A 113,923-nucleotide genomic window follows, 5' to 3' on the forward strand; every position below is an offset into this window, starting at 1 on the left:
GGGTTGTGGTGGTCCGGATGGGTTCAGGTCTGGTCAGCGAGTGGCTGTTGTTCGTCCGGCCGGTCGGGGTGCTGGCGGGGCTGGGCTGCGGTGCGGGCCAGGGTGATGGCCTCGGTGAGGCGGTTGGTTCCGGCGCCCAGTTCGGCTTCGATCACGGCTGCGCGGGCGCTGTCGCGTGTGATCGAGTCGGGGTCCGGGTGGGCGGCTGCGATCACCTCGGCCAGTTGCTCCAGCGTCGCCATCGGGGGCCGCCCGCCCTGCCGCTGGGGGCGCGGTACGGAATCCCCGTCCCGGTCCCCATCTGTGTCTTCGGGCTCGTCCTGCGGTGTTCCGGCCGGTGCTGTGCTTCCCGCGGCGCTGTCCTGATCGACGTCTCCGGTATTCCGGCTGGCCGCCGTATCCACGTCGGCGGTCTGCGCGGGCGGGGCCTGCCGGGGCTCCGGCGGGTCGTACGGCTCGAGGTGCTTCGGTACCTGGTGAGCGGGCGGAGGGGGCGTTGCGTCGGCCTGGTGGCGCTGGTACGGAACCGGTGGGGTGGTTCCGTACGCCGGGGTGTGGGCGGGGGCGGTGCCGCCGCCGTAGCGGGTGATCAGGATGTGGAGGTGGGTGGCACCGGCCAGGGCGAGGGGTGCGATGGCGGACAGGATGGTGACGGTGGTGTCGCCGAGGTGGAGGGCGACGGTGCCGGGCTGGTTGAGGTCGAGGGCGTGCAGGCCGTTGGCCCAGATGCTGGCGGCGGTGGCGGTGATGAAAAGGGACCAGGCGTACAGGCGGGCGGGCAGCGGGGCTGCGCGCAGGACGAGCAGTGCGCGTACGCCGTAGGCGATGAAGCCGTCGATCACGATGGGGAAGAGGTAGGTCAGTTGGGGGCGGACGTGGACGGCGGTGGCCATCTGCCGCAGCGCGTCGAAGGACAGGGCGCAACCGGCGAAGCCGAGCAGGATGATCGCGAGCCGGTCCCACCAGGTGGCTCGGTGGGGGCCGGCCTGCCCTGTCGGATCGGCGGTGGGTATGGCGGTGTCGGGCATGGTGAAGGTGTCCTTGCGGGGGAGGTGTGTGGGGTGGGTGCGGTGTGCCGTCTTTGCCGTCTTGCCGTTGCAACCGCAGGTCAGGGGCGGTACGGCAAGCGGCGCGGCTGCCGTCCGGGACGGCACGCGGACGCGACCGGAGGAGCCGGTGGCTCGGTGCGTGCGGGTGTCTGCCGGGGCGCTGGGACGGATCGTCATCCGTCTTGGGACGGATAGCCGTCCCGCCTTCGGGGCCTGTGAGCTGCGGTTTTGCGGCTGGGACGGCTGGGACGGCAGAAGACGGGTGTGCGGCTCGGGCCGGTCCCTGCCGCTCGCGCGGTGGTCGCGCGGGTGGCAGGGACCGGTGGCCGGTCAGCCCGCGTCGGCCTGCGGGGCGCCGACGGGGTGGACGCCGGGGCAGTAGCGCTTCCAGGCGTCGGTGAACTTGCCGCGCGTGTAGCCCTTGCGCTGGATCTCGCCCACGCGCACGTTGCCCGAGCTGATGCCGTACTCGCGCAGCATCGCGCCGAGGCCGCGCGGTGTCAGGCCGCCGCGTCCGTACTCGGCCCAGGGCGCCTCGGGGTCACCGTTCAGCGCGTACAGGATCTCGTCGGTGCTCAGGTGCTCCTGCTCTCCCTTGGCGTGGAAGATCCGCCTTATGTCGGCGAGGATTCGGGCGTTGCTGGGGAGGGCCTGCTCCGCTTCGGCTTCGGCCGCGACCATGCGGGCGCAGGCGTGCCGGGCGCGGTCGGGCCAGGGGCCGCCTGCGAGGTCGGCGACGATCACCAGGGGTTCCCAGGTGTCGGCGGCGCGGTCCTCGACCGGCATGGACGGCTCCAGGAGGAGGGCCTGCTCGGTCAGGGAGGCTGCCCACTGGGCGAGGCGGGCGCGAAGTTCGTGCAGGGCGGGGCTGTCGCGCTTGGTGCGGTAGGGGCTGACGCGCTCGCCTGCGGCGCGGCGGCGCATCCGGACCACAATCGAGCGGTCCATGATCGTGTCGGGGAGGTCGCCGATTCCTGCGAGCGCGGCCATGGCGAAGGTGTGGAAGCGGTGCGGGGTGTGGTCGTTGCCGACCACGCGCAGGACGTAGCGGTCGCGCTGGTGCCCGGCGTTGAGCAGGCCGCGCATCTCCTCGTTCTTCTCGGCCACTTTCGGGCTGCCGAAGATGGTGTCGGCTTCGTCCACGAGCAGGGTCGGGGGCTCCTCGGTGATGGAGCGGAAGATGGCGGCTGCGGTGGAGTTGACCGTGATGACGGGGTTGTGGACGGTCTCGGTCAGGATGTCCAGGAGGCGGGACTTGCCGCAGCGCTTCGCGGGGCCGACCACGGCCAGGCGCGGGGCGTGCTGCCAGGAGGGCTGCAGGTGGGTCGCGGCGGCCCACAGCACGACGGCGTCCAGCGCCTCCTCGCTGGGCAGGATCACGAACCGGGCGATCTGTGTCCGTAGCCGCCTGAGCAGTTCGTCGCCCTCGGTTGGCGGTGCGTCGGGTATCTCCGGCGGGCTGGTCGGCTCGTCCGGCTCGTCCGGCTGGTCCTGTGCGGGTGCCTGCACGGGGGCGGGGAGCGGGGATGCGGTGTCGGGGTGGGGTGGCCGGTGCCCGCTGCCTGGCTGTGCGACGGTTGGCCAGGTGCTGGCCGGTGGGATGGGGCTTGGGGCTGCGGGGCCGTGGCTGGAGGCAGTATCCTCGTTCACGGAGACTCCTTGCTCGGCGGGTTCCGGGGGGCAACCCGGTCCGCCGTTGGCTGACTGTCCTGGGATGGGCGGTGGCGTGGTTTCCGTCAAGCCCCCGGTGTTGGTAGCGCCGGGGGCTTTGTGCTGTACGGCGCCAGTCTCGACCGGCGCTCAACCTCCTCCAGGTTGGGATCTCAATGCGGGATTAGAACATTCATATCACGGGCACGCGCCACCAGTCAAGCGTTTCTGGCATTATCAGAGCATGCGATTCCAGCATGTTGCCTGGTCCAACGATGTCACGATTGCGTAACGAAGTGCTCAACCGCTTGCAGCATGGGTTCTTCATGCGATATCGTTTTGGTCTATCCCGGCGCGTCGAGACCGGGTCGAAGGGAGGTCGACATGTCCAGTCCGGACGCGCACCGCTACACGCCCCTTGAGGGCGAGGCCCTGATCACGCACAACATGAAGGTCCTGCGCAAAGCCGCACGCCTGTCACAGGAAGACCTGGCCGAGCGCATGACCCAGCTCGGGTTCAAGTTCCACCAGACCCAGATCGCCAAGATCGAGAACGGCACCCGCCTGCTGCGCTTCGACGAAGTCGTCGCCCTGGCCAAGGCCCTCAACGTCCCCGCCGCCCACTTCATGACCGAGGCCGTCGCCGGCCCCGACGAGCCGGACTACGAACTGCAAGAGGCCGGCTACCGCGTCCAGAAGGCCGAGCAGGAGTGGAAGGCCGCCCACGACATCGAGCAGGGCGCCAGAGCCCGGCTCGAAGAGGCCGAGCGCGAGTACGACGAGATCGCCGAGCGCCTCGCAGCCCAAGGCGTGAACGTCGGCCAGGACACCGGACCCGAGTGGTACCCGGCTCCCAACTCGACTTGGGATCCACTGCGTAAGGGACCGTCCGACGGCCAGTAGGGGGTCTCCTCCCACTGCCACAACCCCACACGGCTGTCCAGGCGCGCCCACCCAGGCCATCAGCCGCTTCCCACCGGCCCAGCCTCGCCACACCCGCACTGGTCCTCGGCGCTACCAACGCCGAGGACCAGGCACGCGGGATTGCTTCATCCACCGCCCATCCCACCAGTCAGCACGGCAGCGCGTTGCCCCGCGCCGCCGAGAGGAACCCCATGCCTGCAACACCCGCGCTCATTGCCTTGCTCGCGGACGCACTCGGCGTCAGCGAGCAAGACCTTCGGCACGCCCTCCACGCCAGCACATCGACCGCGTACGACCCCACGCTAGTCGCGCTCACCGTCGAGGAAGCCGCCCGGCGCCTGAGCGTCGGCCGGACCACCATGTACGCGCTCCTCGCCTCCGGTGAGATCCCGTCCGTGACCATAGGCCGCCTGCGCCGTATCCCTGCCGAGGCGCTGAACGAGTACGTCGCCGCCCGTTCCACGCAGCCCGCCCGTTCGACCGTCGCCCTCGCGGCTTGAGGGGGCTGTCATGACCAAGTCCCGACAGCCCAACGGCGCCTCATCCATCTACCTCGGCAAGGACGGCAACTGGCACGGCTACGTCACCGTCGGCGTCAAGGACAACGGCAAGCCCGACCGCCGCCACGTCAAGCGCAAGACCCGCGCCGACACCACCAAGGCCGTCCGCGCCCTGGAAAAGGAGCGCGACGCGGGCCGTGTCCGCAAGGCCGGCCAGACCTGGACGGTCGAGTCCTGGCTGACCCACTGGGTCGAGAACATCGCCGCCCTGCACGTCTCCGAGAACACCATCGACGGCTACCGCGTCGCCGTCTACCACCACCTCATACCCGGCCTCGGCGCCCACCGCCTGGCGAAGCTCGAGCCCGAGCACCTGGAGCGCTTCTACAAGAAGATGCAGGACAACGGCAGTTCGGCCGGAACCGCCCACCAGACCCACCGCACCGTGCGCGCCGCCCTCAACGAGGCCAGGCGCCGCCGCCACCTCACCGAGAACCCGGCCACCATCGCCAAGCCTCCACGCCTGGAAGAGGAAGAGGTCGCGCCCTACACGATCGAGGAGGTCCAGCTCCTGCTGGAGGTGGCCAACCGCCAGCGGAACGCGGCGCGATGGGTCATCGCCCTGGCCCTGGGCCTCCGGCAGGGCGAGGTGCTCGGGCTCAAGTGGACAGACGTCGACTTCGACCTCGGGGTGCTGGTCGTCCATCGGGGACGGCTGCGACCCCGGTACCAGCACGGCTGCGGCGACACGTGCGGGCGCAAGCCCGGGTACTGCCCACAGAAGGTCAACATCCGCTGCGAGACCAAGGACACCAAGTCCCGCGCCGGACGGCGCCCCATCGGGGTTCCCGACGAGCTGATGAAGCTCCTCGCGCAGCACCGCGACGAGCAGGATCGCGAACGCCGCCACGCACGCGACCTGTGGGTCGAGAAGGGATACGTCTTCACCTCACCGACCGGCGAGCCGCTCAACCCCAACACCGACCACCACAAATGGAAGGAACTGCTGGCGGCCGCCGGGCTGCGGGACGGCCGACTGCATGACGCCCGTCACACAGCAGGCACCATCCTGCTGATCCTCGGCGTCTCCGACACCATCGTGGACTCGATCATGGGCTGGGAACCCGGCCAATCGGCTCGCATGCGCCGCCGCTACCAGCACCTGACCAGCCGCGTCCTCCGGGACACCGCTGACAAGGTCGGTGGCCTGCTGTGGTCCTCTTCTGGCATGGGTTCGTAGCACCCGCGATCGCGCAGTCTCGACGGCCCGGTCAAGTGTTTTCGGGCCGTCGAGGCAGCCAGAGGCCGCTGCCCGGACTGCGCATCTGTGTCAGCCATTGCAGCAGCGTGTCCCTGTTTACTTCGTCGATCGGGTAGCCCCGGCCGGTCACTGTTGATCTAGCTCCGGGGGACCAGGACGAGGTCGTAGCGACCATGCCCTTCTGTGCTCCCTCAAACATGACATCTGCGGCCAATGCCTTCACAACGACGAGATCGACTCGCTGATGTGTGCGCTTGCACTGGACCAGGAGAACCGCAGGAGCACCGTCGGGCGCTGCCGGATCCCAGGCACGGACATCAACACCCCCATCTGCTCGCCCGGGTCCTAGTTCGACCTTCATCCCCTCCCGGCGCAGCCTTTCAGCTACGAGCCCTTCGAACTGGCGCCAGTGCATGCGTGAGAGCTCAGCGGCATTGGCGTCAAGGTAGTCAACGAATCTCTGGTCGAAGAACAAGCCGAGCGGGAGGGGAAGCGACTCTGAAGCGAACAGCTCGCGTAGCTCGATCCTGGAGTCGTAGGACACGCGGCGGATTCGTGACCAGGGGCTGGAAGTCACCCGGGCATTGATCTGGGACATGAGTCGAGCTGTCACCTCAACGCCGCGCCGACCCCAGTGCTGAGCAACCTCCGTCACCAACTTGGTTGGATCGAGGGCGTCCTCGCGCTCATTCAGAGGAAGCGACGTGAGCCTGGGCAGGACGTAGTCGACTACTTCCAGGAACCCATCAAAGTCGGAGAACTCTCGGGACAGCGGCAAGATCGTCAGTGGCGAGGCCGCGACGCCCGCAGCGTCCGGATCGCCATAAGCCGCGAGCAAGGTTTGAGCGAGTCGCTCCAGCGCCTCCGGCCGATACCGGTAAGTGGCTTCAAGATCGTCAGGCCATAGCTCGGCCATGCCGTGCTGGCGAACGCTCTGCTCTAGCTGCTCCTCGGTCACGCTGAGGCCTAGCTTGAAACCCACCAACTCTGCCATCGACTCCACCACGTCGCGGCCGGTGGTCCAGATGCCGCTCATGACTCCCTCATCCCGGCGGTAACAGCCATCAGTTAGTCAGGCGCAAGGGCGCTGGTGGGTCGAACTGCAACCCAAACTGCAACCCTCGACGTCGAAGGGCCCCACCGCGGACGGTGGGGCCCTTCGAGTCGTGCCCGGTGAGGCACTGGCGGAGGATACGAGATTCGAACTCGTGAGGGGTTGCCCCCAACACGCTTTCCAAGCGTGCGCCCTAGGCCACTAGGCGAATCCTCCGTGGGGAACAGTACAAGATGCAGGGGGGTGGGTGCGAACTCGATGTCGGGTGATCGGATCGGGTAGGGTGGGCGCAGCCCCTCACGTGGCGCTATCTCGCTGAACTCCCCCAGGGCCGGAAGGCAGCAAGGGTAGGTGGGCTCTGGCGGGTGCGTGAGGGGTCTTCGCTTGCCCGGAGAGGCGCGTGGCTGCCCGGGGGCCGGGGGTGGGCCGGGCGGGAGTGGGGCGCGTTGTCGGTGCGCCCGGATAACCTCGTAGGCGTGTCCCTCGCTCTGTACCGCCGCTACCGCCCCGAGACCTTCGCCGAGGTCATCGGGCAGGAGCACGTCACCGACCCGCTGCAGCAGGCGCTGCGGAACAACCGGGTCAATCACGCGTACCTGTTCAGCGGGCCGCGGGGGTGCGGGAAGACGACGAGCGCCCGGATCCTGGCCCGCTGCCTGAACTGCGAGCAGGGGCCGACGCCCACGCCCTGCGGTGAGTGCCAGTCCTGCCTGGACCTCGCCAGGAACGGGCCGGGGTCGATCGACGTCATCGAGATCGACGCGGCCTCCCACGGCGGTGTGGACGACGCCCGCGACCTGCGGGAGAAGGCGTTCTTCGGGCCGGCGGGCAGCCGCTACAAGATCTACATCATCGACGAGGCCCACATGGTCACCTCCGCGGGCTTCAACGCCCTGCTGAAGGTGGTCGAAGAGCCTCCGGAGCACCTGAAGTTCATCTTCGCCACGACCGAGCCCGAGAAGGTCATCGGCACCATCCGGTCCCGCACCCACCACTACCCCTTCCGCCTGGTGCCGCCCGGCACCCTGCGCGACCACCTCGCCGAGGTGTGCGTGCGCGAGGCGATCCCGGTCGAGGACGGCGTGTATCCGCTGGTGGTACGGGCCGGCGCCGGTTCGGTGCGCGACTCGATGTCGGTCATGGACCAGCTGCTGGCCGGTGCCGACGCCGGCGGTGTGACGTACGCCATGGCGACCGCCCTGCTCGGGTACACCGACGCCGCGCTGCTCGACGACGTGGTGGACGGCTTCGCCGCCGGGGACGGCGCGGCGGTCTTCGAGATCGTCGACCGCGTGGTGGAAGGGGGGCACGACCCGCGACGGTTCGTCGCCGACCTGCTGGAACGCCTCCGCGACCTGGTGATCCTCGCCGCCGTGCCGGACGCGGTCGACAAGGGGCTGATCGACGCGCCGCGCGACGTGCTGGAGCGGATGCAGGCCCAGGCCTCCGTCCTGGGCGCCGCGGAGCTGAGCCGCGCCGCCGACCTGGTCAACACCGGCTTGACGGAGATGCGCGGCGCCACCTCCCCGCGCCTCCAGCTGGAGCTGATCTGCGCCCGTGTGCTGCTGCCCGCGGCCTACGAGGACGAGCGGTCGCTGCAGGCCCGGCTGGAACGGCTCGAACGCGGCATCGCCTCCGGTGCGATCGCGGTGACCGCGCCCGCAGCCGTTCCCTCCGGCAGCCACGCCGCCGACCTCACCGGCGGCAGCCAGACCGGCGCCCCCGGCGGGCCCGGGGGAGCGGCCGCCGCACGCGCCGCGATGGGCCGTACCCCCCCGGAACCTGCGGGCCGCGCCCCCGCCGCGCCTCCGCACGCCGCGCCCCCGGCGGCCCAGCCGCCCGCCGCCCAGCCGCCCGCTGTCCAGCCCCCGGCGGCAGCCGCACCGTACGAGCCCGCGCCCGCCGCGGCGGAGCCGCCCGCCGCCCGCCCCGGAGCATGGCCGACCACAGCCGGTACGACCGCCGGTGCGACCGGCGGTACGGGCCAGCCCCCCGCCCCGCGCCCCGGCGCCTGGCCCACCACGGCCGGCCAGGACCGCACCCCCGCGCCGGCCCAGCAGCAGCACGCCCAGCAGAACCCGCGACAGCAGCAGTCACCGCCCGCTGTGCCCTCCGCCCCCGGCGGCGGAACCGGCCCAGGCGCCGCCCCGCTCGGCGACCCCTCCCGGGTCCGCCAGATGTGGCCGAACATCCTGGAGGCGGTCAAGAACCGCCGCCGCCTGACCTGGATGCTGCTGTCGAACAACGCGCAGGTCTCCGGTTTCGACGGCGAGACCCTGCAGATCGGCTTCGACAACCCGGGTGCCCGCAACAGCTTCGCCAACAACGGCAGCGAGGACGTGCTGAAGCAGGCGATCAACGACGCCCTCGGTGTGCAGTGGAAGATCGAGGCGATCGTCGACCCCTCGGGCGGCGGCCAGTCCGGCGGTCAGGGCCCAGGCCCCTCCGGCGGCTACGGGGGCGGCGGCTTCGGCAGCGGCGGCGGCTCCTCGCGCCCGCCGCAGGGCGGTCCCGGCCCGGGCGCCGCTCCCGCCCCGACCGGCGGGCAGCCGGGCGGCGCGGCCCCGAGCCCGTACGGCTCCACGGCCGGCGGCCCCGCCCAGCAGGGCGGTCCGGGGGGCATCCCCGGCGGTCAGGGCGGCGGCGGCGCGGCCCCGGCCATGTCCTCGGCGTCCGCATCGTCCCCCGGCTCCGGGTCCGGCTCCAGCTCCAGCTCGGCGGCCGCCACCGCGCGGGCCCAGGCCGCCGCGGGCCGGGCCGCCGCACCTCCCGCGCAGCGCGGCGAGCCGTACGGCGGGATGCCGCCCGCCATGGAGGAGCCGCCGCCGCTGGAGGACGACATCCCGGAGGACGACGACCCCGAGCTGGTCGACTCCGCACCGAGTGGTCACGACATGTTCATCCGGGAGCTGGGCGCGACTGTGATCGAGGAGATCAACCACGGTTGACGTGATGTTCCACGTGGAACATCGCCTGGTCGGCGGCCCTGCGGCGGCCCTGCCCCGGCCCTGCCCTGGCCCTGCGGCGGCTCGGTGCCGCCCCGAGCCCGACCCGCGGCGCCTGGCGCGCCACGCCGTCATCCCCCGGGCGCAGCGTACGCCGCGCCGATCCTCCGTACGGCGTAGCGCGATCCGCCGTACGAGCACGTAGGCTCGCCCTGTCACAAGAAAATGCGGCACGGCACAGGCAGGAGCGATTTCCCGTGATCCCCGGTGATCAGCCGAACATGCAGGCGCTGCTCCAGCAGGCGCAGAAGATGCAGCAGGACCTCGCCGCAGCTCAGCAGGAGCTGGCGGAGGCCGACGTCGAGGGCTCGGCCGGTGGTGGCCTGGTCGCGGCGACGGTGAGCGGCGCCGGCGAGCTGCGTGCGCTGGTGATCGACCCCAAGGCGGTCGACCCGGACGACACGGAGACGCTCGCCGACCTCGTGGTGGCCGCCGTGCACAACGCGAACGAGGCCGCCCAGCAGCTCCAGCAGGCCAAACTGGGCCCGCTCGCACAGGGCCTCGGCGGTATGCCGGGCCTTCCGTTCTGAGGAATCCGAGGAAAGGGCCGCAGGCGTGTACGAAGGCGTGGTGCAGGACCTGATCGACGAGCTGGGCAGGCTGCCCGGCGTGGGTCCCAAGAGCGCGCAGCGGATCGCCTTCCACATCCTGCAGGCCGATCCGGCGGATGTGCGCCGGCTCGCGCACGTGCTGACGGAGGTCAAGGCGAAGGTCCGCTTCTGCGTGGTGTGCGGGAACGTGGCGCAGGACGAGCAGTGCCGGGTCTGCCGCGACCCGCGCCGGGACCCCGCGGTGATCTGCGTGGTCGAGGAGCCCAAGGACGTCGTGGCGGTCGAGCGGACCCGCGAGTTCCGCGGCAGGTACCACGTGCTGGGCGGGGCGATCAGCCCGATCGAGGGCGTCGGCCCCGATGACCTGCGGATAAGGGAACTCCTCACCCGCCTTGCGGACGGCACCGTCACCGAGCTGATCCTGGCGACGGACCCGAACCTGGAGGGCGAGGCGACGGCCACCTATCTGGCCCGGATGGTGAAGCCGATGGGGCTGCGGGTGACGCGGCTGGCGAGCGGGTTGCCGGTGGGCGGCGACCTGGAGTACGCGGACGAGGTCACGCTGGGGCGGGCCTTCGAAGGGAGGCGGTTGCTGGATGTCTGAGACCGTGGTGAACAAGAAGCAGGCCAAGAAGACCGCGGCGCCGGCCGAGGCGCCCGTCGCCCAGGAGCCGGACGAGTTCGCGGTGCAGATCGCGGACCAGATCGAGAGCTTCGTGCTGTCGGTGCGCGAGGTGGCCAAGGGCGACGACCCGGACAGCGCGGTGCCGTATCTGCTGCTGGAGGTCTCGCAGCTGCTGCTCGCGGGCGGCCGGCTGGGGGCCCACGAGGACTTCGTCCCGGACGAGCGGTACGAGCCGGACGCCGGCCCGGAGCCGGACGAGGACGACCTGCGGCAGCGGCTCGCATCGCTGCTGGAGCCGATCGACGTGTACTCCGAGGTGTTCGACCCGTACGTGCCGAGGTCGACGCCGGTGGCGTGCCGGATCTCGGACGACCTGGCGGACGTGGTGGCCGATCTCGCGCACGGGATCGCGCACTTCAGGGCCGGGCGGGTGTCGGAGGCGCTGTGGTGGTGGCAGTTCTCCTACCTGTCCAACTGGGGGGCGACCGCGAGCGCGTCGCTGCGCGCGCTGCAGTCGCTCGTGGCGCACGTACGGCTGGACAGCCCGCTGGACGAGCTGGACGGGCTGGACACCGGCAACGACGACGGCGACGAGGAGCAGTTGGCGCGCGAGGCCGGCCGGGTCATGGAAGCGGAGCTGGGGCCGATGGGACTGCGCCGCCGCCGCTGAGCAGTGGGCCGCTGAGCAGTCGGCCGCTGAGCCGGTGGCGCTGAGCCGCCTCCGCTGGAGCCGTGGTCACGGCGCCGCCCACCGGCGCCGCGCACCCCTGCGGCCTGCCAGGGCCGCCCACCGGCGCCGCCCGCCACCCTCCGGACCAGGTGCTGAACGTCCCGTCTCACCATGCGATACGTGCGGGGCGCAGCCGTCCTGCTCGTTAAACTGGGCTGATCGCATTCACCCCTGAGCGAGGAGCGCACGTGGGCCTTGTCGTGCAGAAGTACGGCGGCTCCTCCGTCGCCGATGCCGAAGGCATCAAGCGGGTCGCCCGAAGGATCGTCGACACCAAGAAGTCCGGCCACCAGGTCGTCGTCGTGGTGTCCGCGATGGGCGACACGACGGACGAGCTCATCGATCTCGCGGAGCAGGTGTCGCCGATCCCGGCGGGCCGCGAGTTCGACATGCTGCTGACCGCAGGAGAGCGGATCTCCATGGCGCTGCTGGCCATGGCGATCAAAAGCCTCGGCCACGAGGCGCAGTCGTTCACGGGCAGCCAGGCCGGTGTGATCACCGACTCGGTGCACAACAAGGCGCGGATCATCGATGTGACGCCGGGCCGTATCCGTACCGCGCTCGACGAGGGCAACATCGCGATCGTCGCCGGCTTCCAGGGTGTGTCGCAGGACAAGAAGGACATCACCACGCTGGGCCGGGGCGGGTCCGACACCACCGCGGTGGCGCTGGCCGCCGCGCTGGACGCGGAGGTCTGCGAGATCTACACGGACGTCGACGGGGTCTTCACCGCCGACCCGCGGGTGGTCAAGAAGGCCCGCAAGATGGACTGGATCGCCTTCGAGGACATGCTGGAGCTGGCCAGTTCCGGTTCCAAGGTGCTGCTGCACCGGTGCGTCGAGTACGCCCGCCGCTACAACATCCCGATCCACGTACGGTCCTCGTTCTCCGGACTTCCGGGCACCTGGGTCAGCAACGAACCACCGCAAGGGGAGAAGCCGATGGAGCAGGCGATCATCTCCGGTGTCTCGCACGACACCTCCGAGGCGAAGATCACAGTCGTCGGCGTGCCGGACAAGCCGGGCGAGGCGGCGATCATCTTCCGGGCCATCGCGGACGCCGAGATCAACATCGACATGGTCGTGCAGAACGTGTCGGCCGCGGCCACCGGGCTCACCGACATCTCCTTCACGCTGCCGAAGACCGAGGGCCACCGGGCGATGGAGGCCCTCTCCAAGGCGCAGACGGTGATCGCTTTCGACTCGCTGCGGTACGACGACCAGATCGGCAAGATCTCGCTGGTCGGAGCGGGCATGAAGACCAACCCGGGGGTCACCGCGACCTTCTTCGAGGCGCTCTCCAACGCCGGCGTGAACATCGAGCTGATCTCGACCTCCGAGATCCGGATCTCGGTGGTCACGCGGGTCGACGACGTCAAGCCGGCGGTGCAGGCCGTCCACTCGGCGTTCGGCCTGGACAGCGACAGCGACGAGGCCGTGGTCTACGGCGGCACCGGCCGCTGACGAGCCGCCGAAAGGCCGCCGACCGGGCGATCTGGTCTGGACCACTTGATCCGGATCGCCCGCGCGTTGGACAATCTCCTCCCCCGTGGCTGCAACCGACGGCCGCGGGGGAGCGTCTTTGTGTCAGCGCACTGCCCTAAGGTGCTGCACACCGCACGTGAACCGGGGGGGCGTCGGTGTCGATGGGGCGTTGAGGAAGAGCTGGTACGCATGGGGATACGTGGCTCGGTGCCAGGCGAAATGTCGTGCGCGTACAACCCTGGCGGGGGGAAGTGCGTCCAACTGACGTGGCGGAGGCACTGGGTATCGAGACGGCATTCGGCGGGCGGGGCGGCACGATCGCGCCCCCGCGCGTCCGGCGTGTGCGCACGGCCGACGGCCCAGCGGGCGGTGTCCCGGTGATCGCGCCCTGGCCGGTACGAGTGACCACCCCCATCGAGAGTCGGGACGCTGACACAGCAATGGCTGTCGGTACCACGGTCGATCACCTCACCGAGACGTACCGGGCGCACTACCGCTCCCTACTGGGCCTCGCCGCGCTGCTGCTGGACGACACGGCCTCCTGCGAGGACGTTGTCCAGGAGGCGTTCATCCGGGTGCACTCGGCGCGCAGCCGGGTCCGCGACCCCGAGAAGACCCTCGCCTACCTGCGCCAGACCGTCGTGAACCTGTCCCGCTCCGCGCTGCGCCGCCGGATACTCGGCCTCAAGCTGCTCTCCAAGCCGATGCCCGACATGGCGAGCGCCGAGGAAGGCGCGTACGAGATCCTGGAGCGCGACCAGCTCAAGACGGCGATGCGCGCGCTGCAGCGCCGCCAGCGCGAGGTCCTCGTGCTGCGCTACTTCGCCGACATGACCGAGGCCCAGGTCGCCGAGACCCTCGGCATCTCGCTGGGCTCGGTGAAGGCGTACGGTTCGCGTGGCCTCGCGGCGCTCCGCGTCGCGATGGAGGCGACGACATGAGTACCCCCGAAAGCCCCCGCACCCCCGACGACACACCCGGCATGGATCAGCAGAACTCTTCCCCTTCCACCGATGTCCCGGCCGAGACCCCCTCAGGGTCCTCCTCCGGCTCCTCTGGCTTCTCCGGCTTCTCCGGCGTTCCGACGCCGGGCGAGCCGCTGTACGGCGAGAGCGCCGACGAGGAGGCGCTGCGCACGCTGATGCGCGGTGCGGTGCAGGACCTGCAGGGCTCGCCCGACGCGCTGGACCACCTGCGGCGTGCCATTCCGGTACGCCGCCAGCGCCGCCGGCAGGCGATGGTCGGCGCGGCCGCCACCCTGGTCCTCGCGGCCATGGCGATCCCCGCGCTGGTGCACGCGGCGTCCGACGGCGGCGGCAGCGCGGCGGCTCCGGCCGGTGTCGCCAGCTCGCCCACCCCGCGGCCCGGCGAGGACGGGCACACCCGACCCCCGGGCGGCCCCTCCGGCCAGATCACCGCGGGCCCCGGCGGCGCCCCCAGGGAGCAGCACCCGACGGTCGGCCCCGGAGGCCCGGCCTCCGCGACCCCGACGCCGTCCGGCACCGGCTCGCCCGCCCCCGACTGTTCGAGCGACCAGCTCGGCCAGGGCGCGAGCAACGCCGACGCCCCGGACGCCGCCGGCCGCGTCTACGGCTGGTTCCGCGTCGCCAACGTCTCCGACGCTCCCTGCACGGTGCCCAGCGGCGGCCTGGTCCAGGCCGTGGCGCAGGGCTCCGCCGACGCCTCGCGGATCCAGGTCGTGGGCCACACCGCGGGCGACCCGGCCGCGGACCTCCCGGCCGGAGCGGACGGCCCGGTCGTCCTCGCCCCGGGCCAGGAGTACGAGGTCGCCTTCGCCTGGGTGCCGGCCGGCGACGGCCCCGGCGGCTGCCCCGTGCCGACCACGCCGCCGGCGAGCCCGACGCCCACCGCGACCGACACCAGCGGCGTGGGCGGCGCCGACGCGGGCACCGGCAGCTCCGGCAGCGAAGCGGCGAGCGGCGCGGACGCCCCGCAGTCCGGCAGCGACCCCACCACCCCGCCGCCGGGCAGCGTCGCCCTGAACCACACGCCGGCCGCGGGCGCGCCCGTGGTCGACGGCCCGGTCATCCAGGACGCCTGCGCCGGAACCGTCTACACCACCTCGGCGATCCCGCAGTCCGACGGCACACCCACGCCGTAGCGCCCCGCCCTGCCCCCGTCCGTCCCTGCCCCCGCCGAGCGCCGCCGTCCTGGGGCCGGGTGCGGGGGCGGCGAACGGCCCCCGTACCGTTGAGGCGTGTACCGGTTCCTGCTCACCCCCCGCTGGCTCACGGTCAGCGTGCTCGCACTGCTCGCCGTGCCGTTCTGCGTGTTCATGGGCAGCTGGCAGCTGAGCCGGTTCCACGTGCGGGTCGACCAGCACCGGACCGCGGAGCACGACCAGAGCAGGGCCGCGACCGAGGCGCCGGTGCCGCTGCGCACGGTGCTGCCGAACCCGGCCGCCCAGATCCCCGACGACGGCTCGGGACGCCTGGTCGACGCCACCGGCAGCTACGACACCGGCCACCAGTTCCTGATCCCCGGCCGCGCCCTGGACGGGCACGACGGCTTCTACGTGCTCACCCCGCTGCGGATCGGCGGCGGCGCCGCGCTGCCCGTCGTGCGCGGCTGGCTGTCGGGCGACGCCTCGGCCGCCGCGCGGGCCGGTTCGGTGCCGGCCGCGCCCACCGGGTCGGTCACGGTCACCGGGGCCGTGCAGTACCCGGAGACCGCCGATACCAGCGGCGTCGACTCCAGGGGCGGGCTGCCCACCGGGCAGCTCGGCATGATCAGTGCGGCGTCTCTCGTGAACGTCCTCCCTTATCCGGTCTACAGCGGCGGCTGGATCACCGCCACGCACCCCGTGGCGCCGCTGAAGGCGGTGCCGGCAGCGGCGGCGCCCAACAGCGGCCTCGACATCAAGGCGTTCCAGAACCTCGGCTACACCGGGCAGTGGTTCGTCTTCGCGGGCTTCGTGGTCTTCATGTGGTTCAGGCTGGTGCGGCGCGAGGGCGAGGCACGGGCCGACGCCGCGCTCGGCCTCATGCCGGACGAGGACGACGACCAGGGCGAGCGCGACTCCGGGGACGGCGCCGCCCAGGCGGACCCGGACGCGAGGGTCCCCGAGGGCGACCGGGAGCAGGCCGCCCCGGCGTCCGCGAGCTGACCGCGGGCCGGAGGCCGGAGCGGTCCGACCTCGCCACCCCCTGCTCTCCGGGGGTGGCCCCGGGCCGGGCGCCTGCCCGGGGCCACTCCTGCGCCGTCTGCGGCGTCAGCCGCCCACGTGCCGCAGCGCGAAGGCGAGTTCCAGCCGGACCTGCTTGATCCGCTCCTCCACCACGAGCGAGCCGTGTCCCGCGTCGTACCGGTACACCTCGTGCGGCTTGTCCAGGGCCCGCAGCTGCTCGACGTAGTTGTCGATCTGGCGTATCGGGCAGCGCGGGTCGTTCGTCCCCGCGCTGATGTAGACCGGGGCGGTGACCCGGCCGACGTAACTCAGCGGGGAGGACGCCTCGTACCGTTCGGGGACCTCCTGCGGGGACCCGCCGAAGAACGTCCGGTCGAGGGCCTTGAGGGCCTCCATCTCGTCGGCGTAGGCCGCCGGGTAGTCCGCGACGGGGACCGCGGCTATGCCCACCGTCCACGCCTCCGGCTGGGTGCCCAGACCGAGCAGGGTCAGGTAGCCGCCCCACGAGCCGCCGGTCAGCACCAGCCGGGCCGGGTCGGCCAGACCCGAGGTGACCGCCCACGCGCGCACAGCCCCGATGTCCTCCAGCTCGATCAGGCCGACCCGGTGCTTGAGGGCGTCCGTCCACTCCCTGCCGTACCCGGTCGAGCCCCGGTAGTTGACCCGGACGACCGCGAAGCCGTGGTCGAGCCAGGCGGCCGGTCCCGCGGCGAAGGCGTCCGAGTCGTGCCAGGTCGGGCCGCCGTGGATCTCGAACACCGTCGGCCAGGGGCCGGGGCCGCCCGGGGCGGGCCGCTGGACCAGCGCGTGGATGCGGCCGCCGGGGCCGTCCACCCAGACGTCCTCCACCGGCACCGAGTCCGGCGCCCGCAGACCGGGGGCCTCCAGCACCGTGACGCCCGCCGTGGAGCGGACCGCGGGCGGCAGCTCGGCCGACGACCACAGATACTCGACCGTGCCGTCCGGCCGGGCCGACGCCCCGCTGACCGAACCCGGCGGGGTCTCCAGCGGCGTCATCGCGCCGCTCGCCAGGTCGAGGCGGAACATCTCGCTGCGGGCGTGGAAGTCGTGCACCACCAGCAGCGCGGAGCCGTCCGGATACCACTCGGCGTGCACGTCGCCCGGCAGGTCGATGCCGAGGTCGCTCTCCTCGCCGGTGACGGTGTCCCAGATCATCGGCAGCCAGCGGTCGGCCCGCTGGTGGCCCACCAGCAGCCGGGGGTCGCCGGGCACGGGCGCGAACCCGAGGCAGTCCAGGCCCAGCTCGCGGGTGCCGCCCTCGGTGTCGTCCAGCTCGGCGACCGTCGAGCCGTCGGACACCCGCACCACGCGCAGCGCGCTGTGCATCGCGTCGCCGTGCTCAGTGTGCTCGATGACGACGAGGGTGCCGTCCTCCGACAGGTCGCCGACGCCACCGGACTCCGGGTGCCGGTAGATCTCGTACGGCGCGCCGTCCGGGCGCACGACGTGCACCGAGGTGCCGTCCTCGTCCGTGGAGCGGCCGATCACCGCGACCCCGCCGACGCCGAGCGCCAGTCCGGCCGGATAGGAGGGAGCGAGCCCCGGCGCGGCCGGTATGTCCTCGCCGCCGCCGAACGGCTGCTTCATCCAGACCCCGAACTCGTCGCCGTCGGTGTCCGAGAACCACCACACCCACTCGCCGTCGCGGCTGAGGGCGCCTTCCGTCGTGCCGTTCGGCCGGTCGGTGGCCTGGCGGCGTCCGCCCGTCGCGCGGTCCCACGCGTACAGCTCGTAGGTGCCGGTCACATTCGACACGAACAGGCTGCGGTCCGGTGCGTCCTCCGCCCACTCGGGCAGTCCCACACGCGGCGCCCGGAACCGCTTCTCCCACTCCGGCATGGACCCGCTCGTGGATCCGGTGATCTCGTTCATGCACCCATGATGCTCCGCCGCACGCACATTCGGTGAGGGGGTCTGCGCAGCCTGTGGACAACCTCACGAACGCGCAGGTCACGGCCGGGTGCCGGAAGGCCGGAAAGCGACCTTGCGGCCGCCGAAAGCCGCCCGAACCGGCCGGAACCCGCCGGTCCCCTCACCGCGGAGCCGGCCCGTCCGGTCCTGCCGGAACGGTCCCGTCCGGCGTCGCGCGCTACTCCTGCCCCGCCTCGGCCTGCTCGGCCGCGCCCCGCACCACCACGACCGGGCAGGACGCGTGCAGGGTCACCGTGTGGCTGACCGAGCCGAGCAGCGCGGCCCGGAAGGTGCCGAGGCCGCGCACGCCGACCACGATCAGCTCCGCGCCCTGCCCGCGGTCGAGGAGTGCCTGCGCCGGGTGGCCCATCACCACGACCTGGCTGACGGTCCCCACCTGCTCGGCGGGCAGCGCGGCGACGAGCGCGTCGTTCAGCGCCTGCGTGGCGGGCTCCTCCAGGTCGAAGTCCTGGGGGCGGCCGGGCAGCCCGGCCCACCCGTAGGCGCCGGGCGCCTCCCAGGCCATCACCGCCTCCAGCGTGGCGCCGGTCAGGGTGGCCTGGCGTCCTGCCCAGCGCAGCGCTTCGAGCGACGGCTCCGAGCCGTCCACGCCGACCACGATCCGGCGGCCTTCCAACGCCGCCTCGCCGGTCGGCGCCGCGGAGGGGGAGTCGGCGCGCTCGGCCCCGGACGCGCGCTCCGGCCGGCGCCGGGGCCCGGACTGCGGTTCGGGCTGCGGTTCGGGCTCGGGCTCGGCAATCGGCTCGACCATGGCCGTCTCTCCTTTCGCCGCGCGCGTGCGCGTGCGCGGGCCCGCGCACGGCCAGCGGCCGCACGACTCACGACTCACGATAGGGACAAAAGCCACGCCGTGCGCGTGCGCGCGATGAGGAGGGGGCGCAGGAGGGCAGCCGAGCAGGGCAACCCAGGAGGGGTGGCCCGGACGCCGCTCAGGCGGTCCGCACGCAGCCGTCGAGCATCGGGCCGAGTTCGGCGGTGACGGTGGTCAGCGCGCGCACGTCCTGCTCCGCGCGCGCGATGAGGATCGCGCCCTCCAGCGTGCTGATCATGAGCGTCGCCAGCGCCGGGGCCTGGGCGGCCGGGACGCCCATGGCGGTGAGGGCCGCCGCGACCGGGCCGCTCCAGGTCGTGAAGGCGGCGGCCGCCGCCTCGCGGGTGGAGGCGACGGACTGCGCGCAGTCCACGGTCGCCGCGGCCACCGGGCAGCCCGCGCCGTACCCCAGGGCCAGGTACTCGTCCGACCACTGGCGGACCATCGCGGCGAACAGGCCGCCCGGCGTCGGCGCGTCCATGGCGGCCATGAACCGGGCGACGCGCTTGCCCGCGTACCGGCCAGCCCAGGCCACAGCCTCGTTGACCAGCTGTTCCTTGCCGCCGGGGAAGTAGTGCTGGAGCGAACCGCGCGGCGCCTGGGCGTGGGCCGCGACCTCGCGCATGCCGGTCGCGGCGACGCCGTCGCGCCGGATGAGCTGCGCGGCGCTGAAGACCATGCGCTCACGCGGGCCGTACGCGCGCGGGCGCGGGCTGCCGGAAGGGTCGGGCCGGCCGGGCGCCGCGCCCTCCTCAGGTGTCGTCATCGGGTGCCTCGTCATCGGGTGCCTTCCCACGGGTGCCGCGTCGGTCGGCGGTCGGGCGCAGCCTATAGACGGCGGTGAGGCTGTCGCCTGTCCGGTCGTACGTGACCGCCGGCGGCGCGCCGGGCGCGGGGGACGCCGCCGGTACCAGGCCCAGGCGCCCGGCCATCGCCCGCAGCAGCGCGGCTCTGGCGGGCAGCACGCAGGCCGCGACCCGCTCGACGCCGCGGGCGCGGGCCCGGTCGAGCAGCGCGGCCGTCATCGCGGCGCCGGCGCCCCGCCGCTGCCAGGCGTCGCTCACCAGGACGCCGAGTTCGGCGGTGAGCGGGTACGAGCCGGGGTCGGTGGCCAGGCTGGCGAGGCCGACCGGGCCTACGGGGTGCGGGCCGGTGGTTGCGTACCGGCCGTCGTGGGGCCGCGGGTACGCGACCAGCGCGTCGTGGACGTCGGGCCGCCCGGCGAGCAGTTCGGCCGCGTACTCCGGCGGCAGCGTCCGGGGCGCCCCGAAGAAGCGGAGCCGGACGGTCTGCGCGGAGCAGTCCGCGAACAGGGCGTCGAGGACCGGCCGGTCGTCCGGGCCGACGGGAACGAGGCGCCACGGGCCGCCGGCTGCGGCGGAGAGGGCCGCCGCCCCCTCTATGACAGTCGTTATAGCTCCCAGTATTATGACGGGCGTCATAGACGGCAAGGCCGCCGCACGAGAGGCGCGGCCGAAGGGGGCAGCGAGCGTGCACACGGGCAGGCGCAGGGGCGGGGACAGCATGAGTGACGACATCGGCCGCGGCGTCGGCTTCCTCGGCCTCGGCGTGATGGGCGCACCCATGGCGCTCAACCTCGCGCGGGCCGGCACGCCCCTCACCGTCTGGAACCGCACCCCCTCCCGCAGCGAGCCGCTGCGCGCGGCCGGCGCCCGGGTCGCCGCCACCCCCGCCGAGGTCTTCCGCCGCTCCCGGACCGTCTTCCTGATGCTGGCCGACGGCGAGGCCATCGACGCCGTGCTCCACCGGCCGCGCAACGGTGCCCAGCCCGCGCCCACCGCCCGCAGCGCGTCAGGCGACGCCGGCCCGGGCGGGTTTACCGCGTACGTCCGCGACCGCACGGTCGTCCACATGGGCACCACCGCGCCGGGCTACTCGTGTGCGCTCGAAGCGGACGTCCGCGCGGCGGGCGGGACGTACGTCGAGTGCCCGGTCAGCGGCTCGCGCGGGCCGGCGGAGGCGGGCCGGCTCGTGGCGATGCTCGCCGGGCCGCCGGACGCCGTCGAGGAGGTGCGCGAGCTGCTGGCGCCCATGTGCGGCGACGCCTTCGTCTGCGGTCCCGCCGCGCCCGACGCGCTGCTGATGAAGCTCGCGGTGAACCTCTTCCTGATCACGATGGTCACCGGCCTCACGGAGGCGTTCCACTTCGCCGACCGGCACGGCCTTGACCGCGAGCGCTTCCTCGCCGTCCTGGACGCGGGGCCGATGGCGAGCGGCGTCTCCCGGATGAAGTCACCCAAGCTGCGCGACGGCGACTTCGCCGTGCAGGCCGCCGCACTGGACGTGCTGAAGAACAACCGCCTGATCGCGGAGGCCGCGCGCGACGCCTCACTCGCGTCCCCGCTGCTCGACGTGTGCCACGCGCTCTTCGCCGAGACGGTGCGCCTCGGGCTCGGCGACGCCGACATGGTCGCCGTGCTGCGCGCCATCGAGGCGCGGACGGACCGGCCGCAGGAACCGCCGCGGGACGATCCCGCGGGGGAGGGTCTCGCCCGGGACGCTCGTACGGGGGACAGTACCGCCGCACCGCACCGGTGACCCTTTCGGCTCATCGCACTAGGCTGCAACCGCCGTATGCGCAAGATCAGTTGACGTGAAGTCGAAGGGCGGGGCGGGCACATGGGTGTGGCGATTCGGAGGGCCGGGGCGGGGGACCGCGACGCGTTGGCGCGGCTGCTGGACGAAGGCTTCCACCACGATCCGGTGAGCAGCTGGATCTTCCCCGACCTGGAGCACCGGCGCAGCCGTCACGGCGTCCTGATGGGCGCGTTCCTGGACTCGGCGCTCGACGAGGGATACGTCGACATGGCCGAGGACGGCTCCGCCGTCGCCCTATGGATGTCGGTTCCGGCCGGCAAACACGACGAGTCCCACGAAACCGGCGTCGCCGCTATAGGCGTCAGCGAGGGTGAGGGTGGGGGCGAGGGAGAGGGCGCGGACGACGGCGCGGAGCCGGACGAGGCCCAGTCGGTCCGCGCGGCGGTCGACCCCGGGAACGAGCGGGTCGAGCAGATCGTCCGCCTCCTCGGCGCGGCGCACCCGGCGGACCGGCCGCACGAGTACCTGATGCTGATCACCGTCTCGTCGGACGTCCGCAGCCAGGGCGTCGGCGCCGCGCTGATCGGATCGGTGCTCGAACGCTGCGACCGCGAGGGTCTGCACGCCTACCTGGAGGCGAGCAGCGAGCGCAGCAGCCACCTCTACGAGCGGCTCGGCTTCGCCTTCACCGGCAGCACGATCGACCTCCCGGACGGACCCCGGATGTGGCCCATGTGGCGCGAGCCGCGCCCGCTCACGGCAGGATGACCGTATGACGAGATTCACGTCCGGCGGCGACGGAAAGCCCTCGCTCTCCCTGTGGTCGAAGGACTCCTTCCTGTCGATCGGCTCGGTGGGGTCCGTACTCTCGATCGGCTCGGTGGGCAGCGTGCTGTCCATCGGCTCGATCGGCTCGTCGCTGTCCGCCGCGTCGATCGGCTCCGCGCAGTCGGTGGTGTCCGTCGGATCGCTCCAGAGCACGGCGTCGGTGCTGTCCGTGCGCGGCGAGCGGGCGTTCCTGGAGGCCGGGCCGTACCGCGCGTTCCGGTCGGCAGGAGCGCTCACCGCCGTCGCCGCCATTGCCGCCGCGACGGCCGCGTACGCCCTCCACGCCCGCGCCCGGCGCTAGCCCCGTGGCCGACGCAGACCGGCCGGCGCAGCCGGCACCGCACCCGGGTTCCGGAGGCGGCGGCGACGCGCCGGTGATCACGAGCGCGGACCCGGACTCGTTCCCGCACAGCGTGCTCGCCGAGCGGCACCCGGCGCTGATCCGGCAGGTCCGCGACGCGTTCCCGTATCCGCCCGACCGCCAGCAGGCCCTGGACGCGCTGGCCGCGGAGACCGCGTGGAGCGCCGCGGGCACCGCCGCCGGGCGGATCGCGCCGCTCCCGGCCGGCGCGCACGACGAGGCCAGGTGGGGGCGGTGGGGCAGGCCGTACGTGGGGCAGTCGTGGTTCGAGGTGCCGTTCCTGTGGGCCGAGAGCTACTTCTACCGGCGGCTGCTCGAAGCGGTCGGCCACTTCGGGCCCGGCCCCTGGCAGGGCGTCGACCCCTTCGCGCCGTTCAAGCGCGCGGAGCTGCGCGGCGCGGCGGTCGCCGAGGAGCTGGCCGCGCTCGACGAGGTGCCCGGGCTGCCGCGCGAGGAGCAGGACCGGGCGGTGCTCGGCGGGGCGCTGTGGGGGAACCGGGCGGACCTGGGCTTCCGCATCTCAGCCGGTGGCGGTACGGACACGGGTGCCGGTACGGGTGGCGAGGGCGGTGGGGGCAGGGGCGCAGGCGAGGACGCCCGGGATGGCGTAATCGTCGACGACGCCGACCGCTTCTGGCGCCACCTGGGGCCGGCCGGCCCCGCGTCCACCCCGAGCGGCGCCACCGCCCTCCACCTCGTCGCCGACAACGCCGGCCGCGAGCTGATCCCCGACCTCATCCTGCTCGACCACCTCCTGACCACCGGCCGCGCCGCGACCGCCGTGCTGCACGTCAAGCCGTACCCGTACTTCGTCTCCGACGCGACGACCGCCGACGTCGTCGACTGCCTGCGGCGCATCACCGAGGCGCCGGGCCGGGCGGGCCGGATCGGCGCGCGGCTGTGGGACGCGATGACGAGCGGCCGGCTGGCCGTACGCGACCACTGGTTCTTCTGCGCGCCGCTGCCCTACGCCGCGATGCCGGACGACCTGCGCGCCGACCTGGCCCAGGCCGCCGTCACGGTGTTCAAGGGCGACCTCAACTACCGCCGCCTGGTGGGCGACCGGCACCACCCGGCCACCACGCCCTTCGCGTCCCTGACGTCCTATGCCCCCAGCCCGCTGCTGGCGCTGCGCACGCTGAAGTCCGACGTGGCGGTCGGCCTCGATCCCGACGTGCTCGCCGATCTCGAACGGGACGGCGGCGCCTGGCGCACCGGCGGAACGCACGCCGTCGTCCAGTTCCGCGCCTGACGCTGCGCCGGCGGTCGGCTGACGCCGGGCTGGCCCTGCGCCGGCCCTGCGCTGGCGCGCAGCCGTGGGGCGGCCGACGATGGGAGGAGGACGCGCGGGACGCGGAGGACACGGGGGAGACGGGGCCGCGGGGCCGAAGGGGGATCCTCGCAGGACCCGAAGACCTGGAGCGCGACGTGGAACTCTTCCCCGACCTGCCGCTGGAGTCCTGGCGGGACACCAAGGAGAGGCTGCACCGCTTCCTGCAGGTGGTCGGCAAGATCCGGCTGGCCGGCAGCCCGCGGCGCAACCACTGGTGGAACGTGCCGTTCCATCTGACCGGGCAGGGCATCACCACCCGCCCGACCGGCCCGCTGCCCGGCGGCGACGCCTTCTGTGTCGACTTCGACTTCGTCGCGCACCGGCTCGCCGTGCGGACGCTCTCCGGCCGCAGCGCGTCCTTCCCGCTCACCGGCCGCTCGGTCGCCGACTTCCAGCGCGACACCCTGGCCGCGCTCGCGGCACTCGGCGTGGACGTCCGGCCCGAGCACCCGTACCCGTACGACCTGCCCGACGCGAAGCGGCCGTTCGCCGAGGACGGCGAGCACCGCGCCTACGACCCGGCGGCGGTCACGCGCTACTGGCAGGTGCTGAGCCAGGTCGGGCTGCTCCTCGAGGAGTACGCGGCCGGCTTCTCCGGCAAGACCAGCCCGGTCCACCACTTCTGGCACACCTTCGACATCGCCGTCACCCGCTTCTCAGGCCGCGAGGTCCCCCCGGCGGACGGCGCGGACCCGGTCACGCGCGAGGCGTACTCGCAGGAGGTGATCAGCGCCGGATTCTGGTTCGGCGACGAGACCGTGCCGGCCCCCGCGTTCTACTCGTACACGGCCCCCGAGCCCGCCGACCTCTCCACCCGCCGGCTGCGCCCCGATGCCGCGCGTTGGTCCCCGGCCCGCGGCAGCCACATCGCCCTCCTGATGTACGCCGACGCCCGCGCCGCCGCCGACCCCTGGTCCACCGTGCTGGACTTCCTCGACTCCGCCTACCACCAGGGCGCGGACCTCGCCGACTGGAACCCGGCCCGGGAGTGCCCCGGCGGCATCACCGACCCGCGACTGCGCGAGCGCGGGGGCGCCGCAGGGACGTCCGGGACGCCCGGGACGTCCGGCACGCCGGGCACGTGAGCCGCTGACGGCCTCACGCCCGCGCGCGTGGACGGGAGCGGGGCCCGGCTCCAGGGCGCACCCAGGAGCCGGGCCCCGCAGCCGCAGCCGCAGCCGCAGCCGTACCGGCGGGCGTCGGCGTCAGTTGCCGCCGTCCTCCCAGTGGTGGGTGGCGGTGACCGCGGTGACGTCGCCGGCGTAGACGAGGGCGACGCGGTGGTTGTACTGGATCGTGTACATCTTCTTCGCGCCGATGACGACCGCTCCCGAGGTGAAGTAGTCGTCGGTGTCGGCCGGCGGCCGGGTGGCGACGTACGCCTGGCCGGCCGGGATGGTGTACATGCTCAGCGGGGCCTGCGTGGAGGCGCCCAGACCCGCCGGGTACTCCGACTTGTCGGGGTAGCTGGAACCGTAGAGCGCCACCGGGCCGGTGGTGGTGGCGGGCCGGATGATCTGCACGCCGTACGCGGTCCTGGTGTTCCTGCCGCCCGGGTTGTGGAACCACACCTTCGCGCCGCTGTACCAGATCGCGGTCCAGTCACCCTGGACGTCGGCGACGACGAACTGCTGCCCGGCCGAGGCGGTGCTGCCCCAGTCGTTGATCCGGTTCGTGCCCGGGTCGGTGCCGTGGATGGCCTGGTCGCCGAAGAGCGGGGCGGCCGCGTCGGGAGCGGTGCGCAGGTAGACGAAGTTCGACGCCTGCGGCACCTCGGTGCAGGCGGTCGTGGCGCCGGTCGGGTCGTCGGAGGGGCAGATCTGGACGGTCTGCACGTTGCCGGCGAACGGCGGGTCGATGGTCACGACGCCGCCCACGGCCGGCGTGGCGTGCGCGCCGCTGAGCGGACGGCCGACCAGCCGCATGAAGTGGTCCCAGTCCCAGCCGTTGCCCGGGTCCCAGTGCATGCCGGACACCAGCGAGGAGTTGGGCCCCGCGACGTCGTCGTGGCCGAGGATGTGCTGCCGGTCCAGCGGTATCCCGAACCGGCCCGCCAGGTACGTCACCAGGTCGGCGGTGGCCTCGTACTGCGCCTCGGTGTACCAGGTCGCGCCCTGCACGGCGTAGCCCTCGTGCTCGATGCCGATCGAGTGCAGGTTGGTGGAGTAGTTGCCGGCGTGGAAGGCGATGTCCTTGGTGGGGACCATCTGGGTCACGGCGCCGTCCGAGGAGCGCATGACGTAGTGGGTGGAGACGCCGTTGGACGGGTTGGCGAGGCCGTCGACGCCGTCCTGGTAGGTCGACTCCAGGTCGTGGATGACGATGGTGTCGATCCTGATGCCGTCGGCGGGCCGGTCGGAGACCTGCAGGCCGGCCGGCGAGCCGGCGACGAACGTGCAGTCCACGGTCGCCGGGCACTCGGTGTCGCTGGTCGCGGACGCCTCCAGGTGCAGCCGGTCCGCCTGCGCGCCCGCCGGACGCACCGACGGGGCGGCCGTCAGCCGTACCCGCTGGCCGTCGTGCGTCACCGCGGCGGCGCCGCCGCGGATCGTGCCGAAGACGCGGTTCGCGAAGCTCACCGCCCCCTGCCTCTGCGTCGACTGGCTGTACCGGGCGACCGCCCCGTACCACTGCGACGGGTCCGCGGGGGCGCCGCCGACCAGCGCCTTCTCGTACGAGGCGAGGAGCGCCGCGCCGCCGCGGATGTTCGCGGCGGGAGACGTCCGCAGCGTGTCCGCGGAGACCCCGGTCAGCTCGGCCGCGGCCTGCAGGGTGTGCAGCGCCGGCTTGGCCGCGAGCGACGCGAGATCGCTGCGCCCCGCGGCGCCCGCGTCACCGCCGGCCATCATCGCCGGGGTGACGTCGGTGAGGTGCATCGGCCCGAAGCCGCCGTCGGTGCTGGGCCGCGCGCCGTGTGCGTCCCACCCCGACTCCTGGTAGGCCACGCCGAGCAGCACGTCGGCGGGAACGTGGTATTGCGCCGCGGCGGCGCTGAAGTCCTGCTGCCGCGAGACGTCACTCGCGGCGCCGTGGGTGGTGTCGGCCAGCGCGCTGGACGGCACGACGGCCAGGCCGCCCGCGGCCAGCGCCCCCGCCGCGATCACGACGGGGAGCCTCAGCCGCTTTTTGCTCTGGTGCAAGATGCTGATCCTTACGGGAACGTGGGGACGGGCGTCGCCGGACGGACCGCCGCCAGGCGGTTGCCGGTGCGCGGCTCGGCCGCGGCCAGGGCCGGCAGGCGCCGTGCGGGACAGGCGGGCTGTCCGTTCCGACGCGCCGTCACAGCCCCGGAACCAGGCCCAGCCGATGGCGGACACCGCGACCCCATCGGGCCTCCGGCGCCACTCGCACCCTATGTGAACCATTGGCCACAGCCGCTGACGCCCCCTGGCGTGTCGGCGGCGATCGGGCCCGACTGCCCGAACGGTGGCTGAGGGCCGAACCACCCCTGGGCGGCCGTGACTTCGTCGGCGGACGGAGCCTGGCCCGCGGGCGGGCGGGCGGCGCACCGCGGCGCACCGAGGGGTGATCGACGGGCTTTGTCAGACCCGAGGTCGATACTTCGGAGGAGGTATCCGACCGTCCGGAGGCACCATGTCCACTCGTAGCAACGCCGGAAGTCCCGCCCTGCCCGCCGTCGTCGACGCCTCCGCCTGGGAGGAGGAGCTGGCCGCCCTGCGGGTGCGGGAGAAGGCCGCCACGCGCGAGTTGGACGCCATCGCGGCGCAGCGCCGCCGGCTGCCGATGGTGGCGATGCCCGACTACGTGCTGGAGGGCGAGGAGGGACCGGTCCGGCTCGCCGAGATCTTCGGCGATCACCCGCAGTTGATCGTCTACAGCCACATGTGGCATGAGGGCGCCGAGTGGCAGTGTCCGGGCTGCACCGGCTTCACCACGCAGTTCACCAGGCTCGAGGGCCTGGAGAACTTCGACGCCCGGTTCGTGATCGTCACCCAGGGCCCGATCGACGAGGCGCTCGCCTACAAGCGCAAGGTGGGCAACAAGATGACGTGGTACTCGACGGCGGACAGCAGCTTCGGCAGCGACGTCGGCGCTCCGCCGAACGGCGGATTCGCGGTCAACGTGTTCCTGCGCGACGGCGACAAGGTCTACCGCACCTGGCACACCGACGGCCGCGGCACCGAGCAGCTCAGCCATCTTTTCCCCCTGATCGACCTGCTTCCCTACGGCCGCCAGGAGGAGTGGCAGGACTCCCCCGAGGGCTGGCCCCAGTCCCCGACCTACAGCCGCTGGGCGTCCTCGCAGGAGATCGCGGCGGCGTACGGTGAGGGCGGCAACTGAGGCGGAGGCATCGGGGGCCAGGCTGCAGGACCGCCAAGGCCGCCGTGGGCGAGCCACCTTCCACGAGTCGCTGCGGCCCTCGGCCTGCGGCGGGAAAGGGGGACTCCGATGGGCTCGTTCGATGTGCCCCTGGACGACGAACGCACGCAGCTCGACGCATTCGTCGAGGAGTACCGGAGCACTGTGGAGGCGACCCTCGACGGTCTCACCGACGAGCAGGCGCGCCGGCGGCTCGTTCCGTCGGCGACGACGTTGCTGGGGCTGCTCAAGCATGTCACCTGTATGCAGCGGATCTGGTTCGAGGAGTGCGTCGGCGGCACGTCCCGTCAGGAACTCGGCCTGCCGAAGAACGCGGACGAGTCCTTCCGGCTCACCGATGACGACACCATCGCCTCCGTCACGGCCGCCCACCGGGCGGCCTGTGCGACGGCGCGGACGGTGGTCGCCGACCTGCCGCTGGACACCATCGCGACCGGCCACCGGACCGGCCCGCGCACACTGCGCTGGGTGTACTTGCAGGTTCTCCGCGAGCTGGCGCACCACTGCGGGCACGCCGACATCCTGCGCGAACAGGTCCTGGCCGGCTGACGCCCCGCCAGGTGCGGGCTGCCCCCCGCTCGGCGCCGGGGCCCTCCGCCTGCCCGGCTGACCTCCGCCGTCAGGGGAGACGGGGTGGCTGTCCGAAGCTGCCGTCCGGGTAGTGGGCCATGCCCAATTGGCCGGGTCGGGACCGACGGGTCAAGCCGACGCGGTGGCCAGCCAGGCCGTTTCCTGGGATATCCAGGTCTGGCGGCTCGCCTCCTTGACGTACAGCACAGCGGGATTTCGGTTGTGCGGTCCCCAGCCGCTGTTGGGCCGCACCAGCATGTAGGCCCCCGGCATCGCCTGCCACCCCTCGAACCAGGTGTCCTGCTGGAGCCCGCTGTCGCACCACACGATGATCGCTTTGGACCCGAAGCGGGCCCGCTGGTACACCTGGATCACCTGCAGCATCCTGAAGCCCTGGGAGTGCGAGCGGACCTTGGTCTGCTGAAAGTTCACCCACATCCGCACGGCGAGGGATTTCCGCTCGGCCTGTTTACGTCGGCTGTAGGCCCGCCCGAAGACCAACGATGCGGCGACGGCAGCGAGCAGAATGACCAGAACGCCTAAGTGCGCGACAACATCCATGAGTGCCATCCTGCCGCACGCGGTGTGCGGCTATCTTGCGCCTCGGCGCGTGCGACGCCGCCCGCACCCCATCCCGCCCAGCCCGTCGGTGTCGGCCTGCAAAGGCCCTTGTGACTGCCGACTCCGCCGGCACGATACGTCGAGGCGCTGGGGCTGCCACAGCCATGGCGCCGGGGATCGATCCCGCCGAGTGGCCTCCGCGTGAGCTGCGGCGCAGCTTCGCGTCGATTCTGCCGGACCGCGGGGTCCGCCCGGTGATCCGGACCGGCGCGACGGTCATGGACGACCTCTTCAAGGGCGATGCTGGACGTGTCGCGTCAGCGGCCGGACGCAGCGTGCTTGGCGGCCCGATGCCGTCCCCGCCGGCGGGGACGGCCCGCAGCCGTCGCCTGTGGCCGCGGCCCCACACCTGCAACTGCTCGGCGCAGTGGTCGGCCAGGGCGCGTACGGCACCGTGCCAGCCGATGCCGTACTCGAAGCGGGACTGGGCGTCGTCCGCGGGGCACATCGTCGGATGGGCGAGCGTATCCGCGTTCCAGGTGGCGGGGCTACCGCCGGGGAGCGTCCGCAGGTCCCCGCCGGGGTCGGTCGCGTGCAGCCGCCCGCACGCGTCCAGCACGGTCGCCGGCCATACGCAGGTCGGCATCGCCGTTGCACGCGGGCTCCGTGAGAACCCGTGGCGGGGAGGGCGAGCACTGCTACGTTCCCCAGGGCGTACGAGAGATCGAGGAGGTGGTACCCGTGACCGCGGTATCGACTTGGGTGCTCTCCTCCGGAGTCACGGTCGGACGATAGGCAGGTCGTCCGGGAGCGCCGTTCCTGTGCACTCCCGAAAGGCACGACCATGCGTTTCACTCCCCAGCAGCGCCTCGACGACGGCGTCGGCGGAAGCGAGTTCACCCTCGGTGAGATGCCCGGCATCCTGGAGAGCCTGTCTCGGCATCCGCTTCGGCACGGGCGCCGCTGACCCTGCTCGGCCACCCTCCCCTCGGGCTGAGCACGATGTACCCCCGACTGCTGGACCGGGCCCAGCGCTCCGCAGCGGAGGGTTTCGCCAGCGCCACCATCGAGCTTCCCCCTGCGTGAAGGGTCGAGCGACGGCTCCCGGCCCGCTTTTCTGCCTCGCGCCGCATCGGACCCGCTCGTCGGACCGCACGGCGGGCCCCGCGAAGGCGCGGCCGCAAAAGCCTGACCCGGGAGCGGAACGACCATCTTCTCCCAAGCCTCCCGGAAACGCCGTGAGGGGCGGTCTTCCGAATCGGAAGACCGCCCCTCACCTGCAGTTTCACCAGTCGGGGTGGCGGGATTTGAACCCACGGCCTCTTCGTCCCGAATGAGGCCCTGATCCCTCCCTGACCTGCGGGATTCGGGAAACCGCAGGTCAGGGGGTGGGCGGAGGCTAGTCTGAGTGGGTCTGGGGAGGCGGCCTTTCCATGATCGTCTCCCAATTTTCTCCCAGGGAGGCGGGCGCGACATGCAGCACCGCCGCACTTCTCGCGGTAGTTCGATGTCGTAGCCTCCACCGGCTGCGATGAGCCAGCGAAGTACGCCGCCGCCAACGCAAGGGCTCCCGTCGGCGCGAATCGAACCCGGCCGGTGGGTGCGGCCGCCGCCACTGGCCAACCAGCGCCGACTACGGCTCTGGGCCATCCCGTTCGGGTCGAAGAAGTTGATCCAGTCTGAGAGCAGCCCAGTTAAGCACTGCGTCCGTCGCCATCTCGATCGCCCGCCGACCCCCGGCGCCAGGCGAGCCGGAAAGCGGGCCCGGCCACGTACGGAGGAGGGTGAGCAGGGCCTTGCGCATCAAGGCGACCGTTTCGTGGAGGTCCTCCGTGGTGAACGTGGCTTTCACGTCGATGAACGGGATCGTTTGTGTCGGAGTGCGGGCCGCAGCGAACTTTGAGCCTTAAGGGGGGCGAACAAGCGTATATGCCTATCGCGTGACGAGTCTGGTGAGTAGCGTTGGCTGCGCTGGACGGATAGCAGGGCCATCCACCGTGTGCGGCGGGGTGCCGGGGTGTGAGGGCGGGGGTCCGCAGCCGTAGATGAGATATGCGGCTGTAGGTGGGGAAGCTGGAAAGGCTAGATGAGGTCTGAGTACAAGAAGTGGCACGAGGTGCTCTCTGCGGAGTTCTTCGGTGCGGGCAATGCGCTGCAGAGCACCGTCTTATACGTCGACGCCGAGATCGAACGGGAGTTGGCCGAGCGCGTAGGCACAGGCCTTGCTCAGGCTGTCGCCGGTGAACTCAACTGGAGCGATCCGGACAGATCGCTGTTCAGTCGCATTCAGTATGAATGTGAGGTATGGGAGCGGCAGGGGAGTGCGGTCCCGCCGCCGAGCCTGCCGGTGCTGGCCCTGTCCGTTCTGGCGGCTACCCGCATGGTGTCCTCCGAGGGCATGCTGAAGACCAACTTCTACGGGCGGTGGATCCAGCTGTTCGGTGAGCAGCCCTCCAGCTCACGAGCGAACAAGCTAGAGCAGGCCTTCCAGGATGTTGCCGTGATGTGGGAGAAGCTCGACATCTGGCTTGAGCAGACGGGTGGCCTTTTCGGCACCAGCACGGTCAGCACCGACGCGCTCTACTGGAAGATCGGCTACCCCATCTCGCAGGCTCTGGTCCGGGGTTCGGACCGGCAGGTACTCACCCGGTTCTTTGCCGCGACCCGCTTGCGGCCGCACAACCCTGATGAGGTCTCCGAGCGCGAGCTGCTGCGGCGCCTGCGGGTATGGACAGCGGGCCGGGACCGGCACCTGTCGCCTCGGCTCATGGAGGAGCTTGCTAGCGCCCCGGATACGGGCGAAGTCCTGATTGCCAGCCTGGTCAAGCGCCTCGCCGATGAGTGGGATGGCACTCTCCACGAGCCGGAGCGCGAGCATAGGCGGCGCGCCGTAGGGCTGAGGCTGGTAGTTGCGGACCGGGGCAGACGGCTGGAGTGGCTCGCCGAGGCCTGCGACGGCATCGACGAGACCCACGTCGCAGCGCCAGGCGGACGTACTTTCACGCTACGCAGGGCCTACGGGGACGTCTACGAGGGGCTGGAGTCGCTGCATCCTTCCTGGCAGCAGCTGGGACACGGTCTGCACCTTGAGGGCGACGACCTGGTCCTTGAGTGGGCGCCGCAGGAGGTACTGCTGTTGCGGCTCCACCCGCATCTGGGCGAGTGGGTGAGTACTGAGTACTTCGAGCCCGGCGAGCAGCACTGGATTCTGGCCGCTGACTCGGCCCTCCGCGCAGTGCGCTCCATGGTCGATGCCCTCGGCAGCCGCACCGTCCGAGAAGCGCCGGCGCCAGTGCTGGGGTGGAAGCTGTTCAAGGGCGTGCGCGCCGTCAACGGGCTGGCCTTCTCCCGGACGCTCGACCGTGGCGGAGACCACACGCACGTCCTCGAGCCCCAGATCCGACACCGCGCTGCGCTGTCTGGGGGTCTGCGCATCGCATCCGAGTACCGGGCGGGTGCCGGAGTAGCTGGCCATTTCCTCCGCGGCGGTGCTCCGGACCTTCTGCTGCCGGCCAGCGACTCTCCTGACGGCCGGGTAGAAGTTGTCCTTGACGGCCGCATTGAGAAGTTGCGCGCCGACCCGCGGGTGCCTTTCCCGCTCTGCTTGATCCCCCTCGAAGAGGGAAAGTACCGTGTGGGCACGGCGCACAGCAGCCAGGTCTTCACGCTGCACGACGGGCTTCACGAAGGACCGCCGCCCGGCACCGGGACGCTCGGATACCCCTGCGACGGCACCGCCCGGCCCGAGCTGAGCGACGCAGCAGGCTCTCAGGCCGCAATCCGAGGTGCAGAGGCACCGCGCAGTATCCGCCTCCCGCACACTGAATTGCTGCGCTCCAGCGTCCTGGAAGCCGTGCTGCTCGATCCTCACGGCGGAGTGCGCCAGGCCAAACGGCAGTCGGTCCCCGCCTGGATGGCCTGCCGCCTGCCCGCACAGGCGCTCGGCCCCTGTCTTGAGATTGAGGTACCGGGCGGTTATGTCTGGCTGGTCTACCGGACGGCGGCCCGCTGGTCGGTCAGGGCGCTGGCAGCGGTAGAAGACATACCCCCGCCTGTTCCAGCGCCGGACAACTACGCCTGGGCGTACGCCGTCCTCAGCGCCGCCCCGCGCCTGCAGGACCCCGCCTGGCTCGATTACGTAGCGGCAGCGGAAGCGGTCGCCCGAAGTCAGGGAGCCTGATGACGGATACAGGAGGCCTGCTGCTGCGCTGGGTGAGCGAGCAAGGTGCCGGCAGTCTCTCCGAGGTTAAGCAGGGCATGTGGTGGCTGGCAGCCAAGCACTGCCCAGACTTCGAACCGGGAGCCCCTGGCCGGTGGCTGCGCGACGCCGTCTCCCTGGCCTACATGGACATCGACTGGCGCAACCGGCGCTGGTGCGCTGCCCCGCCGGTCCTGACTCGCCTGCCGCAGGCGCGGGGGCTGGCAGTACTCACCGGGAGCCGGACTGCCGCGTTCGACGCGCGTGTAACGCAGGCCGTGCAGGATGGCTTGCTGGAGTTGTTCCGGGTGACCAGCGCCCGCCCGCTCAGGGATATCCCCTTGCCCCAGTCCCTCATCGTCCAGTTCGACAACGATGCAGGACTCGCACGATGGGCAGCCGAGCTCGGCGTCTCCTACACACCGTGCTTTGCGCTACAAGGAGCTGCGCTGCTCCCGCCTTTGAGTCCTGGAGCGCCGACCTCCGTGCCGGAGTTCGGCAAACCACTGGAACAGTACGACCTCGAGCGTGGCGAATACCGGCCCGTCCAGCGGCCCCGGAGCGAGGGCCTCTACCGGCTCAAGCGGCGCGACAGCAAGCGCGTATGCCAGGTCCTGCGCGACGGCCAGTGGTACGAGACCAGCCATGAGCAGGGCGTCTACCTGGCGCTGGAGACCCGGAGCCAAGCAGCGGACGTGCTGCGCTGGCGGCCTGAGAAAGACTGCGGGCGTGAGCGGTTCGGGACCCTCTTTGTCGACTGGGGATATCCACTGCCCGACCTGCACCGACGCGTCGCCGTTATGTGCTGCGGCCTCGCGCCTCGCATCAACGCCCAAGCCGAGAACCTCGCCTACGACAACGTGCCCTACGCCATAGCCAACAAGATCGCGCAATCGCTCGGACAGCACCTGGGAGAGAACGACGATGAGTGACACCGCTGCGCAGCAGCCCGGCCGCGTCGCCCGGGACGTGGACATCCTCGGTTCGTTCGAGCACTTGAAGGATGCGCTTTTCCGCTACTACAACACGCCGTTCGGGCTCGCTGACGAGTACCTCGAACGCGAGCGCCAAGACCTGTTTGATGTGGACGGCGGAGCCTGGCGGCGCCCCCTGCTGGAGGTCCGCCCGCGCTATGTCCAGATGGATGCAGGCATCGCGGAGTCCGTGAAGGCAGCGGGAGCCCACCCCGACCTTGTGGAACTGGTTCAGCTTGGGCTATTGCGTGATGTCCCCTCCCTGTACGAGCACCAGCACAGGGCCCTGGCCGCCGCTGTGCGCGACGGGCGCGATGTCGTCGTCACGGCCGGCACGGGCTCGGGTAAGACGGAATCCTTCATGCTGCCGATCCTGGCCGACCTCGTCCGCGAGTCCGCCGCCTGGCCGACCGCCTCGCTGCCGTCGAACCGCTGGTGGGCTTCTCCCGACGGCGGCTACCAACCGCAGCGGGCAGGCGAGGCCGGCCGGCACGCAGCCGTACGCGCCCTGATCCTCTACCCCATGAACGCCCTCGTCGATGACCAGATGATGCGCCTGCGCAGAGCATTGGACAGCGACAAGGCCAGGGCATGGCTCGCCCGGTCGCGCCCTGGCCACCGCCTCTACTTTGGCCGCTACACCGGGGCAAGCCCCGTTCCTGGCGATATCGGCTCGGCAGCCGGTATCAATACGCTGCGCAAAGAATTCACCGCCACCGAGGAGCGCTCCCGCCAGGCGCAGAAAGCCTCCGGCGACGGCCGCTACTTCATCCCCCGGCTGGACGGCGCGGAGATGCGCTGCCGCTGGGACATGATCCAGGCTCCACCTGACATCATGATCACGAATTACAGCATGCTCAACGTAATGCTGATGCGCTCGCGCGAGTCGCAGATCTTCGACAAGACGCGCCGCTGGCTGGAGGAGGTGCCCGACGCCCGATTCACCCTGGTCGTCGACGAGCTGCACATGTACCGCGGCACGGCAGGCACAGAGATCGCCTACCTCCTGCGCCAGCTGCGCCACCGCCTCGGTTTGGACGGCAGACCGGACAAATTCCGCATCCTGGCCGCGTCCGCCTCCCTCGAAGCCCCACGCGACCTGGACTTCCTCCAGGAGTTCTTCGGCGTCGACCGCAACCGGTTCGAGGTCCTCGGGGGCCAGCTCGTGTTGCCGACCCACACGCGCACCGACATTTCCCAGCACGCCGACGCCTACGCTGCCCTGGAAGATCCCGAACCCGCCCAGGCTGATCAGCTCCTAGCAGAGACCGGCGCTAGTGACGCACTGGTCAACGCGTTGCGCGAAGGCGACCGGCTCGTCGCCGACTTCGATACCGCCGTCGCCGCCCGCCTCTTCCTTCCCGCCGACACCGCCACGCAGGAGAAGGCGCTGCGCGGAGTTCTCACCGCGCTGCGCCGCTCAACCAACCCGAAGACCCCCAAGCTGCGCGGACACCTCTTCTTCCGCAACATCCCCGGCGTCTGGGCCTGCTCAGACCCCCAGTGCCCCGACGCCCCGCGCCCGGAGGGCATGCAGAGGACCGTCGGCAAGCTGCACTCGCGTCCCACGCCACGCTGCAGCTGCGACGCGCGCGTCCTGGAACTCCTCTACTGCCAGAGCTGCGGAGATGCATTCCTCGGCGGTTACGCACCGGCATCGGCCTTCCGTGACACGGCGAAGGGGCGCCCCTTCGAAGCTGGCCTGCTCGCGGACCTGCCCGACCTCGACTCGCTGCCCGACGCCGCCGCCTTGGGGCCGAGCGCGGCCAACTACATCGTCTACTGGCCGCGCAAGGAGAACCCGGCGGAGAAGCGAGAGTGGGATGCCACCTCGGACAAGGGCACGCTGAGCGCTCACTTCGAGTTCATGCGCAGCCAATACGACCCGCGCTCCGGCATCCTCCGCAACCAGCGCGACCATACCGGCTGGTCCTTCCACACCAGCGTGCCGCAACCCAAGAAGGGGCGGCCCCGGCTCAAGGCCGAGGGTCTCCCAGCGGCCCCAACCCAGTGCCCCAACTGCGGCGACGACTGGGAGCTCAGGCAGGTTGGCAGCGAGCGCCTGAGCCTGAGCGACCCGCGCCGCATGCGGACACCGGTCAGGTCCATGCGCACCGGTTTCGAGAAAGTCAATCAGGTACTGACCACGGGGATCCTCTCCCTCCTGCCGAACCGGCAGGCCGTGGTCTTCTCCGACAGTCGGCAAGACGCGGCGAAGCTCTCCGCAGGCCTAGGGCTACGCCACTACCAGGACCTCCTGCGCCTGCTGCTCGCCAAGGAGGTCAAGGACCAGGGCGATCCGGTCGCCGACCTCGCAGCCGTATCGGGTTTCTACCGCAAGTCCCCCCACAACCCCGTGGACAAGGAGACGGCAAAGACCGCACGCGCCCGACTGCGCGCCCGCGACCCGGAATCCTACGATGCCTGGGAGAAGCTCCAGAAGCCCCGGGGAGCCGACCTCGACGACGTCCTTGACGACGACCTCCCCGACCCGGCAGAAGAGGCAGTGCTCTACAGCCGCATCAGCCGCGTGCCCAGCCTCGACAGCCACGGCGCCGCCGTCGCCGAACGCCTGGCCCATCTCGGCATCAACCCCGGTGGCCCGAAGGCGTCATTGCAGCAGACCAGCTACCAGAAAGGCGCCCAGCCGCAGCCCTGGACCTCCCTGTACCAATGGCCCGAGCCACCCGGCGGCAAAGTGCGCGACGAATCCAGCCTGGTCCTAAGCGAACGGCAGGAGCACCTGCGCCAGGACATTCGCGAAGCGCTCAGCAGCGAACTGCTCAACGGACTGTTCGGCAGCGCCGGACGCGACTTCGAGTCCCTAGGCCTGGGCTGGCTCGCTCTCGCCTCCGACCAGGCGCCGCTCGAAGCCGAGCGGGCATCCGACGCCGCGCTGGCCCGGTCCAGCCTGCGGGTTCTCGGCCACATGCGCCGATTCGCAGGACTGCGCAGCCCAGCTGATGAACCGCCGAAGATGCTGCGCGACTTCTGGGCCAGCGCAGCTGACCACTTGGGGCAGGACCCAGACGACCTCCGCAAGACCGTCGAGCGGATCTGGGGAGAGGCAGTCAAGAGGTACGTCATCCAGCCCGAGCACGTCGCCTTGCGCCACGGCCGAGCGGTGTCCTGGACCTGCTCTGTCTGCCGCCGACGGCACCTCCACCCCGGTGTCGGAATCTGCACGAAGTGCCGGCGACCCCTTTCCGCCGCGTCCGAGCCTTTCGAGGGCACAGACGCCGACTACTACGCCTGGATGGCGCGCGGGCAGTTCGGTGATTTCCGCCTCAACGTCGCCGAACTTACTGGTCAGACCGACCGTTTGGACGCCCAGGCACGCCAGGCCCGCTTCCAGGGGATCTTCCTCGACGGCAAGGAGCACGAGCTCCCCGACACCCTCGACGTCCTCTCCGTCACCACTACCATGGAAGCCGGAGTCGATATCGGCCCGCTGTCAGCTGTCCTGATGGCGAACATGCCGCCGACCCGGTTCAACTACCAGCAGCGCGTCGGACGGGCAGGACGGCGCACCTCGCCGGTCGCGCTCGCGCTCACCGTGTGCCGCGGCCGCAGCCACGACGAGCACTACTTCCAAGACCCCAAGCGCATCACCAATGACCCGACCCCGCCGCCGTTCCTGTCCACCGACATGAAGGACATCTACCAGCGCGTCCTCGCCGCCGAGGTGCTGCGCAGGGCATTCGACGCGGTGCGGGGCGCGATCGGGGACGACGCAGGGCCGGACCCGACCCGCAACGTTCACGGCCAGTTCGGCCGCACTGCGGGCTGGCCCGCCGTCAGCGAAGCGATCGGCGTGTGGATAGAGTCGCACGGCGCCCGGGTCCGCAGCCTCGCCGAGGCCCTCGCCGACTGCACCCGCAGCACCTGGCCGCCAGCCCAGGCGGCGGCATGGGTGGCCCAGGAGCTTGTCAACCGCGTCACGCAGATCGCCAACGAGACCCACGGTCACCATGAACTCAGCCAGCGGCTGGCGGAGTCCGGCCTGCTGCCGATGTTCGGATTCCCCACTTCAGCCCGCTACCTGTATACCAAGCGCCCCTCCGACTCCTACCCCTGGCCGCCGAGCGGAGTGGTCGATCGGTCGCTAGACATCGCGATCTCGCAGTTCGCTCCCGGCGCCGAGACGGTCAAGGACGGCCAGGTTCACACAGCGGTTGGCGCCGTAGCGTTCGAGCCGACCGGACGATTCCCTCGAGCCGTGGACGAACCGCTGGGGCAGCCCGTTCTCATCGGTATGTGTCGCGCGTGCGGCCACCTCGCAGAGGACGTGCAGGCGCTGACGGAGCCGGAGGAGGCCCCTCCGCAGCCCTGCCGCGCCTGTGGAGCGGCCGACGGCTCCTACCGTGAGATCGAACTGCGCGAGCCGGCGGGCTTCTACTCCGGCGGCAAGGCCCGCGACTTCGACGGCAACTTTGCATGGAGGGCCAGGTCGCTCGCCCCCCGAACTGCCGCAGACCTTGAGCGCGGCGCACCGCAGAAGATCGCGGCGCCCGGCATGGTGGTCCACGCCGGCAAGGGGCGGCGGTACGCGGTCAACGACAACGGCGGTCGACTGTTCCGCTTCGCAAAAGTAAGCCCGACTGCAGGCTGGTCCGGCGCCTTCCTGGAGACCGGGGCGGCTGAACTGTTCTCCTGGCTGGCGAAGGACTTTGCCGCCGACGAGGAACCGCTGATCACCGCTATCGGCGCCACACAGCACACGGACTTGTTCCTGCTCGGACCCCTGGACGGCGAGATCCCGGCGCTCGGTCTGCGCCTAAACCTCACCTCCGTGCCGCAGAGTACCGGCTTCTCGGACGACCGCTCGGGGAGGCGGGCGGCCTGGTACTCGCTGGCCGCCCTGCTGCGGACGGCTGCGGGCTCGCTCCTGCAGGTGCAGCCCAACGAGATCGCATCCGGTATCCATGGAGCAGGCTCCGGGAGCAGCAAGGCGCGGACCTTCGCCTTCCTCTCCGACACTTTGGACAATGGCGCTGGCTACTGCACACACCTCGCCGAACGGGAGGTCTTCGAGGAGCTCATGGCGACCGCCAACACGATGCTGGACGACTTCGCGAACGGTGCCCACGGCCGCGACTGCCGCGGCTCGTGTTACGAGTGCCTACGTGACTACACGAACATGGCCTACCACAGCCTTTTGGACTGGCGACTGGCCGGCGACCTCTTGGCCATCCTCCAAGGCGCGGGCGCCGCCAGCAGCCAGCGCGGCCGCCGGGCCGCGGGACTGCTGCGGAACTGGGCGGCGGACTTCCCTCCCGGCGATGCGGAGTTCGTGGACGACCTGGGCGGCACCGGCCCCGCGGTCCTCTTCGAGGAGCGGGTCTGGGTCGCTGCCAAGGGCCCGTTCGAGGCGGCCGACGCCACGCTGTCCTCCTCCCGCATCAGCACCGTGCGCGACTCTGTCGCAGCGCACAGTCGAGGCGTTCCCGACGTGGTATTCGTCGACGACTTCCTCCTCGACAAAGCCCCGGCACGGGTGTCAGCGATGCTCGCTGACTTCGGCGGGGTGTAGAGGTCTTGCGCGCTGCTCCTTGCGGTTCCAGGGACGCAAGGAGCAGCGCAGCCCCCGCGCAGGTCTGGAGTGCCAATTGCTTGTGTCAAGATGATCGACTATGGGAGGGGCATGGCCGAGCCGGAGGGGGATATGGGCGAGCCGGTACTGCTGCAGCGGTTTTCCGCCTGGCTCCAGCCTGGGCCGTCGGCTGCGGACGCGGAGCGCAGCGCTTTCTTCTCCGACGGCGTCATCGTGCTGGACACGAACGTCCTGCTGAGCCTGTACGAGTACACTGAGACCTCCAGGGAAGAGGTCCTGTCGGCGCTCGAGCAGACCGTAGGACGGCTGTGGATGCCCTACCAGGTTGGCCTTGAGTTCGTCCGCGGCCGTCGCAGCACACTGGAGTCCCGCAAAAGGGCCCTCGCAAGCGCCGCCACGGAAGTCAATAAGAAGCTCATGGCGGCCCGCAAAGCGATTGTCGAAGCCAAGGACGTCGTATGCGCCCAGCTCGATAAGTACGCCCGAGCTCAGCAGGAGATAGCGGGACTAGACACCCTGGTCGCGGATGGGGATGTCGATGCGCATTTGGATGTTTACCGGCACGAGTTCAAACGTCATCTGGACATGCTCAAAGCCGACCACGGTCTAGCATTGAATTCTGCCGATGCGGAAGACCCAATCCTGCCGCGGATCGCGAAGCTCTACGGGGACGGCGTCGGGGAGCAGCCGGACGATGATCTCCTGCGTAGACGTTTGGAGGAAGCGACCGCCTTTCGGTTCCCGAACAAAATCCCTCCCGGATTCTCCGACGCTGACAAGGACACGCCGCTGAAGTCTGCTGGTGACTTCCTTCTCTGGGAAGAGATGATCGAGCACGTTTGCCAGCTGCCCGCCAACGGTCGCCGCGTGTTGTTCGTGTCGAACGACACGAAGGAGGACTGGTACGAGCAGCGCTCGGGTTCGAGCAGCTCTCGCCCGTGGCCGAGCCTCGTCGACGAACTGCGGAGGAGAGCTCAGGCAGACTTGAGGATCGAGACGCCTCCGCACTTCTTTGGCGGGATCAGGGAGTTCCTGGACGCAGAGCTCGCCGCGGATACTTACGCGGAGATCGAGCGGGTGTCAGAGGCGTTCGATGCGAAGGTGCCAACCACGCCGCTGCTAGTCACTGAGGAGACAGCCACCCATCTGGACCCGCCAGGGGAGCTGGCGCTTGCTGCGTTCAATTCAGTGGGGCTTGTCTCTTCGACGGTACGTGCGGCTTTGGAGTCGGAGTCGCCGTCCCAGCGGTTGTTCCAGTGGTGGCTGATCGGTGTGACAGCTCAGCTCGGACGGCGGGCCGCGGGAGAAGCGGAGCCCTCCGTAGGCATCGCTACAGCCATGAGAAGCAGCGAGCCGCCCTCCCAAGACTGGGTACCTGGTACCGCCCTCTCACCAGCCGAGTGGCTCCACCGAGACTCGTCGTGGATCGCACCGTGGTTCATAGACCTGTTGGACTCCATCCCGCAGGGGGACCGCGCTGTCCTGCGTCGGCTGGCAGCGCAGCAAGCAGAGAGCAATAGGCGCTCCGGCAAGTAACGGCTATCAGTGCAGGTTGCGGCCTTGGAAGTGGTGAGCGGGTTAGACCTGATCCGGGGTTTGCTCCGGCGTCCGGGTTGGTGCCCGCATAGATGAACGGCCGACTGATCTTCTCAGTGTCTAAGCCTCGAAGGAGATCAGCACGGTGACCGCACCTGACACTGGCCCCTGCACGCCCTGACCGGGAGAACCTGGCCTCGGCGAGTCCCGATGTGCTGCGCGCCGTGGTCGAGGCGTTCGCCGACACGGTGATGTCCGCCGAGACCGACGCGGTCTGCAACGCGGAATACGGGCAGGTCAGCGATGAACGCGTCAGCCAGCGCAACGGATACCGCTCACGCGAATGGGGACACCCGCGCCGACACCGTGGAAGTCGCGATCCCCAAGCTGCGCTCTTCCCCGACCCCACCGCCCTGATCCGCCTGGTCGGCGCCGTCCTGGCCGAGCAGAACGACGAATGGACCGAAGCCCGCCGCTACATGAGCCACGAACGGCTGGCCAGGACCAGCCACCCGATCGAGTCAGAAACCAACGAGACCAGGCCGCCGATTAGGTAAGCCGCCCAGTCTCGATCAGTTCGCTGGTCGCGTCGTGCTCGCGCCGAAGGACGATACGGCCGTCCCCCAGGCTGTAGGCGACAACCTTGGCCCCAGGCGAGAGTCCGGCTTCAGCGAGCAGGCCGAGGGGCAGGGCGACGGTTCCGTCATCGGAGATTGTGAGCTCGACAGGTTCGCGCAGCACGTTGTTTAGCGTCTCACAAGCCGGTGACGCCCCTTCCGGGGCTCCAGGCCTTCTAGGCTGCGTCATGCCCAGTCCGCCCATTGCCCTTGAAGGTCGCTTGTGGCCAGGCCTTAAACTGGTTGTGCGATGACTGACCAACCCCCCGGACCATCTACTACCACCTGGACTCCTCCCGCAGGATCCTGGGCGTCGTCCCCTGCGAACCGTCGAAGTATGCTCGGCAATCGCAATAGGGACACCTCTCCCGAGCGCGCTTTGCGCTCGCTGGTGCATGCTGCTGGGCTGAGGTACCGGGTTGCCGCCAAGCCGCTGCCGGGGATGCGCCGCACGGCTGACCTCGTCTTCCGGCCCACGCGTGTGGCCGTATTCGTCGACGGATGCTTCTGGCACGGCTGCCCGCTGCACTTCGTGCCGCCAAAAACGAATCCCGGGTACTGGCGCGAGAAGATCGGGCGCAATGTCCAGCGCGATCGCGATACAGATTCCCGCCTTGCCGACGCCGGCTGGCTGGTCATCCGGTTTTGGGAGCACGACCCGGCAGATTGGTGCTCTGAGACCGTCCGCGCCGCGGTTGTATCGCGCCGGGAGGCTCGGTTGGAGCGGAGTGGCTCTGGCGGGATAAACCTGTCCGACCCGGTGGCACAGCCTCTGGACAACTGAACCGGCTACCCAGGCCATCCAGCCGCTCCGGTGAGGAGCTCCGAGGAGTCCTCAACCAGCAGCGAGGCGATGCTCGGGATACCCGGTACCGGAACGCCGGGAGGCACGTCGAGGCGGCACGACTCCCATCGCCCGTAGGAATTCCGGTCACCTGGGGCCTGCGCCGTGATCCACTCCTTCGGGACCGTCGCGATTGCCTTGGGCTCCATCTCCTGACCGAGCCGCAGAGCGACAAGCTGCCATGCGGGGTCGTGCCGCATGGTCTCGAACTCGTTCCTTGAGAGGTAGACCGTAAGGCGCGCCCTGCGGGTGGTGGACTTGACCTCCAGATGAGCGCAGGCCAGGTCGGCGGCTACGGCGATGTCGTATCCGTGGCCGTCGGACCGCGCAGCGACATGGTCCACGCGGCCTTGAACCGACGCCGCCAGCAGGGCGACGAGTGCCAGCTCGCCCGCCAGTCCTATGCGGGAGCGCTCTGCGGTATCAACCTTGCCCCACGCCATGCGGATCTGCGCGTAGGCGTCGCCTTCGCTGATGCCTAGGACTTGAGCCGCGCGCAGTGCGTCGTCGGGAAGCTCGGCCGGGCCGCGCACAAGGATGTCGGCGTCGGGCAGCCAGGGTGCGCCGCTCCTTGCCACAGCGCTCTCGAAGACCCGGCGCGGGGCGGGCTCGCTGCTCTGCAGATCGCTCGCGAGACCGGTCTCGCGGATCCATGCGTAGGCCGAGTCGTACTGGGTCGGAGTGATGTCGCTGAACTCGCTATGGGTGGTCAGCAGGGCGCGGACGCGGGCGGTGCCGCTGGCCGGGAGCATCTCCAGCCAGCGGACAGCCGCGCGTAGGACGGGCTCAGGCGGCACGGGCACGGAGGTGGCCCATCAGTGCCTGGAGGTCGCGCTGGTCCAGGCCTCCGCCGAAGGCGGGCTCCTCGTCGAGGTCTGCCAGCCGCTGCACCGCCGGGTCGTCCAGGATGCGCCCAAGGAACTGGAGCTTGTCGCTCAGGCGCTGGTCGACGACCTCGTCGATAGTGCCTTCGGAAGCGAGCACGGTGATCCGGGTCTCGATATCGGGATCCAGTCCGAGGCGGTGGATCCGGTCGAGGCTCTGGAGGAACCGCCCCGCGGCGAAGTCCCGGTCGACGTAGACGGCATCGTGGCAGTCGTGGTGCAGGCTCATGCCCTCGCCCAGCGTGGCGGGGTTGGACAGGAGGACCATGCAGTCGGGATCTCTGCGGAACCGCTCGATCTGGGCCTCGCGGTCCTCGGTGGCCCCGTGGATAACGACCGGGGAGTACGCGGCGAGGATGCGCTCCAGTGTGTTCAGGCTCCGGATGAAGGTTGACCAGACCAGCGTCTTCCGGCCGCGGGCGGCGTTCTCCGCAACGATGGCCAGGACCTCCTGGTACTTCGGCGACATCTCGTAGCTGGGGAGGTCCCTCATGAGTTCGAAGAGCGGGGTGCCTTCGGCAGGCGCGAGTGGGGGCACCTGGTAGGCGAGGGGCTCGTACCGTGTCGTGCCCACTGATAGGAGGGCCGGGCTCGTCGCGGCCATCAGCATGTAGACGATGATCTTTCCAAGGGCTTGGAAGTCACCCTCGGAGCCGGCGGCCCGTGCGGAGAAGCGACCGATGAGTGCTTCGTAGACCTCCTGGTGGAGCGGGGGCATCTGGACGGTGCGCATGGTGGTGATTACTGGGGGCAGCCCGAGCTCGTCCTTAGTGGTGCGGGTGAACAGCGGCTTCAGTACTCGGCTGGCCTTGGCCAAGTCGCCGCCTGCGACAGCCTGGACCACTTTCTGCCTGCCGTGCCCGGGCCACACGAAGCCGAACAGGTTCTCCAGGTCCCTGACGCCGTTCGGCGCGGGCGTCCCGGTCAGGATCAGCCGGTGCCGGGCTCGCGGGCCCAGGGCGAGGCAGGCAGCCCCGTACGTGCCCGCCGCTCCGAGCTTCATCCGGTGCGCTTCGTCGAGCAGGAGCAATGAGGGCCGGGCGGACAGCCACTGGCCGAGTTCGTTCGCGGCACCGTCGAGGCGCTCGTAGTTCACGAGGAGCGAGTCCGCGGCCGAATCGGCGTCCCGGGAGAAGACATCCATGCGGAGCGGCTCGTCCAGGCAGTGGCGGTTCTCGTCCTGCCAGGCTTCATAGCAGGACTTCGGCCCGACGACGAGGAGTCGCTCGACAGCGCCTGCATGCCGCAGGGCTTGGAAGACTGCCAGGCCGACCCGGGTCTTCCCGGCTCCCGGTACAGAGAAGTTCGCGCCGTGCCGCAGGGACAGGAGTTTGGCCACGTCCCTGCGCTGGAACGGCGTGAGAGCGGCCCGCCAAGCCGGGCCGAGAAGGTTGGCCACCTGCTCGGGATCCACTTCTCCCGCGGGCTCCGCCCCGGGATCGAGGCGCCGAGCCACGGTCTGGGCATCCTTGGCCGAGTCGGTGGCCAAGGCGGCCAGCTGGGGGTCCCATACAACGCTGTCAGCCGCTGGCCAGGCGGCGAGCGCCACCAGGTTCGTGAGCAGCTCGTCGATCTCGACCTCAGCCGTTCCTGGCGACCGCTGCACGCTGCTGGTGAAGCGCAGCGCGAGGCGCCGGAGGTCGGCTTCGCAGCCGCTGCCGGCCCTAAGCCGGGCCTTCGTCATGCTGTCCCCGAATTCGATGGACAGGCTCGGCGGTGGAGGCGGTACCGGCATCAGCGTTCCTGCACCGCGTCGAGAAGCCAGGCGACACCGTCGCCGGGTGAGCTGAAAGTGCGGCCGGCCTGCTTCGCCAATCGGGCAAGGCTGGACCGGAGGGTGAGCAGCGCGTCGTCAAACGCGTCCTCGTCCAAGGCGCGCTTCTGCTTGGCCTCGGCGAACTCCGCGGCGCACTGGTTGACATAGTCGGCTGCATCGGTGAGGCGCTCGGGGACGGCGATGCGCCGCTTCCGCAGCAGGAGGCTCTCTCCGGCGAGTTTGACTGCTACATCGAAGGTCTTTCGTGCCGTGCGCATCGCCTCGCCTGCGGCCGCGACGTCTTCCGCCGGGAGCCTGTCAGAGGCTTGGGACGCGGCTTTGGCTTTGAGTAGGGCGTCAGTGAGCGCGCGCGTGGTTTTGACCGCGGCCGTCGCATCCGGAACGGCGACGTCCGGGAGGCCGGGGATGGAGACGGCAGCGGACTGCTGCTCCGCAGGGCGCAGCGTGGCAGGAAGCCTCTCCTCCAGGTAGCGGCTGTGGAAGTCGGCCTCGGCGAGGCGCACCGACGTCTTCGCGTAGTTCAGGACCACCATGGCCAACCGAGACTCCTTCAGCTGCTCTGCGGCGTCTGGGTCGGTGTGGGCCAGCGCCGTATAGTCACGGTGCAGCTCGCGCAGCTTCTCCTGGTGGTCCTCGAAGTCCACAAGCCGCAGGCCGACGCCGTCGTCGGTCGTGCTGCGCTCAATGGCCTCCCTGATCAGCTGGTGGACCCATCGGTCCTGTTGGAGAGTGCGGGGCTTGATGTTGAAGTCGCGCGCCACGTCCTCCTCGCGCCGTCCGCCCGCGAGTTCTTCCTCGATAGCGATGAGCCGGTTGACGTATGAGTATTCGCGGCGCTTGTCGCGGCGCAACTGGAGCGCCAGCTCCACGCTGTTGATATCGCGACGCGAAGTATCGGACGGCAGGACGCCGACGCGGATGTCCTTGATCCCCAGGTCTTTGAGTGCGGCGCAACGCGTGTTGCCGTCCACGAGGATGCCGTCAGGGCTGATGATGCCCGGCTCCTTCTGGCCGACGTCGTCGAGCTCGTCCCTCAGTGCCGTGTAGTCCGGGTCGATCTGGTGGGGGTTCGACGGGTTGCAGCTCAACAGGCGGCGCAGGTACTCCTGTGCGGGCTCGCTCCACGGCTCCTCCTCGAGGAGCTGGTTGCCTTCCGGTTCCAGGGTGCGCTGCGCGCGGATGCGGTGCGTGTCCGGGTTGTAGTAGAGCATGTCAACTGGCACAGAGATCACGTGCAGGTGCTTCTGCTCGCCGCGCCAGTCGACGGTGACCTTGGCCCCGTTCTCCCTCATGGCCTGCTCCAGGCGCTCCTCCACCAGAGAGCGGATCCTCTCCCCTTCCGGAGGGACGCCGAACTTCACCGCCATAGCAGGGGCCTCCTAGCCGACTGAAGCAACGAGCACTTCCCGCATCCTCTCAGGGATCACTGACAAGCAGGCCGCCGCTGACCGACAATCGACTCTCCACACCAGCGGAGAACGGAGCAGAAGTGCCGATGCCAGACTGGAACGACCGGGAGCTCAAGGCCGGAACCATGGTCCGCGGAGCCTTGTGGCTGGTCCAGGTAGTCGGCGAGGGCAACACCTTCACCAAGGAGCAGCTCCGCGAAGCGTTCCCCCGCATCTCCCAGGTGGACCGCCGCGTCCGCGACCTCCGCGACTTCGGGTGGGTCATTCTCACGAGCAGTGAGGACGCTTCCCTCGCCGCCGAGGACCAGCGGTTCATAGAAGCCGGGGTGCCCGTCTGGGACCCGGCCGCACGCCAGGCCAACGCCCCGCAGAAGACGATCTCCGCGAAGGAGAAGCGATCCGTTTTTGCCCGAGATGAGTACATGTGCACCGTTTGCGGCATCGCGGGTGGCGAGTCCTACGTGGAAGATCCCAATCGCACGGCGGTGCTCTCAGTCACCCGCCGCACGACTGTCCTGCCCGACGGGAGGGAGGAGGTCCTCCTGGTCGCCGAGTGCAAACGCTGCCGCGCCGGCTCCGACGGCAGCCCGGCCCGCGCAGACGAGGTGCTGGCCGATATCAAAGAGCTGGACGACGGGGACCGGCGTCGGCTCCTCCGGTGGATGGAGCGCGGCCGACGCGGCACCACAGCGCTGGAGCGGGCCTGGAACGCCTACCGGCGACTGCCAGGAGAAGCGCGTGGCGAGGTCAGGTCGGCGCTTGGAGAGTGACTAGTTACGGCCTTGCCTTGCACGGGCTCTCCCAGCGCAACTGGACGCGCAACCGTAGATCGGCAGCCCGGTCCCAGGCGCGCCTGGGTTGCCGTCTAGACTTCATTGTCTTGTCCGGCTCGCCGGTGCCAAAACGCTGACCTCAGCTGCTACCTGCGGCTATCGTGCAGCAACGGCCAATGTACGCAGTCGGATACCGGCTCCAGCTGCCGGACGCGGGCGACGCCGAGCGGTCTGCCCAGCCGCGCCGAGTGCCTCTGGAAGGAGATCCAATGTCGGCATCGAAGCCGGAGAAGCGGCTCGAGGTCGTCGAGATCTGCGCGGGCGCCGGAGGGCAGACCCTCGGACTGGAACGCGCCGGGTTCCGGCACCGGCTCGCGGTCGAGCTAGACCAGAGTGCATCAGACACCCTGCGCCACAACCTGAAGTACATCCTCGGCTACAGCGCGAAGGAAGCCGAGGATACGGTCCGGACGGGTGACGTTGCCGATCTTGAAACCTGGAATCCGAGCCAGCACAAGGGCGTCGACCTGCTTGCTGGCGGCGTTCCGTGTCCTCCCTTCAGCATCGCAGGAAAGCAGCTCGGAGCCAACGATGAGCGTGACCTCTTCGCCTGGGCAGTAGAGCTGTGCGGCAAGATCAAACCGAAAGCGCTGCTCCTCGAGAACGTACGCGGACTCAGCGCCAACCGGTTCGCGGCATACCGGCAGCACGTACTGGACCGCCTGAAAGAGCACGACTACATCGCGGAGTGGAAACTCCTGCACGCCAGCGAGTTCGGCGTCTCCCAACTCCGTCCGCGGTTCGTGCTCGTTGCGCTGCAGGAGGAGTATGCACCGTACTTCGAGTGGCCGCAGCCCCACGCCCATAAGCCGCCGACGGTCGGCGAGCTCCTCGAAGACCTGATGGCGAGCAACGGCTGGGAGCCTGAGCAGGTCGAGAAATGGGTCCTGGGAGCCAGTGACATCGCGCCGACAATCGTAGGCGGGTCGAAGAAGCACGGCGGCGCTGACCTCGGCCCTACCCGCGCCAAGCGGGCTTGGGACGAGCTCGGCGTGGACGGGCTGGGCATCCGCAATAACCCGCCGGAGCCAGGGTGGCGCCCGGAGAACGGCGCAAAGGGTCCGAAACTGACCACAGCCATGGTTGCACGCATCCAGGGCTGGGCCAGCATCGAGCCAGCGGGTGACGATGTGCCCACCGTCCATGAGGAGTTCCACTGGGAGTTCCTCGGCCGCAAGACGTCTGTCTACCGCCAGATCGGCAACGCCTTCCCGCCGCCTGTAGCTAAGGCCTTGGGCGTGTCGATCAGAAATGCTCTCCTCCAAGAAGGCGAACCGCGAACCCTCGTGGAAGCAACCGATGCTGTCCTCGACCCCGTCTACCGCCTCCTCCAGGAGAACGAGCGCGCACTGACTGTCGACCAGATCATCAGCAAACTCGCCAAGCACGGCCTGGTGATGGAGCAACCGGATGTCGAGCGCCATCTCAACCATTTGACCCACGACTTCGCCATGACCACGCAGCAGCGGTCCAACGGTGCCATCGCTTACCAGTTGGGCCAGTTCAAGGCGTTCCTCGGCCAGGAGGACCACCAGCGGCACGACAGGTTCATCAAGCACCGGGCGAAGATCAGCTGACTGTCTGCAATTTGCAGGCTGGCGCGGGACAGCCCTTCTGGTTGCGTTCCCCGAGTCCGGTCGCTGGCTGTTCGCTTTATTGCCGCTAGGAGCAGGAACTTGTCGACCCCTTTAGCGACTAACTAGGGGCTGGCCCGGGGTTCGGATCAAGCGATTGAGGTGAAAAGCTTCAACCGCATCATCGATCCGCGGAGGTGGTCCCGTCGCCGTCGGGCTCCAGCCCGATCCCAGTCCGGCGTCTCCATGCCATTCACGTTCGCCGGATCGCTCCAGCACCGGTGGCTGTTGCGCAAGCGGATTTCCCTTTTTCTTCGATTAGGTCCTGCTCCGCAGCGTCCAAGGTCTGTATGTGTCTTTTGCTGAGACGGGCGCAAATTGGCCACTTTTACCGCAAGTGTGGTCTAGGTATTTCTAGACGGTCAGATCCAGTGGTAGATCGCTGATGTCGCGCAGGCGTTTTCCGGCCACCAGTGTGCGGAGCATGTTAATTGCCTCATCGTTATCTGTCTGGTCGACTGCTTTGATTAGTTCTGGTAGGGCGAAGTGGTACACCGTGTCAATATCGCCAGTGCCCAGGGCTAGAGATGCTAGCCGTGAAGGCGAAGGTTCCCCCGTAACCACCGCAATGTGTGGTGTGCGTCCCTTCCTGTTTCGAATAATATTTAGTGCCTCTGAGCGTGCGTTCTGGGCGCGGTCGCTTCGCAATGTCCACTTGCAGGAAACTATTGCGTGGACAATAAGGCGCTCTTGGTTAGCCTTCCTGATGATGGCATATTGGCCAGAGTCGGCATCAACGAGTTCGCGTTGATAATTGATGGATCCATCTTCCTCGGGACTCCGCAACAGCAGGATGTCGGGGCTGATCTCGTATGAGTTTCCCAGTACGGAGGCAAGCGTTCGGTCGTTTTCGATGGCTTTTGCAAGGTCGGCCAGATGTGCGTAGGGTTCGTACTTGGAGATCTGATATTCGGCGCGCGATCCGCCGACATTCTCGATCGTCCAGCGGCCCGGGCGGAGCGCCTGAAACATGGGAAAGGTCTCGGCCAGAAAGTCTTCTACTGCCTCCTCGAACTGTTTGCCGGCTCGCTGACCCGTTAGTTTTGTTGGGACGATCTGAGCCGTAAGGTCCCGTGCGACGCTCAATGCGATGGCCCGGCTGGTATTTTGACTACTGTCCGCATTTGAAGCCACATTGTCCGCCGATAGGGACAGGGTGTGCCTGCTGACAAGATTTCCGTGGAAGCGATTCCTTGCAGCGGTAAGTGCCGACGCCACCTGAGAGATACTCCTAAAAGATTATTTGCCGAATGCCTTGCTTGTGAGTGCTGGCACCGATAGGACCGCTGTCGATTCGGGTGAGATCCGAGGGTTGATCGGCGACCTGAATTAGTGGCATGGCCCGGCGATGCCATTTTCAAGGTAGTCAGTTCCTCCGTGCTCTCTCGCCGCGAAGGCCGCGTGAATCCGGCGGGCAAGACGAGGGATCAGGAGCGCGTCAAGCTGGGGCTCGTCGTGGAAGGCGTACTCGCCGATCTCCACGCCGTCCGGGGTGATCTGGGCGCGGTCCGCGTCGGTGATGAGGCCGCCGTCGAAGACGAAGAGGAGCTTGTCGCCCTCGCTCGGGTGGGGTGCCCAGTCCGCGACGAGGAGGCGGCCGATGGGGGTGGTGAGGCCCAGCTCCTCCTTGAGCTCGCGGGCGGCGCCTTCACTCGGGGTCTCCCCGGGGTGGAGGTAGCCGCCGGGGATCTCCCAGCCGGGCTTGTAGGTCGGATTGACCAGGAGGACGCGGCCGACCTCGTCGAAGATGAGCACGCCGGCAGCGGTGCGGGGCTGGGCTACTTCCTCTTGTTGGGCCTGGGGCTCGCTCATGGCGACGACTGTAGTCGCTGCGCCCGTCACCCCACGATGCGGAGCCGCTGGGCGACGCCCGCGAGTTGGTGGCTCGGCTTGCCCTTTTGCTGCCGGACCCAGGCCGTCACCAGGTGGCGGGAGATGAAGTGGTAGCGGACCTGCTCGGGGGCGAGCTCCTCGGCGTCCAGGACGAGGGCCAGGGCCTCGTCGGTGCGGTTCTGGGCGCTATAGGCGCGGGCGACTTCGAGGGTGTGGCGGACGCGACGCTCCAGGGGAAGGGTGGAGGAGTCCACCCGCGGCCCCTGGTCGGCGGCGACCTGGACGTCGCCGAGCTCCATCGCGGCGGAGATGCGGTGGATGGCCGCGTTGGTGGGGCCGAAGGCCGTCCACATGTGGTTGGCGTCCTGCCCGAGGCGCTGGGCTGCTGCATCCGCTTCCGCCAGAAACGCGCGGACGGTTGCCCGGTCGTCGAGGCGGGCTGCGGCGACAGCCCCCACGAGGAAGAGGGTGCCGTAGACGGACACGTACGTCGGTGAGGCGTCGGGGAGCCCGTCCTCCAGGTAGCCGGCGGAGTCAGTGACGAGGTCGCGGGCGGCGGTGAGTCGACCGTTCGAGAGGAGGCAGTGGGCGACGGACCGGAAGAGCGAGCCCGTGACAACGCGGTCCCCCGACTCCTGCGCTGCTCCCAGCCCCCGGTCGGCTGCCATCCAGGCGAGATCCGCCTCGCCGATCTTCGTCAGCACCATGGCCGCACCCTGGTACGCCATCGCCAACAGCGCCTTGGCCTGGAGCTGGGCGTCTCCTTCGTAACTGCGCACTGCGCGCTGCGCATCAGCCAGGATGCCGGGGATCAGTCGGGTGGCCCGGGTGTACTTTGTATCCTGGTAGGCCGACCACGCTGAGCCGACCTCGGCACGCAGGATCTCCAGGTCAGGGAGGTTACTCGGCTCGTCAGCCGCGAGTAGGGGTGACATGCGCCTGTAGTCCATGAGTGCTTCGCGTAACCGAGGCACCGCTCCGGCCTGGCTGTTCCCGGCCCACTCCAGCAGCGACGGCTCGGCCAGAAGGTCGCCGGCTGCACGTCGAGGGCGTCCGCCAGAGCGTTGATCACCGACAGCCGGTCGAGGTCGATCCGGTTGTTTTCCACCTTGCTGAGCCAGTCGGCAGTCCGGCCGACCAGTCCGGCGAGCACCTCCTGCGGCATGCCTCGCCGTCGCCGGTGCCAGGCGACGCGTTCGCCGATGCTCAAACTGTCGGTCATCCCCTGCATGCCCCCAGCTTGGCGCTGCCCGGTTCACAGACCCCGGAAGAATTTTCCAGGTTCCTCGCGGTTCATCCTCCTAGCCTTCTGACGCGGCATCAAGCAGTCGTGCACGGTCTGCGCCTGCCGCTCAGCGAGCCGGGACATGACCGTCTCGCAGGGGATCGGGACGTTCCCTCGATCGGGTCCTCCGAGGCTGACGGCGGCTGTGTCGCCCTTCAGATGACCTTCCTGAACTTGCCCAGCTCCGTACCCGCCGTCCGCGCCCTGGTGCGGAGGGTCACCGCTGTATGGGGATACGAGACGCAGTTCATCGAGGACGCCGAGCTTGTCGCGTCCGAGCTCACTGCCAACGCGGTGCTTCACGCCCAGGATGACTGCGATCGTCTCGACGTGCGCCTCAAGCCGGCGCACCAGCGGCTCAGGATCGAAGTCGCAGACGCCGGCTCATACCTCCCCCACCAGAAGTCACCGGACTTCGCGGCGGAGAGGGGCCGCGGGCTGCCCCTGGTCGAGGCCCTCTGCGGGCGGTGGGGCGTCGTGCTCGAAACGCCGGGAGGCAAGACCGTCTGGGCCGAGCTCGTGACCAGCGAGCCATGAGACAGCCGGCCTCAGCCGTCAGTCGCAGGACGGCACACCGTCGGACTCGGCAAGCCCCGATTCGAACCCCTTCGGAGGATCCATGACCGCAGCCCTGAGCAAGACGTCGGCGCCGCTCACACTTCCCGCGGTGCGGCGAATGGCAGACGAGCACCACGTCCCGGTGGAGGACGCGCTGCTCATCGCGATCAACCTGTTCGGGATCGCATCCGTTCACGGCAGGCACAGGGCGCGCGTGTCCGTACGCCTCGCCTCCCGTCCGCATATTCCGTGGATGGTGATCGTTCCACTGAACGCGCAGACGTCCCCTTTCTCCTTACGGGGTGACGAGCTGTCGCTGGCCGACGTCCCGATCGGCAGCGTCGAGCGGGTGGCCGCCGACGAGGCGGTAGGCGGGTACTTCCGCGACGACGGGCGTGCGGCCACCCTCAACCCCAACGCCCGCAGCCGCTGCGTCGGTTGCGCGTTCTGTCCCAACACGCTGGAGGCCGCAGCTGATCCCCGGCTCGCGGAGGAGCGTCAGCTCAGCGAGTTGCTGGCCGCGATGACCGAACAGCACCCGCGTCGCAACCTGCGCGAGCTCGTCGAGGTCACGGTATCGACCGGTTGCTTCGAGCGGGAGCGTGCAGCCGTCGACCACCTGCTCGGCCTCCGCGAGGTGCTCGATGTGCACGGAGTGGGTGCCCGTATCGGCTTCCTCACCTCAATGATCGGCAGTAGCCAGGCGTTCGAGGAGCTTGCCGAGCACGTGGCGCCGTTCGTGCTGCGGCTCACGGCGGAGTGCTTCAGCCGAAGGGACCTGCTGCTGAAGGCCAGCAAGGCGATCCTGACCGCCGACGAGATGCCGCACGTTCTCCGGCGGGCAATGCAGGGCGGGTCACGGGACGTCGTTCACCTACGTTGTGGGTCTCGACAGTCTGGAGGGGCGTCGGCGAGCTGATGCCCTTCACCACGGAGTTCCCCAACTTCCAGGTGTACCAGGCCCACAACGCGATCATGGTCGGCCTCCGGGCGGACGGTTCGGACACCCTGGACTTCTACCTGCGAGCGAGGCAGGAGATCGAGCAGATCAGCGGACTCACCGGTCTGCGTCCGAAGGCGTGGGAGTGCTACCGGCCCCTCTGGTACTTCGCCTTCGGCGACGAGAGCCTGGTGGCCTCGTGACGAGTCAGGCGAACGCGCTGTGGCGGGCTGCCACCTACGTCTCGGTGGTGCTTCTCCACCTGGACGACAACGTCCTGCTGGCCGAGCCGCTTGAGGCCCGGCATGTCAAGCTGCGGCCGTCAGTCCATTGGGGGCACCGTTCCCGGCGCTGCGTGGGCGCTTGCGCACACCGTGCTTGCGGCAGGGGAAGCATCGCCCGATCGCGAGGTCGTACTGGTGCTGGGCGCGGGACACGCAGGGGTCGTACAGCTGGCGTTCGCGTGGCTGACCGGCGAGCTCGCCAGGCTTCGCCCCCAGTACTCCCGCGACGCCCAGGGGCTTGCCCGGCTCGCCCGCGACTTCCCCGAGACCGACGGACTCGGCTCCGAGGTCCACCCGCTTCTGGCGGCCGGAGCCGCTCCAGGCGGTTGTCTCGGCGGCGCACTGGCGTTCAGCCACGGCCTGGCCGCCGACGTCTCGGGCCGGGTCGTGGTGCCCGTCATCGGCGACGGCGAGTGTGAGACCCCTACGACCGCCGCCTCCTGGCTCGCGGCCCGCGCCTCGCAGAACAGCGCGGTGGTGCCCATCGTGCACGTCAATGGCTTCAGGATGGGTGACCGATCGCTGCAGGGCAGCATGGACGACGCGCAGCTCCGCGCGTATGCGGCCGGGCTGGGCTGGCGCGGCCGCGTAGTCGATGTCGCGGCAGGCTCGGACGACGAACATCGGGCCTTCCGCGCGGCACTCTCTGATGCGCTCGAGGAGTCGGCCAGCGGCGGCCGGGCAGCCGTGTTCCTCCGGTGCGTGAAGGGATGGAGCGGCCCGGACATCGTTGGCGGCCACCGAGTGTTGGGCACGGCCCGCGCCCACAAGACGCCCTTGAGCGGCGCCCGGGACGACGAACTCGAGCGGAGCAACTGGAGGAGTGGCTGGCCTCTTACCGCCCCGCCGAGCTGCTCGATGGCCGGGGCCACCCCGTGGGTGACCTCGCCGACGCACTGGAGGCGGCCAGATGGCACTCGGCTGCTCGGCCTGGCATGACGCCCTGGCCCAGCCCGTTCCACACAAGGAACCCCGGCAACGATCTGTTCGGGAACGTCATCGCCAAGGTCCTGCGGGGCCACGCCGCCTCTGGAGAATTCCGGGTCTTCAGCCCCGACGAACTCGCCTCGGACCACCTCGCGGAGCTGCAGGACGAACCTTGGGCGTCCGAAGTGCTGGCCGAAGAGGTCCTCCTGGGCTGGCTGTCCGGATGGACGGCGAGCGGACGGCGAGGCGTTTTGATCTCCTACGAGGCGTTCTCGCCCCTCCTCGCCGCAGGCATCGTCGGACATCTCAAGCACCGGCGTCTCGCCGTGGGCAAGCCGTCCCCCAGCCTCAACCTGCTGCTCACCTCCTACGGCTGGCACAACGTGTACACGCACGGCGATCCCTCCCTGGCCACCGTGCTCCTCGCCACCGGCGACCCTTCGGTACGCGTGCTGACGCCGACGGATCCGCGAAGGGCGGCTGTCGCCCTGGACGAGGCACTGGTTTCCGTCGGTCGCGTCAACGTCCTGATCGCCGGCAAGCACGCCACCGCGAACCACCCTGTCACCACGATCAGCGAGGAGCAGACGCACGTGCCCGGCTCACTCCGTGTCGAGTGGCAGCTCTACGAGCTGGACGGCGGCGAGTTCCACCGGTGCCCGCCGAGGGACGACTCCTACCGGACCATCGACACCCCGGACTTCCTGACGGGGTTGCTCGCGCGGCACGTCGCCGCCAAGCGGCCGGAGCCCTGCCGCTGCCACGGGCTGCGGTACGCCTTCAGCGGCTACAGCGCCGCCAACGGGGCAGCCCGCCGGCCGGGCGCGAAGCTCGTCGACGTCGCCCGCAAGGCGGGAGTATCCGCCGGGACTGTCTCCAATGTCCTCAACTGGCCCGACAGCGTTTCGGAGGACAGGCGGCGCCGCGTGGAGGCCGCCATCGCCGAGCTGCGGTACATCCGCAACGCCGCCTCAGGCGAACTCGCGGCCCACTGGCGGCGCAGCGGCTTTGCCTCCTGGCTCTTCTATCCAGCCACCACGGGCGCCTACCCGACCCGCGCCCCCTCCGACGCCCACCCCGTCCCGCTGCTCGCCGAGCCCTGGCCTGGCATCCCCGCCCGCGGGAGGGGCGCAGCCCAGCGCGCCCAGGCCTGCTGGGTCCCGATCGCCCCCGGTCTGACGCCGCACGGCCTCCGGCACACCCACCGGACGATCATGGAGGCGGCCGGCACCCCGCCCAAGCTCATGGACGAGCGCCTCGGCCACGAGGACGGCTCTGTCCAGGCCCGCTACTCCCACGTCACTCCGCGCATGCGCGCCCGTCTCATGGACGCGCTCACCGAGCAGTGGGAGGACGCACTCGAAGCCCGGCGCCAGATGAGCCCCGGCTCCCCGGTCGGGGCGCTCGACGTGCTCCTGAGATCGGGAGAAAGACCAGGCCAGGGGGTGGAAGAAGAGAGCCCTCGACCAAGATCGTCTCCCAATTTTCTCCCAAGACCCCCTCGGAACGCCGTGAGGGGCGGTCTTCCTGATCGGAAGACCGCCCCTCACCTGCGTGTTCACCAGTCGGGGTGGCGGGATTTGAACCCACGGCCTCTTCGTCCCGAACGAAGCGCGCTACCAAGCTGCGCCACACCCCGGTGCAACGTGGATTACTTTAGCGGACCCGGGGCCGGAGACGAAATCCGGTTTCGGGAGGTGGGGGCGGGGCGGTCCAGGGGGCCTGCCGGGGGCGCAAGGGGCGGCCCCGGGGGGCTACGTCAGGGTGAGGAGGGTGGCCTCGGGGGGGCAGGCGAAGCGGACCGGGGTGAAGCGGTTGGCGCCGCAGCCTGCGGAGACGTGGAGGTGGGAGGTGAAGCCGGTGGCCGTGTGGGTAGAGGCGCCCTTCACGCGGTCGGTGTCGAGGTCGCAGTTCGTGACCAGCGCGCCGTAGAAGGGGACGCAGACCTGGCCGCCGTGGGTGTGGCCGGCCAGGATCAGCGGGTAGCGGTCGGCGGTGAAGGCGTCCAGGACGCGCAGGTAGGGCGCGTGCACCAGGGCCAGGGTGAAGTCGGTGTCCGGGTCGGGGCCGCCGGCCACCGCGGCGTACCGGTCGCGCTTGATGTGCGGGTCGTCCAGGCCGGTGAGCCCGAGGACCGGGCCGTGGTCGAGCTTCACCCGGCCGCGCGAGTTGCTCAGGCCCACCCAGCCCGCCGCGTCGAACGCGTCCCGCAGGTCGCCCCACGGGTTCCTGATCACGCCGTGCGCGCTGTGGCTCTTGCCGTTCAGGCCGTGCTGGCCCCTGGCCTTCTCCACCAGGTACTTGGCCGGGTTGCGGAACTTGGGCCCGTAGTAGTCGTTCGACCCGAACACGTACGTGCCGGGGAACTGCATCAACGGCCCCAGCGCGTCGATGACCTCGGGGACCGCGGTGGGGTCGGAGAGGTTGTCCCCGGTGTTGACGACCAGGTCGGGGCGCAGGCCGGCCAGCGACTGCAGCCAGCGCCGCTTCTTCGTCTGTCCCGACACCATGTGGATGTCCGAGACCTGGAGGATGCGGATCGGCCGCATGCCGGGTGGCAGTACGGGGATCTGGACCCGGCGCAGGCGGAAGGACCGGGCTTCGAAACCGGCCGCGTACGCCACGCAGGCCGCGCCGGCTGCCGTCACTCCGAGGGGGATTCCGTATCGCGCGCGCATGCACCCCATCGTGTCAGAGTCCGGGGCGGTGGCGGGCCGGGGGCGGGGTCGCCCCGCCTCCGCCGAGGGCCGCAGGCTTAATGCGGCGCACCTACGCGCCCGCGGTGCGAAAATCGACCGCATGACCACCAGCCTCAAGCAGCGACTGCAGGACGACCTCACCACGGCGATCAGGAGCCGCGACGAACTGCGCTCCGCCACGATCCGGCTCACCCTCTCCGCCATCACCAACGAGGAGGTCTCGGGCAAGACCGCCCGCCGGCTCTCCGACGACGAGGTGCTGAAGGTGATCACGCGCGAGGCGAAGAAGCGGCGTGAGGCCGCCGAGGCGTTCGCGCAGGGCGGCCGGGCGGAGTCCGCGGAGCGGGAGCGGGCCGAGGGCGAGGTGCTCGCGGAGTACCTGCCGCAGCAGCTCGGCGACGAGGAGCTGGCGGAGATCGTACGGGCCGCGGTGGCCGAGTCCGGCGCGCAGGGGCCGCGGGCGATGGGCGCGGTCATGAAGATCGTCAACCCGAAGGTCGCCGGGCTCGCGGAGGGCGGCCGCGTCGCCGCAGAGGTCAGGAAGCAGCTCGCGGACTGACCTCCCGGCTGACTTCGGACCGAACCCCGGTCCCACCCGGTCCCACACGTAAGGGGCGCCCCACCTTGTGGAGCGCCCCTTACCTGGTCCCTCGGGCCCGGCGCCCGGCGGCCGATGTCGCAGCCGCTACCGCCGCCCGCCGCTCACGGCGTACCCCCCGCGTCGCCGCCGGACGGCAGGATCACCGGCGGCCACGGGTTGCCCGTCGCCCCGCTGGTGGTGCCGCCCGCCGCGCCGCCGGCCGCCGCGCCCGTGGTGGTCGCCCCCGCGGTCGTCGCGCCGGTCGCGCCGCCCGGGAGCCCGCCGTTCGCCCCGCCGGTCACCAGGCCGGTCGTGGCGCCCATGACGGTCGCGCCGCCCGTGCCGTGGCCCTTGTGCTTGCCGTCGCCGCCGCCCGGCTTGTTCGTGTTCTGCGGGTCGGGGGACGTGGACGGGTCGGGCAGGTTGAGCGGCACCAGGTGGAAGCTCTGCGGCTCGGTGCCTTCCAGCGCGCCGCTCACGATGTCCCGCCAGATCGGCGCGGGGCCGGTGGCGCCGTAGATCGGGTGGTAGGTGACCCCGCCGAACCGGACCTTGTTCATCTTGACCTGCTTGGCGCCGTCGCCGCCGATCCACACCGCCGCGGCGAGCTGCGGGGTGTAGCCGACGAACCAGGCCGCCTTGCGCTCGTCGGTGGTACCGGTCTTGCCGGCGGAGTCGCGGTCCTGGAGGCCGGCCTCGGTGCCCGTACCGTCGTCGACCACGCCCTTGAGCATGGTGGTGATGGTGTCGGCGGTGTTGGTCGACATCGCCTGGCCGCAGTGCTGCTTGGGCACCGGGATGGCCTTGCCCGCGGCGTCGGTGGCCGACTCGATGGCGATCGGCGTGCAGTAGGTGCCGCGGGCGGCGAAGGCGGCGTAGGCCGCGGCCATGTCCAGCGGCGAGGCCTCGTTCGAGCCGAGGGTGAAGGAGCCGCCGAGCGTCCACTGGCCGCCGCCGGCGCGCTGGGTCATGCCCAGCCGGTTGATCATCTGGGTGATCGGGCAGAGCCCCACCTGCGCCTCGAGGGAGACGAAGTAGGTGTTGATGGACTTCTGGAGCGCCTGGGGCATCGTGTACGGCCCGTTTTCCGAGTCGTTCTCGTTGGTGACGTTCACGCCCGGGTCGCGGTAGACGGTGTTGCCGCAGCCGGGGACGTCGGGATAGGGCATCTCGTGCGGCGACGGGTAGGACTGCGCGGGCTGGATGCCCTGCTCCAGCGCGGCGGCCGCGGTGAACGGCTTCATCGTCGAACCCGGCTGGTAGCCGGCGCCGCCGCCCATGCCGCGGTCGACCGAGAGGTTGATCTGCGTCTCGTTCTTGCCGAAGCCGTACGGGCGGGACTGCGCCATGGCGCGGATCTTGCCGGTGCCCGGCTCGACGACCGCGGCGGCGCTCGCGACCGGGTCGCTCTTGTACACGTGCTTGGAGATGCCGTGGATCGCCGCCGCCTGGGCCTTGGGCTCCAGGGTGGTGTGGATGGTCAGGCCGCCGGTGTTCCAGCGCGCGGAGCGGGCCTCCTTGGTCGCGCCGAAGGCGGCGTTCTGCAGGAAGGTCTCGCGCACGTAGTCGCAGAAGAAGCCGGCGCCGTTGACGGCGGTGATGCAGCCGTTCTTCGGCTTGCTGACCTTCAGGCCCAGCGGCGCCTTCTCGGCGGCGGCGGCCGCGGCCGGGGTGATGTCCTTGAGCTGCCCCATCCGCGCGAGCACGGTGTTGCGCCGCTTGAGCGCCTCGGTCTCGTCGTTGACCGGGTCGTAGCGGCTCGGGGACTGGACCAGGCCGGCCAGCATCGCGGCCTGGGGGATGCTCAGGTCCTTGGCGTGGACGCTGAAGTACCGCTCGGAGGCGGCCTCGATGCCGTACGCCTGCTCGCCGAAGAAGGTGATGTTGAGGTAGTTCTCCAGGATCTTCTTCTTGCCGAGCTCCTTCTCGACCTGGATCGCGTACTTCATCTCCTTGATCTTGCGGCCCACCGTCTGCGCCTGGGCCTGGGCGACCTTGTCGGCGTCGTCGCCCGCCTCCTCGACGAAGACGTTCTTCACGTACTGCTGGGTGAGGGTCGAGGCGCCCTGGGTGCCGCCGTCCGACGCGTTGTGGCTGAGCGCGCGCAGGATGCCCTTGAGGTCGAGCGCGCCGTGCTCGTAGTAGCGCGCGTCCTCGATGTCGACGATGGCCTTCAGTATGTTCGGGCTCATCTTCTCGATCGGCACGACCGTGCGGTCGCGGGAGTAGACGGTGGCGATGAGGCCGCCCTTGGCGTCGAGGATCTTCGACGCCTGGCTCAGCGTGGGTGCCTTGAGTTCGCCTGGCAGGTCGTCGAAGCCGGTCGCCGTGCCCTTCGCGGACAAGCCGAGTGCACCGACGGCCGGCAGGGTGATCCCTGCCAGGACGACGCCGGCCAGAACGCTGACACCGAGGAACTTGGCGGCTTGCTGGGCCGTCGACAGCCCCCCGCCGGAACGCTTGTGAGCCATGGAGAGCAGCCTACGTGCCAATTCTGAGGACGTGCGCCCAACTGTTCGCCTACTCTGTAACGGACAGGACGCGAACGCCGCACGCGTCGCTGTCTCCCGTCGTCACTCTTGTGAGTGATGAGAACTGTCCGAATTTCGGCATATGCCTGAGGTCTTGGGCCTCTCGGTGGGCGAACTTGTGGGATTCGTCCGAAAGATCCGATGTACTCCCCGGTCACTCCGCCGGGTGATCTCTCGTGCACGCATAGTCCATTCGGGCCATGCAAGATTGGGCCTGAAAGGGCTGTTGCGCCGCGCCTACCTTCCGTAACGTCCTCAACTGGCAACGGTGAATATGCCGGTTGCCGCCGTGGGGGAGCCTCGATTCGGGAGAGGACGGCGCCAGCATGAGCAGCTGGGTAACCGACTGGAGCACGCAGGCCGCGTGCAGGACGACTGATCCGGACGAGCTGTTCGTCCAGGGGGCGGCCCAGAACAGGGCCAAGGCGGTGTGCACCGGCTGCCCGGTGCGGACCGAGTGCCTGGCGGACGCGCTCGACAACCGGGTGGAGTTCGGTGTGTGGGGGGGGATGACCGAGCGTGAGCGCCGTGCGCTGCTGCGCCGCCGTCCGACGGTGACGTCGTGGCGCCGGCTGCTGGAGACGGCCCGTACCGAGTACGAGCAGAGCACGGGCCTGCTGCCGCTCGGTGACGAGGCGGACTACGCCGCGGCGGGCTGACGGTCGAGCCGGCCGGCCGCTGCGACCGGCCGCTTGACGTCGCTGGCCACCGACCGCCGGCCGCCGTACGGAGCTACGCCGCGGCCGGCTCGTCGCCGCCCAGCCGCAGACCGATCGCCCGCAGGCCCTCCAGATCGTGCACGTCGCCGGGCAGGGCCGTGACGTCGACCATGGGCACCTCGGGGTGCACGGAGACGAAGCGGTCGCGGGTGCGCCGTTCACGCGCGACCACCTGCATGCGTTCGGCGTGCAGGCGCAGAAGCCCTGCGGTGAAGCGGTCCGTACGGTCCTGGTCCTGCCGGTGGTCTCCCTCCGTACGGTTGCCGCCCCCCGTGGCGCCGGGAACAGTCTTCCCGGACGGATGATCGACAATGCGGGCGCCGTCAAGATTTTCCGGGCCGCCCGCCGCGTCCCGGCCACCCGCCTCCGCCTCGGCACCCTCCTCGGTGTCCGCCCCTTCCGCCGCGTCCGCGGCGTCCTCAAGGGACTCGGCCGCCGCCAGCGCGCGCTCCGCGGTGAGCCGGCCCGCGCCGCTGCCGTGCACCCGGTTGAGCACCAGGCCGGCCAGCGGCATGTCCTCCGCGGCGAGCCGCTCCACGAAGTACGCCGCCTCGCGCAGCGCGTCCCGTTCGGGCGCCGCGACCACCAGGAAGGCGGTACCCGGCGCCTGGAGCAGCCGGTATGTGGCGTCGGCCCGGGTGCGGAAGCCGCCGAACATGGTGTCCATTGCGGCCACGAAGGTCTGCACGTCGCGCAGCAGCGAGGCGCCCATCACCTTGCTGAGGGTGCCGGTCATCATCGACATCCCGATGTTCAGGAACTTCACCCCGGCCCGGCCGCCGACCTTCGCCGGCGCCATCAGCAGCTTGATGAAGCGGCCGTCGAGGAACGAGCCGAGCCGCTTCGGCGCGTCCAGGAAGTCCAGGGCGCTGCGGCTCGGCGGGGTGTCCACGATGATCAGGTCCCAGGCGTCCTGGGCGCGCAGCTGGCCCAGCTTCTCCATCGCCATGTACTCCTGCGTGCCCGCGAACCCCGCCGACAGCGACTGGTAGAAGGGGTTCTCCAGGATCGCCCTGGCCCGCTCCTGGTCGGAGTGCTGCACGACGACCTCGTCGAAGGTCCGCTTCATGTCGAGCATCATCGCGTGCAGCGATCCGCCCGCGGACCGATCGATTCCGGCCACCTCGCGCGGCGTGTTGTCGAGTTCGGTCAGGCCCATCGACTGGGCGAGGCGGCGCGCCGGGTCGATGGTGAGGACCACCGCGGTGCGGCCGCGCTCGGCGGCGCGCACGCCGAGCGCCGCCGCGGTGGTGGTCTTGCCGACGCCGCCGGAGCCGCAGCAGACGATGATGCGGGTCTTCGGGTCGTCCAGCAGCGGGTCGATCTCCAGCACGGGGCTGTCCAGGCTCATACGGTTCCTCGCCTCTCAGTCCTCGTCGTCCGAATCGTCCACCGAACCGTCCACCGAACCGGCCTCGGCCCCGGCGTCGCCGCTGCCGTCGTCGCGGTCGGCCTCGGCCTCGGCCTCGTCGTCGAAGTCGGCCGCCGGGACGCCCACCACCTGCTTGCGCAGGCGCTCCGCGAGCCGGTAGAGGCCGCCGAGGTCGACGCCGTCGCCGAGCAGCTCCAGCTCCCGCACCGGCAGGCCGAGCCCGGCGATCTCGGCGCGCTGCTCGCGCTCCAGGACCACCCGCTCGGCGTGCTCGTACGCCTGGGCGAGCAGCGGGTCGACCAGGCGCTCCGCGACGCCGCCCCGGCGGGCGCCGCCCAGGCCCGCCTGGGAGAGCGCCTTGGCCACGGCGCTGCGCCGCGGGCCGCCCTCGGCGACCTCGGCCAGCTCCGCGTCGGCCAGCAGCACCGGGCGCAGCATGTTGACGATCACCGTGCCGACCGGCAGGCCCGCCGCGCGCAGCTCGGCGACGCCGTCCATGGTCTCCTGGACCGGCATCTCCTCCAGCAGCGTCACCAGGTGGATGGCGGTCTGCGAGGACTTCAGCACCCGCATCACCGACTGCGCCTGGTTGTGTATCGGGCCCACCCTGGCCAGCCCCGCGACCTCGTCGTTGACGTTGAGGAAGCGGGTGATCCGGCCGGTGGGCGGGGCGTCGAGCACCACCGCGTCGTACACCGGCCAGCCGGCCTTGTCCTTGCGCCGGACCGCCTCGCACACCTTGCCGGTGAGCAGCACGTCGCGCAGGCCGGGCGCGACGGTGGTGGCGAAGTCGATCGCGCCGAGCTTCTTCAGGGCCCGGCCGGCCCGGCCGAGCTTGTAGAACAGGTCGAGGTAGTCCAGCATCGCCAGTTCGGCGTCGATGGCGAGGGCGTGAACCTCGCCGCCGCCCGGGGCCGAGGCGATCTTCCGCTCCGCGTAGGGCAGCGCCTCGGTCTCGAAGAGCTGGGCGATGCCCTGGCGCTCCTCCACCTCCGCGAGCAGCACGGTGCGGCCCTCGGCGGCGAGCGCGAGTGCCAGTGCGGCGGCGACCGTGGTCTTTCCCGTGCCGCCCTTGCCCGTCACGATGTGGAGCCTGACGGCAGATGACTGTTGAGGGCTCACCCTTGCGAGCCTAACCACTCACCGCCCCGGCTACTCGGGTGGCCGACCGGTTCGGCAGGTGACAGGCACTACAGTCGCCGTATGGCGAAGAAGTGGGAATACGCGACCGTGCCGCTGCTCGTGCATGCGACCAAGCAGATCCTCGACACCTGGGGCGAGGACGGCTGGGAGCTGGTGCAGGTCGTGCCGGGCCCGAACAACCCGGAGCAGCTGGTGGCGTACCTCAAGCGGGAGAAGCAGGCATGAGCGGTACGGTCGCGGCGCGCCTCGCCGAGCTGGGACTGACGCTGCCCGAGGTGGTGCCGCCGCTGGCCGCGTACCAGCCGGCGGTGCGCTCCGGGTCGTACGTGTTCACGGCAGGCCAGCTGCCGCTGGTGGACGGCAGGCTGCCGGCCGCCGGCAAGGTCGGCGCGGAGGTCTCACCCGAGGAGGCCCACCGGCTGGCCCGGGTGTGCGCGCTGAACGCGCTGGCCGCGGTGCAGTCCGTGCTCGGTGACCTGGACGCCGTCGAGCGGGTCGTGAAGGTCGTCGGGTTCGTCGCCTCGGCGCCGGACTTCACCGGTCAGCCCGCGGTGGTCAACGGGGCGAGCGAGCTGCTCGGCGAGGTGCTCGGCGAGAAGGGCGTGCACGCGCGCAGCGCGGTCGGCGTGGCGGTGCTGCCGCTCGACGCGCCCGTCGAGGTGGAGATCCAGGTCGAGGTCGCCGCCGGGCGCTGAGCCGTCGGGGCGGTCGCGGGCCGTCGGTGCGGGCGCCGGCCCCTGGCCCGTCCGGCCGGCGCCGGGGGAAGCACGTCCGTCCGGGCGGGGCTCGAAGAAACAGGTCGGGGCACGTAGCCTTCGGGGCATGACGTCGATGGACAGCCCGGGGTTCCCCGCGGCGTGGGCGGAACGCGTCAGGGCGCTGCTGCGCGGCGAGCTGACGCCGGTCGTGCCGCGCGGCGCGGCGACCGTGCTGCTGCTGCGCGACCGGCCCGGCGGCCCCCAGGTGCACATGCTGCGGCGCCGGGTGTCGATGGCCTTCGCCGGGGGCGCCTACGCGTACCCCGGCGGCGGCGTGGACCCGCGCGACGAGCGCCCGGTGCGCTGGGCGGGTCCCGCGCTCGACCGGTGGTCGGCGGTGCTGGGCGTGCCGGAGCGGCGGGCCCAGGCGGTGGTGTGCGCGGCGGTCCGCGAGACCTTCGAGGAGTCCGGCGTGCTGCTGGCGGGGCCGGACGACGGCACGGTGGTGGCCGACACCACCGGCGCCGACTGGGAGGCCGACCGCAAGGCCCTGGTCGCCCACGAACTGGGCTTCGCCGACTTCCTGGCCCGCCGCGAACTCGCGCTGCGCTCCGACCTGCTCGCGCCCTGGGCGCGCTGGATCACGCCGGAGTTCGAGGAGCGGCGCTACGACACCTGGTTCTTCCTGGCGCGGCTGCCGGAGGGCCAGCGCACCCTGGACGTGTCGGCTGAGGCCGACCGCACGGTGTGGCTGCGGCCCGCCGACGGCATCGGCGGGCAGGAGCGCGGCGAGATGGTGATGCTGCCGCCGACCGTGAGCATGCTGCGCGACCTGCTCCCGTACGGGTCGGCGGACGAGGCGCTGGCGGCCGCGGAGGGCCGGGACATGGCCCCGGTGGTGCCGCTCGGCACGGTGGACGCGGACGGCGCGGTACGGCTGACCGTCCCCGGCCTCCCGCGGCTGGACCGCGTGATCGCCGAGGGGGACCGATGACCACCGGGACGACGCCGCCGGGGCGTCCGCAGCCGACGGTGGGCGGGCGGGCGACCGCCCGCGCGCTGAACGTGCTGGCGCCGAACCCCTCGGCCATGACGCTGGACGGCACCAACACCTGGATCGTCGCGGAGCCCGACTCCCCGCTCGCCGTCGTCGTCGACCCCGGCCCGCTGGACGAGGCGCACCTGGCGAACGTGCTGGCCACCGTGGAGCGGACGGGCAAGCGCGTCGCGCTGACCCTGCTGACCCACGGCCACCCCGACCACGCCGAGGGCGCGTCGCGGTTCGCCGAGCTGACCGGCGCGCCGGTACGGGCCCTGGACCCGGCGCTGCGGCTGGGCGAGGAGGGGCTGGGGGAGGGCGACACGGTCACCACCGGCGGCCTGGAGCTGCGGGTGATCGCCACCCCGGGGCACACCGCAGACTCCTTGTGCTTCCATCTGCCCGCGGACGGCGCGGTGCTGACCGGGGACACCGTGCTGGGCCGCGGCACCACCGTGGTCGCGCACCCCGACGGCCGGCTCGGCGACTACCTGGACTCGCTGCGGCGGCTCCAGGCGCTCGCCGTCGACGGCGGCGTGGACACCGTGCTGCCGGGCCACGGGCCGGTGCTCCACGACGCGCGCGGCGCCGTCGAGTTCTACCTCGCGCACCGCGCGCACCGCCTCGCCCAGGTCGAGACCGCCGTCGAGGACGGTCTGCGCACCCCCGAGGCGGTCGTCGCGCACGTCTACGCCGACGTGGACCGCACGCTGTGGCCCGCGGCGGAGCTGTCGGTACGGGCCCAGCTGGACTATCTGGGCGAGCACGGGCTGATCGAGCTGTCATGACGCCCCAGCAACCGTCCGCGTCGCCCGCGTCGCCCACCCTGTCCCCGGCCGCGGCAGCGGCCACGGCGCTGTTCCGGCCGTGGGACCCCGGCTTCGTCGCCGACCCCTACCCGGCCTACGACGCGCTGCGCGACGCCGGCCGCGCGCACTGGTTCGCGCCGACAGGGCAGTGGCTGATCCCGCATCACGACGACGTGAGCGCCCTGCTGCGCGACCGCAGGCTGGGCCGCACGTATCTGCACCGCTTCAGCCACGAGGAGTTCGGCCGGCAGGCGCCGCCGCCCGAGCACGAGCCGTTCACCACGCTCAACGGCGAGGGCATGCTCGACCTGGAGGACCCGGCGCACGGCCGCATCCGGCGGCTGGTGGCGAAGGCGTTCACCCCGCGGATGGTCGAGGACCTCGCGCCGACCGTGCGCAGGCTCGCCGCCGAGCTGGTCGGCTCGCTGTACGCGGACGGCGGCGGCGACCTGCTGGCCCGGGTCGCCGAGCCGCTGCCGGTCGCGGTGATCGCCGAGATGCTGGGCGTGCCGCCGGCCGACCGCGGGTTGCTGCGGCCCTGGTCGGCGGCGATCACCGGCATGTTCGAGCTGAACCCCGGCGCGGAGGCCGCGGCGCTCGCGGTGCGCGCCAGCGAGGAGTTCTCCGCGTATCTGCGCGGGCTGATCGCCGCGCGGCGGCGCGACCCGGGCGAGGACCTGATCAGCGCGCTGATCGCGGCGCACGACGGCGGTGACGTGCTGAGCGAGCAGGAGATGGTCTCCACCTGCGTGCTGCTGCTCAACGCCGGCCACGAGGCAACCGTGAACTCCACGGTGCTGGGCTGGCTGCAGCTCTTCCGCCACCCCGGCCAGCTGGAGCTGCTCGCCCGCGAGCCCGGCCGGCTGGGTGACGCGGTGGAGGAGATGTTCCGCTACGACACGCCGCTGCAGATGTTCGAGCGCTGGGTGCTGGACGACATCGAGGTCGGCGGGCAGGTCGTCCCGCACGGCAGCGAGGTGGCGCTGCTCTTCGGCTCGGCCAACCGCGACCCGGCCCGCTTCCCCGACCCCGCGCGCTTCGACATCACCCGCCCGGCCGCCGGGAACAGGCACGTCACCTTCGGCGCGGGCATCCACTACTGCCTCGGGGCACCGCTCGCCCGGCTCGAACTGGCCGCCTCCTTCGGCACGTTCCTGCGCGAGGCGCCGGGTCTGCGCCTCGTCGAGGAGCCCCGCTGGCGCCCCGGCTACGTCATCCGCGGCCCCGAGGAGCTCCTCGTCACCTGGTAGCAGAGCGGGGCGGGCTCCGCCCGCGCCATCCCCCCAACCGCTCCCCCGCGAAGCTGGGCACGCCCCTCCGGGCTGCGCCCCGCACTTCGGGCTCCGCCCCTGCGCACCTTCGGGCTGCGCCCGCGCACCTCGGGCTGCGCCCGCACTCTCGGGCTGCGCCCGCGCACCTCGGGCTGCGCCCGCGCGCACCTTCGGGCTGCGCCCGGTCGCACCCACTCGCCGGGTCGGCGCGCACATTCACCGGGCGCGACCCCATGGGCACCCCCCCGGGCTGCGCCCGCGCTTGCCCTCCGGGCTCCGCCCGCACCCCGGGCTCTGCCCGAACCCCCGCGAGATGGCACACGTGCACCCACGGGGGCCGCCGCCCGCACCCACTCGCGGGCTGCGCCCGCACCTCGGGCTGCGCCCGCACGTACCCTCCGGGCTGCGCCCGCACCTCGGGCTGCGCCCGCACGTACCCTCCGGGCTGCGCCCGCACCTCGGGCTGCGCCCGCACGTACCCTCCGGGCTGCGCCCGCACCTCGGGCTGCGCCCGCACCTCGGGCTGCGCCCGCACCTCGGGCTGCGCCCGCCCGCACCCACTCGCGGGCTGCGCCCGCACGTACCCACCGGGCTGCGCCCGGTCGGCGCGGTGCGGTCAGCGTGGCACGGTCAGGCGCCAGGCGGACGCCTCGACCGTCCAGGTCCTGGTGCGGACGGGGCCGGTGACGGCGGAGTCCGCGCGGTAGCGGAAGTCGCGGCCGGAGACGGTGACGGTTCGCGCGCTGGCGCGCAGCTGGCCGCCGCCGCCGGTCCTGCGGACCAGGATCTCGGCGAGGCCGGCCGGCGCGGTGCGCACCGAGACCTCGTGCACCGGCTCGTCCAGGTCGGCCAGCAGCACCCCGTCCGCCTCGACGCGCAGCCGCTGGAGGCGCGGCGGCTGGTGGCCGTTGACCGGGATCGGGGAGGTCAGCGTGCGGACCAGGGAGCGGGCGGTCTTCTCGACCGGCGTCCACCAGTGGGCGGAGGTGTGGGCGAGCGGCGCGCCGCACGGCATGCTGAGCGCGCCCAGCACGATGCCGCCGCTCTCGTCGACCAGCAGGTCGAGGTCGCGGGCGATGCCGTCGAGGACCGCGCGGGCCGCCGCGGGCACCTGCTCGGGGACGCCGAGCGCGCGGGCCAGCGCGGAGTGCGGCCCGATCGGCACCAGCGACAGCGTCGCGTCCTGGAGGGTGCGGTCCCGGCGCAGCGCGCGGACCGTGCGCAGCAGGGCCGCGTCGTCGCCGAGCAGCACCGGGTGGCGGCGGCCGCGGTGGGCCAGCGCGTGCTCGGCCTCCTCCGCGGTCTGCGGGAAGACGATCTTGACGGAGGGCGCCCCGGCGCACAGCACGTCCTTGGCGATCCGCACGGATTCGCCGTCGGTCGCACGGGCCGCGGGGTCGATGACGACGAGCAGGGGATGCCCGGCCGGGACGTGAGCCGACACCTTGGTCCTTCCTCAGGTAAAATCTCGGTGCAAGAGCCCCTTGCGCCGATGCGTCAGGGGCTTCGTCTATTCCGGGGCAGGTTCGACGGCTCTCTGCACGTTGGACATGCCCCGCCCGGAAGGGGTGTACGCCTGTGCCCGCACTTGTGCTGCTCGGTGCTCAGTGGGGTGACGAGGGCAAGGGGAAGGCCACCGACCTGCTCGGTGGCTCTGTGGACTACGTGGTGCGTTACCAGGGCGGCAACAACGCCGGCCACACGGTCGTCGTCGGCGACCAGAAGTACGCACTGCACCTGCTCCCCTCCGGAATCCTTTCACCGGGGTGCACCCCGGTGATCGGCAACGGTGTCGTGGTCGACCCTGCGGTCCTGCTCTCCGAGCTGAGCGGGCTGCAGGCGCGCGGCATCGACACGTCCAAGCTGCTGATCAGCGGGAACGCCCATCTGATCACGCCCTACCACCAGACGCTCGACAAGGTCACCGAGCGGTTCCTGGGCCAGCGCAAGATCGGCACCACCGGGCGCGGCATCGGGCCGGCCTACGCGGACAAGATCAACCGCGTCGGCATCCGGGTCCAGGACCTCTTCGACGAGTCGATCCTCCGGCAGAAGGTCGACGCGGCGCTCCAGGACAAGAACCAGATCCTGGTCAAGATCTTCAACCGCCGCGCGATGAGCACCGACCAGGTCGTCGAGGAGTACCTCGGCTACGCCGAGCAGATCAGGGGCTTCGTCGCGGATACCACGCTGATCCTCAACGACGCGCTGGACGCGGGCAAGGTCGTGCTGATGGAGGGCGGGCAGGGCACGCTCCTGGACGTCGACCACGGCACCTATCCCTTCGTCACCTCGTCCAACCCCACCTCGGGCGGCGCCTGCACCGGCAGCGGGGTCGGGCCGACCAAGATCACCCGCGTGATCGGCATCCTCAAGGCCTACACCACGCGGGTCGGATCGGGTCCCTTCCCGACCGAACTCCTCGATGACGACGGCGAGAAGCTGCGCCAGATCGGCGGCGAGTTCGGCGTCACGACCGGCCGCAACCGGCGCTGCGGCTGGTTCGACGCGGTCATCGCCCGCTACGCCACGCGGGTGAACGGGCTGACCGACTTCTTCCTCACCAAGCTCGACGTGCTCACCGGCTGGGAGCAGATCCCGGTCTGCGTCGCCTACGAGATCGACGGCCGCCGGGTGGAGGAACTCCCCTACAGCCAGAGTGACTTCCACCACGCCAAGCCGATCTACGAGTACCTGCCCGGCTGGTCGGAGAACATCACCGGGGCCAAGACGGTCGCCGACCTGCCGGCGAACGCCCAGGCGTACGTCAAGGCGCTGGAGGAGATGTCCGGCGCGCCGATCTCCGCGATCGGCGTCGGCCCCGGCCGCACCGAGACCATCGAGGTCAACTCCTTCCTCTGATCACTGATCACTGATCCCCTGAGGTGAGCCGCCGCGGGGTAAGCCCCGCCCGCACTGCGGGCGGGGCTTACCCCGTCTTCTCGTACGTCAGCGGGGACCGGCCCGCGTCGGCGGTGGCGCGGCGCAGATGGGTGGGGTCGAGCAGGGTCAGCGAGGTCGCCTCGCCCGGCAGGCACGAGGTGGCCGGCTCACCGCGGGTCACCTGCGACGGGCTCAGCTGAACCGGCGGCCCGGCCGCCGTCACCCGCATCGTCCACGCGCAGCTGTACGAGGGCCCGTCGCCGGTCAGCCGCACCGAGCCGTCCGCGCCCACCGTCAGGACGCGGGTGTTGACGCCCGGCGTGCTGCTGTCGAAGGTCGTCCGCCAGGTGCCGACCATGTCCGCGGGCGGCCGCGTCCCGGCGCCCGCGCCCTGGTCTCCGGTGGCCTCGCCGGGGGCGCCTCCGGTGGTCGCGCCCGCGGAGGGCGCGGTCGACACCGGAGCGGAGGAGGCGGTGGCCGGCCGTCCGTCCCCGCCGGTCCCGCCGTCGTGCTGCCGGGCGAGGACGAACGCCGTCGCCCCCGTGGCGAGCAGCGCGAGAACCGCCGCGACGGCGAGCGAGCGCCCGCGGCCGGTCCTGCGCCGCGGCGTCGCGGCGGCACCCGGCTCCGGGCTCGGGCTCGGGTTCGGACCGGGACCGGGGCCGGGCGGCGGATAGTCCGCCGGCCGCTCCACGTATGTCGCCTCGTGCGCCTCCCGCGCCTCCCGCGCCGCGCGCTCCCCGGACTGCCCGGTCCGCCCCGGCACCGCCGGCCCCGGCGTGAGCGAGATCATCGGCAGCGAGCCCGTCTCGACCTCCTCCAGTTCCAGCAGCCGCACCGCCTGGCGGCCCAGCTGGGCCACGATCGCGCCGGGCAGCCACGGCTCGCCGTCCGGGACCCGCGGTTCGCCGAAGGCGGCGAGACGTTCCTGCACCGCGTCGAGCGACGGCCGCAGCTCCGGCTCCTTGACCAGGCACGCCGCGACCAGCTCGCGCAGCGGCGCGGGCACCGCGTCCAGGTCCGGCGGCTCCTGCACGATGCGGAACATCTGCGCGTGCACCCCGCTGCTCGCCGCGCCGAACGGCTGCAGCCCGGTGGCCGCGTACGCCAGCACCGAGCCCAGGCAGAAGACGTCACAGGCCGGCGTGACGCGGTCGCCCCTGACCTGTTCCGGCGACATGAAGGCCGGCGAGCCGACCATCGCGCCGGTGTAGGTGACCGCGCCGTCGTCGGTGACGGTCTCCAGAGCGCGCGCGATGCCGAAGTCGATCACCCGCGGCCCGTCGATGGTGACCATCACATTGGAGGGTTTGAGATCGCGGTGCACAAGACCCGCCGCGTGGATGTCGGCCAGCGCGTGGGCCAGGCCGACCGCGAGCACCCGCACCGACGCCACCGGCAGCGGCCCGTAGCCCTTGGCGACGACCTGGTGCAGCGAGGGACCCGCGACGTAGCCGGTGGCGACCCACGGGACCGCCGCCTCGGTGTCCGCGTCGAGCACCGGAGCGGTCCACGCGCCGCCGACCCTGCGGGCCGCCTGCACCTCGCGCCGGAAGCGGGCCCGGAACTCGTCCTGCTCGGCCAGCTCGGCGCGGACCAGCTTCACCGCCACCGTGCGGCCGCGCGGCGATCGGGCCAGATAGACCCGGCCCATGCCGCCGGCGCCGAGGCGGCCCATCAGCCGGTACGCGCCGATCCACCGCGGATCGTCGCTCCTCAGCTCGTCCATGCCCCTCGCCCCCGCCCCCGCGCGCTGCCGCCGCGGCTCACTCGTACGGGCGAAGACTATGCGTACGAACGCCACGCGGTGAGGGGTGGTGCTCCGGCGCGCCGCGGGCCCGGAACGGACGCCGCGAGCGCCCGGCGCACGCTCGCCTAAGGTGTGGGGGTCACACGCGTGTACGAGTGAGGGAGCGATTTATGCGGGAGGGCGGCGGAACGCCCGTGCGGCGCAGCAGCCTGCGCCAGCAGATCGCCGACGCCCTGCGCGACGAGATCCTCACCGGCCGGCTCCAGGCCGGCCGGCGCTTCACCGTCAAGGAGATCGCCGAGACCTACGGCGTCTCCGCGACCCCCGTGCGCGAGGCGCTGGTCGACCTCGCCGCGCAGGGGCTCCTGGAGGTCGAGCAGCACCGCGGCTTCCAGGTCCGCCGCTTCACCGCCGCCGACTTCCACTCGCTGACCGAGGCCCGCGCCTTCGTGGTCGACGCCGCCTTCCGCTGGATGGGCGAGCACGGCATGGGCGACCTGCCGGCCGACTCCCTCGCCTCGGTACGGCGCCGCGCCGAGGCCGCCGCACGCGCCGCCAGGACCGGCGTCCTGGACGTGCTGATCGGCTGCGACCTGAGGTTCTGGGGGGAGCTGGCGGCGATCAACGGCAACCCGCACCTGTGCGAGTTCCTCGACCGCATCCGCACCCAGACCTGGATCTACGCGGTGCCGCACCTGCGCGCGCTGCCGGACCTCGCCGGGGTGTGCTGGTCGGAGCACGTCGCGCTGGTCGACGCGGTCGCCGCGCGCGACACCGCGCAGGCCCAGCGGCTCACCCACGAGTACCACGTGCACCACTGCGCGCTCATCGAACGGCTCGCCCCCACCCGCGCCGCCGAGAACGCCCCGGGGAGTGACGCGCCGCTGACGGGAGGGCCCTCGGCGATTTAGGCTGGACGCCCCCGACCGGATGGAGTGTTCGTGGCCTGCGACCTGTGGCTCGTGCCGCTCGTGGACGTGCTCTGCCACAGCCCGGATAACCCGTTCTCCGAGGAACTCGCGCGATACGACAAGGCGTTGACCGACGCCGGGCAGCCGCCGGTACCCGTCTACAGCTACATGCCCGGCCTGTCCGGCGACGTGGCGCCGGTGGCCTGCTTCGACTACGACGCGCTGCACTTCCTGCGCCGCGCCTACCTGCTGAGCCTCCAGGGCCTCGAAGTCACCCCCGTCGACGCGCTCGGCGGCGACTACGAGCAGCTGCTGGAGATGTTCGAGGAGACCGCTCAGCGCTCCCACCTCGTCTGGCACTACGACCACGCCGGCGCGTACGTGCCGCTGGACTTCCCGCAGCCCGTCGTCAACGACGAACTCCTCGAGGGCGGCGGCCCGCTCGGCTCCAGCCACGGGCTGCTGCGCGAGCTGGAGTTCGTCGCCCCCGCGATCGGCATCGACCCGGCCAACCCGCCCGCCGCGCCGGCCCCGCCGGAGCGCCACACCACCCTCGAGGAACCCGCCCTGAACCCCGCGACCGTCGCCGCGGGCCCCTTCGCCCGCGAACTCCACGTCTGGCTCGGCCTGCACGCGGCGGCGACGCGCTCGCTGGGCCAGGGCTCGATGATCGTCTTCAGCTGAGCGGGCGCTGCCCGCGCACGCCCACCCGGCCCTGAGCGTCCCGCCGTGCGGGCGGCGAGCCGACGGGCCCGCCGGAAAGAGCGGAGCACCGCGGAAGAGCTGACCTCCCGACGGACCGTCCCCCGTCGGCGTACCCCCCGGCGTGCGGCCCGGCGTGTTCCGGGCCCCGTGCCGGCGGGGTCAGCGCGGGGTCTCCGGGGGGCGTTGGCGCGGCATGCTCGGGCGGGTGCCGGGGTGGGCGAGGCGGGGCGCGGCCGGGGCGTCGGCGCGGGCGGACCAGGCCGCGGACTGGGTGCGCAACGGGCCCGCGGCGGCGCGCGCGCCGAAGTCGAGCATCCAGTCGGCTGTCTCGGCGCGGACCAGGTCGGCGACGTCGTCGCCGAACCGCCGCAGGATCGCCAGGCAGCGTTCGGCGGCCTCCGCCGCGGTGCCCTCGGTCGGCCCGAGCACCTCGCGGACGCTCTCCGACGCCCAGTCGAAGCGCAGCGTCTCCAGCCGCCGCTGGACCGCCTGCGCGGTCGCCACGTCGCGCATCCAGCCGGAGGTGAGCCCGAGCACCCGGTCGAAGGCGACGCAGACCGCGGCGAGCAGCAGCGCCACGTACCCCCACGCGGCGGTGCGGTCGGCCGCCCCGATCACCTCGCTGAGCGGCAGCGCCGCGCCCGCCGCGGCGCAGCAGGCCGCCGCGAGCCGCAGCGCACGGGCGCCGCGCCGCTTCCAGCGGCGGTCGTCGAGATACCACTGCGCGGTGCGCAGCGCGCCCTCCTCGGCCCAGCGGTACAGCTCCTGCAGGCGCTGCGCGGGCTCGCCCCAGTCGCCCAGCGGGAAGGGCAGCGCCCGCAGGTCCTCGCTCTGGTGGTGCAGCGCCCGCCGCGCAGGCTCCTCCCGGGGTGTCTCCTCGGGGGACTTGTCCGGCTGGCTCACTGCACGCTCCCTCGTACGACCGGCGACGGCGGGCCGTGACGGCTCTTCACGGCGGCCCGCCCTCCCGGTATGGAGCTCTCTTCTACCGCCGAACGGGCGAGCGTGGCGATGGGATGCCGGGATTTCCGCCCGTACGGGCAGCGTGGTCGGGTATGGGCCCTCTTCGGCGGTCGCCCGAAAGAGTGAGGTCGGCCGCGCCGCGCGGGCCCACTACCCTGGTGCCCGTGAAGGTCCTCGTCATCGGCGGCGGCGCCCGCGAACACGCCCTGTGCCGCTCTCTGTCCCTCGACCCCGACGTGACGGCGCTGCACTGCGCGCCGGGCAACGCAGGCATCGCTGAGGTCGCCGCGGTGCACCCGGTCGACGCGCTGGACGGCGCCGCGGTCGCGGAGCTCGCCGTGTCGCTGCGCGCCGACTTCGTCATCGTGGGTCCGGAGGCGCCTTTGGTGGCCGGGGTCGCCGACGCGGTGCGCCGGGCGGGCGTCGACTGCTTCGGCCCGTCGCGGGAGGCCGCGGCCCTGGAGGGCTCGAAGGCCTTCGCCAAGGACGTGATGGCCGCGGCCGGCGTGCCGACCGCGCGCTCCTACGTGTGCGACACGGCCGAGCGGATCGACGCCGCGCTGGACGCCTTCGGCGCGCCGTACGTCGTCAAGGACGACGGGCTGGCGGCGGGCAAGGGCGTCGTCGTCACCGGCGACCTGGACGTGGCGCGGGCGCACGCGCTGGCGTGCGTGGGCGCGGACGGCGGCGGCCCGCGCGGCAGCGTGGTCATCGAGGAGTACCTCGACGGCCCCGAGGTGTCGCTGTTCGCGGTGACCGACGGCGAGACGATCGTGCCGCTGCAGCCCGCACAGGACTTCAAGCGGGCGCTGGACGGCGACGAGGGCCCCAACACCGGCGGCATGGGCGCGTACTCGCCGCTGCCGTGGGCGGACCCGCGGCTGGTCGACGAGGTCTCCAGGACGGTGCTGCAGCCGACCGTCGACGAACTGCGCCGCCGCGGCACGCCCTTCGCCGGGCTGCTCTACGCGGGCCTGGCGATCACCTCGCGCGGTGTGCGGGTGATCGAGTTCAACGCGCGCTTCGGGGACCCCGAGACCCAGGTGGTGCTCGCCCGGCTGCGGACGCCGCTGGCCGGGCTGCTGCGGGCGGCCGCCACCGGGCAGCTCGCCGCGTTCCCGGCGCTGCGCTGGAGCGAGGGCGCGGCCGTCACCGTGGTCATCGCATCGCACAACTACCCGGACGCGCCGCGCACCGGCGACCCGATCGGCGGCCTCGCCGACGTCGCGGAGAAGGACGAGCACGCCTACGTGCTGCACGCCGGGACCCGCGCGGAGGCCGACGGGAGCGTCGTGTCGGCCGGCGGGCGGGTGCTGTCGGTCACCGCGACGGCCTCCGATCTCACCGCCGCCCGTGAGCGCGCGTACCGCGCGGTCGACCGCATCACCCTGGACGGCTCCCACCACCGCACCGACATCGCAGCCCAGGCCGCCGTCCCCACCGCCTGACCGCCGGCCTGACCGCGCGCCCGCCCGACCGCCTGCCCGCGGGGGCGGGCGCCGCCGTGCCAGGACCACCGGCCGACGGGGGCGGGTCGAGGGCAAAGCCACTCCAAGGAGTGATGACTGGGCCATCCGGATGACTCCTCCGGGGAGCCCAACTAGGGTGCCCGGAAGGCGCACCGCGGGACATTGCGGCAATCAGCCGTACGGCATTGCGATGTCGGTACACGGTGCGACAGTGGGGGGAGGCCGTCACCGAGGCGGCCGCCGCTGGAGCACTGGGGGTGAGCCGCCGATGGCCGGAGAAGCCGGTGAGGCCGTTGCGCGGGCCCGCGCCCTGGCGGTTCTGCGGGTCCGGGGCGCCGCCGTGGGACTCGCGCTGCTGCCCGCCGCCGCGGCCGTGGTGCTGCACGCGGAGTCGCTGGCCGGTCGCGTCGGCGCGGACTGGGACGGCGTGCGCTGGGGCGTCACCGCAGCCGCGCTCGTGGTGCTCGCGGTGGCCGCCGCCATCGCCGCGGTGATCACCCGGGCCAAGCCCGCGGTCACCCCGACGGTGCCGGTCGGGCGCACGTCCGCGCCGGACCTCTACCGGCTGGTGCAGGACCTCGCGGAGCGGCTCCAGGTGCCGGCGCCCGGCGCGATAGAGCTGACCCCGGACTGCGACAGCTGGCTGGAGCCCGCGGAGGGACCCGCCTCGGCGCGGCCCGAGCCGGTGCTGGTCATCGGCTCGCCGTTCCTGTGGTGGATGCGGGTGGCGGAGCTGCGGGCGCTGCTCGCCCCGGTGGTGGCCGGCACCGCGCCGGCCGCGGACCCGGAGATATCGGCCGCCCGCCGTTTCCTGCGCGGGCTCGACGCGGCCGCGGGGGTCGCGGCGGGCGGGCGCTCGGTGCTGCTGAAACCGGCCAGGGCCGTCCTCGGCGGGACCGTGCGGCTGCTGCTGCGCGGCTGCCGGGTGCACGCGGGCGAGATGGAGCGCGCGGTCGCCGCGGCCTGCTCGGAGCGGGCGCAGGCGGTCGACTACGGGCTGCGGATCGTCGCCCAGGAGCAGGTCGGCCTGGCCTACGCGGGCTGGGACCGGCTGCTGACCAGGGTCGCGCTGCCCGCGTGGCGGATGGGCCGCTGGCCGGCCCGGCTCGACGCGGGGGTGGTGGCCGCGCTCACCGAGCTGTCCCGGCGCGACCGGCTGGCCGAGGGGTTCGAGTCCCGGCTCGGCGAGCGGCCTGCGTGCGACCTGCTGGAGGAGCCGGGCACCGTCGACGAGGCGATCTCGCTGCTCGCCGCCCGGCTCTTCCACGGCGGGCCCGCGCGGCCGGGAGCCGGCTGGGCGCCGGTGAGCTGGGCGCGCTATCCGGAAGAGGTCGTGGAGCGGATCTGGCGCGAGGAGGCCGCCCGGCTGGCGCGGGTCCTGGCGGAGGAGGGCGCGGACGCGGTGGCGCCGAGGCGGCCGCCGGTGCCGGGACGCGGCAGCGGGGTGCTCGTCGGCGAGGGCGGCGGCACCACCCTCGGGCGCCTGGTGGAGCGGCTGGCGGCGGGCGGCGCCGAGGAGGCCGCCGCGCGCCTGGAGGGCGAGGCCCTGCGAGCGGCCGCCGCGGTGCCCGCGGCGGTGTGCGAGCTGATGCCGGCGCGGACCGGCCGCGAGCTGCTGGCGGAGCACGTGGTCGCGGCGGTGTGCTGCGCGGTGCTGGACACCGCGGGCGGCGTGGCCGGTCTCGACTGGCTGGACGGCCCCGCGCTGCTGGTCGGCGGGGTGCGCAGGACCTCCGAACTGGCGGGCCCGGTGGCCCGCCTGGTCGACCACGCGGACCCGGCGCCGCTGCGCGACCTGACCGCAGCGTGGGGCGTGCGCGCGGACGCCCCGCTCGACCTGGGCTGAAACCGACGGGGGCGAAAAAGGCCGGGGGAAACCGTACGAACGGTGACCGGCGACGGACGTTGTGTGATGTGCTGGGCACGGCAGCCGCACCGTTGCCCCGACGCCGGCCCGGTCTGAGGGCGGCGGGGGCGCGTGGGGGCGCGGGGGAGGGAGCGACGTGGCGCAGAGCAGACGCTGGGAGTCGGGGGCGCTGGCGCACGGCGTCTCGGACCCGTTCGGTCAGGGGCCGCTGCCGTGGCTGCGCGGCGAGCCGCAGTATCCGGACGACGAGTACCAGGACGTCCCCTGGTACGTGGACCTCGCGGCGAGCAACGGGAAGGCGCCGCGGCGCCCGCATCTGCCGGGCCCGCGCACCGCGGACGACGTGCGGCGCCAGATCAAGGGGTTCACCGCGCACGGCGCGGTCGTGCCGGGCTCCTCGATCGACTTCAGGATCACCGTCGATCCGCCGCAGGAGTTCACCGTCGACGTGTACCGGATCGGGCACTACGGCGGGGACGGCGCGGCCCAGGTGTCGGCCAGTCCGCGGCTGTCCGGAATCGCGCAGCCGACGCCGCTGGCGGCCGGCAGAACCGTTTCCTGTCACCACTGGTGGCAGTCCTGGCGGCTGCACGTCCCGTCGTACTGGAAGACCGGCGCCTACGTGGCGGTGCTCACCACCGCCGACGGCTACCGCAGCCATGTGCCGTTCACCGTGCGGGACCTGGACGCGCCCGCCGACCTGCTGCTGCTGCTCCCCGACATCACCTGGCAGGCGTACAACCTGTATCCCGAGGACGGCAGGACCGGGGCGAGCCTGTACCACGCGTGGGACGGCGAGGGCCGGCTGCTCGGCGAGGAGGAGGCGGCCACCACGGTCTCCTTCGACCGGCCGTACGCGGGCGCCGGCCTGCCGCTGCACATCGGCCACGCCTACGACTTCGTGCGGTTCGCCGAGCGCTACGGCTACGACCTGGCGTACGCCGACGCGCGCGACCTGCACGCCGGCCGGGTGGACCCGACCCGCTACCGGGGCCTGGTCTTCCCCGGCCACGACGAGTACTGGTCGCCGCCGATGCGACGGGCCGCCGAGGAAGCCCGCGCGGCCGGCACCTCGCTGGTGTTCCTCTCCGCGAACACCATGTACTGGCAGGTCGACCTGGCGCCGTCGCCGACCGGCGACCGGGACCGGCTGCTCAGCTGCCGCAAGCGCCGCGGCTCGCCGCCCGGCCGCACCGCGCTCTGGCGCGACCAGGGCGAGCCGGAGCAGCTGCTGATCGGCGTGCAGTACGCCGGCCGGGTGCCGCAGCCCTCGCCGATGATCGTGCGGAACGCCGGCCACTGGCTGTGGGACGCCACCGGCGCCGCCGAGGGCGACGAGATCCCGGGCCTGGTCGCGGGCGAGGCGGACCACTACTTCCCGCGGGTGCCGTTGCCGGAGTCCACCGAGCGCATCCTGCTGGCCCATTCGCCGTACGAGTCCGCGGACGGCAAACGCTGCCACCAGGAGACCTCGCTGTACCGCGCACCGAGCGGCGCGTACGTCTTCGCGTCCGGGACGTTCGCCTGGTCGCCGGCGCTGGACCGGCCGGGCCATGTGGACGCCAGGATCCAGCGCGCCACCGCCAATCTGCTCGACCGGATCTGCAAGCACGACTGACCTCCCGGAGCCGGGTCCGCGGCCGTACGGAAGAATCAGTGCGGAAAGCACCCACTGGGGAGGACCACCCATGCCCGGATTCGTCGACAAGCCCGAGCCGCTCCAGGTGCCGGGCCTTGTCCATCTGCACACCGGCAAGGTGCGCGACCTGTACCAGAACGCCGCCGGGGAGCTGGTGATGGTGGCCAGCGACCGCACCTCGGTCTACGACTGGGTGCTGCCGACCGCCGTCCCCGACAAGGGGCGCATCCTCACCCAGCTGTCGCTGTGGTGGTTCGACCAGCTCGCCGACCTGGTGCCGAACCATGTGATCTCCACCGAGGTGCCCGAGGGCGCCCCGGCCGACTGGGCGGGCCGCACCATGGTGTGCCGTTCGCTGCGGATGGTTCCGGTGGAGTGCGTCGCGCGCGGCTATCTGACCGGCTCCGGGCTCGCCGAGTACGAGGAGCACCGCACGGTGTGCGGACTGGCGCTGCCCGAGGGCCTGGTGGACGGCTCCGAGCTGCCCGCGGCGATCTTCACCCCGGCCACCAAGGCCGCCGTCGGCGACCACGACGAGAACGTGGCGTACGAGGAGGTGGCCCGCCAGGTCGGCGCGGAGACGGCCGCCCTGCTGCGGCAGACCACCCTGGCGGTCTACTCGCGGGCCAGGGACGTCGCCAGGGACCGCGGGATCGTCCTGGCGGACACCAAGTTCGAGTTCGGCTTCGACGAGCAGGACGCCCTGGTGATCGCGGACGAGGTGCTCACCCCGGACTCCTCGCGCTTCTGGCCGGCCGACCTGTGGGAGCCCGGCCACGCCCAGCCGTCGTTCGACAAGCAGTTCGTGCGGGACTGGCTGACCTCCGACGCCTCGGGCTGGGACCGGCACGCCGAGCAGCCGCCGCCCGCGCTGCCGGCCGAGATCGTCGAGCAGTCCCGGGCGCGCTACGTGGAGGCGTACGAGCGGCTGACCGGCACCAGCTGGTCGTAGCGGCGCGTCGCAGCCCGCAAAACGCGAAGGCCCCGGTCGGGATGACCGGGGCCTTCGCCATGGAGCGGACGACGAGATTCGAACTCGCGACCCTCACCTTGGCAAGGTGATGCTCTACCAACTGAGCCACGTCCGCAGGGCGTGCAGACACTGTACCCGACACCCCGCGGTTCACCGAAACGGGTTGACGACCCTGCTCTGGAGCCGGGCGGGAACGGGAACGCCGAAGGCCCCGGTCGGGATGACCGGGGCCTTCGTCATGGAGCGGACGACGAGATTCGAACTCGCGACCCTCACCTTGGCAAGGTGATGCTCTACCAACTGAGCCACGTCCGCACGTGCTGCGACCACTGTACCAGTGAGGTTTCAGTGACCAGAGCGGGTGACAGGAATTGCACACTGCGCCTCCCCCCTGGAAGGGGGGCGCTCTACTACTGAGCTACACCCGCGCGCTCCGTTGACCTGGCCTTTCGGCCCTGCCCTCGGCGTGCTCCACACACTAGCGGACGTGAGGGGGTGGCTGTCCAATCGACTCGGGCGGCCGGGTCGCGGTGTCGCCCGCGTCCCCGCCCGCCCGTCGACCGTGCGCCAACCCGAGGCTCAGCTGGCCCGGTTGAAGGCTTCGTAGACCTTCTTCGGGATGCGGCCGCGGGCCGGCACCTCGAAGCCGTTGGACTGGGCCCAGGCCCGCACGGTGGCGGGCGTCGGGGCGATCGGGGTGCGCTTGTAGGCGCGGCCGGAAAGGGTGCGCCTGCGGCCGGCCTCCACGTAAGGCGCGAGTTCCTTGCGCAACTTGTCCGCATTCTCGGACGAGAGGTCGATCTCGTACCACTGCCCGTCCACGCCGAAAGCGATGGTTTCCTCGGCTTGGCCGCCGTCCAGATCGTCGGCGAGGGTGACCAGTACGCGTTGCGCCATAAGGTTCGGTCCTTTCATTACGCCATCGGCTCGCCGGGCGACGGCGACAGGGGTGCCCGGTGTTGCTGTTGCAGATAATTCCCTTGGAAGGGGCGCCGCAAGCGTCAACGACGCGTCACTTCGCACGGGGACCCTATGTTTTCTGCGGGGGCCAGCCCAAGCATTTCGTCAGCCGATACATAAACGTGATCAGGGATCAACGTCTGCACTCCCCCCCTTGTTGCGCCGCGGCGGGATATCAACGCGCGTAGATTCTCGCACCGGGTACGCTGAGAGAACCTCACGCACCACACCACCGGGAGTGCCAGTGGCACGCGTCGTAGTCGACGTCATGCTCAAGCCGGAGATCCTCGACCCCCAGGGCCAGGCGGTGCAGCGAGCGCTGCCGCGCCTGGGCTTCGACGGGATCTCCGACGTACGTCAGGGAAAGCGCTTTGAACTGGAGGTCGACGGTCCGGTCGACGACGCCGCGCTGGCCCGCATTCGGGAGATGGCGGAAACGTTTCTCGCCAACACCGTGATCGAGGACTTCAATGTAAAGGTGGAGTCGTGACTGCACGCATTGGCGTCGTCACATTCCCGGGAACGCTCGACGACCGCGACACTCAGCGCGCCGTCCGGGTCGCCGGCGCCGAAGCCGTGCCGCTGTGGCACCGCGACAAGGACCTGAAGCAGGTCGACGCGGTCGTGCTGCCCGGCGGGTTCAGTTACGGCGACTATCTGCGGGCCGGCGCGATCTCCCGTTTCTCGCCGGTGATGGCGACGATCATCGGCCAGGCGAAGGCCGGAATGCCGGTGCTGGGCATCTGCAACGGTTTCCAGGTGCTCTGCGAGGCGCACCTGCTGCCGGGCGCGATGCTGCGCAACACCGAACTCCACTTCGTCTGCCGCGACCAGCGGCTCCGGGTGGAGACCGCCGCCACCGCCTGGACCGCGGACTACGCCGCCGGCCAGGAGATCTCCATCCCGCTGAAGAACATCGACGGCCGCTACACCGCCGACGAGCACACCCTGGACGAGCTGGAGGCCGAGGGCCGCGTCGCGTTCCGCTACGCGACCGCGGGCGCCACCGCCGACGGCTACGGCAACCCCAACGGGTCGCTGCGCGACATCGCCGGCATCACCAACGCGGCCGGCAACGTGGTCGGCCTCATGCCGCACCCCGAGCACGCCGTGGAACCCCTGGTGGGCACCGGCCGCACCGACGGCCTCGGGTTCTTCACCTCGGTACTCAAGAAGCTGGTCACCGCATGAGCCGCATGAGCCTCGACACCGTCAAGCAGGCGGAGCAGACCCCGGAGGCCGACCAGCCCTGGAAGGAACTCGGCCTCAAGCAGGACGAGTACGAGCGCATCCGGGAGATCCTCGGCCGCCGCCCGACCGGCGCCGAGCTGGCGATGTACTCGGTGATGTGGTCGGAGCACTGCTCGTACAAGTCGAGCAAGGTGCACCTGAAGCAGTTCGGCGAGAAGGCCCCGCAGACCGACGCGCTGCTCGTCGGCATCGGCGAGAACGCCGGCGTGGTCGACGTCGGCCAGGGCTACGCCGTCACCTTCAAGATCGAGTCGCACAACCACCCGTCGTACATCGAGCCCTACCAGGGCGCGGCGACCGGCGTCGGCGGCATCGTGCGCGACATCCTCGCGATGGGCGCCCGCCCGGTCGCGGTGATGGACCCGCTGAGGTTCGGCGCGGCCGACCACCCCGACACCAAGCGGGTGCTGCCCGGCGTGGTCGCGGGCATCGGCGGCTACGGCAACTGCCTGGGCCTGCCCAACATCGGCGGCGAGGTCGTCTTCGACCCCTGCTACCAGGGCAACCCGCTGGTCAACGCGCTCTGCGTGGGCGTGATGAAGCACGAGGACATCCACCTCGCCAAGGCGTCGGGCGCCGGCAACAAGGTGATCCTCTACGGTGCGCGCACCGGCGGCGACGGCATCGGCGGCGTCTCGGTGCTCGCCTCGGAGACCTTCGACTCCACCGGCCCCTCGCGGCGGCCCGCGGTCCAGGTCGGCGACCCCTTCCAGGAGAAGCTCCTCATCGAGTGCACCCTGGAGATCTTCCGCGAGAAGCTCGTCGCGGGCATCCAGGACCTCGGCGGCGCGGGTCTGTCCTGCGCCACCTCCGAGCTGGCCAGCGCCGGCTCCGGCGGGATGCGGGTCGAACTGGACACCGTGCCGCTGCGCGACGCGACGCTCTCGCCCGAGGAGATCCTCATGAGCGAGTCGCAGGAGCGGATGTGCGCGATCGTCGAGCCCGGCAAGGTCGACCGCTTCCTGGAGATCTGCGAGAAGTGGGACGTCATCGCCACCGTCATCGGTGAGGTCACCGAGGGCACCCGGCTGGAGATCTTCTGGCACGGCGAGCAGATCGTCGACGTGCCGCCGCGGTCCGTCGCCCACGAGGGCCCGACCTACCAGCGCCCCTACGCGCGCCCGCAGTGGCAGGACGCGCTGCAGGCCGACCACGCGGGCCTGCTGGCCCGCCCCGCGGACGCCGCGGAACTGCGCGCGCAGGTGCTCGCGCTCGTCGGCTCGCCCAACCAGGCGTCCAAGGCGTGGGTCACCGACCAGTACGACCGCTTCGTGCAGGGCAACACGGTGCTCGCGCAGCCCGAGGACTCCGGCATCGTGCGGATCGACGAGGACACCAACCTCGGCGTCGCCATCGCCACCGACGGCAACGGCCGGTACGCGAAGCTCGACCCCTACACCGGCGCGCAGCTCGCGCTCGCCGAGGCGTACCGCAACGTCGCGGCGACCGGGGCGAAGCCGCTGGCCATCTCCGACTGCCTCAACTTCGGCTCGCCGGAGGACCCCGCGGTCATGTGGCAGTTCGCCGAGGCCACCCGCGGGCTCGCCGACGGCTGCCTGACCCTGGGCACGCCCGTCACCGGCGGCAACGTCTCGCTCTACAACCAGACCGGCGAGGTGGCGATCCACCCGACGCCCGTCGTCGCGGTGCTCGGCGTGATCGACGACGTGACCCGGCGCACCCCGATCGCCTTCGCCGACGAGGGCCACCTCCTCTACCTGCTCGGCGACACCCGGGACGAGCTGAGCGGCTCGGCGTGGGCGCAGGTCGTCCACGACCACCTCGGCGGGCTGCCGCCGGCGGTGGACCTGGAGCGCGAGCGGCTGCTCGGCGAGATCCTGATCTCGGCGTCGCGCGACGGCATGGTCGACGCCGCGCACGACCTGTCCGACGGCGGCCTGATCCAGGCGGTCACCGAGTCCTGCCTGCGCGGCGGCCTCGGCGCGCGGCTGGTGGTGCCGGACGGGCTCGACGCCTTCACCTTCCTGTTCTCCGAGTCCGCGGGCCGCGCGGTGGTGGCCGTGCCGCGCTCGGAGGAGCTGCGCTTCACCGACATGTGCGGTGCGCGCGGCCTCCCGGCCACCCGGATCGGCGTCGTCGACGGCGACGCGATCGACGTCCAGGGCCAGTTCGCGCTGCCGCTCGCGGAGCTGCGCGCCGCCCACGAGTCGGCGATCCCGGCGCTGCTCGCGTAGCCCGCGCGGCAGGCCCCGACGCACGCCCCAGGGGCGCCCCGGAAACCTCCGGGGCGCCCCCTGGCGTGTCCGCCCGCCCGGCGGGCCGGCGAAGGCGGGCCCGCTGTCGAACACCGCCACGGAGCTGGCCCGCGGAGGCAACCAGGTGGGACGGTGGGGCGTCCTGCGGGGTGGGGAAAGGGGCGGGGTGCGCGGTGACGTACTGGGTGGGGTGCGCGGTGTGGTGCGGGTTGTTCGGAGTCCTCGTACTGGTCGGGGCGTGGCGGTACGCGACGCGGGGCACCTGGCAGCGGCGCGGGGTCGCGCGGGTGCTGCGGGTGTGGGAGGCCGACCAGGCCAAGGGGTGGGGGAACGGCGTCCCCGCCGAGGTGTCCTTCGTGGACCCGGTGACCGGCGAGGAGCGCGTCGGCACCACCCACGGCGGCGGCGGCCGCTGCGGACTGCTCGGCGCGGCCTGGCCGGGGCGCGAGGTCACCGTCTGGGTGCGGACCCGGCGGCCCGACATCTTCCGGGTGGCCGCCGAGCCCGCCACCTTCGTGCTGCGCCACGGCCTGCTCGGCATCCCGGCCGTCGCGCTCCCCGTCTTCCCGCTGTTCCGGCTGGTGCTGGGCGCGGACGGGGACGTCGGCGTCGAGGCGCTGTTCCTGCTCTCGCTGGGCACCGTGTGGACGGCGGTCACCTTCGTCGTCTTCGCCGGCGAGCTGCGCGAGACGCGCCGCCGCGCCCGCGCGCTGCGCACCGAGCCGGTCCGCACGACCGGGCGGGTCATCGCCACGCGTGAGGCGTGGCGGCCCGAGGAGGACCGCGGGCACGTCGGCAACGACACCCCGGTCGTGGCCTTCACGACCCTCGACCGGCGCGAGGTCACCGCCGTCTGCGAGCTGACGCTGCGCACCAACGTCGAGCGCGTCGGCGGCGAGGTCCCGCTGCTCTACGCCGCGTCCTGCCCCGAGTACGTCGTCGTCGACCGCCACCCCCGCGCCGTCTCCGACGGCACCGCCCTGTGGGCCGCCGTCATCGCCGCCCTCCTCGTCTCCGCCGCCGCCCTCACCGCCGGCATCTGCATGACCTGACCGGCCGCTCGGGGCGCGGGGCCGTCTGTGCGGGGGCGGTTGCCGCCGTCGCACAGACGGCCCCGCGCCACCGGCCGGTGCGGCGCGACGCCTGGCGCGTTCCGGGCGCGGCCCGGGTTCTTCGGGGGCGCGGGGAACGGCGCGGCCAGCCACGACGGCTGCTGCACGTCGCCACCGGCCCGAGGGGGCTGTCGCGGTCGCGGACCGGGCCACCGGGGGCGGGCGGGTCCACCGCGCCGCGTCCTCGCCGCCTCCGTGCGCCGCCGGTTCGTCGGCGCGACGTCCCGCTCCGTCCGGCGCGGATCGATCCGCGCCGGGATCGCGGTGAGCAGGTGCACCACGGCGTCCGGCGCGGCCTGCCGTACCGCGGCGCCCGGCCGCTCCGCGTCCAGCGCGTCCACGGCGACCGCCCGTACCCCGCCGGCTGCGGCCCGGCCACCGCGTGACAGCTTCCGGCGTGACACGGCTCATGTCCCGGTTCGGGGCGGGCGCCCGGTTACGGTGGCCGGGTGAGCGCAGCACGGCGGGCCGACGGGCAGGGAACGCGGGCCGGACGGCGGCGGCAGGACCGGCCGCCGCACCCGGTGACGCGGATCGTGCTGGGCGCCGCGGGGGGCGTGGTGGTGCTGGTCGGCCTCGCGCTGCTGGTGCTGCCGGGTCCTGGCCTGCTGCTGGTGCTCGCCGGGCTGATCCTGCTGGGCCGCGCCGTCCCGGCGGTCGCCCGGTTCGAGGAGCCGGTGCGGAAGAAGGCCATGGAGGGCGTCGAGGCGAGCGTCGCGTCGCGCTGGCGGATCGCCGGGTCGCTGCTGGCGGGGCTCGGCCTGATCGGCGCGGGCGTCGTGTGGGGCGTGCGCGCGCTGTCCTGGCTGCCGTTCGCCGGCTGGAGCACCGGGTCCAGCCTCATCCTCTCCGGGCTGATCCTGCTCGGGCTGCTGCTCTGGAGCCACCGGCGGGTGCACGGCGCCGGGGGCCGGTCCGACGACGCGTAGGCGCAGGCGTACGCGTTCCGACTCCCCCGACACGTGAGGGGCGTCGCCCCCCGCCCGTCGACGCCCTGCCCGCACCCGTTCGTGGTTGGCTGTCCCCGCCACACGTACGACCGTACGAACGGAACAACTGCGAAGGGCCCGGCATGTACGAGTACAAGGTCGTCTCTTTCCGCGAGTCGCTCATCGGCGACGCTCTGGACGGCGACAAGCTGGAGAAGACGCTCAACAAGCAGGCGGAGGACGGCTGGGCGCTGAAGGCCGTCACGGCCGCCGACGTCAAGGGCCGGATAGGCCCCGGCGCCGTCGAGGGCCTGCTGCTCACCTTCGAGCGGCCGCGCCAGGGCTGACCGCGGACCCGCGGCGCGGCCGGCCGGCGCCCGATGGGCGGTCCCGGCCGGCCGCGCCGGCCGTGTCGGCGCCGGCGGATAGGGTCGGGGGATGCCGCCCGCCAGCCGCCGCGCCCGCACCTACGACCCCGACAGGACCTGGGCCGCGCTCACCGCGCAGGTGGGCCATCTGCAGCAGGCCGTACGGCGGTTGACCCCCGCCCAGTGGGACGCCCCGAGCGGGCTGCCGGGGTGGGACGTACGGCTGCTGGTCGTGCACGTCGTGCGGCAGGTCGAGGCGCTGCGGACGCTGCTCGCGGAGGAGCCCGCGCCGCCCGGCACGCCGGTGACCTCCCTCGACCTGTGGGCGCTGTCCACCGCCGACATCGCCGACCGGCTGGACGCCGCGACCCGGGAGCAGGCCGCGCACACCGCCGACCCGGTGGCCGCACTGGACGCCGAGGCCGCGCTGCTGCCCGCCCAGCGGGCGGAGGCGCTGCGCGCCGACCGCCTCACCGCCCGGCCGTTCTCCGGGATGCGCGCCGCGGACTTCACCGTGACCCGCCTCGTCGAGCTGGTCGTGCACAGCGACGACCTGAGCCGGGCGACCGGCCTGGACGTGCCGCTGGACCGGCAGGCGCTCGCGGCGGCGACCCGGCTGCTGGCCGACGCGCTGGCCGCGAAGGCCCCCGGCAACTCCGTGGAGGTGCGGGTGCCGCCGTACGCGGCGGTGCAGTGCGTCGCCGGCCCCCGCCACACCCGCGGCACCCCGCCGAACGTGGTGGAGACCGACCCGCGCACCTGGATCCGGCTGGCCACCGGGCGCGTCTCCTGGAGTGCGGCCCTGGACACCGCGGCGATCGCGGCCAGCGGCGAGCGCGCGGACCTGGGACCGTATCTGCCCGTGATGGGCTGACGGAGGGGGAGGAGCGGACATGGGTCCGGGTACGTCGGTGCGCACCCGGTGACGGCCGGGCGCCGGCGCGTGGCTGGTGGCCGCGGGGCCGGTCGTCGTCGCGGCGAGCACGGTCCAGGAGGACCTGACGCGCACTCCCGCGTGGTGGTGGCTGCCGGTGGAGGCGCTGGGGCTCGCCGGCTGCGCCTGGCTCGCGCTGAGGATGCTGCTGTGGCGGATCACCGCCACCCCGCAGGGCCTGCGCGTGCGGCGGCTGCGCAGGGAGACGCTGCTGCCGTGGGCGGAGGTCACCGAGGTGACCGGGAACGGCGCCGGCGCCCTCACGTTCGTCGGGGCGTGCGCAGGCCCGGCCACGGCCGGGGGCGGCCGCGTGGTGCTCGACTACGCAGGGTTCCCGCGCTCGCGCGGAACCGCCGGCGAGATCACCGCGCTGATCCGCGACCCCGCACTGCGGCCGACCGGGTAAGCGCCCCGGGCATACGTCACACGGCCTTGCGCCGCAAGGCACTACGCGCATAGAGCCACGGATTCGAAGGGTCCCTCGTTCGGACGATCGGCAATCCTGCCCTAGACTCGTCATCGTGCCTCGTGGTGACGGACGACTCAGCCACGACCTGCTCCCCGGCGAGAAGGGCCCCCAGGACGCTTGCGGCGTCTTCGGGGTCTGGGCGCCGGGCGAAGAGGTCGCCAAGCTCACCTATTTCGGGCTGTACGCCCTGCAGCACCGCGGACAGGAGTCCGCGGGCATCGCAGTGAGCAACGGCTCCCAGATCCTCGTCTTCAAGGACATGGGGCTTGTCTCCCAGGTCTTCGACGAGACCTCCCTCGGCTCGCTGACCGGCCACATCGCCGTCGGCCACGCGCGCTACTCGACGACCGGCGCCTCCGTGTGGGAGAACGCCCAGCCGACCTTCCGCGCCACCGGGCACGGCTCCATCGCGCTCGGCCACAACGGCAACCTGGTGAACACCGCGGAGCTGGCCGAGATGGTCGCCGCGCTGCCGCAGAAGCCGGGCCGGGCGACGAAGGTCGCCGCGACCAACGACACCGACCTGATCACCGCGCTGCTCGCCGGCCAGACCGCGCCGGACGGCACCCCGCTGTCCGTCGAGGACGCCGCGCCGCAGGTGCTGCCGAAGATCAAGGGCGCCTTCAGCCTCGTCTACATGGACGAGCACACCCTCTACGCGGCCCGCGACCCGCAGGGCATCCGCCCGCTGGTGCTGGGCCGCCTGGAGCGCGGCTGGGTGGTCGCCTCGGAGTCCGCCGCCCTCGACATCTGCGGCGCCAGCTTCGTCCGGGAGATCGAGCCCGGCGAGCTGATCGCCATCGACGAGCAGGGCCTGCGCTCCTCCCGCTTCGCCGACGCCCGCCCCAAGGGCTGCGTCTTCGAGTACGTCTACCTGGCCCGCCCCGACACCGACATCGCGGGCCGCAACGTCTACCTCTCCCGGGTCGAGATGGGCCGCAGGCTGGCCCAGGAGGCCCCGGTCGAGGCCGACCTGGTGATACCGACCCCGGAGTCGGGCACGCCGGCCGCGGTCGGCTACGCCGAGGCCAGCGGCATCCCGTACGGCTCGGGCCTGGTGAAGAACTCCTACGTCGGCCGGACCTTCATCCAGCCCTCGCAGACCATCAGGCAGCTCGGCATCCGGCTCAAGCTCAACCCGCTGAAGGAAGTCATCCGCGGCAAGCGCCTCGTCGTGGTGGACGACTCCATCGTCCGCGGCAACACCCAGCGCGCCCTGGTGCGGATGCTCCGGGAGGCCGGCGCCGCCGAGGTGCACGTGCGGATCTCCTCGCCGCCGGTGAAGTGGCCGTGCTTCTTCGGCATCGACTTCGCCACCCGCGCGGAGCTGATCGCCAACGGCATGAGCGTGGCGGAGATCGGCGCCTCGCTCGGCGCCGACTCGCTCGCGTACATCTCGCTGGACGCCATGGTCGAGGCGACCACCATCGCCAAGCCGAACCTGTGCCGCGCCTGCTTCGACGGCGAGTACCCGATGGACCTGCCCGACCCCGAGCTGCTCGGCAAGCAGCTGCTCGAGGTGGAGCTGGCCGGGGGCGCGGACGCGGCGGACGCGCTGCGCAGGCCGTGAACGGCCCGCTCGGACCGCTCGGCCCCGGCTGCTGCCGGCCGGGCCCGCCGCCGCACCCCGGCATCACCCCACGACACGAAAGTGCCAGCCATGTCTGAGTCAACCGGTGCCAGCTACGCCGCCGCGGGCGTCGACATCGAGGCGGGCGACCGCGCCGTCGCCCTGATGAAGGAGTGGGTCGGCAAGGCCACCCGGCCCGAGGTGGTCGGCGGTCTCGGCGGCTTCGCCGGGCTCTTCGACGCGTCCGCACTCAAGCGGTACGAGCGCCCGCTGCTCGCCTCGGCGACCGACGGCGTCGGCACCAAGGTCGACGTGGCCCGGCGGATGGGCGTGTACGACACCATCGGGCACGACCTGGTCGGCATGGTGGTGGACGACCTGGTGGTGTGCGGCGCGGAGCCGCTGTTCATGACCGACTACATCTGCGTCGGCAAGGTGCACCCCGAGCGTGTCGCGGCGATCGTCAAGGGCATCGCCGAGGGCTGCGTGCTGGCCGGCTGCGCGCTGGTCGGCGGCGAGACCGCCGAGCACCCGGGGCTGCTGGGCGCCGACGAGTTCGACGTGGCGGGCGCCGGCACCGGCGTGGTCGAGGCGGACCGGCTGCTGGGCCCGGACCGCATCCGGATGGGGGACGCGGTCATCGCCATCGAGTCCTCGGGACTTCACTCCAACGGGTACAGCCTGGTGCGGCACGTCTTCTTCGAGCGGGCCGGCTGGGAGCTGGACCGGCAGGTGCCGGAGTTCGGCCGCACGCTCGGCGAGGAGCTGCTGGAGCCGACCAGGATCTACTCGCTGGACTGCCTGGCGCTGGCCCGCACCACCGAGGTGCACGCCTTCTCGCACATCACCGGCGGCGGCCTCGCCAACAACCTGGCCCGGGTGATCCCGGACGGGCTGCACGCCACCGTCGACCGCTCCACCTGGACGCCGGCGCCGGTCTTCGGCACCGTCGGCGAGCTGGGCGGGGTCCACCGCCTCGAACTGGAGAAGACGCTGAACATGGGCGTCGGCATGGTCGCCGTGGTGCCCCAGGAGTCCGTCGAGGTGGCGCTGAGCGTGCTCGCCGACCGCGGCGTCGGCGCCTGGGTGGCCGGCGGCATCACGGCACGCGAAGATGGCGCGGCCACCGTCGAGCTGGTGGGCGACCACGCGCACTGAGATGCCCGCTGAGCCGCGCAGCGCGCCGCGGTCCCCCGGAGGTCTTCCGGGGGCACCGCCGGGCGCTGCGACCACGACGAAACCCGGTCCGGGGGTCCCCGGACCGGGTCAGCGCGTGAGCGGCGTCAAGCGCGGCGACGTTGGGAGGAGGACTGTGACTCGTCCTCGTCCTCCTCGTCGTCCTCGTTGTAAAGATCCGCGTACTGAGCGTACGGGTCGTCTTCCAACTCGTCGTCATCGTCCTCGACAGGCTCCGGATTAACCGGCCTCGACGGCGATGCGCCCAGCTCTTCGGCCAGACGTGAGAGATCCGTGCCGCCGCTGTTGTACTTCAGCTGGCGGGCGACCTTCGTCTGCTTGGCCTTGGCCCGGCCGCGCCCCATGGCTCGACCCCCTCAACGGCGGGGCTCGACGGCCCCGAGTCTTGACACGCGTTCATGAATCGGAGCGGTCTCCCCGGAGAGAGACCGGTCCGTAGGGCCTCAACGGTACCTGCTTCCGACGCCGCACGGTACGTCGCCCGCACGACGCGCGTCGGAACAGGTGCCATCAGCGGCCCTGTCCTGCCTGGTCAGGCCCGATTTTACCTTCTTCTAGCGCGAACTTGCTATCGGGCCGTGCTATCGGTCACGTGAATCACCCGGCACGCCCGTCACGAGGCCGCCGGACGGAGCCACTCCGAGGCCGGTGTGCGGTCCGCCATCCGCTGTTCCGCCAGCCGGTCCGCGGCCACCGCGGGCGGTACGCCGTCGGTCGCGGCCCGCTCGAAGATGGCCAGCGTGGTGTCGTAGATCCTCGTGGCCTTGGCCTTCGCCCGGTCGAAGTCGAAACCGGCCAGCTCGTCGGCGACCTGGATGACGCCGCCGGCGTTCACCACGTAGTCGGGCGCGTAGAGGACGCCGCGGTCGGCGAGGTCCTTCTCCACCCCGGGGTGGGCGAGCTGGTTGTTGGCGGCGCCGCAGACCACGCGGGCGGTGAGCGCGGCGACCGTGGCGTCGTCCAGGGCGTGGCCGAGGGCGCAGGGCGCGTAGACGTCGAGCGGCGAGCGCACCAGCACCTCAGCGTTCTCCACCGCGGTGACCTGCGGGTGACGGGAGGTGATCCGGGAGACGGCGTCCGCGCGGACGTCGGTGACGACCACCTCGGCGCCGTCCTCCACCAGGTGCTCGACCAGGTGGTGGCCGACCTTGCCGACGCCGGCCACGCCGACCCGGCGGCCGCGCAGCGTGGGCTCGCCCCAGCTGGCCCGCGCGGCGGCGCGCATGCCCTGGAAGACGCCGAAGGCGGTCAGCACGGAGGAGTCGCCCGCGCCGCCCTGCTCGGGGGAGCGGCCGGTGGTCCAGCGGTTCTCGCGGGCCACCACGTCCATGTCCGCGACGTAGGTGCCGACGTCGCACGCGGTGACGTAGCGGCCGCCGAGGGAGGCCACGAAGCGTCCGTAGGCGAGCAGCAGCTGCTCGGACTTGAGCGTGTCGGGGTCGCCGATGATCACGGCCTTGCCGCCGCCGAGGTCCAGCCCGGCGAGGGCGTTCTTGTAGGACATGCCGCGGGCGAGGTCGAGCGCGTCCTGGACGGCCTCCTCGTCGGAGGCGTAGGCGTGGAAGCGGGTGCCGCCGAGGGCGGGGCCCAGGGCGGTGGAGTGGAGCGCGATGACGGCCTTGAGGCCCGAGGCGCGGTCCTGGCAGAGAACGACCTGCTCGTGTCCGCCCTGCTCCGATCGGAACAGCGTGGCGAGGACGCCCTCGGTCGAGGCGTCCGGCGATGGCACGGTCTGTCGTACGTCGGTCACGGTGGTGACTCCCATAGTCCAGTGATCCCAGTGGTGGTGCATGGGCTCGCGCCCCCCGTACGGGTGGCGGAGGGCTTGATGGCCACAGCGTAGGCCCTGCGGCGCGGATCACGGAGGGGGCCAGGGGGGCGTTCCCGGCGTGATCGGGGCGGTCGGGGGAGCGCGCCGGCCGGCCCTGCCGTGATCCGCGCCAGTGGCCGGGATCACCTCCGGTGAGGGGGGCCGCGTGGGACGATCGAGGGGTCGGCCGGCCGGCGCGGCGCAGCGGCGAGGGAGCGGGTGTGGGCGGTTCACCGGTACTGGTCCCGTACGCGGCGTACTTGCGCGTGTACGAGCCGCTGGCGGCCTTCCCCGAGCCCGAACGCACCCACTGGTACCGGTATGCCGCGGCGGGCGCCGCGCGCACCGCACAGGACGAGCTGCGGCAGTCGCTGGCGGACCTGGTGCCGGTCCCGCCGGTGGCGGTTCCGGTGCACGAGAGCGGGGACGCCTTCGTCGCGGTCGTCGGCGGGGTCACGCACGTCTGCCCGTGGCGGACCAGGATGCGCGGCTGGCTGGCCCTGGAGCACGTCGGCGAGCTGCTGCCGGAGCCGGTGCTCGACGCGATGCTGCCGCCGGTGGTCCGGTTGCAGGCGGCGGCCGACCACGAGTCCTGGCGGGAGGCCAACCCGGACGCGCGGCCGTGGATCAGGTCGGCCACCTGGCACGTGCCGGTGCGCTGGTTCGTGCTCGTCGGCGACGACGAGCGGGAGTACGAGCCGGCCGGCGCGGGCGAGTCCAAGGAGCCGCTGCTGCGCTATCGGACGCCCATGGTGCAGGCCAGGCGGCGGGTGGCGCGGGCGCTGCGGGTGCTCAAGGACGCCCTGGAGGAGGGCCCGTTGATCGACGGGCTGATCGACGTGGGGCGCTGGCTGGAGGAGTTCCACCCGCGGTCGCTGGTGGAGCTGGACTACGGCGGCCTGGTCCACGTGATGGGCGCCGACCGGCTGCTGGAGGACCGCTCGGCGGCCGATGTGGCCGAGGGCCTGGCGGCGCTGCGCGAGGGCGACTCGGCCGCGGCCGGGGAGGCGTACGAGCGGCTGACCGACCGCTGGCGGGCGGTCCGGGAGATGCAGTTCGCCAACTGAGGCCGGGGGCAGGACGGGGCCGGTCGGGGGGCGGCGGCCGGGCGGCCGCAAGGCCGTTTTCGGCCGCGGCAACTGAGGGGCTTCGCACCGTTTGTGAAGGACCTGTGCGCACTCTGTTGTCTCCCCGTGTCTCTTGAGCCTCTTCGCTTGCCTTCTGTCGCCGAAGATGGCGGTATTGGCCCAAGCGTGACGCAGAGCACGTAACCGGACTCTTGCCTGCATCACCATCTGTCATGCCAAAATGGGACATCGGGTCCGCCTCGGGCTCGTTTCGAAGGTGGGGATGTTGCGGATGGTTGAACTGTGACTGATCGTCACACTGGGGTGACTGTCCGCTATGGCCCGGTCCATCGGCTTCCGTAGAGGTTGAACACCTGAGAGGGCAAATCCATCGGTTTGGCCGACGCGGCTGGACGGATGGTGTAGTTGTAGTGCCGAGGACAAGCCGTTCGTCCTATTACCGACTCGGCCCGCGTCGCCCATTTCGGGCAACGTGGGCCAAGGTGCAGAATTTAGAGGAAAGAACCGCGCTGGTTCGGTTCTCTCGAGGAGGCCGCTCATGACCGCTCGCACCCCTGATGCCGAGCCGTTGCTCACCCCTGCCGAGGTCGCGACCATGTTCCGTGTCGACCCCAAGACGGTCACGCGCTGGGCCAAGGCAGGCAAGCTCACGTCCATCCGCACGCTCGGCGGTCACCGCCGTTATCGCGAGGCCGAGGTCCGCGCACTGCTTGCGGGCATTCCGCAGCAGCGCAGCGAGGCCTGACGGCCTTTCGGGGCGATTCGGGGCCCCCACCCCACAGCAGTCGCCCCGCCCGACGGCCGACCCGCCCCCCAACGGGGACGCCCGAAGGTGAGCAAGCCCCGCTTCATGTTTGACGGTGTGCAGAGGATCGCATCGGACTCCGCCGGGTCCGGTGCGATCTTTTTTTGTGCCCCGCGGTGGGATCTGTGGGGTCCAGGGTGCTGCTGCGCAGCCCAGTGCAATTGCACATATTAAATCGAGGGCTCTGGGGAGGGGGTCAAGTTCCCCGCTTCCTCAGGATTTTTCCGTGACTCCCGTCACATGTCGCACTCTTGTGGATCTTAGACCCCGTGAGGTATAGGAACTTCCGCCCGGAATAAGGTGGTTGAAGGGACAAACGAAAGGACCCGGATCCTGGGGATCCGGGTCCTACGTCCAACTCACTGCGGTCCTGACGGGATTTGAACCCGCGGCCTCCACCTTGACAGGGTGGCGAGCACTCCAAACTGCTCCACAGGACCTCGCTGCCGCCGGCCGCCTCCCGCAGGGGAAGCGCGGCTGCGAGAGAGACTGTACAGCAGGTCAGGGGGTGGGGTCGAACTCAGGGCCGCAGGCCCGACCACGCCTCGTCCAGGGCCTTGAACACCCGCTTGTCGGACACCGGGAACGCGGTGCCCAACGCGTGCGCGAAGTAGCTGACCCGCAGCTCCTCGATCATCCAGCGGATGTCCCGCACCGCCGCCGGCACCGGCCGTCCCGGCGGCTGGGCGGCCAGCAGCTCCGCGTACTCCTGCTGGATCTCGTGGACCTTCTCCATCCGGGTGGCGTCCCGCTGCACGCCCGTCGGCATCTGCTGCAGCCTGCGGTCGACCGCCACCAGGTAGCGCATCAGGTCCGGCAGCCGCTTCAGACCGGCCTCGGTGACGAATCCGGCGTGCACCAGGGCCGAAAGCTGCTCCTTGACGTCCTGGAGGTTCGCCACCAGCGCCAGGCTCGCGGTGTCCTTCAGCCGCCGCTCGCAGGACTGCCAGGCCGCCAGCACCTGCTGCACCTGCTGCACGCCGCGCGCGGTCAGCTCCACCAGGTCCGCGCGCACCGCCTCGTAGAGCCTGCGGTAGCCCGCCTCGTCCCACGCGGGACCGCCGTGCGCGGCGATCAGCCGGTCCGCGGCGGCCGTCGCGCAGTCCTCGAACAGCGCCTGCACGCTGCCGTGCGGATTGCGGGACAGCGCCAGCTTCTGCTGGTTGGACAGCCGGTCGGCGGCGAACTTCGCCGGGTTCACCGGCACGTTCAGCAGGATCAGCCGCCGGGTGCCGCGCCACATCGCCTCGCCCTGCTCGGCCTCGGTGTCGAAGAGCCGCACGGCGACCGACGCGCCCTCGTCGACGAGCGCCGGATACGCCTTCACCGGCTGCCCGGACCGCCGCGCCTCGAAGGTGCGCGGCAGCGTGCCGACCGTCCAGTCCTTCAGGCCGGTGCGCTGCTCCACGCTCGCCAGCGCCGGGTCCGAGACCTGCTCGAACGCCCGGGTGATCGCCTCCCGCGTCTTCGGCTTCAGTCGCAGCCGCAGCGCCTCCAGGTCCTTGTCCTCGGCGATCTTGCGGCGCCGCTCGTCGACCACCCGGAAGGTGATCTTCAGATGGTCGGGCACCTTCGCCAGGTCGAAGTCCTCCGCGGACACTGGCACGCCGACCATCCGCCGCAGCTCCCGCGCCAGCACCGCGGGCAGCGGGTCGGGGCCGGCCACCGCGACCCCGAGGAACGCCTTCGCGTAGTTCGGCGCGGGCACGTAGTGCCGCCGCACCGGCTTGGGCAGCGAGCGGATCAGCTCGGTGACGACCTCCTCGCGCAGCCCCGGGATCTGCCAGTCGAAGCCGTCCGCGCTCACCTGGTTGAGCACCTGCAGCGGGATGTGCACGGTCACGCCGTCGGCGTCGGCGCCCGGCTCGAACTGGTAGGTGACGCGGAACTTCAGCGCGCCCTGGCGCCACGAGTCCGGGTAGTCCGCCTTGCTGACGGCCTCCGCGTTCTCGTTGATCAGCATGGAGTGCTCGAAGTTGAGCAGCTCCGGCTCCTCGCGCCGCCGGTGCTTCCACCAGGAGTCGAAGTGCGCGCCGGAGACCACGTGCTCGGGGAGCCGGCCGTCGTAGAAGTCGTAGAGCGTCTCGTCGTCCACCAGGATGTCGCGGCGCCGGGCCCGGTGCTCCAGCTCCTCGACCTCGCCGAGCAGCTTGCGGTTGTCGTGGAAGAACTGGTGGTGGGTCCGCCAGTCGCCCTCGACCAGGGCGTTGCGGATGAACAGCTCCCGGGAGACCTCCGGGTCGATCCGGCCGAAGTTCACCTTGCGCTGTGCGACCAGCGGGACGCCGTACAGCGTCACCCGCTCGTACGCCATCACCGCCGCCTGGTCCTTCTCCCAGTGCGGCTCGCTGTAGGTGCGCTTGACCAGGTGCTGGGCCAGCGGCTCCACCCACTCCGGCTCGATCCGCGCGTTGACCCGCGCCCACAGCCGGGAGGTCTCCACCAGCTCCGCCGACATGATCCACCGCGGCGGCTTCTTGAAGAGCGCCGAGCCGGGGAACACCGCGAACTTCGCGCTGCGCGCCCCGAGGTACTCGTTCTTCTCGGTGTCCTTCAGGCCCAGGTGCGACAGCAGCCCGGCGAGCAGCGAGACGTGCACCAGCTGCGGGTCGACGGCGTCCTCGGCTGCGCCGGCGTCCCGCGGCTGGTGGTCGCCGGTGTCGATGCCCAGCTGCCTGGCCACCGTCCGCAACTGGCTGTAGATGTCCTGCCATTCGCGGATCCGCAGGTAGTTCAGGAACTCCGACCGGCACATCCGGCGGAAGGCGGAGGAGCTCAGCTCCTTCTGCCGCTCCCTGACGTACCCCCACAGGTTCAGGAAGGCCAGGAAGTCCGACGTCGGGTCGCGGAACCTGGCGTGCTGCTGGTCCGCCTGCTGCTGCTTGTCCGAGGGCCGCTCCCGCGGGTCCTGGATGGACAGCGCCGCGGCGATCACCATCACCTCGCGCACGCAGCCGTTGCGGTCCGCCTCCAGCACCATCCGGGCCAGCCGCGGGTCCACCGGCAGCTGCGACAGCTTGCGGCCGGTCTGCGTCAGCCGCTTGCCCGGGTCGCTCTGCTGCGGGTCGAGCGCGCCCAGCTCCTCCAGCAGCTGCACGCCGTCCTTGATGTTCCGGCTGTCCGGCGGGTCGATGAAGGGGAACCGCGCGATGTCGCCCAGCCCGGCCGCCGTCATCTGCAGGATCACCGAGGCCAGGTTCGTCCGCAGGATCTCCGGATCGGTGAACTCCGGCCGGGACAGGAAGTCGTCCTCGTCGTACAGCCGGATGCAGATGCCGTCGGAGGTACGGCCGCAGCGGCCCTTGCGCTGGTTCGCGCTGGCCTGGCTGATCCGCTCGATCGGCAGCCGCTGCACCTTCGTGCGGTGGCTGTACCGGGAGATCCGCGCGGTGCCCGGATCGATCACGTACCGGATGCCCGGGACGGTCAGCGAGGTCTCGGCGACGTTCGTGGCCAGCACCACGCGGCGCGACCCGTGCTGCTGGAAGACCCGGTGCTGCTCCGCCGACGACAGCCGCGCGTACAGCGGCAGCACCTCGGTGTGCCGCAGCTTCCTCTTGTCCAGCGCGTCCGCGGTGTCGCGGATCTCCCGCTCGCCGGAGAGGAACACCAGGATGTCGCCGGGACCCTCCGCCTGCAGCTCGTCCACCGCGTCGCAGATCGCGGTGATCTGGTCCCGGTCGCTGTCCTCGGAGTCCTCCTCCAGCAGCGGCCTGTACCGCACCTCCACCGGGTACGTGCGGCCGCTGACCTCCACGATCGGCGCGTCGCCGAAATGCCGCGAGAAGCGCTCCGGGTCGATCGTCGCGGAGGTGATGACCACCTTCAGGTCCGGGCGCCGCGGCAGCAGCTGGGCCAGGTAGCCGAGGATGAAGTCGATGTTGAGGCTGCGCTCGTGCGCCTCGTCGATGATGATCGTGTCGTACGCGCGCAGCTCGCGGTCGGTCTGGATCTCCGCGAGCATGATGCCGTCGGTCATCAGCTTGACCAGCGTGGTGTCGCCCACCTGGTCGGTGAAGCGGACCTTCCAGCCGACCGCCTGCCCGAGCGGGGTGTGCAGCTCCTCCGCCACCCGCTCGGCGACGGTGCGGGCCGCGATCCGGCGCGGCTGGGTGTGGCCGATCAGGCCGCGCACGCCGCGGCCCAGCTCCAGGCAGATCTTCGGGATCTGCGTGGTCTTGCCCGAGCCGGTCTCGCCCGCGACGATCACCACCTGGTGGTCGCGGATCGCCGCGAGGATCTCGTCCCGCTTGCGGCTGACCGGCAGCGCCTCCGGGTACGTGATCGGCGGCACGGCCGCGGCGCGCGCCGCGATCCGCTCCTCCGCCGCCGCTATCTGCGTGCCGATCTCGGCGAGGACGGCGCCGCGCGCCTCGGGTTTGCGGATGCGGCGCGCGCCTTCGAGGCGGCGGCCCAGGCGCTGCTCGTCGCGCAGCGCGAGCGAGGGCAGCCGGGCGGCCAGCGCGGACAGCTCCGCCGGGTCCGCGGGGGTGGCGGGGGTGGCGCGCGGCGCGCGCTTTGCGCTGTTCGCGCGGGCTGAGGGGGAGCTGTGCGTAGACATACGCATCTCAGCATCGCACCTGCGGTCCGCTTCCGCCCAACCATTTCCCCGCCGCTGCGCCGGGCGCGAGCGCCGCCCCGCGCCGAGGCCGCGCCGGGGCGGTGCCGGGGCGGCGCCGGGGCCGCCCGCGGGCGGGAAGCGGGAGCCGGGCTTAGCGTGAGGGCGTGGTGGAGGCCGGAGAGGACGCAGCGTCGGCGTCGTGGTGGGAGACGTTCAGGAACTCGCCGTTCCTGCCGGCGACGGTGCTCGTCCTGCTGGTGGCCGCGGCGGCCGGCCTCTTCGCCGGCTCCTACACGTACAACATGGCCAACCCGACGCCGCGGCGCATTCCCACCGCGGTGACCGGCGTGCCGGCCAGCGAGGCCGAGCACGTGCGGTTCGTCGCCGGAATGGAGCAGGCGCTCGGCGCGTCGCTGAAGCTGCACCACTACTCCGGGTTCGCGGCGGCCGAGGAGGCGGTCGAGGAGCAGAAGGTGTTCGCGATCCTCCGGGAGGACGGCCCCCGCGCGGCGGCGCCGCACCTCTACGTCTCCAGCGCCTCCGGCGCCAGCGTCGCCCAGCTGCTCGCACAGACCGCCCCGAAGGTCGGCGCCACGGTCGGCTCGGCGGTGGCCGTCTCCGACATCAGCCCGCTGCAGAAGGGCGACCCGCGCGGCCTGGCGATCTTCTACATCTCGCTGGCCGCGGTGATCCTCGGCTTCGTGGGCGCGATCCAGCTGAACGTGCACGCCAGGGCGCTGCACCCGTGGGAGCGGATCTGCTTCATCGTCGCCGAGTCGATGCTGGGCGCCTTCGCCATCGCCGCGATCGTGGACTGGGGCCTCGGCGCCCTGAGCCTGCCGTTCGCGGAGTCCTGGGCGATCCTCGCCTTCACCATGGTCACCTCCGGCATGGTCTTCACGATGTTCAACACCCTGGTCGGCCGCTGGGCGATGCTGCCCACCTGGGGCCTGATGGTGCTGCTCGGCAACCCCTCCTCCGGCGGCGCGGTGTCCTGGCCGCTGCTGCCGTCGCTGCTCGGCCGGATCGGCCAGTGGCTGCCGCCGGGCGCGTCGGTGAACGCGCAGCACACCGCGGTGTACTTCGGCGGCCACCAGCACGTCTTCCCGTTCGCGGTGCTCACCGTGTGGGCGGCCGGTTCGACCGCGGTCTTCCTCGGCTGGCGCCACCGCCACCCGGGTGGCCGCTGACCCTCAGGCCGGCCAGGCGGTACGGGCCTGCTCCGCCGCGGCGCGCGGCCCGCCCGCGAAGGGCTCGCCGTGGCCGGGCAGCAGCAGCGACGGCGGCAGCGTGGCGAGCCGGTCGAGCGAGGCCAGCGCCGCGGAGCCGTCGTGGGTGAAGCCGCGGCAGACCAGCCGCGGGCCGGTCGCGCCGACGAGCGCGTCGTGGGTGACGACCGCGTCGCCGGTGAAGAGCAGCCCGCGGTCGGCGAAGAGGTAGGCGACGCTGCCGGGCGTGTGGCCGGGGAGCGCGACAGCCCGTGGGCGGCCCGGCAGGTCGGCGAGGTCGGTGTGCCGTGCGCCGTCGCCGCCGAAGGCGGTGAACCGCGCGACCGGCGGTGCGGTGAAGGCGCCCTGACGGGCCATGTGCAGCGGGGTGCGGATCGCGCCGGGCCGCTTGAGCAGGTACCGGAGGGGCGAGCGGGCCGGTCCGGCGTGGCGGACCGCGCTGCGCGGTCCGTCCCGGAGGATCGGCGCGTCGGCCGCGTGGACCCGGATCTCGGTGCCGGCCTCGGCGTGCAGCCGTGCGGCCAGGCCGGTGTGGTCGGGGTGGCCGTGGGTGATCAGGACCGCGCGCAGGTCGGCGGGGGTCGCGCCGATCGCGGCGAGGCAGGAGACCAGCGCGGCGTACCCGCCGGGGAGTCCCGCGTCCACGAGCAGCGGCCCGGCGGGGTCCTCGACCAGGTAGAAGGACACGGCGTGATCGCCGAGGCGGTGCACGCCGGGGGCGACGGGGGTCATGGCTGGGTTCCTCCCGGCAGGGCTGCTCGGCCGTCCGTGCGGTGGGCGCCGGCGGCCCGGCGGTCATTGGATACAGCGAGCTGTAATCAATACAGTCGACTGTAATGTAACCCGGATGACTGCGGAGGACGAGCGTCCGGACGCGCCGCGCGCGGCTCCGGACGGCGCTGGCGGCACGCGCGGCACGGCTGGGCCGGGCGGGAAGGGCGCGGCCACGAAAGGCGCGGGCGCGGCCCGCAGGCCGTACGACGCCCGGCGGCGGCGCGCCGGAGCCGAGCGGAACCGCGGCGCGGTCCTGGACGCCTACCGCGTGCTGCTGTTCCGCGACGGCTACCGGGCGACGACCGTGCGCGCGGTCGCCGGCGCGGCGGGGGTCTCGCCGGAGACCGTCTACAAGACCTTCGGCGGCAAACCGGGGCTGGCCAAGGCGCTGTGGGACGTGACGCAGGCCGGCGACGACGCCCCGGTGGCGATGGCGGACCGCGACGAGCTGCGCGCCGTGATGGAGGAGCGCGACCCCCGCGCGAAGCTGGCCGGCTGGGCGGCCTTCGTCCGCGGGGTGCACGAGCGGCTCGCCGGTCTCGCCGCGGCGCTCGCCCAGGCAGGGCCCGAGCCGGCCGCGGTGATCGAGGCCACCGAGGAGGAGCGGCTGCGCGGCGTCAGGGGGTTCGTGGAGCACCTCGCCGACCGCGGCCTGCTCGGCGCGGGCGTGGACCCGTCGGCCGCGGCAGACGCGTGCTGGGCGCTGACCTCCGCCCAGCTGTGGACCCGGTTGACCGTCGCCCGCGGGTGGACGGCGCAGGCGTACGAGGAGTGGCTGGTGGCGGTGCTGGCCGCAGTGCTGTTCTGAACCGGCGCGGGGCCGGGCCACAGGCGGGCGCGGAACGACGCAGGGCCCGTCCGGGAGGACGGGCCCTGCGTCGTGCGGTGGCTGGGGCCGGGGTCGAACCGGCGACCTACCGCTTTTCAGGCGGTCGCTCGTACCAACTGAGCTACCCAGCCGCAGCGGTCCTGACGGGATTTGAACCCGCGGCCTCCACCTTGACAGGGTGGCGAGCACTCCAAACTGCTCCACAGGACCTTGCTTTCGTGCGGGACAAGTCTTGCACATCTTGTGCACCGGTCTCGCACGGGTTTTCGCGACCTCCACACCGTCTGCCACTGATCGGTACCGCTGGGGATCAGAAGGACATTTCGGCAGGTCGTTGTCGCTGGATCAGCGTATCAGAACCGGGGCCTCGCTCCTGACACGCGCGCCGCGGGCCGGTCCCGGCCCCGCCGGCGCTCCGTCCGTGACCCGTTGGCGGCCCGTTCGCGGCCCGCGCGGATATTCGAACGCATTGTCGGTGCGGAGTGGTTGTATGCGGGCATGACGACGACGGACTGGGCGCGGCTGAGCCACGCGTACGGCTCGGCCGAGGACATACCGGGGCTGCTCGACCTGATCGAGACGGCGCCGACCGACGAACGGTGGAACGAGTTGTGGTCCGCGCTGTGCCACCAAGGGAGCGTGTACTCGGCGAGCTTCGCCGCGCTGCCCCGGCTCGCGGCGATCGCGGCGGCCCGGCCCGGCCCCGAGCGGGTGAGCGCGCTGGTGCTGGCCGGGTCGATCATGGCCGGGGCGGCTCCGCGCGAGTCGGCGGCGGTGCGCGGGGAGCACGCCGTGGCGCTGGCGGACCTGTCGGCGCTGACGCGCGCCCAACTGGCCGTGCCCACCGAGGACGTGGAGTACGTGCACCTGACCGAGGCCGGGCTGGCGCTGGAGGGCGTGCCGGTCTGGGGCGAGGGCGACGCGCTGTCGTGGACGCTGACGACCGGTGAGCGCGAGGTCGGCTGCCCGGCCTGCGACGCGGATCTGTGCGTCGTGCTCGGCGGCGAGGGGCGCGTCACGACCGCGGCCGACCGCGTACGGCCGCCAGGCGGCGCGGTCCCGCCGCGTCCGGCCGGCCCGCTCGATCCGGTCGGCCCCGAAGCGCTCGACGGGGTGGGCCGCCGGCTGTACGACGCCGCGCTCGCCGACGGCCATCCGCGGATCGCCCTCGCGCTGACGTACTTCTTCGGCGCGGCCGTCTGCCCGGTCTGCGGCGGGGAGTTCGCGGTGGCCGAGGCGGTGGCGGGGAGCTGACCCCCGCGCCGCGCCGGCCGGGGCGGTCAGCCGCCGAGCCGCGGGTCCGCCTCGGCGATGCGCTCGCGCATCGGGCGGCGGTCCAGCGCCCGGTGCGCTTCCTCGACCAGGCGGCTGAGCGGGTAGGGGAGTTCGGCGTCCAGGGCGGCGGCGGCCGCGGAGGTGGCCGCCCACTCGGCGTCGAGCGCCGGGAGCAGCGCCTCGGCCTTCGGGGTGAGCCGGACGATGCGGCGCCGCGCGTCGGTCGGCCCCGGCGCCAGCGTCACCAGCGCCGACCTGGCCATCTGCGCGACGGTCTGGCTGGCGGCGGAGTGCGTGACGCCGGTGGCCCGCGCCAGGTCGCTGATGGACAGCGGTCCCTCGGCCGCGAGCAGCCGCACGATCGGGGTGAAGCGCGGCCGGAAGCCGTGCAGTCCCCTCTCCTCGTAGACCGCGGCGACATCGCCGTCGAGCCGCTCCAGCAGGTGGCGCAGCCGCGTTCCCAGCAGTGCGGGTCCGCCAGGGGGGTCGGCCGGGGGGTGCGGGGAGGGGGTGTCGGCGTCGGGCACCGGGATAATATAACAGCACTGTTGTATGGACCGCCGTCCGGCCGGCCGGCGCCGTACCGCACGACGACCGAGGGAGAAGCCGCGCATGGGTGAGCGCTACGCGCCGATCGAGCCGTACGAGACCGGGATGCTCGACGTCGGCGACGGCAACCGCCTGTACTGGGAGGCCGGCGGCAACCCCGAGGGCAAGCCGGCGGTCGTCGTGCACGGCGGTCCCGGCTCCGGCAGCGGGCCGTGGGGGCGCCGCTTCTTCGACCCCCGGCGCTACCGCGTCGTCCAGTTCGACCAGCGCAACTGCGGCCGCAGCACCCCGCACGCCGCCGACCCGGCTGTCGACCTGCGGCACAACACCACGCCGCACCTGGTCGCCGACATGGAACGGCTGCGCGAGCACCTCGGCATCGACACCTGGCTGCTGCACGGCGGCTCCTGGGGCTCCACGCTGATCCTCGCCTACGCCGAGCGGCACCCCGAGCGGGTCTCGGAGATCGTCATCGCCGCGGTGACCACCACGCGGCGCTCCGAGACCGACTGGCTCTACCGCGGTGTCGGCCGGTTCTACCCCGAGGCATGGGACCGCTTCCTCGCCGGCGCTCCCGGCACCGGCCGCGACGGCGACGTGGTCGCGGCCTACGCCGCCCTGGTCACCCACCCCGACCGGGCGGTACGGGAGAAGGCCACCGAGGACTGGTGCGCGTGGGAGGACGCGGTGCTCTCCAACGAGACCAAGGGCGCGGCGAGTCCGTACGGCGACCGGCCCTCGCGGGCCCGCCTCGCGCTGGTCAGGATCTGCGCGCACTACTTCTCGCACGGCGCCTGGCTGGAGGAGGGCGCGCTGATCAGGGACGCCGGCCGGCTGGCCGCGATCCCCGGCGTGCTGATCCACGGCAGGCTGGACATGGGCGGGCCGCTGCACACCGCATGGGAGCTGCACCAGGCATGGCCCGGATCGGAGTTGACGGTGGTCGAGAGCGCCGGCCACCTCGGCGGCGAGGAGACCCGCGGCCTGGTGGTCGACGCCCTCGACCGTTTCGCCCGCCGGGCGCGCTAGGCCGTGTCCGACACATCGCGTCCGTCTCGCGGTGTCGGACACGCCCCTAGCCGAACGGACGCACCAGCAGCAGCTCGGTGTTGTGGTCGCCGGCCGCACCGAGCTTCGCCGCGGGCGTCGCGTACGGGTCGTTGTACGACAACTCCCGGTACAGCGCGGCCAGTCCGGCGTCGCCGGTGTCGCCGAAGTCGGTCGCGTAGCGCGCCGCGGACTCCACCAGGGTGGTGAACAGCGACAGCGTGCCGTCCCCGTTGTCCGCGATCTCGATCAGCCGCGCGTGCTGCGGGAAGTCCACGTGCGAGGCCGTGTTGACCTCCCAGAAGGACCGCTCGGCGACCGCGTGGCCGTGCGGGATGATCTGGTTGGCGTGGGTGTGGCCGTTCACCCAGGCGACCACGTTCGGATAGCGCTGCAGCAGCGCGACCAGTTCGCCGCCGGTGTGCCGGCCCTCGAAGAGGTGGTACGGGTCGGGCAGCGTGTTGCCCATCGTGCCCGAGGTGTGGTGGCTGAACAGCACCACGAGCTGGTCCTGCGAACCGCGCCGCACCACCGCGCCGTCGGTGTCGTACCAGTGCGTGCTGTACGTCTGCAGCACCGACTCCAGCCACTTCAGCTGCGCGGTGCCGATCGAACCGTCCGCCCAGCCCGCCCGGTTGGTGGTGTCGAGGCTGACGCCGAGGACGCCGGGCGCGACCGGGAAGGTGTAGTAGAGCTTGCCGCTGGAGGCGGCCGCGGCGGTGAAGCCGTGGCCGTACGGACCCGGCCCGGTGCGCGACGGGTCCAGGTGCGCCTGCGCGAACTGCTGGGGCGTGAAGGGGGCGCGGCGCGGGTCGGCGGTGACGTCGCGGACCGGGCCGCCGCCCTCCAGCAGGTGGAGCAGGATCAGCACGGCCGACGCGGGGTCGTGCTGGATCGCGTCGGCCAGCCTGGCGGCGGTCGCGTCGTCCACGCCCTCGATCTTGCCGCCGCCGGTGTAGAGCGAGGTGAGCAGCCCGAGGTCGGGCAGCGTGCCCTTGATGCTGTCGTCGTGGTTGCCGACCGTGGTGTACCACGGCGTGCGCAGGCCCGGCGCGGTGAACGGCCGCCCCGCGGCGCCGAGGAAGCCCGGGATCTGCGGAAAGCCTGCCTTCTTGTACGTGTCCTGGAACGACGACTCGGGGTTCCAGTAACCGGCCCCGCCGGAGTTCTGCACGCCCTCGTACCGCGCGGCGTCACCGGTCGACGGCGTCACCGCGCCGCCGCTCATCACCGTCAGGTACCAGTCCAGCTCGACCAGTTCGTGGTTGTCGGTGGTGTCGCCGGTGGCCATCACCAGGGAGAAGGGCAGCCCGGTGTACGGGCCGCCGGACAGCGCGTTGATCCGCTCGACCAGCGAGGACGCGCCGCGCACGGTCAGCGCCTCCTGCGGCCGGTACGCGGAGTCGATGTACTGCGCGAGGTACTCGAACCGCACCGGCGACTCGGTGTCGGCCAGGTGCAGGTCGGTGAACTGGACGAAGGACGCCAGGCCGGTGCGGCGGGCGTCGCGGCCGGCGGAGCCCGCGGCCAGCTCGGCGCGGACCACCAGCGGCCAGCCGGGGCCCGAGGCCAGCCGGCGGTACGGACCGCCGCCCGTCGCGGTGGCGACCTGTTCCAGCGTGGTGCCCCGGACGTCGACCGCCCGCGCCGCGCTCGCGGCGAGCGCTCGGTCGCGCGCCGCCGCGGACGCGTAGGGGCTGTCCAGCAGGGTCAGTGCGGCGGCCGCGGCCGCTCCGGACGCACCGGTGAGGAACTGGCGTCTGCTGCGTGGGCGCATGACTCTCCTGCCTGAAGGCCGTGGGTGGTGGCATGACGCGGAGGCGCTGTGTTGACCGAGGTGCGGTGCCGGCCGAGGGCTGTGCCCGCGGGGGTGCGGGGCCGCGGCGGCACGGTGGTGCGGTCCGGACAGGGGTGGATCGGCTACGTATTACCAGCCGGTAACGGCCATCCGCCAGAGTGCCGACGCGGATTGGCCGCCGGGTGAACCCGCCGTTGCGCGCCGGTGGCTGCGCCGGGTCGACTCGGCAGGCCCCTCGCGCGCTCCTGTGCGACGGCCCTTCTCCCGTATCCTCGGATGTCCCAGAGGATGCACGCGTCCCACCGCGTGTCCTGGGCCGAACTCTGTTCGAAATCCGCGGAGAGGTGCGCCCGTTGTCCATGGCCGAGGCTGAGTCGGCGGAGACCGACCGCGCACCCGCGGACCGGGTACGGGACCTGCTGGGCATCGGCTACACCGACCTCAAGCGGGCCCGCGCGATCGAACTCGCGGTGCCGGAGGCGGGCGAGGAGATCCTCGACTGGCTGCGGGAGTTCGCCGCGGCCGGCGCCTGGCGGGACTTCGCGTCCTTCGCCAACCTCGCCCTGCACCTGCGGCCCGAGGGGCTGACCGGCGTGCTGGCCCCGGTGATCGGCGCGGGCACGCCCGGCGTCCACCTGGAGGACCTGGTGGAACTGCTCGCCGAGACCGGCGAGGCCGGGGCCTGCACCCCCGAGGCGGTCCCGGCGCTGCTGGCGCTGGTCGACGTGCGGGCCCGGCACGACGGCCCCTACTACGGGCTGTGCCTCAAGGCGGTCGCGGCGATCGACGCGATCGGCGGTCCCGCGGCGCGTGAGGCGCTGCGCGCGCTGGCGTTCGGCGACGTCCCGGCGCCGGTCCGGCGGCAGGCCGCCGCCCGGCTCGGCCTCGACGGCGAACCCGGCCTCGCCGAGCGTCGGATGGTCGGCCCGGCCTGACCGCGCGGGCCGCCGTGCCGGGTCCCGCCGCCGCGCCGCGATAGGTTGCGCTCCACGTGCCGCACGGCACGCGGCACACGTCACGCCCCGCGTGACCGCACGAGCCGGACGCCAGCGAAGAGGACGACCCGATGAGCCCGCGTTTCGAGGAGATCGACTGGCGTCCGACGCCGCTCGGCGACATCAGCCTGCGCCGTCGCAGGGACCCGGCGTCGGGGGAGGACGTCTACGAGGTCAAGCTCGGCGACGACTTCCTGATGTCGAGCCTCTTCACCGCCGGCGAGATCGCGCTCGCCCGGCTCGGCCTGGCCCGGCTGGCCGCCGAGGGCGCGGCCGGCGGCGACGCAAGCAGCGCGGACGCGCGGTGGGACGTCGCAGTGGGCGGGCTCGGGCTCGGCTATACCGCCCGTGCCGCACTGGAGGACCCGCGGGTCCGCTCGCTCGTCGTGGTCGAGGCGCTCGGCGAGGTGATCGGCTGGCACGAGCGGCACCTCGTACCGCTGGGCGCCGCCCTGACGTCGGACCCGCGCTGCCGCCTGGTGGGCGGCGACTTCTTCGCGCTCGCCGCCGACCCGATGGGCCTGGACCCCGCCGAGCCGGGGCGCCGCTTCGACGCGGTGCTGCTGGACATCGACCACGCGCCCGACCACGTGCTCAACCCGCGGCATGCCGCGTTCTACACCGCCGGCGGCCTGCTGCGCTTCACCCGGCACCTGCGGCCCGGCGGCGTCTTCGCGCTGTGGTCCAACGACCCGCCGAGCGACGCCTTCACCGCGGTCCTCGGCGAGGTGATGGGCGGCGTGCGGGCCCATGTCGTGGCCTTCGACAACCCGTTGCAGGGCGGTGAGGCGACCAACACGGTCTACGTCGCCAACGCCCCGGCGGCTCCCGACGCGTCGTGAGCGGCCCGGCGGGCGCGGCCCTATTGTCGTGCCATGCAGTCCTACACGATCGGGCAGGCCGCCCGGCTCCTCGGCGTCAGCCCTGACACGGTCCGGCGCTGGGCGGACGGCGGACGGGTGGCCACCCACCGCGACGAGGGCGGCCGGCGGCTCATCGAGGGCCGCGACCTGGCCGCGTTCTCGGTGGAGTTGGCGCAGCCCGACACCGACGAGGAGGAGACGCCCCACACCTCGGTCCGCAACGCCTTCCCCGGCATCGTGACCGCGGTGAAACTCGGCGACGTCGCCGCCCAGGTGGAGATCCAGGCCGGACCGCACCGGCTGGTCTCGCTGCTGACCAGGGAGGCCGTGGAGGAACTCGGCCTGGAGGTCGGCATGCGCGCCACCGCGCGGGTGAAATCCACGAACGTCCACGTCGACCGCGCCTGACCGTTCCCTTGTCTTTGCCGCAATGCCGTGAAGCGGTTCGGGCCGCCTGAAGCTCCTCGGGATCATTTCCCCGATCGATTGCTCAGTGGATATGTCGACGGCAGTGGCGCCCGGCCTACCGCGTGATTCGAAATGCCGTGCGGCCCCGCCGTGCCATGCGGCGTTCGCTGAATCACAGCAAATTGGAAGAAGTCTGATTCGCCCGGAGCGGCGAAGGATAAGCCGTCCGGGCGCGCCGGGCGCTCCGGGGAAGACGTTTCGTTCGTCGTGGCCCGCATGGGGGTGCGGGTTCCGGAGGGGGATCATGTCAATAGCTCATTACCCATATCCACGAATCGCCGCGGCACCGCGGGCGATTTCTTCCTTTTCCTCCCCATGTGACGGGTCCGCGGCCTGTGAGGAGGTGTGCGCATGCAGCCAGAACGAGGGCCGATCCGCTACCGTCCGGTGAGGTCGGTGAGCATGCAGAGACCGCAGAGGCCGCGGGCGATGATGCGCGAGCCGCTGCCCATCGTGCCGCTCGGCTCCAACGGCCCGCTGGTGGGCGCCCAGGGCCTCGGCTGCATGGGCATGAGCGAGATGTACGGGCGCAGCGACCGCGCCGAGTCGCTGGAGACCCTCGAACTCGCCCTGGACTGCGGCGTGACGCTCTTCGACACCTCCGACGCGTACGGCAGCGGGGAGAACGAGGAGCTGATCGGGCCCTTCCTGCGCAGGAACCGCCGGCACGCGCTGATCTCCACCAAGTTCGGGCTGGTCCGCAGGCCGGGCGACCCCTTCCACCGGCGCATCGACAACTCTCCGCGCAACCTGCGCCGTTCGGTCGAGGCGAGCCTGCGGCGGCTGGGCGTCGACAGCATCGACCTGTACTTCGTGCACCGCCTCGACCCGGGCACCCCGGTCGAGGACACGGTGGCCTCGATGGCCCGGCTGGTCGCCGAGGGCAAGGTCTGCCACCTGGGCCTGTCCGAGGTCACCGGGGCGCAGTTACGGGCCGCGCACAACGTCCACGCGATCGCCGCCGTGCAGTCGGAGTGGTCGCTGTTCTCCCGCGACGTGGAGTCCGACGTGGTCCAGGCCGCGTCCGACCTCGGGGTCGCACTGATGCCGTCGGCGCCGCTCGGCCGCGGCTTCCTGGCCGGGGCGTTCACCGACGCGGGGACGCTCCCCGCGGACGACTTCCGGCGCCACACCGAACGGTTCACCGGCGACAACGCGCAGCGCAACGCGGCGATCCTCGCCCCGCTGCGGGCGATCGCGGCGGAGCGCGGCGCCACGCCCGCGCAGGTCGCACTGGCCTGGCTGCACGACCGCACCCGGGTGCACGCGGTGGCGGTGGTGCCCGTCCCGGGGACCCGGCACCGGGCCAGGCTGCTGGAGAACGTGAAGTCCGTCCGGCTCCACCTCTCCGCACCCGAGGTGGCCCAGCTCGACGGGATCGCCGCGCAGGTCGCCGGCCGCCGGGAGATCGGGCTGGCCTTCGAGAGCGCGCGGCGGAACTGAGCCGGCGCACCCGACACGGAGGCGATGTTTCCGTCACGCCGAGCGGGCGCGGCCCGCGCGAAGGACGGCGTGGCGGAAGGGCCCCGGGGCGCTGCCCCGCTGCCGCGCCGTACGGGCGCCGCCCGTACGGCCCGCGGCGCGGCGCGGCCCGCAGCGCGCCGGTACGGCGGCCTGGGCGGTGTGGTGGTGCCCCCAACGGGATTCGAACCCGTGCTACCGCCTTGAAAGGGCGGCGTCCTGGGCCACTAGACGATGAGGGCTGGCGGGCCTGCCGAAAGACCTCGTGAGGCGCTTCGGGGACGTGCGCAGCATAGGGGACGGCCGCCGGGTTGGGCAAAACGTTCGGGGTCCGGGCGGGGGCGGCGCGGGACACAATGGCCCTGTGCTGGAGATGACCCGCGAGGAGTTCGAGGAACTGGTCGGCGAGGCGCTCGACCGTATCCCCGCCGAGCTCACCCGCCTGATGGACAACGTGGCCGTGTTCGTCGAGGACGAGCCCGACCCGGCCGATCCCGACCTGCTCGGACTCTACGAGGGGACGCCGCTGACCGAGCGCGGCGAGTGGTACGCGGGGGTGCTGCCGGACCGGATCACCGTCTACCGCGGCCCCACGCTGCGGATGTGCTCCTCGCGCGAGGAGGCCGTCGAGGAGACCGAGATCACCGTCGTGCACGAGGTCGCGCACCACTTCGGCATCGACGACGAGCGGCTGCACGCCCTCGGCTACGGCTGATCCCCCCCCGGGCGGATGCGGCCGGTCGTGGGGGTGGGCGTGTCCTGCGGCGGGCGATGGCGTTGGACACGGCGAGCCAGCCCCGAGGCGTCCACCCGCGTGCGCACCGGGGCCCGTACCGCACCGAGTCCGAGGTCCCCCCATGACCGCACCCCACGCCCGCCTCAGCCCCGGTCCCGGTCCCGTTCGCACCCCCGGCGCCGGCCCCCGTGCCGGCGCCGGCGCCGCGAACGGGACCGGCGCCCGCACCCGCGGCGCGAGCGCCGCCGCCGGGGTGCGGGCGGCCGCCCTCGTCACGCTGATGGCCGCCGCCGTCGCCGCGTGCGTCAGCGCCGGCAGCGACGCCGACCCCAAGGCCCCGGGCCCGGCGGCCTCCGTGGGCCGGCACGGCGCTGCCGGTGACGCCCGGCACCCCGGCGGCCGCGGCGGCGGCCCCGCCGGAGCCGCGGGCCAGGACAGCATGTCCCCGTCACCCACCGTGTCCGGCACCGCCTCGGCCTCGCCCGGGGGCTCCGCCTCGGCGTCCCCCAGCGCCGGCCACCAGCCGTCCGGCCGCGCGGAGCCGCCGCCCGCCGGCGGCTCCGCCACCCCGGCGCCCACCGCCCAGTCCTCGCCGCCGGGCGGCGGCGCCACACAGGCCCCGCCGACCACCCCGGCGCCCACCGCGACCGCCGACCCCACCGACGCGCCGCCCTCCGCCACCGACACGCCCGGACCGGGCGACGGATCGCCGGGCTCCGCCGGCTGACACCGGGGCCGCGCCGAGCGACACGGCCAGGTGCTCGTCCGGCGGCTCGTCCGGCGGCTCGTCCGGCGGCTCGGCCCGCGGATCGTCCCAGGTCAGCGTATGGATCGGAGGGGGATTGGCGCATCGGGCCCTCGATGCGTATGCTGGTAGATCGTTTGATCCCACTTCCATTGCCTGGCGCCTGAATCCAGATGCGCGCCGAGTGGCGCGTTCCTTTTCTCCTGTGGCTGACCGCATCGAGGCGGTTGTAAGCAACCTGTGGAGCTGGCGCGTGCCGTAAGTCTTCCGAGAGGTTTTGCTTCAGCATGTCCCTTGACAGTGCCGACCGTTCCGTCATGCCCGAGAACGACGCCGCCACCCCCGTCACGACCGACGCCGTCACCACCGACGCCGTCCTGACCGGCGCGGACAGCGCCGACGCCGCGGACGCCATCGAGGCCGCCGAGGCCGAGCAGCCCGCCGGCCCGACCTTCAGCGACCTGGGCCTGCCCGAGGC

The 113,923-nt window shown here is 71.9% G+C and carries 96 protein-coding genes, 9 tRNA genes, 1 other RNA gene and 5 pseudogenes (1 of these 111 cut by a window edge); 71 read left to right on the forward strand and 40 right to left on the reverse strand.

Going from position 1 to position 113,923, the window contains the following annotated elements:
- Positions 1-23: 23 nt before the first annotated feature.
- Both V2S66_RS22050 and V2S66_RS22055 read right to left on the reverse strand, forming a co-directional pair.
- The gene (locus V2S66_RS22050) at positions 24-1,028 is read right to left on the reverse strand and encodes a DUF2637 domain-containing protein (protein WP_330797650.1); all 1,005 of its coding nucleotides are present in this window, start codon (positions 1,026-1,028) and stop codon (positions 24-26) included.
- A 351-nt stretch (positions 1,029-1,379) separates the two neighbouring features.
- Complete coding sequence (locus tag V2S66_RS22055; protein ID WP_413966458.1) at positions 1,380-2,651, reverse strand: DUF3631 domain-containing protein; 1,272 nt, start codon at positions 2,649-2,651, stop codon at positions 1,380-1,382.
- 432 nt (positions 2,652-3,083) lie between these two features.
- On the opposite strand from V2S66_RS22055, the gene V2S66_RS22060 reads away from it, so the two are divergent.
- The 3 genes from V2S66_RS22060 to V2S66_RS22070 all read left to right on the forward strand — a co-directional run bounded on the left by V2S66_RS22060 (position 3,084) and on the right by V2S66_RS22070 (position 5,363).
- Positions 3,084-3,602, forward strand: a complete 519-nt coding sequence (locus V2S66_RS22060; protein WP_330797652.1) for a helix-turn-helix domain-containing protein — start codon at positions 3,084-3,086, stop codon at positions 3,600-3,602.
- A gap of 212 nt (positions 3,603-3,814) precedes the next feature.
- The gene (locus V2S66_RS22065; RefSeq protein ID WP_330797653.1) at positions 3,815-4,123 is read left to right on the forward strand and encodes a helix-turn-helix domain-containing protein; all 309 of its coding nucleotides are present in this window, start codon (positions 3,815-3,817) and stop codon (positions 4,121-4,123) included.
- A 10-nt stretch (positions 4,124-4,133) separates the two neighbouring features.
- A complete protein-coding gene (locus tag V2S66_RS22070) occupies positions 4,134-5,363 on the forward strand; it encodes a tyrosine-type recombinase/integrase (RefSeq protein WP_330797654.1) in 1,230 nt (409 codons plus the stop codon).
- 31 nt (positions 5,364-5,394) lie between these two features.
- Here V2S66_RS22070 and V2S66_RS22075 read toward each other — a convergent pair whose 3' ends face one another.
- Together V2S66_RS22075 and V2S66_RS22080 are read right to left on the reverse strand one after the other, a co-directional pair.
- Positions 5,395-6,420, reverse strand: a complete 1,026-nt coding sequence (locus tag V2S66_RS22075; RefSeq protein WP_330797655.1) for a restriction endonuclease — start codon at positions 6,418-6,420, stop codon at positions 5,395-5,397.
- A 146-nt stretch (positions 6,421-6,566) separates the two neighbouring features.
- A tRNA-Ser gene (locus V2S66_RS22080) sits at positions 6,567-6,654 on the reverse strand.
- Positions 6,655-6,726: 72 nt separating this feature from the next.
- Here V2S66_RS22080 and ffs point away from each other — a divergent pair.
- The 9 genes from ffs (at position 6,727) to V2S66_RS22125 (ending at position 15,960) form a co-directional block, all read left to right on the forward strand.
- An RNA gene (gene ffs / locus V2S66_RS22085) (signal recognition particle sRNA small type) lies at positions 6,727-6,823 on the forward strand.
- Between the two features lie 91 nt (positions 6,824-6,914).
- Positions 6,915-9,386, forward strand: coding sequence for a DNA polymerase III subunit gamma and tau (locus tag V2S66_RS22090; RefSeq protein ID WP_330797656.1), 2,472 nt, complete (start codon positions 6,915-6,917; stop codon positions 9,384-9,386).
- A 254-nt stretch (positions 9,387-9,640) separates the two neighbouring features.
- Positions 9,641-9,973 carry a YbaB/EbfC family nucleoid-associated protein gene (locus V2S66_RS22095; RefSeq protein ID WP_330797657.1) on the forward strand — a complete coding sequence of 111 codons (333 nt, stop codon included), beginning with the start codon at positions 9,641-9,643 and terminating at the stop codon, positions 9,971-9,973.
- 25 nt (positions 9,974-9,998) lie between these two features.
- Positions 9,999-10,598, forward strand: a complete 600-nt coding sequence (recR, locus tag V2S66_RS22100; protein ID WP_330797658.1) for a recombination mediator RecR — start codon at positions 9,999-10,001, stop codon at positions 10,596-10,598.
- On the forward strand, positions 10,591-11,289 hold the full coding sequence (locus V2S66_RS22105) for a DUF5063 domain-containing protein (RefSeq protein ID WP_330797659.1): 699 nt from the start codon (positions 10,591-10,593) through the stop codon (positions 11,287-11,289). The genes recR and V2S66_RS22105 overlap by 8 nt, the downstream gene beginning before the upstream one ends.
- A gap of 248 nt (positions 11,290-11,537) precedes the next feature.
- A complete protein-coding gene (locus V2S66_RS22110; protein WP_330797661.1) occupies positions 11,538-12,812 on the forward strand; it encodes an aspartate kinase in 1,275 nt (424 codons plus the stop codon).
- 338 nt (positions 12,813-13,150) lie between these two features.
- On the forward strand, positions 13,151-13,774 hold the full coding sequence (locus tag V2S66_RS22115; protein WP_330797811.1) for a SigE family RNA polymerase sigma factor: 624 nt from the start codon (positions 13,151-13,153) through the stop codon (positions 13,772-13,774).
- A complete protein-coding gene (locus tag V2S66_RS22120) occupies positions 13,771-14,955 on the forward strand; it encodes a hypothetical protein (protein ID WP_330797662.1) in 1,185 nt (394 codons plus the stop codon). Before V2S66_RS22115 ends, V2S66_RS22120 begins: the two co-directional genes overlap by 4 nt.
- A gap of 96 nt (positions 14,956-15,051) precedes the next feature.
- Positions 15,052-15,960, forward strand: coding sequence for an SURF1 family protein (locus V2S66_RS22125; RefSeq protein ID WP_330797664.1), 909 nt, complete (start codon positions 15,052-15,054; stop codon positions 15,958-15,960).
- Between the two features lie 105 nt (positions 15,961-16,065).
- Here V2S66_RS22125 and V2S66_RS22130 read toward each other — a convergent pair whose 3' ends face one another.
- The 4 genes from V2S66_RS22130 to V2S66_RS22145 all read right to left on the reverse strand — a co-directional run bounded on the left by V2S66_RS22130 (position 16,066) and on the right by V2S66_RS22145 (position 20,187).
- Entirely contained in the window at positions 16,066-17,874 is a 1,809-nt protein-coding gene (locus V2S66_RS22130) for a S9 family peptidase (RefSeq protein ID WP_330797666.1), read from the reverse strand.
- Positions 17,875-18,091: 217 nt separating this feature from the next.
- On the reverse strand, positions 18,092-18,550 hold the full coding sequence (locus tag V2S66_RS22135) for a universal stress protein (protein WP_330797812.1): 459 nt from the start codon (positions 18,548-18,550) through the stop codon (positions 18,092-18,094).
- 313 nt (positions 18,551-18,863) lie between these two features.
- Positions 18,864-19,424, reverse strand: coding sequence for a TetR/AcrR family transcriptional regulator (locus tag V2S66_RS22140; RefSeq protein ID WP_330797814.1), 561 nt, complete (start codon positions 19,422-19,424; stop codon positions 18,864-18,866).
- 73 nt (positions 19,425-19,497) lie between these two features.
- The gene (locus V2S66_RS22145) at positions 19,498-20,187 is read right to left on the reverse strand and encodes a GNAT family N-acetyltransferase (RefSeq protein ID WP_330797668.1); all 690 of its coding nucleotides are present in this window, start codon (positions 20,185-20,187) and stop codon (positions 19,498-19,500) included.
- A gap of 82 nt (positions 20,188-20,269) precedes the next feature.
- Between V2S66_RS22145 and V2S66_RS22150 the strand changes: the two genes are divergently transcribed.
- The 5 genes from V2S66_RS22150 (at position 20,270) to V2S66_RS22170 (ending at position 24,911) form a co-directional block, all read left to right on the forward strand.
- A complete protein-coding gene (locus V2S66_RS22150) occupies positions 20,270-21,304 on the forward strand; it encodes an NAD(P)-dependent oxidoreductase (protein ID WP_330797669.1) in 1,035 nt (344 codons plus the stop codon).
- 81 nt (positions 21,305-21,385) lie between these two features.
- Positions 21,386-22,072 (forward strand): GNAT family N-acetyltransferase, encoded by a 687-nt coding sequence (locus tag V2S66_RS22155; RefSeq protein WP_330797671.1) that lies wholly within the window; start codon positions 21,386-21,388, stop codon positions 22,070-22,072.
- A gap of 4 nt (positions 22,073-22,076) precedes the next feature.
- On the forward strand, positions 22,077-22,433 hold the full coding sequence (locus V2S66_RS22160; RefSeq protein WP_330797673.1) for a hypothetical protein: 357 nt from the start codon (positions 22,077-22,079) through the stop codon (positions 22,431-22,433).
- A 73-nt stretch (positions 22,434-22,506) separates the two neighbouring features.
- Entirely contained in the window at positions 22,507-23,745 is a 1,239-nt protein-coding gene (locus V2S66_RS22165; RefSeq protein WP_330797675.1) for a damage-control phosphatase ARMT1 family protein, read from the forward strand.
- Positions 23,746-23,921: 176 nt separating this feature from the next.
- Complete coding sequence (locus V2S66_RS22170; protein WP_330797676.1) at positions 23,922-24,911, forward strand: DUF5996 family protein; 990 nt, start codon at positions 23,922-23,924, stop codon at positions 24,909-24,911.
- 120 nt (positions 24,912-25,031) lie between these two features.
- On the opposite strand, the gene V2S66_RS22175 is transcribed toward V2S66_RS22170, so the two are convergent.
- Positions 25,032-26,966, reverse strand: a complete 1,935-nt coding sequence (locus V2S66_RS22175) for an N-acetylmuramoyl-L-alanine amidase (RefSeq protein ID WP_330797678.1) — start codon at positions 26,964-26,966, stop codon at positions 25,032-25,034.
- Positions 26,967-27,420: 454 nt separating this feature from the next.
- On the opposite strand from V2S66_RS22175, the gene V2S66_RS22180 reads away from it, so the two are divergent.
- The gene (locus V2S66_RS22180; RefSeq protein ID WP_330797681.1) at positions 27,421-28,128 is read left to right on the forward strand and encodes a DUF899 domain-containing protein; all 708 of its coding nucleotides are present in this window, start codon (positions 27,421-27,423) and stop codon (positions 28,126-28,128) included.
- A gap of 108 nt (positions 28,129-28,236) precedes the next feature.
- Positions 28,237-28,716 (forward strand): DinB family protein, encoded by a 480-nt coding sequence (locus V2S66_RS22185; protein ID WP_330797682.1) that lies wholly within the window; start codon positions 28,237-28,239, stop codon positions 28,714-28,716.
- A 150-nt stretch (positions 28,717-28,866) separates the two neighbouring features.
- Here the strand turns inward: V2S66_RS22185 and V2S66_RS22190 are convergent, their stop codons facing one another.
- Positions 28,867-29,298 carry a hypothetical protein gene (locus V2S66_RS22190; RefSeq protein WP_330797684.1) on the reverse strand — a complete coding sequence of 144 codons (432 nt, stop codon included), beginning with the start codon at positions 29,296-29,298 and terminating at the stop codon, positions 28,867-28,869.
- Positions 29,299-30,142: 844 nt separating this feature from the next.
- Here V2S66_RS22190 and V2S66_RS22195 point away from each other — a divergent pair.
- From V2S66_RS22195 to V2S66_RS34720, 6 genes and pseudogenes are all read left to right on the forward strand, one after another.
- Positions 30,143-30,375 (forward strand): annotated as a pseudogene (locus V2S66_RS22195) (alpha/beta hydrolase); the annotation flags it as partial.
- 1,009 nt (positions 30,376-31,384) lie between these two features.
- The gene (locus tag V2S66_RS22200; RefSeq protein ID WP_330797686.1) at positions 31,385-33,478 is read left to right on the forward strand and encodes a hypothetical protein; all 2,094 of its coding nucleotides are present in this window, start codon (positions 31,385-31,387) and stop codon (positions 33,476-33,478) included.
- Positions 33,478-34,428: a hypothetical protein gene (locus V2S66_RS22205; protein ID WP_330797688.1), complete on the forward strand. Its 951-nt coding sequence runs from the start codon at positions 33,478-33,480 to the stop codon at positions 34,426-34,428. Before V2S66_RS22200 ends, V2S66_RS22205 begins: the two co-directional genes overlap by 1 nt.
- Positions 34,421-40,003, forward strand: coding sequence for a DEAD/DEAH box helicase (locus V2S66_RS22210; protein WP_330797690.1), 5,583 nt, complete (start codon positions 34,421-34,423; stop codon positions 40,001-40,003). Before V2S66_RS22205 ends, V2S66_RS22210 begins: the two co-directional genes overlap by 8 nt.
- Before the next feature lie 90 nt (positions 40,004-40,093).
- Positions 40,094-41,560, forward strand: a complete 1,467-nt coding sequence (locus V2S66_RS22215) for a PIN-like domain-containing protein (RefSeq protein WP_330797691.1) — start codon at positions 40,094-40,096, stop codon at positions 41,558-41,560.
- A 145-nt stretch (positions 41,561-41,705) separates the two neighbouring features.
- Positions 41,706-41,953 (forward strand): annotated as a pseudogene (locus tag V2S66_RS34720) (transposase); the annotation flags it as partial.
- A 156-nt stretch (positions 41,954-42,109) separates the two neighbouring features.
- On the opposite strand, the gene V2S66_RS22230 reads toward V2S66_RS34720, so the two are convergent.
- Positions 42,110-42,301, reverse strand: coding sequence for a hypothetical protein (locus V2S66_RS22230; RefSeq protein ID WP_330797693.1), 192 nt, complete (start codon positions 42,299-42,301; stop codon positions 42,110-42,112).
- 126 nt (positions 42,302-42,427) lie between these two features.
- Here V2S66_RS22230 and V2S66_RS22235 point away from each other — a divergent pair, with 126 nt between their 5' ends.
- Positions 42,428-42,961 (forward strand): very short patch repair endonuclease, encoded by a 534-nt coding sequence (locus tag V2S66_RS22235; RefSeq protein ID WP_330797694.1) that lies wholly within the window; start codon positions 42,428-42,430, stop codon positions 42,959-42,961.
- 5 nt (positions 42,962-42,966) lie between these two features.
- On the opposite strand, the gene V2S66_RS22240 is transcribed toward V2S66_RS22235, so the two are convergent.
- From V2S66_RS22240 to V2S66_RS22250, 3 genes are read right to left on the reverse strand one after another with little or no spacing between them, the layout of a single operon-like run.
- The gene (locus V2S66_RS22240; RefSeq protein WP_330797696.1) at positions 42,967-43,773 is read right to left on the reverse strand and encodes a protein NO VEIN domain-containing protein; all 807 of its coding nucleotides are present in this window, start codon (positions 43,771-43,773) and stop codon (positions 42,967-42,969) included.
- Positions 43,774-43,807: 34 nt separating this feature from the next.
- Positions 43,808-45,640 carry a DEAD/DEAH box helicase gene (locus V2S66_RS22245; RefSeq protein WP_330797698.1) on the reverse strand — a complete coding sequence of 611 codons (1,833 nt, stop codon included), beginning with the start codon at positions 45,638-45,640 and terminating at the stop codon, positions 43,808-43,810.
- Positions 45,640-47,049 carry a ParB N-terminal domain-containing protein gene (locus tag V2S66_RS22250; RefSeq protein WP_330797700.1) on the reverse strand — a complete coding sequence of 470 codons (1,410 nt, stop codon included), beginning with the start codon at positions 47,047-47,049 and terminating at the stop codon, positions 45,640-45,642. Before V2S66_RS22250 ends, V2S66_RS22245 begins: the two co-directional genes overlap by 1 nt.
- 128 nt (positions 47,050-47,177) lie before the next feature.
- Here V2S66_RS22250 and V2S66_RS22255 point away from each other — a divergent pair, with 128 nt between their 5' ends.
- Both V2S66_RS22255 and V2S66_RS22260 read left to right on the forward strand, forming a co-directional pair.
- On the forward strand, positions 47,178-47,861 hold the full coding sequence (locus tag V2S66_RS22255) for an RNA-binding protein (protein WP_330797702.1): 684 nt from the start codon (positions 47,178-47,180) through the stop codon (positions 47,859-47,861).
- Between the two features lie 272 nt (positions 47,862-48,133).
- Positions 48,134-49,501, forward strand: coding sequence for a DNA cytosine methyltransferase (locus V2S66_RS22260; RefSeq protein ID WP_330797703.1), 1,368 nt, complete (start codon positions 48,134-48,136; stop codon positions 49,499-49,501).
- 411 nt (positions 49,502-49,912) lie between these two features.
- Here the strand turns inward: V2S66_RS22260 and V2S66_RS22265 are convergent, their stop codons facing one another.
- From V2S66_RS22265 to V2S66_RS22280, 4 genes and pseudogenes are all read right to left on the reverse strand, one after another.
- A complete protein-coding gene (locus tag V2S66_RS22265) occupies positions 49,913-50,776 on the reverse strand; it encodes an NgoMIV family type II restriction endonuclease (RefSeq protein WP_330797705.1) in 864 nt (287 codons plus the stop codon).
- A gap of 111 nt (positions 50,777-50,887) precedes the next feature.
- Entirely contained in the window at positions 50,888-51,370 is a 483-nt protein-coding gene (locus V2S66_RS22270) for an NUDIX domain-containing protein (RefSeq protein WP_330797707.1), read from the reverse strand.
- 26 nt (positions 51,371-51,396) lie between these two features.
- Positions 51,397-52,326, reverse strand: coding sequence for an XRE family transcriptional regulator (locus tag V2S66_RS22275; protein WP_330797818.1), 930 nt, complete (start codon positions 52,324-52,326; stop codon positions 51,397-51,399).
- A gap of 155 nt (positions 52,327-52,481) precedes the next feature.
- Positions 52,482-52,622, reverse strand: a pseudogene (locus V2S66_RS22280) (helix-turn-helix domain-containing protein); the annotation flags it as partial.
- A 213-nt stretch (positions 52,623-52,835) separates the two neighbouring features.
- On the opposite strand from V2S66_RS22280, the gene V2S66_RS22285 reads away from it, so the two are divergent.
- From V2S66_RS22285 to V2S66_RS34595, 6 genes and pseudogenes are all read left to right on the forward strand, one after another.
- Positions 52,836-53,213: an ATP-binding protein gene (locus V2S66_RS22285; RefSeq protein ID WP_330797708.1), complete on the forward strand. Its 378-nt coding sequence runs from the start codon at positions 52,836-52,838 to the stop codon at positions 53,211-53,213.
- 82 nt (positions 53,214-53,295) lie between these two features.
- Positions 53,296-54,153: a hypothetical protein gene (locus V2S66_RS22290; protein ID WP_330797710.1), complete on the forward strand. Its 858-nt coding sequence runs from the start codon at positions 53,296-53,298 to the stop codon at positions 54,151-54,153.
- Positions 54,153-54,377 (forward strand): hypothetical protein, encoded by a 225-nt coding sequence (locus V2S66_RS22295; RefSeq protein ID WP_330797711.1) that lies wholly within the window; start codon positions 54,153-54,155, stop codon positions 54,375-54,377. Before V2S66_RS22290 ends, V2S66_RS22295 begins: the two co-directional genes overlap by 1 nt.
- A pseudogene (locus V2S66_RS34590) lies at positions 54,374-54,496 on the forward strand (phosphoketolase family protein); the annotation flags it as partial. The gene V2S66_RS22295 and the pseudogene V2S66_RS34590, both read left to right, overlap by 4 nt.
- A complete protein-coding gene (locus tag V2S66_RS22300; RefSeq protein ID WP_330797713.1) occupies positions 54,480-55,397 on the forward strand; it encodes a phosphoketolase family protein in 918 nt (305 codons plus the stop codon). The pseudogene V2S66_RS34590 and the gene V2S66_RS22300, both read left to right, overlap by 17 nt.
- Positions 55,394-56,338: pseudogene (locus tag V2S66_RS34595) on the forward strand (LacI family DNA-binding transcriptional regulator); the annotation flags it as partial. The gene V2S66_RS22300 and the pseudogene V2S66_RS34595, both read left to right, overlap by 4 nt.
- A 612-nt stretch (positions 56,339-56,950) precedes the next feature.
- Here the strand turns inward: V2S66_RS34595 and V2S66_RS22305 are convergent.
- Positions 56,951-57,024 (reverse strand) — tRNA-Pro (locus V2S66_RS22305).
- 115 nt (positions 57,025-57,139) lie between these two features.
- Positions 57,140-58,063, reverse strand: coding sequence for a metallophosphoesterase (locus tag V2S66_RS22310; protein ID WP_330797715.1), 924 nt, complete (start codon positions 58,061-58,063; stop codon positions 57,140-57,142).
- Between the two features lie 121 nt (positions 58,064-58,184).
- Here V2S66_RS22310 and V2S66_RS22315 point away from each other — a divergent pair, with 121 nt between their 5' ends.
- Complete coding sequence (locus tag V2S66_RS22315; RefSeq protein WP_330797717.1) at positions 58,185-58,643, forward strand: GatB/YqeY domain-containing protein; 459 nt, start codon at positions 58,185-58,187, stop codon at positions 58,641-58,643.
- A gap of 143 nt (positions 58,644-58,786) precedes the next feature.
- On the opposite strand, the gene V2S66_RS22320 is transcribed toward V2S66_RS22315, so the two are convergent.
- Complete coding sequence (locus V2S66_RS22320) at positions 58,787-61,135, reverse strand: transglycosylase domain-containing protein (protein ID WP_330797718.1); 2,349 nt, start codon at positions 61,133-61,135, stop codon at positions 58,787-58,789.
- 386 nt (positions 61,136-61,521) lie between these two features.
- On the opposite strand from V2S66_RS22320, the gene V2S66_RS22325 reads away from it, so the two are divergent.
- A complete protein-coding gene (locus V2S66_RS22325) occupies positions 61,522-61,854 on the forward strand; it encodes a WhiB family transcriptional regulator (protein ID WP_330797720.1) in 333 nt (110 codons plus the stop codon).
- A gap of 73 nt (positions 61,855-61,927) precedes the next feature.
- Here the strand turns inward: V2S66_RS22325 and V2S66_RS22330 are convergent, their stop codons facing one another.
- Positions 61,928-63,265: an ArsA family ATPase gene (locus tag V2S66_RS22330; RefSeq protein ID WP_330797722.1), complete on the reverse strand. Its 1,338-nt coding sequence runs from the start codon at positions 63,263-63,265 to the stop codon at positions 61,928-61,930.
- A gap of 15 nt (positions 63,266-63,280) precedes the next feature.
- A complete protein-coding gene (locus V2S66_RS22335; RefSeq protein ID WP_330797724.1) occupies positions 63,281-64,408 on the reverse strand; it encodes an ArsA-related P-loop ATPase in 1,128 nt (375 codons plus the stop codon).
- A gap of 81 nt (positions 64,409-64,489) precedes the next feature.
- On the opposite strand from V2S66_RS22335, the gene V2S66_RS22340 reads away from it, so the two are divergent.
- The 5 genes from V2S66_RS22340 to V2S66_RS22360 all read left to right on the forward strand — a co-directional run bounded on the left by V2S66_RS22340 (position 64,490) and on the right by V2S66_RS22360 (position 68,225).
- On the forward strand, positions 64,490-64,654 hold the full coding sequence (locus tag V2S66_RS22340; RefSeq protein ID WP_073494871.1) for a DUF4177 domain-containing protein: 165 nt from the start codon (positions 64,490-64,492) through the stop codon (positions 64,652-64,654).
- On the forward strand, positions 64,651-65,124 hold the full coding sequence (locus tag V2S66_RS22345) for a RidA family protein (protein ID WP_330797727.1): 474 nt from the start codon (positions 64,651-64,653) through the stop codon (positions 65,122-65,124). The genes V2S66_RS22340 and V2S66_RS22345 overlap by 4 nt, the downstream gene beginning before the upstream one ends.
- 127 nt (positions 65,125-65,251) lie before the next feature.
- Entirely contained in the window at positions 65,252-66,121 is an 870-nt protein-coding gene (locus tag V2S66_RS22350; protein ID WP_330797729.1) for an NUDIX hydrolase, read from the forward strand.
- Positions 66,118-66,954 carry an MBL fold metallo-hydrolase gene (locus V2S66_RS22355; protein ID WP_330797731.1) on the forward strand — a complete coding sequence of 279 codons (837 nt, stop codon included), beginning with the start codon at positions 66,118-66,120 and terminating at the stop codon, positions 66,952-66,954. Before V2S66_RS22350 ends, V2S66_RS22355 begins: the two co-directional genes overlap by 4 nt.
- Positions 66,951-68,225, forward strand: coding sequence for a cytochrome P450 (locus V2S66_RS22360; RefSeq protein WP_330797733.1), 1,275 nt, complete (start codon positions 66,951-66,953; stop codon positions 68,223-68,225). The genes V2S66_RS22355 and V2S66_RS22360 overlap by 4 nt, the downstream gene beginning before the upstream one ends.
- A gap of 637 nt (positions 68,226-68,862) precedes the next feature.
- On the opposite strand, the gene V2S66_RS22365 is transcribed toward V2S66_RS22360, so the two are convergent.
- Complete coding sequence (locus V2S66_RS22365; RefSeq protein WP_330797735.1) at positions 68,863-69,690, reverse strand: diacylglycerol kinase family protein; 828 nt, start codon at positions 69,688-69,690, stop codon at positions 68,863-68,865.
- Positions 69,691-69,824: 134 nt separating this feature from the next.
- Here V2S66_RS22365 and V2S66_RS22370 point away from each other — a divergent pair, with 134 nt between their 5' ends.
- Entirely contained in the window at positions 69,825-71,108 is a 1,284-nt protein-coding gene (locus tag V2S66_RS22370) for an adenylosuccinate synthase (protein ID WP_330797737.1), read from the forward strand.
- Positions 71,109-71,175: 67 nt separating this feature from the next.
- On the opposite strand, the gene V2S66_RS22375 is transcribed toward V2S66_RS22370, so the two are convergent.
- Positions 71,176-72,858, reverse strand: a complete 1,683-nt coding sequence (locus tag V2S66_RS22375) for a serine/threonine-protein kinase (protein ID WP_330797738.1) — start codon at positions 72,856-72,858, stop codon at positions 71,176-71,178.
- Between the two features lie 191 nt (positions 72,859-73,049).
- Between V2S66_RS22375 and V2S66_RS22380 the strand changes: the two genes are divergently transcribed.
- Together V2S66_RS22380 and V2S66_RS22385 are read left to right on the forward strand one after the other, a co-directional pair.
- Positions 73,050-73,790, forward strand: a complete 741-nt coding sequence (locus V2S66_RS22380; protein WP_330797740.1) for a GntR family transcriptional regulator — start codon at positions 73,050-73,052, stop codon at positions 73,788-73,790.
- 30 nt (positions 73,791-73,820) lie between these two features.
- Entirely contained in the window at positions 73,821-74,474 is a 654-nt protein-coding gene (locus V2S66_RS22385) for a hypothetical protein (RefSeq protein WP_330797742.1), read from the forward strand.
- Between the two features lie 180 nt (positions 74,475-74,654).
- Here the strand turns inward: V2S66_RS22385 and V2S66_RS22390 are convergent, their stop codons facing one another.
- Positions 74,655-75,398: an SLATT domain-containing protein gene (locus tag V2S66_RS22390; protein WP_330797744.1), complete on the reverse strand. Its 744-nt coding sequence runs from the start codon at positions 75,396-75,398 to the stop codon at positions 74,655-74,657.
- A 224-nt stretch (positions 75,399-75,622) separates the two neighbouring features.
- Here V2S66_RS22390 and purD point away from each other — a divergent pair, with 224 nt between their 5' ends.
- From purD to V2S66_RS22410, 4 genes are all read left to right on the forward strand, one after another.
- The gene (gene purD / locus V2S66_RS22395; protein ID WP_330797746.1) at positions 75,623-76,906 is read left to right on the forward strand and encodes a phosphoribosylamine--glycine ligase; all 1,284 of its coding nucleotides are present in this window, start codon (positions 75,623-75,625) and stop codon (positions 76,904-76,906) included.
- A 289-nt stretch (positions 76,907-77,195) separates the two neighbouring features.
- A complete protein-coding gene (locus V2S66_RS22400; RefSeq protein WP_330797748.1) occupies positions 77,196-78,773 on the forward strand; it encodes a hypothetical protein in 1,578 nt (525 codons plus the stop codon).
- A gap of 157 nt (positions 78,774-78,930) precedes the next feature.
- Entirely contained in the window at positions 78,931-80,412 is a 1,482-nt protein-coding gene (locus V2S66_RS22405) for a N,N-dimethylformamidase beta subunit family domain-containing protein (RefSeq protein WP_330797750.1), read from the forward strand.
- Positions 80,413-80,482: 70 nt separating this feature from the next.
- Entirely contained in the window at positions 80,483-81,385 is a 903-nt protein-coding gene (locus tag V2S66_RS22410; RefSeq protein ID WP_330797752.1) for a phosphoribosylaminoimidazolesuccinocarboxamide synthase, read from the forward strand.
- A gap of 60 nt (positions 81,386-81,445) precedes the next feature.
- On the opposite strand, the gene V2S66_RS22415 is transcribed toward V2S66_RS22410, so the two are convergent.
- The 4 genes from V2S66_RS22415 to V2S66_RS22430 form a co-directional block, all read right to left on the reverse strand.
- Positions 81,446-81,521 (reverse strand) — tRNA-Gly (locus V2S66_RS22415).
- Between the two features lie 124 nt (positions 81,522-81,645).
- Positions 81,646-81,721, reverse strand: a tRNA-Gly gene (locus tag V2S66_RS22420).
- Between the two features lie 41 nt (positions 81,722-81,762).
- Positions 81,763-81,834 (reverse strand) — tRNA-Gly (locus tag V2S66_RS22425).
- A 151-nt stretch (positions 81,835-81,985) separates the two neighbouring features.
- On the reverse strand, positions 81,986-82,303 hold the full coding sequence (locus V2S66_RS22430) for a histone-like nucleoid-structuring protein Lsr2 (RefSeq protein ID WP_326450032.1): 318 nt from the start codon (positions 82,301-82,303) through the stop codon (positions 81,986-81,988).
- Positions 82,304-82,610: 307 nt separating this feature from the next.
- Between V2S66_RS22430 and purS the strand changes: the two genes are divergently transcribed.
- The 10 genes from purS (at position 82,611) to purM (ending at position 92,373) form a co-directional block, all read left to right on the forward strand.
- Entirely contained in the window at positions 82,611-82,856 is a 246-nt protein-coding gene (gene purS / locus V2S66_RS22435) for a phosphoribosylformylglycinamidine synthase subunit PurS (RefSeq protein ID WP_330797758.1), read from the forward strand.
- Entirely contained in the window at positions 82,853-83,557 is a 705-nt protein-coding gene (gene purQ / locus V2S66_RS22440; protein ID WP_330797760.1) for a phosphoribosylformylglycinamidine synthase subunit PurQ, read from the forward strand. Before purS ends, purQ begins: the two co-directional genes overlap by 4 nt.
- 5 nt (positions 83,558-83,562) lie before the next feature.
- Complete coding sequence (gene purL, locus V2S66_RS22445; protein WP_330797816.1) at positions 83,563-85,812, forward strand: phosphoribosylformylglycinamidine synthase subunit PurL; 2,250 nt, start codon at positions 83,563-83,565, stop codon at positions 85,810-85,812.
- A gap of 194 nt (positions 85,813-86,006) precedes the next feature.
- Complete coding sequence (locus V2S66_RS22450) at positions 86,007-86,885, forward strand: DUF3592 domain-containing protein (RefSeq protein ID WP_330797762.1); 879 nt, start codon at positions 86,007-86,009, stop codon at positions 86,883-86,885.
- A gap of 509 nt (positions 86,886-87,394) precedes the next feature.
- Entirely contained in the window at positions 87,395-87,874 is a 480-nt protein-coding gene (locus V2S66_RS22455) for a PGPGW domain-containing protein (RefSeq protein WP_413966456.1), read from the forward strand.
- Positions 87,875-88,017: 143 nt separating this feature from the next.
- Positions 88,018-88,221 carry a DUF4177 domain-containing protein gene (locus tag V2S66_RS22460; RefSeq protein WP_330797764.1) on the forward strand — a complete coding sequence of 68 codons (204 nt, stop codon included), beginning with the start codon at positions 88,018-88,020 and terminating at the stop codon, positions 88,219-88,221.
- A 91-nt stretch (positions 88,222-88,312) separates the two neighbouring features.
- Positions 88,313-89,116, forward strand: a complete 804-nt coding sequence (locus tag V2S66_RS22465; protein WP_330797766.1) for a sterol carrier family protein — start codon at positions 88,313-88,315, stop codon at positions 89,114-89,116.
- A gap of 76 nt (positions 89,117-89,192) precedes the next feature.
- Positions 89,193-89,582 (forward strand): PH domain-containing protein, encoded by a 390-nt coding sequence (locus V2S66_RS22470; RefSeq protein ID WP_330797768.1) that lies wholly within the window; start codon positions 89,193-89,195, stop codon positions 89,580-89,582.
- Between the two features lie 115 nt (positions 89,583-89,697).
- Positions 89,698-91,215 (forward strand): amidophosphoribosyltransferase, encoded by a 1,518-nt coding sequence (gene purF / locus V2S66_RS22475; RefSeq protein WP_330797771.1) that lies wholly within the window; start codon positions 89,698-89,700, stop codon positions 91,213-91,215.
- 90 nt (positions 91,216-91,305) lie between these two features.
- Positions 91,306-92,373 carry a phosphoribosylformylglycinamidine cyclo-ligase gene (purM, locus tag V2S66_RS22480; protein WP_330797773.1) on the forward strand — a complete coding sequence of 356 codons (1,068 nt, stop codon included), beginning with the start codon at positions 91,306-91,308 and terminating at the stop codon, positions 92,371-92,373.
- Between the two features lie 125 nt (positions 92,374-92,498).
- Here the strand turns inward: purM and V2S66_RS22485 are convergent, their stop codons facing one another.
- Positions 92,499-92,756: a DUF3073 domain-containing protein gene (locus V2S66_RS22485; RefSeq protein ID WP_330797774.1), complete on the reverse strand. Its 258-nt coding sequence runs from the start codon at positions 92,754-92,756 to the stop codon at positions 92,499-92,501.
- A 269-nt stretch (positions 92,757-93,025) separates the two neighbouring features.
- On the reverse strand, positions 93,026-94,177 hold the full coding sequence (locus V2S66_RS22490; RefSeq protein ID WP_330797775.1) for a Leu/Phe/Val dehydrogenase: 1,152 nt from the start codon (positions 94,175-94,177) through the stop codon (positions 93,026-93,028).
- Positions 94,178-94,443: 266 nt separating this feature from the next.
- Between V2S66_RS22490 and V2S66_RS22495 the strand changes: the two genes are divergently transcribed.
- Positions 94,444-95,289: a hypothetical protein gene (locus V2S66_RS22495; RefSeq protein ID WP_330797777.1), complete on the forward strand. Its 846-nt coding sequence runs from the start codon at positions 94,444-94,446 to the stop codon at positions 95,287-95,289.
- 559 nt (positions 95,290-95,848) lie between these two features.
- The gene (gene bldC, locus V2S66_RS22500) at positions 95,849-96,055 is read left to right on the forward strand and encodes a developmental transcriptional regulator BldC (RefSeq protein ID WP_003949541.1); all 207 of its coding nucleotides are present in this window, start codon (positions 95,849-95,851) and stop codon (positions 96,053-96,055) included.
- Positions 96,056-96,480: 425 nt separating this feature from the next.
- Here the strand turns inward: bldC and V2S66_RS22505 are convergent.
- Positions 96,481-96,555 (reverse strand) — tRNA-Asp (locus tag V2S66_RS22505).
- Positions 96,556-96,635: 80 nt separating this feature from the next.
- Positions 96,636-100,676: an ATP-dependent RNA helicase HrpA gene (gene hrpA / locus V2S66_RS22510; RefSeq protein WP_330797780.1), complete on the reverse strand. Its 4,041-nt coding sequence runs from the start codon at positions 100,674-100,676 to the stop codon at positions 96,636-96,638.
- Positions 100,677-100,840: 164 nt separating this feature from the next.
- Here hrpA and V2S66_RS22515 point away from each other — a divergent pair, with 164 nt between their 5' ends.
- Positions 100,841-101,866 (forward strand): ABC-2 transporter permease, encoded by a 1,026-nt coding sequence (locus tag V2S66_RS22515; protein ID WP_330797781.1) that lies wholly within the window; start codon positions 100,841-100,843, stop codon positions 101,864-101,866.
- A 3-nt stretch (positions 101,867-101,869) separates the two neighbouring features.
- On the opposite strand, the gene V2S66_RS22520 is transcribed toward V2S66_RS22515, so the two are convergent.
- Positions 101,870-102,637, reverse strand: a complete 768-nt coding sequence (locus V2S66_RS22520; protein WP_330797783.1) for an MBL fold metallo-hydrolase — start codon at positions 102,635-102,637, stop codon at positions 101,870-101,872.
- Between the two features lie 115 nt (positions 102,638-102,752).
- Between V2S66_RS22520 and V2S66_RS22525 the strand changes: the two genes are divergently transcribed.
- Positions 102,753-103,487, forward strand: a complete 735-nt coding sequence (locus V2S66_RS22525) for a TetR/AcrR family transcriptional regulator (protein WP_330797785.1) — start codon at positions 102,753-102,755, stop codon at positions 103,485-103,487.
- A gap of 78 nt (positions 103,488-103,565) precedes the next feature.
- Here the strand turns inward: V2S66_RS22525 and V2S66_RS22530 are convergent.
- Positions 103,566-103,639 (reverse strand) — tRNA-Phe (locus V2S66_RS22530).
- Between the two features lie 4 nt (positions 103,640-103,643).
- A tRNA-Asp gene (locus tag V2S66_RS22535) sits at positions 103,644-103,718 on the reverse strand.
- A 288-nt stretch (positions 103,719-104,006) separates the two neighbouring features.
- On the opposite strand from V2S66_RS22535, the gene V2S66_RS22540 reads away from it, so the two are divergent.
- The gene (locus V2S66_RS22540) at positions 104,007-104,762 is read left to right on the forward strand and encodes a hypothetical protein (RefSeq protein ID WP_330797786.1); all 756 of its coding nucleotides are present in this window, start codon (positions 104,007-104,009) and stop codon (positions 104,760-104,762) included.
- 26 nt (positions 104,763-104,788) lie between these two features.
- Here V2S66_RS22540 and V2S66_RS22545 read toward each other — a convergent pair whose 3' ends face one another.
- The gene (locus tag V2S66_RS22545; protein ID WP_330797788.1) at positions 104,789-105,310 is read right to left on the reverse strand and encodes a MarR family winged helix-turn-helix transcriptional regulator; all 522 of its coding nucleotides are present in this window, start codon (positions 105,308-105,310) and stop codon (positions 104,789-104,791) included.
- Between the two features lie 85 nt (positions 105,311-105,395).
- On the opposite strand from V2S66_RS22545, the gene pip reads away from it, so the two are divergent.
- Positions 105,396-106,361, forward strand: a complete 966-nt coding sequence (gene pip, locus V2S66_RS22550; RefSeq protein ID WP_330797790.1) for a prolyl aminopeptidase — start codon at positions 105,396-105,398, stop codon at positions 106,359-106,361.
- A gap of 46 nt (positions 106,362-106,407) precedes the next feature.
- Here the strand turns inward: pip and V2S66_RS22555 are convergent, their stop codons facing one another.
- Positions 106,408-108,156, reverse strand: coding sequence for a TIGR03767 family metallophosphoesterase (locus V2S66_RS22555; RefSeq protein WP_330797792.1), 1,749 nt, complete (start codon positions 108,154-108,156; stop codon positions 106,408-106,410).
- A gap of 380 nt (positions 108,157-108,536) precedes the next feature.
- On the opposite strand from V2S66_RS22555, the gene V2S66_RS22560 reads away from it, so the two are divergent.
- The 4 genes from V2S66_RS22560 (at position 108,537) to V2S66_RS22575 (ending at position 111,946) form a co-directional block, all read left to right on the forward strand.
- Complete coding sequence (locus tag V2S66_RS22560; RefSeq protein ID WP_330797794.1) at positions 108,537-109,112, forward strand: hypothetical protein; 576 nt, start codon at positions 108,537-108,539, stop codon at positions 109,110-109,112.
- 131 nt (positions 109,113-109,243) lie between these two features.
- Positions 109,244-110,014: a spermidine synthase family protein gene (locus tag V2S66_RS22565; protein WP_330797796.1), complete on the forward strand. Its 771-nt coding sequence runs from the start codon at positions 109,244-109,246 to the stop codon at positions 110,012-110,014.
- A gap of 33 nt (positions 110,015-110,047) precedes the next feature.
- A complete protein-coding gene (locus V2S66_RS22570; RefSeq protein WP_330797797.1) occupies positions 110,048-110,443 on the forward strand; it encodes a TOBE domain-containing protein in 396 nt (131 codons plus the stop codon).
- Positions 110,444-110,905: 462 nt separating this feature from the next.
- The gene (locus tag V2S66_RS22575; RefSeq protein ID WP_330797799.1) at positions 110,906-111,946 is read left to right on the forward strand and encodes an aldo/keto reductase; all 1,041 of its coding nucleotides are present in this window, start codon (positions 110,906-110,908) and stop codon (positions 111,944-111,946) included.
- Between the two features lie 184 nt (positions 111,947-112,130).
- On the opposite strand, the gene V2S66_RS22580 is transcribed toward V2S66_RS22575, so the two are convergent.
- Positions 112,131-112,206, reverse strand: a tRNA-Glu gene (locus tag V2S66_RS22580).
- A 122-nt stretch (positions 112,207-112,328) separates the two neighbouring features.
- On the opposite strand from V2S66_RS22580, the gene V2S66_RS22585 reads away from it, so the two are divergent.
- The 3 genes from V2S66_RS22585 to V2S66_RS22595 form a co-directional block, all read left to right on the forward strand.
- Complete coding sequence (locus V2S66_RS22585; RefSeq protein ID WP_330797800.1) at positions 112,329-112,679, forward strand: metallopeptidase family protein; 351 nt, start codon at positions 112,329-112,331, stop codon at positions 112,677-112,679.
- Positions 112,680-112,821: 142 nt separating this feature from the next.
- Positions 112,822-113,427: a hypothetical protein gene (locus V2S66_RS22590; RefSeq protein WP_330797802.1), complete on the forward strand. Its 606-nt coding sequence runs from the start codon at positions 112,822-112,824 to the stop codon at positions 113,425-113,427.
- Positions 113,428-113,732: 305 nt separating this feature from the next.
- Positions 113,733-113,923, forward strand: the beginning of a protein-coding gene (locus V2S66_RS22595) for a DEAD/DEAH box helicase (RefSeq protein WP_330797804.1). 1,936 nt of this gene lie beyond the right edge of the window; only the first 191 of its 2,127 coding nucleotides appear in the window; the start codon lies at positions 113,733-113,735; its stop codon lies beyond the right edge, outside the window.

It is taken from the genome of Actinacidiphila polyblastidii (assembly GCF_036353415.1).
GTDB classification, from domain to species: domain Bacteria; phylum Actinomycetota; class Actinomycetes; order Streptomycetales; family Streptomycetaceae; genus Actinacidiphila; species Actinacidiphila polyblastidii.

Coding starts and splice junctions, on each gene's coding strand:
- V2S66_RS22050 (WP_330797650.1), bottom strand. CDS start 1,028: ATGCCCGACACCGCCATACCCACCGCCGATCCGACAGGGCAGGCCGGC.
- V2S66_RS22060 (WP_330797652.1), top strand. CDS start 3,084: ATGTCCAGTCCGGACGCGCACCGCTACACGCCCCTTGAGGGCGAGGCC.
- V2S66_RS22065 (WP_330797653.1), top strand. CDS start 3,815: ATGCCTGCAACACCCGCGCTCATTGCCTTGCTCGCGGACGCACTCGGC.
- V2S66_RS22070 (WP_330797654.1), top strand. CDS start 4,134: ATGACCAAGTCCCGACAGCCCAACGGCGCCTCATCCATCTACCTCGGC.
- V2S66_RS22075 (WP_330797655.1), bottom strand. CDS start 6,420: ATGAGCGGCATCTGGACCACCGGCCGCGACGTGGTGGAGTCGATGGCA.
- V2S66_RS22105 (WP_330797659.1), top strand. CDS start 10,591: ATGTCTGAGACCGTGGTGAACAAGAAGCAGGCCAAGAAGACCGCGGCG.
- V2S66_RS22120 (WP_330797662.1), top strand. CDS start 13,771: ATGAGTACCCCCGAAAGCCCCCGCACCCCCGACGACACACCCGGCATG.
- V2S66_RS22130 (WP_330797666.1), bottom strand. CDS start 17,874: ATGAACGAGATCACCGGATCCACGAGCGGGTCCATGCCGGAGTGGGAG.
- V2S66_RS22140 (WP_330797814.1), bottom strand. CDS start 19,424: ATGGTCTTCAGCGCCGCGCAGCTCATCCGGCGCGACGGCGTCGCCGCG.
- V2S66_RS22145 (WP_330797668.1), bottom strand. CDS start 20,187: ATGACGCCCGTCATAATACTGGGAGCTATAACGACTGTCATAGAGGGG.
- V2S66_RS22150 (WP_330797669.1), top strand. CDS start 20,270: ATGAGTGACGACATCGGCCGCGGCGTCGGCTTCCTCGGCCTCGGCGTG.
- V2S66_RS22155 (WP_330797671.1), top strand. CDS start 21,386: ATGGGTGTGGCGATTCGGAGGGCCGGGGCGGGGGACCGCGACGCGTTG.
- V2S66_RS22160 (WP_330797673.1), top strand. CDS start 22,077: ATGACGAGATTCACGTCCGGCGGCGACGGAAAGCCCTCGCTCTCCCTG.
- V2S66_RS22180 (WP_330797681.1), top strand. CDS start 27,421: ATGTCCACTCGTAGCAACGCCGGAAGTCCCGCCCTGCCCGCCGTCGTC.
- V2S66_RS22185 (WP_330797682.1), top strand. CDS start 28,237: ATGGGCTCGTTCGATGTGCCCCTGGACGACGAACGCACGCAGCTCGAC.
- V2S66_RS22190 (WP_330797684.1), bottom strand. CDS start 29,298: ATGGATGTTGTCGCGCACTTAGGCGTTCTGGTCATTCTGCTCGCTGCC.
- V2S66_RS22200 (WP_330797686.1), top strand. CDS start 31,385: ATGAGGTCTGAGTACAAGAAGTGGCACGAGGTGCTCTCTGCGGAGTTC.
- V2S66_RS22205 (WP_330797688.1), top strand. CDS start 33,478: ATGACGGATACAGGAGGCCTGCTGCTGCGCTGGGTGAGCGAGCAAGGT.
- V2S66_RS22210 (WP_330797690.1), top strand. CDS start 34,421: ATGAGTGACACCGCTGCGCAGCAGCCCGGCCGCGTCGCCCGGGACGTG.
- V2S66_RS22215 (WP_330797691.1), top strand. CDS start 40,094: ATGATCGACTATGGGAGGGGCATGGCCGAGCCGGAGGGGGATATGGGC.
- V2S66_RS22235 (WP_330797694.1), top strand. CDS start 42,428: ATGACTGACCAACCCCCCGGACCATCTACTACCACCTGGACTCCTCCC.
- V2S66_RS22240 (WP_330797696.1), bottom strand. CDS start 43,773: ATGCTCCCGGCCAGCGGCACCGCCCGCGTCCGCGCCCTGCTGACCACC.
- V2S66_RS22245 (WP_330797698.1), bottom strand. CDS start 45,640: ATGCCGGTACCGCCTCCACCGCCGAGCCTGTCCATCGAATTCGGGGAC.
- V2S66_RS22250 (WP_330797700.1), bottom strand. CDS start 47,049: ATGGCGGTGAAGTTCGGCGTCCCTCCGGAAGGGGAGAGGATCCGCTCT.
- V2S66_RS22255 (WP_330797702.1), top strand. CDS start 47,178: ATGCCAGACTGGAACGACCGGGAGCTCAAGGCCGGAACCATGGTCCGC.
- V2S66_RS22260 (WP_330797703.1), top strand. CDS start 48,134: ATGTCGGCATCGAAGCCGGAGAAGCGGCTCGAGGTCGTCGAGATCTGC.
- V2S66_RS22270 (WP_330797707.1), bottom strand. CDS start 51,370: ATGAGCGAGCCCCAGGCCCAACAAGAGGAAGTAGCCCAGCCCCGCACC.
- V2S66_RS22275 (WP_330797818.1), bottom strand. CDS start 52,326: ATGTCACCCCTACTCGCGGCTGACGAGCCGAGTAACCTCCCTGACCTG.
- V2S66_RS22285 (WP_330797708.1), top strand. CDS start 52,836: ATGACCTTCCTGAACTTGCCCAGCTCCGTACCCGCCGTCCGCGCCCTG.
- V2S66_RS22290 (WP_330797710.1), top strand. CDS start 53,296: ATGACCGCAGCCCTGAGCAAGACGTCGGCGCCGCTCACACTTCCCGCG.
- V2S66_RS22295 (WP_330797711.1), top strand. CDS start 54,153: ATGCCCTTCACCACGGAGTTCCCCAACTTCCAGGTGTACCAGGCCCAC.
- V2S66_RS22300 (WP_330797713.1), top strand. CDS start 54,480: ATGTCAAGCTGCGGCCGTCAGTCCATTGGGGGCACCGTTCCCGGCGCT.
- V2S66_RS22310 (WP_330797715.1), bottom strand. CDS start 58,063: ATGCGCGCGCGATACGGAATCCCCCTCGGAGTGACGGCAGCCGGCGCG.
- V2S66_RS22315 (WP_330797717.1), top strand. CDS start 58,185: ATGACCACCAGCCTCAAGCAGCGACTGCAGGACGACCTCACCACGGCG.
- V2S66_RS22320 (WP_330797718.1), bottom strand. CDS start 61,135: ATGGCTCACAAGCGTTCCGGCGGGGGGCTGTCGACGGCCCAGCAAGCC.
- V2S66_RS22325 (WP_330797720.1), top strand. CDS start 61,522: ATGAGCAGCTGGGTAACCGACTGGAGCACGCAGGCCGCGTGCAGGACG.
- V2S66_RS22330 (WP_330797722.1), bottom strand. CDS start 63,265: ATGAGCCTGGACAGCCCCGTGCTGGAGATCGACCCGCTGCTGGACGAC.
- V2S66_RS22340 (WP_073494871.1), top strand. CDS start 64,490: ATGGCGAAGAAGTGGGAATACGCGACCGTGCCGCTGCTCGTGCATGCG.
- V2S66_RS22345 (WP_330797727.1), top strand. CDS start 64,651: ATGAGCGGTACGGTCGCGGCGCGCCTCGCCGAGCTGGGACTGACGCTG.
- V2S66_RS22350 (WP_330797729.1), top strand. CDS start 65,252: ATGACGTCGATGGACAGCCCGGGGTTCCCCGCGGCGTGGGCGGAACGC.
- V2S66_RS22355 (WP_330797731.1), top strand. CDS start 66,118: ATGACCACCGGGACGACGCCGCCGGGGCGTCCGCAGCCGACGGTGGGC.
- V2S66_RS22360 (WP_330797733.1), top strand. CDS start 66,951: ATGACGCCCCAGCAACCGTCCGCGTCGCCCGCGTCGCCCACCCTGTCC.
- V2S66_RS22375 (WP_330797738.1), bottom strand. CDS start 72,858: ATGGACGAGCTGAGGAGCGACGATCCGCGGTGGATCGGCGCGTACCGG.
- V2S66_RS22380 (WP_330797740.1), top strand. CDS start 73,050: ATGCGGGAGGGCGGCGGAACGCCCGTGCGGCGCAGCAGCCTGCGCCAG.
- V2S66_RS22400 (WP_330797748.1), top strand. CDS start 77,196: ATGGCCGGAGAAGCCGGTGAGGCCGTTGCGCGGGCCCGCGCCCTGGCG.
- V2S66_RS22410 (WP_330797752.1), top strand. CDS start 80,483: ATGCCCGGATTCGTCGACAAGCCCGAGCCGCTCCAGGTGCCGGGCCTT.
- V2S66_RS22430 (WP_326450032.1), bottom strand. CDS start 82,303: ATGGCGCAACGCGTACTGGTCACCCTCGCCGACGATCTGGACGGCGGC.
- purL (WP_330797816.1), top strand. CDS start 83,563: ATGAGCCTCGACACCGTCAAGCAGGCGGAGCAGACCCCGGAGGCCGAC.
- V2S66_RS22460 (WP_330797764.1), top strand. CDS start 88,018: ATGTACGAGTACAAGGTCGTCTCTTTCCGCGAGTCGCTCATCGGCGAC.
- V2S66_RS22465 (WP_330797766.1), top strand. CDS start 88,313: ATGCCGCCCGCCAGCCGCCGCGCCCGCACCTACGACCCCGACAGGACC.
- purM (WP_330797773.1), top strand. CDS start 91,306: ATGTCTGAGTCAACCGGTGCCAGCTACGCCGCCGCGGGCGTCGACATC.
- V2S66_RS22485 (WP_330797774.1), bottom strand. CDS start 92,756: ATGGGGCGCGGCCGGGCCAAGGCCAAGCAGACGAAGGTCGCCCGCCAG.
- V2S66_RS22490 (WP_330797775.1), bottom strand. CDS start 94,177: ATGGGAGTCACCACCGTGACCGACGTACGACAGACCGTGCCATCGCCG.
- bldC (WP_003949541.1), top strand. CDS start 95,849: ATGACCGCTCGCACCCCTGATGCCGAGCCGTTGCTCACCCCTGCCGAG.
- hrpA (WP_330797780.1), bottom strand. CDS start 100,676: ATGTCTACGCACAGCTCCCCCTCAGCCCGCGCGAACAGCGCAAAGCGC.
- V2S66_RS22520 (WP_330797783.1), bottom strand. CDS start 102,637: ATGACCCCCGTCGCCCCCGGCGTGCACCGCCTCGGCGATCACGCCGTG.
- V2S66_RS22525 (WP_330797785.1), top strand. CDS start 102,753: ATGACTGCGGAGGACGAGCGTCCGGACGCGCCGCGCGCGGCTCCGGAC.
- V2S66_RS22540 (WP_330797786.1), top strand. CDS start 104,007: ATGACGACGACGGACTGGGCGCGGCTGAGCCACGCGTACGGCTCGGCC.
- pip (WP_330797790.1), top strand. CDS start 105,396: ATGGGTGAGCGCTACGCGCCGATCGAGCCGTACGAGACCGGGATGCTC.
- V2S66_RS22555 (WP_330797792.1), bottom strand. CDS start 108,156: ATGCGCCCACGCAGCAGACGCCAGTTCCTCACCGGTGCGTCCGGAGCG.
- V2S66_RS22560 (WP_330797794.1), top strand. CDS start 108,537: ATGGCCGAGGCTGAGTCGGCGGAGACCGACCGCGCACCCGCGGACCGG.
- V2S66_RS22565 (WP_330797796.1), top strand. CDS start 109,244: ATGAGCCCGCGTTTCGAGGAGATCGACTGGCGTCCGACGCCGCTCGGC.
- V2S66_RS22570 (WP_330797797.1), top strand. CDS start 110,048: ATGCAGTCCTACACGATCGGGCAGGCCGCCCGGCTCCTCGGCGTCAGC.
- V2S66_RS22575 (WP_330797799.1), top strand. CDS start 110,906: ATGCAGAGACCGCAGAGGCCGCGGGCGATGATGCGCGAGCCGCTGCCC.
- V2S66_RS22590 (WP_330797802.1), top strand. CDS start 112,822: ATGACCGCACCCCACGCCCGCCTCAGCCCCGGTCCCGGTCCCGTTCGC.